The organism is Mitsuaria chitosanitabida ATCC BAA-476 = NBRC 102408 (genome assembly GCF_001598255.1).
GTDB classification, from domain to species: domain Bacteria; phylum Pseudomonadota; class Gammaproteobacteria; order Burkholderiales; family Burkholderiaceae_C; genus Roseateles; species Roseateles chitosanitabidus.
On the sequence record NZ_BCYP01000024.1, the window covers coordinates 1 to 113,175 of the forward strand.

A 113,175-nucleotide genomic window follows, 5' to 3' on the forward strand; every position below is an offset into this window, starting at 1 on the left:
GCGGGCGCGCGAGCCGCTGGCCTTCGACAGCGCGCTGCTGGAGCTGGTCCAGGGCCTGAGCCGCCATGCGCATCGCGCGCCCACGCTGCGCGACGGCGCGGCCCCGCGCTTCGCGCCGGTGCTGGACTACATGCGGGCCCATCTCGACGAGTCGCTGGACACCGAGCGCCTGGCCGCCGTCGCCGGCCTCAGCCCCTTCCACTTCCTGCGCAGCTTCAAGGCGCAGCACCACGCCACGCCGCAGCAGGCGCTGATGGCATTGCGGCTGCACGAGGCCAAACGCCAGCTGGCCGCGGGTCAGGCGCCCGCGCAGGTCGCCGCGGCCGTCGGACTGACCGACCAGTCGCACCTGACGCGCAGCTTCGCGCGCCGCTACGGCGTCACCCCGGCGCGCTACCAGCAGCAACTCGGTACAAGACCCCGGGGCTGACGCGGCGCGACACTGCCGCATGCTGTCCGGATTCCTGTTCGCGCTCGCCGCCGGCCTCATGTGGGGCCTGGTCTTCGTCACGCCCCTGCTGCTGCCCGAGTACCCGGCCGCCATGCTGGTGGCCGGCCGCTACCTGGCCTTCGGCCTGCTGGCCGTGCCGCTGGCCCTGATCGACCGGCGCGAGCTCAAGCGCCTCAGCCGCCAGGACTGGACGGACGCGGTCAAGCTCAGCGCGATCGGCAACTTCCTCTACTACCTGACGCTGGCCGCGGCCATCCAACGCGCCGGCGGTCCGCTGCCCACGATGATCATCGGCACGCTGCCCGTGGTGATCGCGATCTGCTCCAACCGCCGCAACGCGGCGCGCGACGGCCACTACCGCTGGCGCGACCTGGCGCCGGCCCTGCTGCTGATCGCCGCCGGCATCGCCTGCGTCAACCAGGTCGAGCAGGCCGGGGTCGCGCCCCAGGCGATGGGCCGCTATCTCCAGGGCGCCGGGCTCGCGATCGTGGCGCTGGCCTGCTGGACCTGGTATCCGATCCGCAATGCCGACTGGCTGCGCGCCCATGCCGACCGCAGTCCCCGCGCCTGGGCCACCGCGCAGGGCCTGGTGACGCTGCCGATGGCGCTGCTGGCCTTCGGCGTGGTGGCGCTGTCGCAGGCGGCGGGCCTGCCGCTGCTGCCGACTGGCTTCGACTTCCCGACCGGACCGCGCTTCTGGGCCTATGCCGGGCTGATGATGGCCGTCGGCCTGTTCGCCTCCTGGCTGGGCACGCTGTGCTGGAACGAGGCCAGCCAGCGCCTGCCCACCACGCTGGTCGGCCAGCTGATCGTGTTCGAGACCCTGGCCGCGCTGGTCTACGCCCAGCTGCACCGCGGCGGCTGGCCGTCGGGGCTCGCGGTGGCGGGCGTGCTGCTGCTGGTCGGCGGCGTATGCTGGGCCCTGCGTCTCAAACCCGTAGCGCCCGGGCAGGAACGGCATCTGCCCGCCTCGTCGACATGACCCTGCGATCCGACGACTCCACCCGCCGCGCGCTCCTGAAGCGCGCCTCCCTGTTCTCGCTGGCCTCCGCGACGGCCGCTGCCGGCGCCGGGCTCGGCCTCAGCCTGCCCGCCCGCGCGAAGGACACGCCACCGGGCGGCACGCCGGCCGGCGTCTCGCCCGGCGCTTCGAAAGGCCCTGCGCCAGCGGCCGGACCCACCCGATCGCAAGGCGGATCGCCGGAGGTGTCGCAAGGCGTCTGGCGCGACCAGACCCGGCTGCGCGACATCCCCTGGCGCCTGCGCTTGCCCGAGGGCGACCGACCGGTGGCGTTGGTGGTGTTCTCGCATGGTCTGGGCGGCAGCCTGGACGGCGGGACCGAATGGGGCCAGGCGTGGGCCGAGGCCGGCATCGCGACGCTGCATCTGCAGCACGCGGGCAGCGACCGCGCGATCTGGCGCGAAGGGCTGCAGGCGGTGAAGGCGGCGGCGAGCGTCGAGCAACTGGTCGATCGCGGCCACGACGTGCAGTTCGCCGTCGAGCAGCTGCTCAAGCGCCAGAAGGACGCGGCCACGCCCTGGGCGCGGGTGAAGGTCGATGCCCTGGGCATGTCGGGCCATTCCTTCGGCGCGCAGACCACGCTGGCGGTCGCCGGCCGCGACTACCAGCTGCGCAGCGCGCCGGACCTGTCGGAATCCCACTTCAAGGCCTTCGCGGCCTTCAGTCCGTCGGCGGGGCACTTTCCCGGCGGCATCAAGGGCATCACGCGGCCGATGCTGTGCCTGACCGGCAGCCTCGACGGCAACCCCATCGGCCAGGAGCGCGACGGCCAGTACCGCCGCGTGGTCTACGACACGCTGCCGGCGGGCGCCAAGGCCATGCTCTGGCTGGAGGGCGCCGATCACATGAGCTTCGGGGGCGGTGGCGAGGCGGGCGCGGGATTCGCGCAGCGACTGCTCGGCCGGCGCCGCGAGGGGCCGCCGGAGAAGCTGGCCCCGCATCACGAGGCGCTCATCAAGGCGGTGTCGACGGATTGGTGGCGCTGGCGATTGCTCGGCGACGAGGCCGCCATCGCGCGCTTGAAGACGCTCAAGGGACTGGCTTCCGGCGACGAATGGCTTCAGGGCTGAGGTCCGACCTGCCCGGCCGGTTGGCCGCGGCCGCCCCGCCCGTCAGGCGGCGAGCTCCCCATCCCGGGGAGTCGCCAGCAGGGCCTTCGCGAGCGAGCCGATCCGGCGCAACGCGCGCGGATGCTCCGGGCCCCACTTGCCGCCGACGCCCAGGCGCACGCAGTGCCTGAACCGCGGGCTCGCCGAGAACATCAGCCCCGGCGCGATGACGATGTTCTCCGCGAGGCAGGCCTCGTAGAGCTGCGCCGCGTCCAGCGACTCCGGCAGCTCGACCCACAGGATGAAGCCGCCCGCCGGATCCGACACGCGCGTGCCCTTGGGGAAGCTCTCGGCGATCAGCTGGCGCGCCTGGTCCACGCGGGTGGCGATGGTCGCGCGCAGGTTCCTCAGCGCCGCGCCACCGCCCGCCTGCGTCAGCAGGTCGGCCAGCGCCAGCTCCAGCACGCTGGTCTGCGCGCCCGACTGCACCGCCTTCATCTGGCGCAAGGTCGGTCCCCAACGGCCCGCCTCCACCCAGCCCATGCGCAACCCCGGCGCGATGGTCTTGGAGAACGAGCCGCAGATCATCACGTGCCCCGTCGTGTCGAAGGACTTCACCGCGCGGCGCTTGTCCTCCTGCTCGGCGAGGTCGTTGTAGAGCACGTCCTCGACCAGCGCCACGTCGTGCCGCGACAGCATCGCCGCCAGCCGGCGCCGCTCCGGCACCGGCATGCAGGCGCCCAAGGGATTGGACAGCGTCGGCACCGACAGCACCGCCTTGACCTGCTGCGTCTCGAAGGCCAGCTGCAGCGCGTCCAGCGACATGCCGTGGCGCGGATGCGTGGGGATCTCCAGCGCGCGCAGGTGCAGGCTCTGCAGGATCTCGAGGAAGCCGTAGTACGTGGGCGATTCCAGCGCCACCACGTCGCCCGGCTTGCACACGGTGCGCAGGCACAGGCTGATGGCCTCCAGCGCGCTGTTGGTCATGACGACCTGGTCCGGATTGAGCACGCAACCCAGCCCCAGCGCATGGCGCGCGACGGCGCGCCGCGTCTCCTCCATCCCGGGGCCGATGGGATAGGTGCACAGCAGGTCGCGGTGGCGCATCACGGCGCGCGCCATCGCGCGGCGCACGCGGTCCTGGTCGAAGAGCTCCGGTCCCGGACAGGCCGCGCCGAAGGAGACGAAATCCGGGTCGTGCGACAGCGCCATCACCTGCGCGCCCAACTGGTCCAGCTGCACCATGCGCGAGGCGGTGTCGGGCCGCGAGACCTGCGGCTCCGGCAGCCGTGGCGGACGTGCCGCGACGAAGTAGCCCGAGCGCGGCCGGGCCTCGATCAGCCGGGCGTCCTCCAGCCATCGGTAGGCCTGGACAGCGGTGGACAGCGACACGCCGTGCTGGCTGGCCAGTTCCCGGACCGAAGGCAGCCGATCGCCGCGCTTGAGGGTGCCGGCCCGCACCGACCGCGCCATCCGATCGGCGAGTTGCATATACAGCGGCAGCAGCGGCGAGTCCATGCGCTGATTCTGTGTGTTGTCACCCCGCGGTAACCGATACAGATCAGCGGGAAGCCGGCCAGCACAGGCCGCGCGCGGGCGAGGGCTGTGCGGGTGAGGCCGGTCGGCGCCTGTGGATGGCGCGCCACAGCCGCGATTTTTATCGTGAGCACATGAAACCGCAGTTCCACCCCCGCCGCGCCCAGCGCCACCTGCTCGCCCGCTCGCCCGCCGCGACGCCCGAGCTCGCCCTGCCCGCCGACGGCAGCCCCGTGACCTTGCGCCTGCGGGGCCCCGCCCGCCTGAGCGTCGAGGGCGGTCGCGCCTGGATCACCCGCGCCGGCTGGCCGGACGATCACTGGCTCATCCCCGGCCAGACCCTGGACCTGCCGCGCCCGTCGGGTTGGCTGGCCGGTTGGTTCGGATGGCGGGTGTCCGTCAGCGGCGAAGGTGTGGCGCCGGTCACTCTGAAGGCGGAAGCGCTGCGCTGACCCGCGCCTTGTCCCCGGTTTCCCGCTATAACTCCGCCTCGAAAGATTGCCGGCTGGTGTCGAGCCATGTCGCCGGCGCTACAAGACCAGGGGTCGGATGACCCGGAAGAGGGAGTTGCGATGAATCGATCCGCCATCCAGCGGAAGGCGCGTCTGGCGGTGGCCGGCGCGGTCGGGGCGATGTTGCTGCAGGCCTGCGGCGGTGGCGGCAGCCAGGGCGGGACGCCCGTCCTCGGCGGCACCGCCCCCAGCACCGGCGGCGGGACGATCATCATCGGCGGCGGCAACGCGGCCCTGCAGCCCAGTTCCACCTTCGCGCAGCAGTGCGCCGCGGGCAACACCGAGGCCGCGCCCAACCTGCGCACCGCCAGCCTCACGACGGAGAAGAGCTGGGTCCGCTCCTACATGGACGAGGCTTATCTGTGGCGCGAGGAGGTGCCCACGGTCGACGCGACCGCCGCCGCCTACAGCGGCAGCGACGTGGGCGTGGCGCTCGAGAACTACTTCAAGGCGCTCAAGTCCACGGCCCTGACGTCCAGCGGCAAGCCGCGCGACCAGTTCAGCTTCGTGATGAGCACCCGCGAATGGAATGCGTTGTCGTCCGGCGGCGTGGCGCTGGGCTACGGCATCGAATGGACCATGGCCTCGCCGACGCCGCCGCGCAACATCCGCGTGGCCTATGTCGAGCCGGGCAGCGTCGCCGCCAATGCCGGCGTGCAGCGCGGCGACACGCTGGTGACGGCCGACGGGACGGCCGCCGACGCGGGTGACTCGGCCGGCGTCGCGGCGCTGAACGCGGCGCTGTATCCCGGCGCCCTGGGCCAGAACCACAACTTCGTGTTCACGCCCAACGGCGGCGGGTCGCGCTCGGTCTCGCTGGCCAGCGCCAACGTCACCAAGACGCCGGTGCCGACCAGCCAGGTGCTGACCGGCGCCGACGGCGCGCGCGTGGGCTACATGGTCTTCAACGACCACATCGCCCCGGCCGAGGCGCAGCTGATCAGCGCGGTGCGCAACTTCAGCACCGCCGGCGTCACCGACCTGGTCGTGGACCTGCGCTACAACGGCGGCGGCTACCTGTTCATCGCCAGCGAGCTGGCCTACATGATCGCGGGCAGCGCGCCCACCTCGGGCAAGACCTTCGAGCAGCTGCGCTACAACAGCCTGCGCAGCGCCGAGACCAACAGCAGCGACGCGCGCACGCCGTTCTACAACCAGTCCTGCGTGCTGGTGGGGAACAACTGCACCTCGCAGCAGCCGCTGCCGGCGCTGAACCTCAAGCGGGTGTTCATCCTCGCGCAGAGCGGCACCTGCTCCGCGAGCGAGGCGCTGATCAACGGCCTGCGCGGCGTGGACATCGACGTGGTGCTGATCGGCGGCACGACCTGTGGCAAGCCCTACGGCTTCACGGCCAAGGACAACTGCGGCTACAGCTACTTCCCGATCGAGTTCGTCGGCGCCAACAACAAGGGCTTCGGCGACTATGCCGACGGCTTCGTCCCGGCCGGCACCGGCGCGACCGGCGTCAAGGGCTGCCGCGTGACGGACGACCTGGACCACGCGCTGGGCGACACGGGCGAGCGCATGCTCGCCGCGGCCATGCAGTACCGCCTCACCGGCAGCTGCCCGGTGACCGCGTCCGAGGCGCCCCGCGCCACCGCGCTGGGCGTGCGCGAGGCGGGCGCCGACGCGGTCGCGCTCTCGCTCCAGAAGCTCGCCGCCCGCAGCAACCGGATCGCCGGCGGCCGCCACTGACCGGCGCCTCCAGCAACGACAAGGCCACCCGAGGGTGGCCTTTTTCATGGGGGCTTGCGAGCCTTACAGCTTCGGGATTCGGATGCGGCTGATCATGAGCGATCCGGAGATCGCGAACATCAGCACCAGCGGATGCAGCGTGAAGCCCAGCAGCTTGAGCTCGCCCCCCCACAGCGCGGCGCCGGTCGCGCCTTGCCACGCCGCCACCCACAGGATGATCACCAGCAGCAGCGAGGTCGGGATGGGCGTGCCCTCGAAGTAGCTCACCTTGCCGGTGCCGGCGCTCAGTTCCTCGGCGGTGATGTTGTAGCGGGCCAGTCGCGACACGCCGGCCGCGACGAAGAAGCCCAGCACCACCCGGTCCCACAGGCCCTGCATGCCGCAGCCGTAGGCGATCACCGCCGGCGCGACGCCGAAGGAGATCACGTCCGCCAGCGAGTCCAGTTCCCGGCCCATGGCCGAGCTCTTCTGGCGCCAGCGCGCGATGCGGCCGTCCAGCACGTCGAAGACCAGCGCGGCGGGGATCAGCGCGCAGGCGTAGTACAGGTGCAGCACCAGCCCGGTCTGCAGGTAGGTCATCACGGAGAACAGCGCGCCCACCCCGCAGAAGGCGTTGCCCAGGGTGAACCAGTCCGCCAGATGGAACTCGCGGATCATGGAGAAAGGCTTGGGTCGGTTCATGGGGAGGGAGCATAAGCGATGGCCCCGCGCCATCGCGGCAAGGAGCGCACCCGCCGTACACCCGCGGCATGGCGCATGGCCCCCAGCAGGCCGGCGTCCCGTTCAGCCCTGCGCGGGTGGCTTGGCGTCCGGGGCGCCGGTGCGGGTGTCCGGCGACGGCGGGGGCGCGGTCAGGCGGCCCCAGGCCTTGCGGCCCAGGTGCAGCGCCAGCAGCCCGAAGGGCATGCGCAGCCAGTGCGAGCGCACGTACAGGCCGAGCTCCGCCAGCGCGTGGCCCGGCAGGCGGCAGCTCTCGTGCGCGGGACGCAGCGCGCGGCGGTAGCAGGCGTCGAGCAGCCGGCGCGCCAGCGGCCCCGGCGGCGGGCCCAGCTCGTCCGGCAGTGTGTCGGGGTAGGGCGTGTCCAGCATCGCGCGGGTGTAGCGCAGCGCCAGCCACAGCGGCCGTGTCAGACCGATCGCGCGGGCGCGGGCGGTCAGCCGGGGCCAGAAGCCGTCGAGCGTGCCGAACTCGCGCAGCAGCGCATCCAGGTCGAACAGGTCACGCAGGCCGTTGGGCAACTCGCCCTCGTGGAAGAGGTGCGCGGCGCTGTGCAGCAGCATGTCCTCGGGCGGCAGCACGAACACGCCCGGCCGGCCCGGCAGCGGGCGCGGGGCGTCGAACAGGCGCTGGCTGTCCAGCGGCGTGCGCGCGGTCGGCGGCAGCAGCGTGTGGTGGACGTCCAGCGAGGTGCCGCGGCGGATGTGGTGCAACGGCGGCAGCTCGTGCATCCACTCGCGGTAGTAGCGCTGGTCGTAGGCGTCCAGTTCGTCGTCGAAAGCCCAGCCGTGCACCAGCAGCGCGGTCTCGCAGCGCGGCAGCTGCGCGGGCGGGATCAGCAGGTCGATGTCGCTGAACATGCGGCCCGGCGCTGGCGCGTGGCCGCCCAGCGCGTAGGCTGCGCCCTTGAGCAGGATCATCGGGCCGGGCAGCTCCGACAGCGTGGCCGCCAGCAGCTCGACCTCGCGGCCCAGCATCTGGCTCTGTCGCCGCGACAGCAGCAGCGCGGAGCGCAGGTGCGGCTGCACCGGCGCCGGCAGCTCGTCGAGCCAGCCGCCGGCCGCCATCTCGTGGGCCAGCCGACCGGCGAGGTTGGCGCGCCGCGCCTGGCGCAGCAGCAGGTCCCAGTCGGTCAGGCTCAGCCCGACGGCGATCGCCGGCCTCAGCAGCACGCGCACCAGCAGCGGCCGGCGCCGGTCCTCGCCGAAGGGATGGCCGGGGGCGTGGCGGGGCGCGCTCATGCCGGGGCTCCCGAGGTCGCGGGGCGGCCGGACAGGCCGGGGGCGGCGGCCTCGCCGGCCGGCGACGCGGCCAGGGCCTCGAACAGCGCGAGCGCCTCGTCCAGTCGGCTGTACTCGAAGCGGTAGCAGCCGCAGGCGTCCACCAGCCGGCCCAGCGCCTGGAAGCCGGCGCGGCCGTGCAGGTCGTAATTGAAGGACTGTTCCGCCAGGTCCATGAAGGCGCGGGCGCGCTCGATCGGCGCGAGCTGGGCCGGCGCGTCCGCCCGCCAGCTGGGCAGCACGACCCAGGCCGGCCGCGCGGGTCGCAGCCGCGCGGCGATCGCGTCGTCGGGCGCGCGTACCAGCGCCACCGTGCCCTTGGTCGTGTTGGGCATGGACGCGCTGAAGCGCGCCTCGGGCAGGAAGCCCTGGATCAGCGGGATCGAGGCGTTCTTGAGATTGATCGGCCGCGCCATCCCGTGGATCAGGCCGGTCGTCATGTCCAGCAGACCGAGCTCGTCGGACAGCAGGCGCCAGCCGCGGTGCGCCAGCGCGGCGCACAGGGTGCTCTTGCCCGAGCCCGGCGGCGCCGGCATCACCAGCGCGCGCCCGTCGCGCTCCAGCACCGCGGCGTGGATCAGCAGGAACTGGTGGGCATGCGCGGCGATGCACCAGTTGATGCCCCATTCGAGCATCGCCAGCGCCTGGGCCGCGGGCAGCGGCGTGAACGAGCGCTGGCCGTCGAACCAGAACTCCGCGCGGCCGCGCAGGCGGCTCAACCAGTGGGGGCTGCGCAGCACGGCGACGTGGAAGTCGACGAACTCGTCCTCGGCGGCGAGCTCGAAGTCCTCGTACATCGCGGCGATGTCGTCGGCCAGGTGCGGGATGTCGGAGCGCACGCGCACGACGAAGGGCGCCAGCTTCAGCGTGACGCCGTCGCCACGAAGCCGCTCGCGCAAGCCGCCGGAACTGAGCGCCTGGAGCTTCAAGCCACGGGCTCCCGGGTCAGCAGGTGGATGTCGGCCAGGCGCTGCAGGTGCAGGTCCAGCAGCTCGGCCAGCGCGTCGGGCGCGGGGGGCTCGTCCCACTCGACCTCGGTGGCCAGGCGCGCCAGCAGCTGCGCGCGGGTCAGCGGCTCGGCGGCCAGCCATTCGGCCAGCTGCGCGCCGAGCGCGGCGATCAGGTGGGTGTCCCCGGCGACGGGGTCGAAAAAGACAGCGTGCTGCTCACCCTCCCAGGCGAGCAGCACGTCGGACAGCGGGTGCGGACAGCGCCACGCCGGACTGGTCATCAGGAAATGAGCCAGTTGTCTTTGAGGTAGTTGTAGAAGTCGGTCGAGGTCCAGGCGGCGCCGCTCGAGTTGTTCGGCTTGAACACGTTCGGGCCTTGCGAGGCCATCTTGATCAGCATGTCCTCGCCGGTGGACGAAACCACGCACTGCGCGACGTTGTGGCCGGCGAACAGCGTGTTCAGGCGGGCCACCAGCATCATCGTGGCGTAGCTCGACGAGCTCTGGGCGAACAGGTCGGCGACCTTGGCGGTCGGGGACACGTTCTTCAGGCCGCCCGGGTACACCTTGGCGACGGTCAGGTTGTTCTTGCAGTAGCTGTAGGACTTGCCGCTGAACCAGTAGGCCGCGACGAAGGACCAGGGCGCCGAGCTCGACACCTGGCTGCGCACCGTGTTGCCGACCCAGTTCGAGATGGTCCAGCACTCGGTGTTGCTCAGCACGGCGTTGTCGGCGCGCGCCTGCACGCTGGCGCCGCCGTTGCGCAGCACCGCGGAACCCCAGGCCGAGGTCGTGTTGCAGTGCCAGGCCATGACCGGGCGGCTGGCCAGCGTCAGGCCGACGGGCACCACGCCCGCCTGGATGAAGCGGCGACGGCGCTGCGAGACAACGGCTCCGGCGACGGGCGTCGGGGTGGCCGAGGGCTGCTGGGAGGTGTCGCTGCTGTGATCCATAAACTCAGCTTTCGTGGTGCATGGGCCCGGAAATAGGGCGGACGCTCATGCCGATCGGAACTTGTCCGACCTGCGAGCGCAGTGTTCCATACAAGCCTGCCCCCGCAAAGCCCGCCCAACCCCTTGAACGGGTGGCGTGCGGCGTCCATCAAACGGTGGATAAGTCAGCGCCGGCTTACGTTGAAACCGTTGCCGCGCAATGAGATCAAGGCATCGTGAAACCGGCATGTCGCCGGATGCCGGTTCATCGATGGCTCATTCGGCCTCGTCGTGAACGAAGTCGCGATCCGCCGACCCCTCCGTGTTGCGCCGGCGCCTCGCCGCGGCCTCGCCGGGGTCTGGCGCATCGGCATCGGTCTCGTCCTGGTCGTCCTCGACCAGGAAGCCCCCGCTCTGGTGCGCCCACAGCTTGGCGTACAGGCCGCCCTGCGCCAGCAGCGAGGCGTGGTCGCCCTGCTCGACGATGCGGCCCTGGTCCATCACGATCAGCCGGTCCATGGCCGCGATCGTGGACAGGCGGTGCGCGATCGCCACCACGGTCTTGCCCTCCATCAGCCGGTACAGGCTGCGCTGGATGGCGGCCTCGACCTCGGAGTCCAGCGCGCTGGTCGCCTCGTCCAGCAGCAGGATGGGCGCGTCCTTGAGCATGACCCGCGCGATGGCGATGCGCTGGCGCTGGCCGCCGGACAGCTTCACGCCGCGTTCGCCGACGTGGGCGTCGTAGCCCTGGCGGCCCTTGGGATCGGTCAGGCCGTCGATGAAGTCCTGGGCCTCGGCGCGCTCGGCGGCGGCGCGCATCTGGTCCTCGCTGGCCTCGGGCCGGCCGTACATCAGGTTGTCCCGCACCGAGCGGTGCAGCAGGCTGGTGTCCTGCGTGACCATGCCGACCTGCGAGCGCAGGCTGTCCTGGGTGACCCGGGCGATGTCCTGGCCGTCGATCAGCACCCGGCCCTTGTCGATGTCGTGGAAGCGCAGCAGCAGGTTGACCAGCGTGGACTTGCCCGCGCCGGAGCGGCCCACCACGCCGATCTTCTCGCCGGGGCGGATGGTCAGGGTCAGGTCGTGCAGCACGGTCTTGCGGCCGCCGTAGCTGAAGTCCACCTGCTCGAAGCGGACCTCGCCACGGCTGACCTCCAGCCGCGCGGCCTCGGGCGCGTCCTGGATGGCGATGGTGCGCGACAGCGTGGTGATACCGTCCTGCACCGTGCCGATGTTCTCGAACAGGCTGGCCATCTCCCACATGATCCAGTGCGAGATGCCGTTCAGGCGCAGCGCCATCGCCGTGGCCGCGGCGACCGCGCCGGCGCCGACCTCGCCCTGGGTCCAGAGCCACAGCGTCATGCCGGCGGTGCTGGCGATCAGGCCCATGGAGAGCGCGTGGTTGACGATCTCGAAGCCGCTGATCAGGCGCATCTGCCGGTAGGCGGTGCCCAGGAAGTCCTGCATCGCGCCGCGCGCGAAGCCGGCCTCGCGGTTGGAGTGCGAGAACAGCTTGACCGTGCTGATGTTGGTGTAGGCGTCGGTGATGCGGCCCGTCATCAGGCTGCGCGCGTCCGCCTGCTGCGCGGCGGCCTTGCCCAGTCGCGGGACGAAGAAGGTCAGCGCCACGACGTAGCAGGCCAGCCAGCCCAGGAAGGGGAGCAGCAGCTTGGCGTCGAAGCTGCCGACCACGCCCAGCATGGTCAGGAAATAGATCGTGATGAAGACCAGGATGTCGACGACGATCATCCAGCACTCGCGCACCGCCAACGCCGTCTGCATCAGCTTGGCCGAGACGCGGCCGGCGAACTCGTCCTGGTAGAAGCTCATGCTCTGCGCCAGCAGATGGCGGTGGAAGTTCCACCGCAGGCGCATCGGGAAGTTGCTCGACAGGCCCTGGTACTTGCACATCGCCTGGATGGCGATGAGCAGCGGACTCGCCAGCAGCACGCCCGCCAGCATCAGCAGCTTGTCCTCCTGCGTGGACCACCACTGCGCGGGCGGCACCTTGGCCAGCCAGTCGACGATCGAGCCCAGCATCGAGAACAGCAGGGCCTCGAAGGCGCCGATCGCGGCGGTCAGGAAGGTCAGGATCAGGATCAGCCCGCGCATCCCCTGGGAGCCGGCCCAGATGAAGGCGAAGAAGCCGGCGGGCGGTTGCGGCGCCGGGCTTTGCGGGAACGGATCGACGAGCTTTTCAAACCACCTGAACACGGCGGACTCCCTGTCACTTCTGCGAGACCGCAGAGCCTAACGGAGTCGTGTGGCCGGAGGCTATCCACCCTGGGCGGGTGGGCTCTGGGTGGGGCGAACGGCGGGATCCGCCGTTCGGGTGGCGTGGCCCGGCTTACTTCGCCGGCAGCGGCAGCAGCTTGCCCTGGGCCTGGCGGGGCGCGGGGACGTGCAGGATCGCCGACAGCGTGGGCGCCAGGTCGATGATCTCGACGCGCTGCTCGATGCGGCCCTGGCCGACCCACTTCGGGCCCCAGGTCAGCAGCGGGACGTGGGTGTCGTTCTCGTAGGGGCTGCCATGCGTCGTGCCCATCACGCGCGAACCGAACATCCAGCCCGGCTTCGGGATCACCTGCAGCGGCGCGGCGATGCCCGGGTACCAGGAGTGGCGCATCTGCGCGAGGTTAGGCGTCGTGGTGTCGGTGCCGGCCAGCTGCGCGCGCGTGAACGCGGTCTGCACGCCGTCGACCTGCACGACCAGCGCCTTCGCGGCCTCGTAGACCTCGTCCTGCTTCAGGCCGCGCTGCTGGATCAGCGGCTCGTCGAAGATGAAGCCGGTGCCGGACATGCCGATCACCCAGCGGCCCTCGCCGAACTGCCTGGCCAGGCCCGCGTTGACGAAGCCCACCGCCTGCGCCGGCACGATGCGGCCCGCGTCGCGGCCTTGCGACTTCGCCCATTCGGGCGTGTCGGTGAAGCCGTGGTCGGCGGTCAGCACGGCGACGTAGTTGTCACGGCCGACCTTGGCGTCCAGATACTTGAACCAGTCCTGCAGGTAGGCGTCCAGGTGGAGGAAGTGGTCGTGCGAGAGGCGCGACTCCGGCCCGAAGGCGTGGTTGATGTAATCGTGGCTGGACAGGCTCACCGACAGGATGTCGGTCTGGTCGTCCGCGCCCAGCTGCTCGCCCTCGACCGCGGCGCGCGCGAAGGCCAGGGTCAGTTCGTCGCCGAAGGGCGAGGGCAGGATGTTCCCGTAGAAGCGCGGGCCCGGGCCGTCCATGCCGGCGCCCAGCACGGCGGGCAGCTTGTTGCCGTTGCCGCTGTTGGCCTGCCAGGGCTGGCCGTCCGGCACGCTGCGCGCGTAGGCGGACTCGGGCAGCATCGGCGCCCAGGTCTTGCCGAAGAACTGGTCGGCGGGCTTGCCGGCGTTGAAGGCGTCCACCCAGGCCGGGTGCTTGTCCATGTAATAGGTGCTCGACGCGAACTGGCCCGAGCTGCCCATGAACATGTAGGCCGTGCCCTTGTGGCCGGAGGGCAGGATCGCGCCGCGGTCCTTGCCCGAGATGCCGATCATCTTGGACCCGGGCTGCAGGGTGCGCAGCACGTCGCCGACGGTCTCGACCTTGTAGTTCTCGGGGCTGGTGCCGGCCAGCGGCTCGGTCTTGTTGCCGATGTAGTGATAGCGCGGATCGGCGGTGTTGTACTGCGGCGCGCCGGTCATCGGATCGCGCCACTCGTTGCCGATGATGCCGCTGCGTTCCGGATAGGCGCCGCTCAGCATGATGGAGTGACCCGCCGCGGTGACCGTGTAGCCGTGACCGTAATAGGCGTTGGCGAACCACGCGCCGCGATCGAGGAAGCGCTTGAAGCCGTCGGGCTGCAACTGGTCGCGGTAGCCCAGCACCTGGCGGATCGGCAGGCCGTCCACCACCATGAAGACGATCAGCTTGGGCGGCTTGGCGGCGGCGAAGGGCGTGACGGCCGGCGTCGAGCCGGGCGTCGCGGATGCGGCGCCGGCGGTGCTCGAGGACGGAGCCGAGGTGTTGGCGCAGGCGGCCAGCGCGGCCAGCACGGGCACCAGCAGCCAGGTGCGACGGGTCATGGTCATGGCGGGGAGGCTTCGCGCGGAAGCGTCGTGAAGGGGATGTGACAGCGGAGTATCTCTGTCGCCCCGCTCGGACGGGGCCTCTTTCGGGCGCATGACGCGCCGCCAGGCCGCGCGCGCGACGCTCAGCGCACTGGTGTTCCGAATGGCCCGTCCGGGCCTCAGGGTTCACCCCAGGAGGGCGCCGGCGCGGCCCCAATGAAGAAAGGCCGGTCATCACGCGATGACCGGCCTGCCTTGCTTTCTGGTTGGATCGCTTGCGCGCTCCCCTCCTGTTATGGGAGGCGATTGTGGAGGCCGCAGGTAATGGGCATGCCCGGGTTTGCCCGAGGCGGGCGATTGGTGTGAGAACTCCTCCTCAAGTGGGAAGGGTTTGAGCGCGGTCTGACGCGAGAAAGCGACGACTTGCCGTCGGTTCGGGGCCGGATTGACGCGGATCAAGACCTGGCCCGGCGTCGCCGCGGCCGGGCCGGCTCACTGTCCGAGCGCCTCGTCCAGCACCTCGATCCAGTGACGCACCGGGGTGGCGGTGCCGGCCTGCAGATGCTGGATGCAGCCGATGTTGGCCGAGACGATGGCGTCGGCCCGCAGCGGCGCCAGCGCCTCGAGCTTGCGCTCGCGCAGCTGCTTGGACAGCACCGGCTGCAGCACCGAGTAGGTGCCCGCCGAGCCGCAGCACAGGTGGCTCTCGCTGGGCGCGACGGCGATCGGGAAGCCCAGCTCGCGCATGAGGCTCTCGACGCCGCCGCGCAGCTGCTGCCCGTGCTGGAGCGTGCAGGGCGGGTGGTAGGCCAGCGTCGGCCGGGCGCCGCCCTGGCCGAGCCGGGCGCGCAGCGCCGGGGCGAGCGCGGGCAGGAATTCGCTCAGGTCTCGGGTGAGCGCGGAGACGCGGCGGGCCTTGTCCGCATAGTCGGGGTCGTGCGCCAGCAGCCGGCCGTAGTCCTTGACCTGCACGCCGCAGCCGGAGGCGTTCATCACGATGGCCTCGACCTGCGTGCCATGCCCGTCGACCATGGGCCACCAGGCGTCGATGTTGCGGCGCGCATCGTCCAGGCCGCCGTGGTGGTCGTTCAGGTGCGCGCGGATCGCGCCGCAGCAGCCGGCCTCGTCGCCGACCAGGGTCTGCACGCCGGCGGCGTCCAGCACGCGGGCGGTCGCCGCGTTGATGTTGGGCATCATCGCGGGCTGCACGCAGCCCAGCAGCATCAGCACCTTGCGCGGATGCGCGCGCTGCGGCCACTGGTGGGCGCGCGCATCGGGGCGCGGCGGCACCTTGTCCTTGAGCGCGCCCGGCACCAGCGGCCGCAGCGCCTGGCCCAGCCGCAGCGCGGGCTTGAACAGGGGCGAGGTGAGGCCCTCCTTCAGCAACCAGCGCTTGAGGCGCTCCTCGCGCGGGCGCTCGACCTTGGTCTCGACCACCTGCCGGCCGATCTCCACCAGCTGCCCGTACTGGACGCCCGACGGGCAGGTGCTCTCGCAGTTGCGGCAGGTCAGGCAGCGGTCCAGGTGCTGCTGGGTCGCGGCGGTCGGGGGCTCGCCCTCCAGCACCTGCTTGATCAGGTAGATGCGGCCACGCGGGCCGTCGAGCTCGTCGCCCAGGAGTTGGTAGGTGGGGCAGGTGGCGGTGCAGAAACCGCAGTGCACGCAGCGGCGCAGGATCGCCTCGGCGGCACTCCCTTCCGGGGTGCCTTGGAACTCGGGGGCGAGGTGGGTTTGCATCGTGGGGCTGGCGGTCGGCGGAGGTCGATCGGCGGGCGGCAGGGGCCGGGCTCAGAGGTCCGGATACAGCCGGCCCGGGTTGAACATTCCCGTCGGATCGAACTGCTGCTTGAGCGAATGGTGGATGCGCGTGAGCTGCGGCCCCAGCGGGGAGAAGGCGCCGGCCGACTTGTCGTTCGCGTAGAACTGGGTCGCGTGGCCGCCGGCCGCGGCGACCAGCTCGCGCAGCTGCGCCGGCGCCATCGGCGTGACGACCCAGCGCTGCGCGCCGCCCCACTCGATCAGCTGCTCGCCGTGCAGGGCCATGGCGGGCGTCGTCGCCGGCACGGCGATGCGCCACATCGACGCGCCGCCGTGCACCGCCCGACGGGCGCCGAGGAAGAACTCGTCGCTCTGATCCCGCAGGCCACGCCAGAAGGGCGCCGCCATGTCCTCCGGGATCACGTCGCCGCCCAGCCGCCGCATCGCCGACACGACCGCGGCCTCGGCGCCGGACAGCCGCAGCACCAGCGCGCCGTCCCACCAGGCCGTCGCCGACACCGGCAGCGGCTGCCCGCCCCAGCCGTTCATGCGGACCAGCGCCTCGTCCTGCGCGGACTCGAAGCGCAAGGTCGCGGAGGCCACCGGGATCGGCAGCACCTTGAGCGTCACCTGCGTGATCAGGCCCAGCACGCCCAGCGCGCCGGCCATCAGCCGCGAGACGTCGTAGCCCGCCACGTTCTTCATGACCGTGCCGCCGAAGTGCAGCAGCTCGGCGCGGCCGTTGAGCAGGGACAGGCCGAGCACGTGATCGCGCACCGCGCCCGCGGTCGCGCGCGCCGGGCCGGAGAGCCCGGTCGCCACCATGCCGCCCACGGTCCCCGCGCCGCCGGACGCGGCGCCCACGAAGCGCGGCGGCTCGAAGGCCAGCTGTTGTCCGTGCGCGGCGAGCAGCGCCTCGACCTCCGCCAGCGGGGTGCCCGCCAGCGCGGTGAGGTAGAGCTCGCTGGGCTCGTAGGCCAGCACGCCGCTGAGCGCCGTCGTCGACAGCTCCGGCAGCGGTCCGGCCGCGCCGGGCGGCGTCAGCGGACCGCCGTAGAAGTCCTTGCTGCCGTGGCCGACGATGCGCAGCGGCCCGCCCTCGCGGATGCGGGCCTGGAGCTCGCGCAGGGCCGCGGACTGCGCCGCGTCCAGCCGCGGCAGGTCCGCGCCCAGGGTCTCCTCTGCTTGCACCGTCATCAGAATCGCTCCAGTTCAGGGAAGGCCAGCGCGCCTCGCCTCACGTGCATGCGGCCGTACTCGGCGCAGCGCTGCAGCGTGGGGATGACCTTGCCGGGGTTCAGCAGCCCTTGCGGGTCGAAGGCGCGCTTCAGGGCCAGCATCTGCTCGCGCTCCTCGGGCGAGAACTGCACGCACATGCTGTTGAGCTTCTCGACGCCGACGCCGTGCTCCCCCGTCACCGTGCCGCCCATGGCGACGCTGGTCTCCAGGATGTCGGCGCCGAAGCGCTCGCAGCGGTGCAGCTGGTCGGGGTCGTTCGCGTCGAACAGGATCAGCGGATGCAGGTTGCCGTCGCCCGCGTGGAAGACGTTGGCGCAGCGCAGCTGGTACTTCTTCTCCATCTCCTGGATGGCCAGCAGGATGTCGGCCAGGCGCTTGCGCGGGATGGTCGAGTCCATGCACATGTAGTCCGGGCTGATGCGGCCCGAGGCCGGGAACGCGTTCTTGCGGCCGCTCCAGAAGCGCAGGCGCTGCGCCTCGTCCTCGCTGACCTCGATGCCGGTCGCGCCGCTGGCGCGCAGCACCGCGCTCATGCGCGCGATCTCCTCCTCGACCTCCTCCGGCGTGCCATCGCTCTCGCACAGCAGGATGGCCTCGGCCTCCAGGTCGTAGCCGGCGTGGACGAAGTCCTCGACCGCCGCGGTCATGGGCTTGTCCATCATCTCCAGACCGGCCGGGATGATGCCGGCGGCGATGATCGCCGCCACCGCGTCGCCGGCGCGGCGCAGGTCGTCGAAGCTGGCCATGATGCAGCGCGCCAGCTGCGGCTTGGGCGTGAGCTTGACGACGACCTCGGTGATCACCGCCAGCATGCCCTCGCTGCCGATCACGACGCTCAACAGGTCCAGCCCCGCCGCGTCCAGGGCCTCGGAACCGAAGGTCACCGGTTCGCCCTCGACGGTGAAGCCGCGCACCTGGAGCACGTTGTGCAGCGTCAGGCCGTACTTCAGGCAGTGCACGCCGCCGGAGTTCTCCGCCACGTTGCCGCCGATGGTGCAGGCGATCTGGCTGCTGGGGTCGGGCGCGTAGTAGAGCCCGTGCGCCGCGGCCGCCTCCGAGATCGCCAGGTTGCGCACGCCGCACTGCACGCGCGCGGTCCGCGCCTGCGGATCGATCGCGACGATGCGGTTGAACTTGGCCAGCGCCAGGGTCAGGCCCTCGGCATGCGGCATCGCGCCGCCGGACAGGCCGGTGCCCGCGCCGCGCGCCACCACGGGGACGCCCAGCGCATGGCAGGCCTTGAGCACACCGGCGACCTGGGCCTCGGTCTCCGGCAGCGCGACGGCCAGCGGCCGCTCGCGGTACGCGGTCAGGCCGTCGCATTCGTAGGGGCGGGTCTGCTCGTCCTGCCACAGCATCGCGTGGGCGGGCAGCACGGTGCGCAGCGCGTCGACCAGCGCCGCCCGGCGCCGCGCGCGGTAGGCGATCAGCTCCTCCGCGCCGCCCGCGCGGGGGCCGGACGGCGGACCGCCGGGATCGCCGGAAGCGCGGGGATCGGAGGTGGGGAGCGCGGCTGTCATGGCGTCGAACTGTAGCCCCGGGGGCTGACCTCGTCCTGAACGCCCGGGCAGGACTGCCCTGCGCGGCAGGTCGGAATCACTGGAGCGGCCACCCCGGCGCCTCGCGACTCGGCGGCTGCGACGGATCGCGCAGGCGCGGCACGCGGCGGCGCACCGTCAGGACGCCAGGAAGACCGTCAGCACGCCGGTGTAGCCGTGCACCCGCGCATGGGCGATCTCGCCGTTGGCGAAGAAGCCGGCCAGCGGCACGTCGCCCAGCGCGTGCTGCACCCATTGCAGCTCCGCCGACGGCGCGCCGAAGTGCGGACCGCCGCGGCCGGTGCAGCTGATGTAGAGCGCGCCCGCCATGCGGGTGCCCAGCTCCTCGGCCTCGGCGCGGATCTCGGTGCAGATGCGCACCAGGTCGCGCCGCGCGGCGTCGGGATGCCGCTCGCAGAAGCTCAGCAGTTCGCCCTCGCGGACCTGCTCGGCCACCGCCACGCCGCGGCGCGTCGGATCCAGGCCGACCAGGTGGCGCACGCGCACCTCGGGACCGTACTCGCGGCGCGCGCCGGGCTCGTCGTTCAGGCCGACCAGGGTCTTGCGGAACAGCGGCATCGCCTGCCGCAGCGAGGACGACTCGCCGGTGTAGGCCGGCAGCTTCAGATCCTCGAGCAGCGCGTCGAGCGCGGGCTGCCCGTCCAGCCCGGTGACCAGCGGCCCGTCGCAGGCGGTGACGCGGCGCTCGCGGCCCAGCGGCTGGCAGCCCTGGCTGACGCGCGAGATCCACCGGACGTCGGAGCCCAGCGACAGCCCGGAGAGTCCGCCCTCGAAGACCCCGTCGGCGAACTGCACCGCGCCGGGACCGCCGCTGACCAGGCCGCCGAACAGGTAGCCGCTGCTGCAGCGCTGGGCCAGCTCGCCCACCAGCTCCTGCAGGTCGGGCGTGGCGCCGTCGGCATGCAGCATCAGGCTGCGCGCGTCGCAGTCGTGGGGCAGCGGCTGGCGGCCGGAGAAGATCCGCCACTGGTCCGCGGGCAGGTCGCAGAGCATCACGACCAGCGCCGGCTCGTCGAAGTACTCGACGCCCGCCGCGCTGACCGCGAGCGCCGACGCGCCCACCCAGCCGCAGCCGGGCCAGCGCTGGCGGACCTCGTCCAGCAGAGCCTGGGCCTGCGCGACATAGGCGGCGGTGACGTACAGGAAGCCCAGCGTCGGCGTCATGCCGGCGCGCTGGCCTTCCAGCTGGGCGCCGGCCAGGGCCAGCGCCATGTGGGGATCGGGATGGGTGGCGTGAGCCTGGATGAAGCGAGGCATGTACGGCCCTCGGGGGGACTGCGGGAGGCTCAGGAGGATTTGCGCGGGGCGGCTGGCTTGCGCGTCGATGTCGTCTTGGCGCCGGTGGCCTTCGCGGCCGGCTTGGCCCGGGCGCCGCCGGTCGATCCCGTGGACCCGGGCGATCCGCCGGAGCGGGTGGCCCCGGTGGACTTCCCGGCTGCTTTGGGTGCCGCGCCGGAGGAGGTCTTGGCGGCGGTGCGGGCTGCCGGCTTGGGCGGGGCGGCATGGGCCGTGGCGGCGGCCGTGGCCGCGCTGGTCGCCGCGGCCGCGGTCTGTGCGGTCTTCATCGCGTTGGCCGCGACCTGGGTGAATTGCTGGGTGAGGGCGTTCCACCACTGCATCGGATCGGCTCCGGCAGGCTTGGCGCCGTCCGACGTCCCGCCCGCCTCGGCTGCAGATGCCTGGCCCGGCGTCTTGCCCGAAGCATCGCTCGCTGCCTTGTCCGACGTACCGCCCGCGGCCTTGCCCCATGCCGAGCCCGACTCGCTGCCGGGGCCCGGGGTGGCCCCCTCGCCCGCTTGCGGGAGAGGGTGGGGGTGAGGGTCTTCCGCGGCCTTCGCCCTCTCCGCCGTCCTCTCCGCGTGCCACGGCGCCGGTGGCGGCGACGCCTCCGGCGGCTGCGGCATCGCCGTCTTCAGCACCTCCTTGAGGTCGGCCATCGGCACGTTCATCGCATGCAGCGTCGACAGCGTCATCCGCTGCACCTCCAGGGCCTGGATGGTGGCGGCGAGCATGCGGGCGTTCTGCTCCAGCCAGAACTGCACGGTGCGCAGCTCGTCGATGCGCTTGTCCAGCTCCTGCGGGTTGAGCGTCGGCGCGACCCACTGGTTGAAGCCCGGGATCGCGGCCCCGGCGTTCTTCACCAGCCCTTGCAGGAAGTCGAAGCCGGGGACGAATCGGGTGAAGTCGGTGTCCGCCATGGTGTCTCCTCGCATTCGTCGAAAGCGCCGTCGCGGGCCCGGACGCGCCAGGCGGTCCGCGGGGAGCGGGGTGTCAGGCCGGGATGTGGTTCAGGTCCGCCCAGCCGGTCCACAGGATCTGGATGCCGATGCACAGCAGCACGAAGGCCATCAGCCGCATCATGACCAGCGTGCCGACGTCGCCCATGCGCATCAGCAGCCGGCCGCCGTTGCGGTAGACCAGGTAGACGACGCCCGCGGTGAAGGCCGCGCCGATCGCGGCGATGCCGGCGCCCATCACGTAGGGGATCGGGGAGCGCGGGATCTGCGCGCCCAGTGCGATCGCCGCCGCGATGCAGCCCGGGCCCGTGGTCAGCGGGAAGGTGACCGGGAAGAAGCTGCGCCGCACGATCTCGGCCTCGGTCAGGTCGCTGGACGAGGTCTGCGCGACGGCGGTCTGCACGTCGTCGGTCTCGTTGCGGGTCAGCATGACCCAGGCGCTGTAGGCCACCAGCAGGCCGCCGCCCACCCGCACCACCGGGAGCGAGATGCCGAACATGTCCAGCACGTAGGTGCCCACCAGCAAGGACACCATGATCACGACCCAGCCGTTGATGGCCACCTGGCGCGACAGCCGTTTGAGGACCTTGTCGTCCCCCCCGGCCGCGCCGATGACGATGGGCGCGACGCCGACGGGATTGATGATGGGCAGCAAGGTCAGCGGGACCAGGAACAGCTGTTGGAAAAACGACGGCAGGGCGTCCAAGATCAGGGCTCCGGAGAGAGAGGCTTCAGAGCGGGTCAGTGTGCCGCAAGTCCGTCACCGCGACGGCGACCGCGGCATCAGGGTTACCTCGAAGCCGCGTTGGCGCAACAGCACCGGCAAGGCATGGGGACCGGTCATGTGCATGGCGCCCACCGCCACCAGCAGGGTCTGCCCGGCCTGGTGCAATTCCGAGACCCGGTCCGCCAGATGGGGGTTGCGGCTGTCGTTGATCCGCTGCAGCGTCGCGCGGTCGTTGGCGTCGGACACGCAGTCGCACCAGTCGGCATAGCGGTCCAGCCGCTGGAGGTCGCCCCGGTCCCAGACGGTGACCATCTGGTCCAGCGTGCGCAGCAGCGACTTGGGGCGCTCCAGCTGGCGCAGGTTGGCTTGCAGCTCCTTGCCGGCCGCCGCCGGATCGGCGGGCAGCAGCGCGTCGAGCTGGCCCTGCAGCGTCTCCAGCGCCAGCACCGGCAGCTTGCGGTCGCGCGCCCACTGGCTCAGCAGCATCTCCTGGCCGTAGCGCACGTCCAGCCCCAGGCCGCGGGCGCGCAGCAGCATGTAGGTGCTGGTCTGCAGCAGCGGATGCAGGCTGGCCAGCGCCCGTGGCGGCAGGCAGACGGCGGCGGCCTGCGTGTCCAGCCGGCGCTGGGTGGCGGCGTCCAGCGGCAGCTCGGGCATGGGCGGCATCCGCCAGGCGTCGCGGTCCAGCGGGTCGAGCTCCAGCGCGACGGCGTCCACCCGGTCCAGCGCCGCCAGCAGGCGCGGTCCCGGCGCGGCCCAGGCCGGCTTGCCGACGTGCAGGCTGGCGTAGAGGTAGGAGGTGCGGCCGTCGCGCGTCAGCGACCACATCAGGCCGCGGTCGCGGGCCTGCGCGCGGAGCTTCTCGGCGGAGAGCGGGGCCGGTTCCGGCGGGCAGGACGCGGCCGGCGCGGCGAGCGCGGGACCCAGCAGGCCCCAGGAGATCAGCAGGGCGCCGAACGCGCGCAGCGCGCGTCGGGCCAGGGGAGCGGGGAGGGCGGCGATCAGCATGGGCGGGACGATGCCACAGAACGGGTGGCCGCCCGGGTCAGGTCTCGCCCGCGCGGAAGCCCATCGGGCGGCGCTGGCGGACGTCCGGCTTCACGCGGTGCTCGGCCTCGAGCAGGATCAGGAACTCGTCCGGCGACAGCGCCTCGCCCAGGACCTCGGCCTGTTGCCGCACCGCGGCGAAGTCGCCCGGGGTGAGGGCGTCCAGCGCGGCCAGCCGGTCCGCGGCCGCGGCGTCGGGCGGCGCGCCGACCTCGCGCTCGAACATCAGGCGGCGCTGGTCCGGACGCAAGGGCTTGAAGCGGATCTTGAAGCCGAAGCGTCGCAGCGCCGCCTCGTCCAGGTCGTCGAAGGCATTGGTGGTGCAGATGAACAGGCCCGCGAAGCGCTCCATGCCGGCCAGCATCTCGTTGACCTCGCTCACCTCGTAATGGCGCTCGGCCATGCGGCGGCTGCGCAGGAAGCTGTCGGCCTCGTCCAGCAGCAGCACGGCGTTCTCCGCGGCGGCGGCCTCGAACATGCGGGCCATGTTCTGCTCGGTCTCGCCGACGTACTTGGACATCAGGTCGCTGGCGAGCTTCACCATCAGCGGCCGCTGCAGCTCCGCGGCGATGTGCTCGGCCAGCGCGGTCTTGCCGCTCCCCGGCGGACCATGGAAGCACAGCGTGCCCATGCCGCGGCGGCGCAGCGCCTCGATCAGGCGCGGCAGCGGGAAGCGCGACTCGCAATGGATCAGCTCCAGCGCGTAGCGGGTGACGGCGGGCCGCGCGGCGGTCGGCTCGTCGCCCTGGCCCAGCGCCTTGTCCGCGTGGGCGAGCTGGCGGCAGACCAGGCGCTCATGGGCGTCGGCGTCGCTGTCGGCCCCGGCGGCCAGGCGGGCGAAGCGGACGGCGGTGCGGACCTGCGCGGGCGTCAGGCCGCGGCGCTCGGACAGGCGCTCGGCGAAGCCCTCGGGCACGTCGAGCTCCGCCAGCGCCTTGCGCACCAACCCCAGCCGCGCGCCGGGCGGCGGCGACTTGAGCTCCAGGTGGTACTGGAAGCGGCGCCGGAAGGCGGGGTCGATGTGCTCGATGCGGTTGGTGATCCAGAGCACCGGGACGGGGTTGCTCTCCAGGATCTGGTTGACCCAGGCCTTCCCGTTGACGGCCATGGGCGCGGGCATCTCCAGCGCGGCGTCCAGGCGCGCCATCAGGTGGGCGGCGTCGCCGCTCAGGTGCGGGAAGACGTCCTCGACCTCGTCGAACAGCAGGGCCACGTCGCGGCTGGCCTTCAGGAAGACCTGGCTGATCTGCAGCGAGCGGTAGCGGTCGCGCCCGGTCAGCGCGTTGCCCTCGCGGTCGGCGTACTCGACCTCGTAGAGCGACAGGCCGGCCTCGCGGGCCACGACCTTGGCCAGCTCGGTCTTGCCGGTGCCCGGCGGGCCGTAGACCAGCACGTTCACGCCGGGCAGGCCTTGCGACACGGCATTGCGCAGCAGGGTCGCGAGCAGCTCGAAGTCCTCGGCGACGAAGTCGAAATCGGCGCGTTGCAGCGGGCTGGGCGACACGGGCCGGGTGAAGACGGCCATCAGGTCCTGCGGGCCGTCGTAGGCGCGCATGAGCACCGGGGGCAGCTGCTCGCTGACCTTCATCAGGTCGGACAGGTCGGTGATGTTGTGCTCGGCGATCAGGTTCTCCACCATGCCGACGCGCTCCAGCCGCGAGCCGGCGCGCAGCGCCTCGGCCACCTCGTGGGCGTCGACGCCCGCGACCTCGGCGATCGCGGCGAAGGCCTCCTGGGCGGTGTTGACCTTGAACTCGACCAGCGCGCCGCGCAGCTCGCGCTGGTAGCGGGCCAGGGTGCCGTAGAGCAGCAGGGCGCGCTCGGCGGCGTTGAGCTGCAGCAGGCGGCCGAGGATGTCGATGTTCTGCTCGACCAGCGTGGACTGGCGCCGGAGCTGGCGATCCAGCGCCTCGCAGGTGCAGGACAGCAGCGCGAGCAGGTCCTTGGGCGCGTCCTTGATGTACTCGTCGAGGTAGAAGAAGACGGTGGCTTCGGCGAAGGGGCCGCGCCAGAGTCCGTGGCGGGCGAGGAAGGCGGCGTCGCTCAGCTTCTCATGGCCGGCCCAGAGCGCATGGCCCTGGCAGCGCCGCGCCAGATAGACACGCACCCGGGTCAGGACCGCGGGCGGCCACACCAGGTGGCGCGCGGTCAGCGCGAGCAGGCCGCTGAGGTCTCGGCGGGGATTGAAGCGGTTGGCGTGGCGGACCGTCAGTGTCAGCACGAAGTGCGAGCACATGCGGTCCAGCACCGGGCTGTCGGCGAGTCCGGGGGACGACAGCGGGGGCTGTGCGCGCTTGCCCATGGTGCGGGCGATCTTGGCGCACGTGGCGATCCAGGACAAGCCCCGGCCCCGGGTGACGCGATGTCGGAGGGCGGGGGTGACGGCGCCGTCGATGCGGCGCGGCAGATCAGTGCATCACGACCGGTTGGTGGCCGAGGTTGGCGTACTGGGCGATGAAGGCGTCCAGGTCATCGACGTCCGGGCCCTGCTCGATCAGGGCCTCCACCCCTTCCTGGAAGGTCTGCGCGAGGGCGCCTTCGATGAAGATCTCCTTGCGTGAGACCTTGTCGACGATCTCGAAGCCGTCCCGCTGCAGCGCGGGCGGATCGACGTCGCTGCGCGCCGCGTGGGCGGTGTCGCCGGCGGAAGGAGCGACCGGCACATCGAACTGGACGACGATGTAGCTCGGCGAGTCGTAGAGCATGTACATAGAGACTCCTTTGCGTCAGGAGTTATGGCCTGCCGCGCCGGAATCAAGTCCCGTCGCTCCCAACCAGACCATGACCCCATGGTGGCAGAACTTGTGGCGCCCGACCTGCTTCCCCCCACGCCCGAGTGGTGCCAACCGCACGGACGCCGCGCACTCGATCACGCGACGCCCCGTGTTCGAGGGGCATCGGCCGCGGTCCGACCGCTCACTCCAGCAAACGGAGGGCCCACTGCTCGTCGTCGTCCAGGCTGAAGCGCAGATCCACCGGCAGGAAACCGCGCGAGCCGTCCAGCCAGACCGCCCATTGCAGCGCGGGACGGCCGGCGCCGCGCTGCAACGCGCGACGCAGCAGCCAGCGGTCGCCCTCGCGGGCGGCGACTTCGAAATCCCAGACATGGATCCCCTGCGCACCGGCGACGGGCACGCGCAGCACCAGGCCGAGGCGCCGGTCCGGCTCGGCGGCCATCATGGCCGAGAGCTGGAGCCACCAGGAGAGCCGGTCCTGCGTGCCCGGCGGCAAGGGCCAGGCGCGCGGGCCGGCCAGCAGCGCCGGTCCGGCGGGACCCCGGTCGCGGTCGAAGAGCAGCAATTCCCGGTCCCGGCCGTTGCGGCGAACGGTGTGCCGGTCCGGCATCAGACCCTGCGGACCGGTGCGGCCCTCGCTGCGCCACACGGGCAACTCGCGGTCGCCGGCGCGGCGCTCCAGCGTCAGCTCGTAATGGCCGTCGGCGATGCGGAAGCTCAGGGCGGCCTCGCCGGGTTGGCCGTTGATCGTGAAGGCGTAGACCTTCGCGCCGTCACCCTGCAAGGGGAGGGCGAGGAGGGCGGGGGTGGGGCGGGCTTCGATCCTGTGGGCGACCGAGCAGTCGCCCGCCTGAGCCGGCGCCCCCGCTCGCTCATGCGCCCCCACCGCGCCGCAGGGCGACGCGGTCTCCGCAAATCGCTCGGAGGGCGCCGGCTCAGGCGGGCTCCGCCACGATCCGCTGTCGGCCGCGGGAATGGAAGCCGCGTCCGCGACGCCCTCGGTCGCCACCGGCATCTCCGTGTCCACTCCCTTCGCCGGCGCGGTGGCGCGGGGGACGCCAGGTGAGGGGCCCTGGGGAGGCGGGCTCGGGCTTGGCGCCGGCGTCGACGTTGGGGGCGAATCCGGTCGGTTACGGGGTGTGGGCGGCGGGGCGGACGGCGGTGACGCGACGTCGATCCGGGTGGTGAGCGGGACGGGCGCGACCGCACGGGGCGGGGTCTCCCGGGCGAGACCGGCCAGCACCCCGGCGTGCAGGGCGACGGCCGCCGCGACGGCCAGCGCGAGGGCGGGCGACTGCGGGGCGCCCGAGGCGTTCCGGTCCATCCGATCCTGAGGTGACAATGCCGGAGACGACTGCACGACGATGACTGCCCGACGACAACAATGAAACTCGCTACCTACCGCGACGGCTCCCGCGACGGCCAGTTGGTGGTCGTGTCGCGCGACCTGAGCCAGGCATGCTATGCCAACGGCATCGCGACGCGCCTGCAACAGGTGCTCGACGACTGGAACTTCATGGCCCCTCAGCTCGAGGTGCTGTCCCAGTCGCTGAACCAGGGCCGGGCCCGCCACGCCTTCGCCTTCGACCCGAGGCAATGCCTGGCCCCGCTGCCGCGGCTCTCCGCCTGGATCGCGGGCGAGGGCTATCCCGACCACGGCCGCGCGCTGCGCGAGCGCGGCATCCCCTGGCCCGAACGGCTCAGCGCGCCGCTGCTGCGCGCCGGGGGCGCGGAGGCGTTGCTCGGTCCGTCGGAGACGCCCGCGCTGCGCGGCATGCCGGGTCTGGAGCCCGAGGCCCAGCTGGCGGTGCTGACCGCCGACATCCCGCAGGGCGCCGTGCCCTCGCAGGCGCTGGAAGCGGTGCGGCTGCTGATGCTGGTGAACGACTGGGTACTGCGCCCGGTGCAGCAGGAGGAACTCGCCGGCGGTCTGCCCGCGATGCACAGCCGGCCGGCGCTGCAGTTCGCGCCGGTGGCCGTGACCCCAGACGAGCTGACCGGCGCCTGGTACCTCGGTCGCGCGGCGCTGCAGCTTCAGCTGATGCGCAACGGACGCAAGCAGGCGGTGCTCGACGCCAAGGCCGGGATGCAGTGGTCCTTCGGCGACCTGCTGGCCGAGGCGGCCCGCAACCGGCCGCTGCGCGCCGGGACGCTGGTCGGCGCGGGCATGCCCGGCGGCGGCAAGCCGGTGACGCTGGAGGCGGGCGACAGCCTGCGCATCGAATTCAAGCTCGGCGACGGCCCGGGTCCGTTCGGGGCCATCGACATGGACCTGGCCGAGCCCGATCATGACGCCGGCGCGGACGACGACGAACCGCCGCTGGACGACGCGGACGACGCGGACGACGCGGGCGAGGGCGCGGCGATCGCCGAGGCTCCGGCCGGGACCGAGACCATCGACACCGTCGACGCGGCGGACCTGGCCGCCACCACCGACGACTCGAAGGGCGCCTGAACCGCGCCTCATGCACATCACGAAGGAGACTCCGATGCGGACCCTCAAGCTGTCGTCGCTGGCGCGACGTGACCTCATCGCGCTGCTGGGCGCGGGCCTGGCCTCGCCCTGGGCGCTGGCCCTGAACCTCACCGAGACCGACGCCGCCTCCGGCGTGCGGGCGGCGCTGGAGCGGGGCGCCTCGGCGGCGCTGGCCAACCTGGGCCGCACCGACGGCTTCCTCGGCAATCCGCAGGTGCGCATCGAGCTGCCGGGGGCGCTCAAGGATGCCGCGCGCCTGCTGCGCTCGACCGGCCAGGGCAAGCGGATCGACGACTTGGTCACCTCGATGAACCGCGCCGCCGAGCAGGCCATGCCCGAGGCGCGTCAGCTGCTGGTCAACACGGTGCGCAACATCAGCGTCGAGGACGCGGTGAAGATCGTGCGCGGCGGCGACGACGCGGTGACGCGCTTCTTCGAGGACAAGACCCGCAGCCCGCTCACCACCAAGTTCCTGCCCATCGTCACCCAGGCCACCGAGCGCCAGTCGCTGAGCGAGAAGTACAACGCGGTCGCCGGCAAGGCGGCGGGCTTCGGCCTGGTGCGCAAGGAAGACGCCAACCTCCAGTCCTACGTCACCGACAAGGCGCTGGACGGCCTGTACTTCATGATCGGCCAGGAGGAGGAGAAGATCCGCCAGGACCCGGTCGGCACCGGCAGCGCCATCCTCAAGAAGGTCTTCGGAGGATGAGCGCCCGGGACGCCTCGCTCGAAGGGGACGACGCGTCCCCGACATCCGTACCGACTCCGGGCCTGGACGCCGCCGCCCTGGCGACGTCGCCCGGCGTCGACGCGCCCTGGCTCGATCGTGCCCACGATCTCTCGACGCTGGACGCGCTGCGCGGCGTGTATCCGGCGCCGACCGCGCCGGCCACGCTGGACAAGGAGTGCGACCACGTCCACCCGCTGTACCGGCCCTTCATCGAGGCCTCGCCCTTCGCGATCCTGGCCACGCGCGGGCCGCACGGGCTGGACACCTCGCCGCGCGGCGACGGCCCGGGCTTCGTCGAGATCGCCGATCCCAGGACGCTGCTGCTGCCCGATCGCCGCGGCAACCATCGCATCGACAGCCTGCGCAATGTCGTGAGCGACCCGGCGGTCGCGCTGCTGTTCCTGATCCCCGGCATCGGCGAGTGCCTGCGCGTGAACGGCCATGCCCGCATCAGCGCGGCGCCGGCGCTGCTGGAGCGCTTCGTCGTCGAGGGCCAGTCGCCGAAGTCGGTGCTGGTGATCGAGGTCCACAAGGTCTTCTTCCAGTGCGCGCGGGCGGTCAAGCGTTCGGAGCTCTGGAATCCGGCCCGCCATGTCGAGCGCACGTCGCTGCCCTCCACCGGCTCCATCCTGGCGGGACTCAGCCCGCGGGTGGACGGCGCCGCCTACGACGCGGAACTTGAGGAGCGGCAGCGCCGCACGATGTACTGATCGCGCCGCGGCCCCGGGCCGCGCGCCGATCGCCATCGAGATCGCCACGATCGCCACCGGCCCGGGGGGCGGTCCGGCGGTCAGCCTTTGCGTGCGGTGATGCCGCGGGCGACGCGTCGCGAAGGCCATGCGGTGCGGGGGGCCGGGCGGGGCTTCCTACAATCACGCCCCATGAACGCCCCGACTTCCGCTCGTCCCGCCATCCGCTACACCCGCGGTGCCGCGCTGCCCGACATCCTGGCCCGCCGCATCGCCGTCCTGGACGGGGCGATGGGCACGATGATCCAGCGCTACAAGCTGACCGAGGAAGACTTCCGCGGCGCGCGCTTCGCCGACCATCCCAAGGACCTCAAGGGCAACAACGACCTGCTCGTGCTGACCAAGCCGCAGGTCATCTCCGAGATCCATCGCCAGTACCTGGACGCCGGCGCGGACATCATCGAGACCAACACCTTCGGCACGACCTCGGTCGCCCAGGAGGACTACGGCCTCGAGGCCCATGCCTACGAGATGAACGTGGCCGCCGCCCGACTGGCGCGCGAGGCCTGCGACGCCTTCAGCACGCCCGACAAGCCGCGTTTCGCGGCCGGCGCGCTCGGCCCGACACCGCGCACCGCGTCCATCAGCCCGGACGTCAACGACCCCGGCGCCCGCAACATCGACTTCGACACGCTGCGCGCCGCGTACTACGAGCAGGCCAAGGGGCTGCTGGAGGGCGGGGTGGACCTGTTCCTGGTCGAGACCATCTTCGACACGCTCAACGCCAAGGCGGCGATCTTCGCGCTCGACGAGCTGATGGAGGACACCGGCGAGCGCCTGCCGGTGATCATCTCCGGCACGGTGACCGACGCCTCGGGCCGCATCCTGTCGGGCCAGACGGTGACCGCGTTCTGGCACTCGGTGCGCCACGCGCGCCCGCTGGCCATCGGCCTGAACTGCGCGCTGGGCGCGGCGCTGATGCGGCCCTACATCGAGGAGCTGTGCAAGGCCGCCGAGGACACGGCGATCTCCTGCTACCCGAATGCGGGTCTGCCCAATCCGATGAGCGAGACCGGCTTCGACGAGACGCCGGACGTGACCGGCCGCCTGGTCGGCGAGTTCGCCTCGGCGGGCTTCCTGAACATCGCCGGCGGCTGCTGCGGCACCACGCCCGACCACATCCGCGCGATCGCGCAGAAGGTCTCGACCTACCAGCCGCGCCGCTGGGGCAGCAAACTCTTCAGCGACCTGGTCGAGGACGCGGCGGCCTGATCGGTCACGCGGTCACCTGATCACCTGATCGCCCGACTGCCCGGTGACCCAGTGAACCGGCCCCTGACGGCCGGTAGGCCCGCCCGGCGGGCCGCGGAGGCCGAAGCGCTGTCAGGCCGAGGCGCCGCGGAGCGCCGCTCAGTACAGCTTCAGCATCGCGTCCATGTGGATCCGCAGGCGGATCTCGTGCGGCGCGAGGCTGGCCGAGATGGCCTGCGCCGGGAGGCGTGTGTCGCGCAGCACGGGCGCCGTCAGCGGCGTGCCGCTGCGGCCGACCAGCGCGGCCACCATCGGCTCGTTGGCGCTGTGGCCGCGCTTGAGCACCATGCCTTCCTCGCCGCTGCCCAGCCGCACCAGCGATCCCGGTGGATACAGCCCGATCGCCTTGATCAGCGCGGCGCCGGCCTCGTCGGGTTGCTGCGACTCGTCCAGATAGACCGCGCGGGCCGCCTGCGCCGCCGACAGCGCGCGCCGGTTGCGGCGCGGGCTGATGCGCGCGCCATAGATGTCGACGCGGCGCAGCAGGCGCGCCATCAGCTCGCCGTCCGAGCGCCCGGCCAGCGGCCCGGGACCGGCATCGTGGTGCAGGCGCACCGCGGACAGCCAGGCCTCGTCCTCGACGCCGATCGCCAGCAGTTGCGTCGCGGCGCGGTCGCCGTGACCGGCGAGCTGCTCGCGCTGCTCGGCCGAGAGCGGCTCCGCGCGCAAGGCGTGCTCGTCCTGCTGTCGCGTGATGCCGAGGTTCATCGTCAGCGCGGCCAGGCCCAGCGCGCGGCGCCGGCCGTCGGACCAGCCGAGCTGGCGCGTGGTCAGCTCGCACAGGGCCAGCGAGAGCAGGGCGTGCCGGGCGCTGTAGTCCAGCGGTTCCTGGCCGGCGTCGTGGATCAGCAGCGCCAGCGAGGCGTCGGGTTGCTGGTCCAGCCGCGACAGCGTGGTGTCCAGCAACTGCGTCAGCCGGACCAGGAAGTCCGGCCGCGTCGGATCGCGCAGCACCTGCTGCGCGTGCCATTGCAGATCGGCCCAGATCGCGCTGTGCGCGGGGCCGGCGCGCAGCGGCAGCTTGGCCGGTTCGGCCAGGCGAAAATCGGGCTTGGCCTTGGCCAGCTCCGACATCGACGCGCCCTGCAGCACCATCGTGTCGAGCTTGTGCGCCAGGGCGCGCTGGTACTCGCGCGTCTCGTGGGCGAAGACGAAGGGGCCGCGGGCGATCAGGTCGCGGACCTGCGGCGTGTCGGGCAGCGGATGACCGGAGGCGAACAGCAGATGCCCCGCCGCGTCGCGCAGCGAGAAGCTCAGCACCTGTCCCACGCGCAGGCTGTGAGGGGGAAGTTGGACGAGTTCCACGTCGTTCTGTCGTTATCGGAGTGTCGAACGGCGCGGGCGAGCATACGCGCGGGCCCGCGTGCGGACGGCATTCCGGCACGAACAAAGCAGGGCCGGACCGGTAGAATGCACGCCGTTCCCGCCCCCCGCAATGCCCCTCAGGCCTCGCGTGGCCGGCGGTGGTTTCCGAGGAGCGTTGCGACAGGTCCCGTCACCCGGGTGCCCGCCAGGCTCGGAACGGCGGCGCGGCATTCCGGCGCTCGCCCACAACGACGCTCACCCGCCCCGTGTTCTGCACCGGGGTCGCGGTGAGTTGCGCGGCCCCGTCTCTCGATCCGTTGAAGTCCGAGGCCCCGATGTCCGCCCAATCGCCGTCCGCATCCGCCGCTCCCGCCGTCCCCCCGATGAAGCTCTCGGGCCTGGAGCCCGTCGCCATCGGCGCCGGCACGCTCTTCGTCAACGTCGGCGAGCGCACCAACGTCACGGGCTCCAAGGCCTTCGCCCGGATGATCCTGAACGGCGACTTCGAGCAGGCGCTCAGCGTCGCCCGCCAGCAGGTCGAGAACGGCGCCCAGGTCATCGACATCAACATGGACGAGGCCATGCTCGACAGCAAGGCCGCGATGGTGCGCTTCCTCAACCTGATCGCCTCGGAGCCCGAGATCGCGCGCGTGCCGATCATGATCGACTCGTCCAAGTGGGACGTGATCGAGGCCGGCCTGAAGTGCATCCAGGGCAAGGGCATCGTCAACTCGATCTCGATGAAGGAAGGGGTGGACGAGTTCCGCCGCCAGGCCCGGCTGATCCGCCGCTACGGCGCGGCCACCGTGGTGATGGCCTTCGACGAGACCGGCCAGGCGGACACCTACCAGCGCAAGATCGAGATCTGCGAGCGCGCCTACCGGATCCTGGTCGATGAGGTCGGCTTCCCGCCCGAGGACATCATCTTCGACCCCAACATCTTCGCGATCGCCACCGGCATCGAGGAGCACGACAACTACGCGGTCGACTTCATCGAGGCCACGCGCTGGATCAAGCAGCATCTGCCCGGCGCCAAGGTCAGCGGCGGCGTGTCCAACGTGTCCTTCAGCTTCCGCGGCAACGAGCCGGTGCGCGAGGCCATCCACACCGTCTTCCTGTATCACGCGATCCAGGCCGGCATGGACATGGGCATCGTCAACGCCGGCATGGTCGGCGTCTACGACGAGATCCCGGCCGACCTGCGCGAACGCGTCGAGGACGTGGTCCTGAACCGCCGACCGGATTCGACCGAGCGGCTGCTCGAGATCGCCGAGTCGGTCAAGGGTGCGGCCAAGGACGACAGCGCGAAGCTGGCCTGGCGCGTCAACGACGTCGAGACCCGGCTGTCCCATGCGCTGATCCACGGCATCACCGACTTCATCGTCGAGGACACGGAAGAGGCCTGGCAGGGCATCCGCGCCAAGGGCGGCCGTCCGCTGCACGTGATCGAGGGCCCGCTGATGGCCGGCATGAACGTGGTGGGCGACCTGTTCGGCGCGGGCAAGATGTTCCTCCCCCAGGTGGTCAAGAGCGCGCGGGTCATGAAGTCCGCCGTCGCGCACCTGGTGCCCTACATCGAGGAAGAGAAGCGCCAGATGGCGGCCGCGGGCGCGGACGTGCGTTCCAAGGGCAAGATCGTCATCGCCACCGTGAAGGGCGACGTGCACGACATCGGCAAGAACATCGTCACGGTGGTCCTGCAGTGCAACAACTTCGAGGTCGTCAACATGGGGGTGATGGTCCCCTGCCAGGACATCCTCGCCAAGGCCAAGGTCGAGGGCGCCGACATCATCGGCCTGTCCGGCCTGATCACGCCCAGCCTGGAAGAGATGCAGCACGTCGCCGCCGAGATGCAGCGCGACGACTACTTCCGCATCAAGAAGATCCCGCTGCTGATCGGCGGCGCGACCACCAGCCGCGTGCACACCGCCGTGAAGATCTCTCCGCACTACGAGGGCCCGGTGGTCTACGTGCCGGACGCGTCGCGCTCGGTGGGCGTGTGCTCGGACCTGCTGTCGGACGAGCGCGCCACGCGCTTCATCGACGACCTGAAGTCGGACTACGAGCAGGTCCGGCAGCTCCACGCCAACAAGAAGCAGACGCCGCTGGTCACGCTGGCCCAGGCCCGCGAGAACAAGCACCGCGTCGACTTCACGCGCTACGTGCCTCCCGTGCCGCGCTTCCTCGGCAAGCGCCAGTTCCGCAACTACGACCTGGCCGAGCTGGCGCAGTGCATCGACTGGGGCCCGTTCTTCCAGACCTGGGACCTGGCGGGCCCGTTCCCGGCCATCCTGAAGGACGAGGTGGTCGGCACCGAGGCGCAACGCGTCTTCAGCGACGGCAAGCGCATGCTGCAGCGACTGATCGAAGGTCGGTGGCTGACGGCCAGCGGCGTGATGGGGATGTTCCCCGCCGCCCAGGTCAACGATGACGACATCGAGATCTACAGCGACGAGTCGCGCAGCCAGGTGCTCATGACCTGGCGCGGCCTGCGCATGCAGTCCGAGCGTCCGGTGGTCGACGGCGTGCGTCGTCCCAATCGCGCGCTGGCCGACTACATCGCCGCCAAGGGCACGGTGCCGGACTACATCGGCCTGTTCGCGGTCACCGCGGGCCTGGGCGTCGACAAGAAGGAGCAGCAGTTCATCGACGACCTGGACGACTACTCCGCGATCATGCTCAAGGCGCTGGCCGACCGCCTGGCGGAGGCCTTCGCCGAGCGCCTGCATCAACGCGTCCGCCAGGAGTTCTGGCACTACGCGCCGGACGAGGCGCTCAGCAACGAGCAGTTGATCGCCGAGGCCTATCGCGGCATCCGTCCGGCACCGGGCTACCCGGCCTGCCCGGATCACCTGGTCAAGCGCGACTTGTTCCGCGTGCTCCAGGCCGAGGACATCGGCATGGCGCTGACCGAGGGCATGGCGATGACGCCGGCGGCCAGCGTGAGCGGCTTCTACTTCTCTCACCCGGAGTCGAGCTACTTCAATGTCGGCCGGATCGGCGACGACCAGCTCGTCGACTGGGCCGCCCGCATGGCGATGGACGAGGCGGAAGCCCGCCGGGCACTGGCACCGCAACTGGGCTGAGTCGCCGGTCCTGACGACCCCGCGGGAGGGCCGCCAGCGCGCGGCCGAATGCCGTCCCGAGTCCGTCCGAAACGCCCCGGCCCCGAGGCGTTTCTCCTGGGGGAACGACGCGCCCGAGCAACGAAAACCGCGTGTCGCGGCCTTGTCCTACAGCTCCCGTTTCAGCTGTTTACAAAGCGAACACTTTCGGCGTGCCCGGACTTGTAACAGCGTGGCATTCTTCGCCCCATCTCCCCGCCCTAGGGGAAAACCATAAGAGGTGAATCATGGCGTTGACTACCAATCACAAGATCGCGGCCGGTGCCGTTGGGGCGGCCGTTCTGGTCGTGGCGGCGTTCTTCGCGGGCCGCCATCAGTCGGCCCCGTCGGTGCCCGACGCGCCCTTGTCGGCGATGACGCAGCCCGAGGACGGCAAGGCCAACGTGGTGGACCGCAACGGCGCGAACTCGGCCGACGAAGCCCGCGCTGCCAAGCGCGCCGCCAACGAGGCGGTGGAGCGCCGCCAGGTGGCGCAGCGCTCGCGGGACGACTCCGGCGCGGCCGGCAACGGCGCCGGCTATGGCGACGGCTCGTCGGGCGTGGCGCGCGAGGAATCGCGTCTGTGCTCGAGCTGCGCGACGGTGCTGTCGGTCCGCACCGAGGCCCGTGAAGGCCAGGGTTCCGGCATCGGCGTCGTGGGTGGCGCGGTGGTGGGTGGCCTGCTGGGCAGCGCCATCGGCGGCGGCACGGGTCGCAAGATCGCCACGGTGGGTGGCGCGGTGGCGGGCGGCTACGCCGGCAACGAGATCGAGAAGCGCCAGCGCAGCACCACGGTCTGGGTGGTGAAGATGCGCAACGCCGACCAGAGCAACCGCACGATGACCTTCAGCCACGACCCGGGCGTGCAGAACGGCGACATCGTCCGCGTGAGCGACGGTCAGCTGATCCGCCAGTGATGGCCTGAGAGGTCCGCGGTCTCCGCGGACGAGCGGCCGCGGAGGGGATCGCCATCCGATCCCGGTTCGAGAGAAAAGCGCCAGCATCGACTGGCGCTTTTCTTTGGGCGTCGGTCTTGGCCGCTGCCAGCGCAAGGATGCGGGGACGGCGGCGGAGGGGCGATGCCGTCGCGGCGCTGTCAGCCGCCCTGGCCGGGAAGCGCGCGGCGCCACTGGATCGCCTCGCCGACATGGGTGGCCAGGATGGTGTCGCTGCCCGCCAGATCGGCGATGGTGCGCGCGATGCGCAGCACGCGATGGAAGCTGCGCCCGGACCACGCCAGCCGCGCGGAGGCCAGATGCAGCAGGGTCTGCGCCTCCGGCGCCATCAGGACATGCTCGTCCAGCTGCGCGGCCATGAGCCGTCCGTTCTCGCAGCCTTGGCGGTCCACGGCGCGCTGCCGGGCCACCGCGACACGCGCCGCGACGGCCGCGCTGGTCTCGCCATCCGCCGCGGCCGACAGGATGGCCGTCGGAAGCACGGGCACGTCCACCGTCAGGTCGATGCGGTCGAGCAGCGGCCCCGACAGCCGTCCCTGATAGCGCGAGATCTCCGCCGGCGAGCAGCGACAGGCCTTGTGCGGGTTGCCCAGATGGCCGCAGGGACAGGGATTCATCGCGGCGACGAGCTGGAAGCGGGCCGGGAAGTCCGCCTGATGCGCGGAGCGCGAGATGTGCACCCGGCCCGTCTCCAGCGGCTCGCGCAGGGCTTCCAGCGAGGGGCGCTGAAACTCTGGCAGTTCGTCCAGGAAGAGCACCCCATGCTGGGCGAGCGTGATCTCGCCCGGGCGGGGCGGTGACCCCCCGCCGATCAAGGCCGCCGCCGAGGCGGAATGGTGCGGGGCGCGGAAGCTGCGCCGGGCCCATTGCTCCGGCCGGAACTGCCCGTTGGCGCTGAGCAGCGCGGCGGATTCGAGCGCTTCGGCCTCCGTCAACGGCGGCAGCAGCGCGGGCAGCCGCTGCGCCAGCATCGACTTGCCGGTGCCTGGCGGACCGACCAGCAGCAAGCTCAAGCCGCCCGCCGCGGCGATCTCCAGCGCCCGCTTGGGTCCGGTCTGACCCTTGATGTCGCGCAGGTCCAGCGCGGTGTCGCTCGGCGGTGGAGGATCCCGGCGCACGCGTGTGAGCGGGGCCTCGGACTTGTCCTGCAGGGCGTTGACGAGGTCCAGCAGATGACCGGCCTCCTTGACCACCAGGCCCTGCACGAGCGCCGCCTCGTCGGCGCAACCGCGCGGCAGGATCAGCTCGCGATCGAGCTTCGCGGCGCGCAGCGCGAGCGCCATCGCCAGCGCGCCCTTCACCGGCCGCAGCTCGCCGGAAAGCCCCAGCTCGCCCGCGCACTCGACGTGGGTCAGCAGCGCCTGGTCGATCTGGCCGCTGGCGGCCAGCAGCCCCAGCGCGATGGGCAGGTCGAAGCGGGCGCCCTCCTTGGGCAGATCGGCCGGAGACAGGTTCACCGTGATCCGCTTGTTGGCGGGGAACTCGAGTCCGCTGCTCTGCAGCGCGGCGCGCACCCGCTCGCGGGACTCCTTCACCTCCAGATCGGCGAGCCCCACCAGCGTGAAGCTCGGCAGCCCATTGGCCAGGTGGACCTCGACGTCGACCGCCGCGGCCGACAAGCCGTCGAGCGCGCGGCTGTGGATGATGGAGAGGAGGGACATTGGGGCGAGTGAGCCAGCGCCTGGGGTGGGGCGTCAGCGCTTGTTCACGCCGTTCAGAACGGTCGTGAAAGCCTCGGTCACTGCCTTCAGCAGCTCAACCCCGGGAAGCCCGGGACCGCCCGAGGAAGCGGTGCCCTCGGCGCTCGGAGATCTGTCGAAGTTCACTCGCATGCCGAACGTTGCCCTGATCAAGCCGATGTCGAGCACCACGTCGGCGACCAGGAGCACCGTGATGATCGCCACCAAGGCGCTGGGCCATTTGCTGACCTGAGTCACAGGCTTCGCTGATTCCGCTGACTCCGCGGTAGCACGGGTCAGCGCTGCCGATATGACATCAACCGATTCCGCCGGTGTGGCACGCAAGCGGTCGACCAAGGCCATCGTGACGGTGTTCAGACAGGCCGAGACCAGTAGCAGAACGAATGCCGCGAGGCAGAGCGACAACGTGGGGAAGCACAGCCGGGCGCGTGCTTCGGTGGCATCCCGTGCGAGGTCTTCCTTCGTGGGTTGGGAAAGCGTTCCCACGGAACGGGTTACGGCTGGGGATGGCGTGCGAGACATGGGGGCTCCTCGACTGCAGGACCAGCGGCATCAGCGGCTCTCGGCCAGCAACTGTGCATAGCGGTAATTGAGCACCGACATCGACACGCCAAGCGTTCTCTCGATCTGGGTGGCATTCCTCATCCATCCGCTCGTCACGCACCACCGCAGGTCCTCCCTCGGCACCAGCAGGCTGGCGGCGAAACGGGCCGGAGGTTGGTCGGGTGTTTCCACCGGCTCGATCGAGGTGCGTTCAAACAGTTCCCACGGGCGGGAGGGCGGGCGTAGCTGACGCAGGACGATCTGTCCGAGGGCGTGGGCAACCGCGAACCGCTGCTCGTACACGTGGATCGACAGGTCCACCAGGATCCATGGCGTCCCGTCCGGGTCGATCGTCACGGAGCCCAGGGGCTGGACCGTCAGTTCACCGAGCTTCACACCCAGTCGCTGCGCGATGTGCTCCGGCTTGATCGGCATGACTCGGTCCCCGTACTGCGCCACCAGCCACTCGGCCGCATCCTCGGGTTGCATATGAGACAGGTCCACCGGCCACTTCACGACCGGGCCGCTCAGCGCCTCATTTCCTTCCATTCCCGCTCCTTCGCGTCCATCCCGGACGCCCGGCCGCCAGTGTCCCGATCGCCCCATCCCACGCCTAGCACCCGGTTGGGGCATTTGTCGGGGGTGTCTCTCCCCCACCCGTGCATGGTTTTGGTGCGCATGGGGGCTTGACGGGGCATCGGGCGCAACGATTGGTCGCCCGGTGGGCCGCTTTGGGGCCCCGGGGGCTCTGTGCGCCCTGGCACAAAAGCTGCAAAGCCTGCCGTGATCGCAGTACGCCCCCAACCTCCAGGAGCCCTCGCGCATGAAAGCCCACGACGTCCGAGTCACTGTCCGCGCCGCCGCCATGGCCGCCGCGCTCGCCGCCATCGCCCTCCCGGCGATGGCCGAAGAGACCAACCCGCTGTCCTTCAACCTCAGCGTCACCTCGGACTACCGCTACCGCGGCATTTCCCAGACGCGCCTGAAGCCGGCGCTGCAGGGCGGCGTCGACTACGCCCACTCGTCGGGCTTCTACATCGGCGCCTGGGCGTCGACCATCAAGTGGATCAAGGACAGCGGCGGCGACGCCGACGTCGAGATCGACACCTATGCCGGCTACAAGACCGAAGTCGGCGGCGGTGTCACCGTCGACGTGGGCTTCCTGCGCTACAACTACCCCAGCAACAAGCTGCCCACCAGCGCCAACACCAACGAGCTCTACGGCGCGGTCAGCTATGGCCCGGCCACGCTGAAGTACTCGCACAGCGTCAGCAACCTGTTCGGCTTCGCCGATTCCAAGAACTCCGGCTACCTGGACCTGAGCGCGACCTTCGACGTGGGCAACGGCTTCACCGTCACCCCGCACGTGGGCCACCAGTGGGTCAAGAACAACGACGCCTCGAGCTACACCGATTACTCGCTGACGGTGAACAAGGACTGGTACGGCCTGACCTTCGGCGCGGGCTTCGTGGCCACCAGCACCGACGCCTACATCGGCGGCAAGGGCAAGGACCTCGGCAAGAACGGCGTGGTCGTCTCGGTCAAGAAGGTCTTCTGAATCTGAAACCCGCCGGTCGCGCCCAGGCGCGGCCGAGCCGTCCGCCCGTCGAGGAGAAATCGCCATGAAACTGATCACCGCCGTCATCAAGCCCTTCAAGCTGGATGAAGTGCGCGAAGCCCTGAGCGCCATCGGCGTGCAGGGCCTCACCGTCACCGAGGTCAAGGGCTTCGGCCGCCAGAAGGGCCACACCGAGCTCTATCGCGGCGCCGAGTACGTCGTCGACTTCCTGCCCAAGGTCAAGATCGAGGCCGCCGTCGCCGACGGCGTCGTCGAGCAGGTGATCGAGGCCATCGAGAACGCCGCCCGCACCGGCAAGATCGGCGACGGCAAGATCTTCGTCTCGCCGCTGGACCAGGTCATCCGCATCCGCACCGGCGAGACCGGCCAGGACGCGCTCTGATCGCCGCGCCCTGAGCGCGACGCCCTGATCCACGCCCACCGTTTTCGAGTCTCCGCGGTCCTCGAGGGAACCGCGCCCGCCGATCCCCAAGATCCAACGAAGAGAGTCCCGACCATGAAGAAACTACTCGCCTGCCTGGCCCTGGCCGCGGCAGCCTTCACCGGAGCGGCCCCCGCGGCCATGGCCCAGGACGCGGCCTCCGCGCCCGCGGCCGCCACCAGCGAAGCCGCCGCGCCCGCCAGCGCCGCGCCGGTCGCCGCCCCCGTGGCCGCCGCCGCCTCCGCCCCCGCGGAAGCCGCCTCGGCCGCCGCCGCGCCGGCCCCGGTCCCCAACAAGGGCGACACCACCTGGATGATGGTCTCCACCCTGCTGGTGATCATGATGACCATCCCCGGCCTGGCCCTGTTCTACGGCGGCCTGGTCCGCAGCAAGAACATGCTGTCGGTGCTGATGCAGGTGATGGTGACCTTCTCGCTGATCGTCGTGCTGTGGGCCATCTACGGCTACAGCCTGGCCTTCACCGAGGGCAACAAGTTCATCGGCGGTTTCGACCGGCTGTTCATGAAGGGCATCTGGGACAACGTCGCCGGCACCTTCGTCAACGGCGCGACCTTCAGCAAGGGCGTCGTGATCCCCGAGATCGTCTTCGCCGCCTTCCAGGCCACCTTCGCCGGCATCACCTGCGCGCTGATCGTGGGCGCCTTCGCCGAGCGCATCAAGTTCGCCGCGGTGCTGATGTTCATGGTGATCTGGTTCACCTTCAGCTACGCGCCGATGGCCCACATGGTCTGGTTCTGGATGGGTCCGGACGCCTACACCTCGGCCGCCGTCGTCGATGAGATGAACAGCAAGGCCGGTCTGCTGTGGCAGTGGGGCGCGCTGGACTTCGCCGGCGGCACCGTGGTGCACATCAACGCCGCCGTCGCTGGTCTGGTCGGCGCCTTCATGGTCGGCAAGCGCATCGGCTACGGCAAGGAAGCCTTCACGCCGCACAGCCTGACGCTGACGATGGTCGGTTCCGCGCTGCTGTGGGTGGGCTGGTTCGGCTTCAACGCCGGCTCCGCGCTGGAAGCCAACGGCTTCGCCGCCCTGGCCTTCATCAACACGCTGTTCGCCACCGCCGCCGCGGTGCTGGCCTGGTGCGTGGGCGAGGCGCTGCTCAAGGGCAAGGCCTCGATGCTGGGCGCCGCCTCGGGCGCGGTGGCCGGTCTGGTCGCCATCACCCCGGCCGCCGGCAACGTCGGCATCGGCGGTGGCCTGGTGATCGGCCTGATCGCCGGCTTCGCCTGCCTGTGGGGCGTGTCCGGCCTGAAGAAGCTGCTGGGCGCGGACGACTCGCTGGACGTCTTCGGCGTGCACGGCGTGGGCGGCATCATCGGCGCGCTGCTGACCGGTGTCTTCAACTCGCCCAACCTGGGCGGCCCGTCGGCCGTCGGCGACTGGGTCACGGCCGCCGCGATCGCGCCGGACGCCTACTCGATCGCCTCGCAGGTGCTGACGCAGGCCAAGGCCGTGCTGCTGACCGTCGTGTGGTCGGGCGTGGTCTCGGTGGTCGCCTTCAAGATCGTCGACCTGGTCATCGGTCTGCGCGTCTCCGAAGAGGAAGAGCGCGAGGGCCTGGACATCACGTCGCACGGCGAGACCGCGTATCACAAGTAAGACGAGCGCTCCTGCAATCGCTCAAGCCGCCCCTCGGGGCGGCTTTTTTCATTCGCCGGCCCGCTGCCCATAATCCGCCGCCATGAACCTCCGCTTTGTCGAAGCCTTCCACTGGGCCGCGTCGCTGCGCAGCGTGACGCGCGCGGCGCAGAAGCTGCACATCACGCAGTCCGCGCTCTCCAGCCGCATCGCCTCGCTGGAGGAGGAACTGGGCGTGGTGCTGCTGGATCGGCGCGACAAGCAGTTCCGGCTCACCGTCGCGGGCCAGCGCTTCCACACGCTGGCGCAGCGGCTGCTGGACGTGCAGCGCCAGGTGAAGGAGGAGATGGGCGGCGCCGGCGGGGCCGGGCGGCCGGTGACGCTGCGCATCGGCGCGATCGAGTCGGTGGTGCACAGCTGGCTGACCGGCTGGCTGCAGGAGATGCGCGCCGGAAACCCCGATTTCGAGCTGGAGCTCACCGTCGAGACCTCGCCCGTGCTCGTCGACCAGGTGCGGCGCGGCGCGCAGGACCTGGTCTTCGCCGCCATCCCGGCGGCCGACGCCGGTGGCGTGCGCACCCGCGCGATGGCCTCGATGCCCATGGGCTTCGTCGGCCGATCGGATCTGCACACCAAGCGCCGCTACGGCCTGTCCGATCTGGCGGGGCACGACCTGCTGACCTTCCAGCGCGGCTCGCAGCCGCATCAGGCGCTGCTGCAGATGTTCCAGGAGTCCGGGCTGCCGTTGCCGCGCGTGCATGCGATCTCGTCGATCTCCGCGATGGTGCAGCTGGTGGAGGGCGGCTTCGGCATCGCGACGCTGCCGGTGGCGGTGGCCGAGCAGCTCGCCAGGCGGACGTCGCTGCGCGTGCTGCGCAGCGACACCGACCTGGTGCCGCTGCCCATCCACGCGAGCTACCGCGAGGATCCGAGCTCGCAGCTCACCGAGTCGGTGCTGCAGTCGGCGCTGGACCACGTCGCGCGTCAGAAGCCGTCCGGGAAAGTCCGCATGGCTTCGGGGAAGTCCGCCCGCTAAGCGGAAGCGCTGCTGGACTCATCGAAAAAATCGATGAGAGCACGGGGAAAATTTGCGTTGGATCGGGAGCCGGGTGGGCTCCCACAATGCGTCGCATCGAGCAGCACACCCCCGCGACCCGACATGAACGCCTCTCTCGCCAGCCGGGCTTCGGCCCGCCCGCCCGCCGCTTCCCGCGAGTCCTCCAGCGGGACCTCCGGCGACCTCGCCATCGATGCCGTCGCTGACGTCGCCGACGCCGTTCTCGACGCCGCGTCGAGCGCGCTGGCGGTCCGCCGTGCCGCCCGCAGCGGACGCTTCACCGGCCACACCAGCGGCCTGGCCGCCGAGTACGTGCAGGCCAATCTCGCGATCCTGCCGGCCGCGCAGGCCGAGGACTTCCGCCGCTTCTGCGCGCTGAATCCACAAGCCTGTCCGCTGCTGGGCGTGAGCGAACCCGGCGACCCCACGCTGGCCGCGCTGGGCGCCGATCTGGACCTCCGCCGCGACGTGCCGCGCTATCGCGTGTGGCGGGACGGCGAGCTGGTCGACGAGCCCACCGACGTGAGCGCCTGGTGGCGCGACGACCTGGTCACCTTCGCGATCGGCTGCTCGTTCTCCTTCGAGCACGCGCTGCTGGCCGAGGGCATCCCGCTGCGCCACGTCGAGCAGGGCCGCAACGTCGCGATGTACCGCACCAGCATCGAGACGCAGGCCGCGGGCCTGTTCCGCGGACCGACGGTGGTGTCGATGCGGCCGCTCAACGCGGCCGACGCGATCCGCGCGGTGCAGATCACCTCGCGACTGCCGCGCGTGCATGGCGCGCCGCTGCATCTGGGCGACCCCTCGCGCATCGGCATCCGCGACATCGCGACGCCCGATTACGGCGACGCCGTCGAGATCCGCGACGGCGAGCTGCCCGTGTTCTGGGCCTGCGGCGTGACGCCGCAATCGGCGATCGCCACGGCCCGTCCGCCCTTCTGCATCACCCATGCGCCGGGCTACATGCTGGTGACCGACCTGCTGAACCGGGACCTCGTCGAGGTCTGATCGCGGCGCGTCCGGCCCGCCGCGCTCCCGTCCCGTCCCCGCATCCGGGTCCGAAACCTTCCGCAGTCCTCGCAGTACCGTCCCGGCCGCCGCCCGCCCGCGCCATCGAGCGCCACGAGACCAGGGCAAGCAATGACGGCGGCCGTCTCCGTCCCCACGCCGGACCTCCCCCCGGCACGACAAGAAAGACGCTGACACCATGTGGCTCCGAGACACCACGCCCGCCGAGCGGCGCACGCTGACCGCGACCTTCGCCGGCTATGCCGTCGACGGCTTCGACTACATGATCTACACCTTCCTCATCCCGACGCTGATCGCGGCCTGGGGCATGAGCAAGGGCCAAGCGGGCGCCATCGCCACCGGCGCGCTGCTGACCTCCGCGATCGGCGGCTGGGCGGCGGGCGTGCTGTCCGACCGCTTCGGCCGCGTGCGGGTGCTTCAGTGGACGGTGCTCTGGTTCGCGATCTTCACCTTCCTGAGCGGCTTCACCAGCTCCTTCGAGCAGCTGTTCTTCACCCGCGCGATGCAGGGCTTCGGCATGGGCGGCGAATGGGCGGTGGGCTCGGTCCTGATCGCCGAGACCATCAGCGCCAGGCACCGCGGCAAGGCGGCCGGCCTGGTGCAGAGCAGCTGGGCGATCGGCTGGGCGGCGTCGGCGCTCGCGTTCTGGGGGCTGTACTCGGTGCTGCCTCCGGAGACGGCGTGGAAGGTGCTGTTCTGGATCGGCATCCTGCCCGCGCTGCTGATCCTCTACATCCGCCGCAACCTGGGCGAGCCGGCCGTGTTCCTCGCCGAGCAGGCGCGTGCCCAGGCCCGGGGCGAGCGCGGCAACTTCCTGCGCATCTTCTCCCCAGAGCTGCTGCGCAACACGGTGCTCGCCAGCCTGCTGGCCACCGGCATGCAGGGCGCGTACTACTCGGTCACGACCTGGCTGCCCACCTTCCTCAAGACCGAGCGCCAGCTCTCGGTGCTGGGCACCAGCGGCTACCTGCTGGTGCTGATCGCGGGCTCCTTTGCCGGCTACCTGACCAGCGCCTGGCTGTGCGACGCGATCGGCCGGCGCCGCTGCTTCATCCTCTTCGCCGTCATGGGCGGCGTGCTGGTGCTGGCCTACACGCAGATGCCCATCACCGACGGCCTGATGCTGGTGCTGGGCTTCCCGCTGGGCTTCTTCCTGTCGGGCATCTTCTCCGGCATGGGCGCCTTCCTCTCCGAGCTCTTCCCCAGCGACGTGCGCGGCTCCGGCCAGGGCTTTTGCTACAACATCGGCCGGGCGCTGGGCGCCGCGTGCCCCGCGCTGATCGGCCACTTCAGCACCACGCATCCGCTGGGACAGACCCTGGGCTGGATGGCGGCGCTGTGCTACGGGCTGGTGGTCATCGCGGCACTCGCCTTGCCCGAAACTCGGGGCCGTGAACTGGCCCCCGCCGCGGCCTGATCGTCCCCGGCCTTCCTCACGTCCTCTCCCACGACCTCATCGCGCTTCACCCCGTCATCGCGCCCCGACGCGTCCCCCGCGCTCGACGCCATTGATGCTTCAACGACTTCTGGACCTCACGATGCAAGCCACTCCTGTCCCCGATCGCTGGCAGTTCTGGATCGACCGCGGCGGCACCTTCACCGACCTGGTGGGCCGCGCGCCGGACGGCACGCTGCGCACGCTCAAGCTGCTCTCCGAGAACCCCGAGCACTACCGCGACGCCGCGGTCGAGGGCATCCGGCGCCTGCTCGACCTGAAGCCCGGCGAGCCCATCACCGCCGACCGCGTCGACTGCGTGAAGATGGGCACGACGGTCGCGACCAACGCGCTGCTGGAGCGCCGCGGCGACCGCACGCTGCTGGTGACCACACGCGGCTTCCGCGACGCGCTGCGCATCGCGACGCAGGCCCGGCCCAAGCTCTTCGAGCGCCACATCCAGCTGCCCGAGCTGCTCTACGAGCGCGTGATCGAGGCGAACGAGCGCGTCGACGCGCAAGGCGTCGAACTGGAGCCGCTGGACGAGTCCGCGCTCCGCGCCGAGTTGCAGTCGGCCTTCGACGCCGGCCTGCGCGCCTGCGCCATCGTCTTCCTGCACGGCTGGCGCGCGCCCGCGCACGAGCTGGCCGCCAAGCGGCTGGCCGAGGCGGTGGGCTTCACGCAGATCTCGGTGTCGCACGAGGTCAGCCCGCTGATGAAGCTGATCCCGCGCGGCGACACCACCGTGGTCGATGCCTACCTCAGCCCCATCCTGCGTCGCTACGTCGACCAGGTCGCGGGTGAGATGCCCGGCGTGCGGCTGTTCTTCATGCAGAGCTCCGGCGGCCTGACCGAGGCGCGCCGCTTCCAGGGCAAGGACGCGATCCTGAGCGGACCGGCCGGCGGCATCGTCGGCATGGTGCGCACGGCGCAGGCGGCCGGCCACGACAAGGTCATCGGCTTCGACATGGGCGGCACCTCGACCGACGTCAGCCACTTCGCCGGCGAGTTCGAACGCGCCTTCGACACCGAGGTCGCCGGCGTGCGCATGCGCGCGCCGATGATGAGCATCCACACGGTGGCGGCGGGCGGCGGCTCGGTGATCGCCTTCGACGGCGCGCGGCTGCGCGTGGGGCCGGCCTCGGCCGGCGCGAATCCGGGCCCGGCGAGCTACCGCCGCGGCGGTCCGCTCGCCACCACCGATGCCAACGTGATGCTGGGCCGCATCCAGCCGGACCACTTCCCGCGTGTCTTCGGTCCGGGCGCCGATCAGCCGCTGGACGGCGAGGTGGTGAAGCAGCGCTTCGCCGCGCTGGCCGATCAGATGTCGGCGGCGGGCAAGGCCACCAGCGCCGAGGAGGTCGCGGCCGGCGCGCTGCAGATCGCCGTCGGCGCGATGGCCAACGCGATCAAGCGGATCTCGGTCGCGCGCGGCTACGACGTCACCGGCTACACGCTGCAGTGCTTTGGCGGCGCGGGCGGCCAGGCGGCCTGCCTGGTCGCGGACGCGCTGGGCATGACGCGCATCCTGGCCCACCCCTTCGCCGGCGTGCTCAGCGCCTACGGCATGGGGCTGGCCGACCAGACCGCGATGCGTGAGGCCTCGATCGAGCGACCGCTGGACGCCGCCGGCCTGCAAGCGGCGCGCGAGGCGGCCGAGGCGCTGGGCGCGCAGGCCTCGGGCGAACTGGTCGAGCAGGGCGTGGAGGCGCAGGCGCTGCGCACTGTCGCCCGCGCGCAGCTGCGCTATCAAGGGACCGACACCGCGCTGACCTGCCTGCTGCCGCTGCACGAGCCGGCCACGTCCGCCATCGCCGCGATGCGCGAGGCCTTCGAGGCCGCCTACCGCCAGCGCTTCGCCTTCCTGATGCCGGACCGGGCGCTGATCGTGGAGGCGGTCTCGGTGGAATGCCTGGCCGCGGGCGCGGCGCTGGATGCCTCGGCCGACGCCGGCATCGCCAGCGCCCATGCGCCCGAGCCGCTGGCCCGCGTGCGCATGTACTGCCTGGCCGACGAGCAGCCCGCCGGCTGGCGCGAGGCCTCGTTGCACCAGCGCGAGCAGCTGCGCCCCGGCGCCCGCATCGACGGCCCGGCCATCGTGGCCGAGCGCAACGCCACCACGGTCGTGGACGCCGGCTGGCGCGCCGAGCTCCAGGGCAACGGGGACCTGCTGCTGACACGCGTCCGCGAGCGCGTGCGCGGCCACGCGCTGGGCACCGAAGCCGATCCGGTGGTGCTGGAGGTCTTCAACAACCTCTTCATGAACATTGCCGAGCAGATGGGGCTGCGGCTCCAGAACACGGCCTACTCGGTCAACATCAAGGAGCGGCTGGACTTCAGCTGCGCGCTCTTCGACCGCGAGGGTCAGCTGATCGCCAACGCGCCGCACATGCCGGTGCACCTGGGCTCGATGAGCGAGTCCATCCGCTCGGTGATCGATCGCAACCCGGGCATGCGGCCGGGCGACGTCTACGTGCTCAACGACCCGTACCACGGCGGCACCCATCTGCCCGACATCACCGTGGTCACGCCGGTGTTCCTGGAGGCGGACGCGGGGCCGGACGCCGCGCCGGGCTTCTTCGTCGCCAGCCGCGGCCACCACGCCGACATCGGAGGCATCACGCCGGGCTCGATGCCGCCGTTCTCCAAGGACATCACCGAGGAGGGCGTGCTGATCGACAACTTCAAGCTGGTCGAGCAGGGCCGGCTGCGCGAGGCCGAGCTCCACGCGCTGCTGACCGGCGGCCCATACCCCAGCCGCAATCCGGCGCAGAACCTGGCCGACCTGCGCGCCCAGGTCGCCGCCAACGAGAAGGGCGTGCAGGAGCTGCGCGCGATGGTGGCGCAGTTCGGCCGCGCGACGGTCGAGGCCTACATGCGCCACGTGCAGGACAACGCCGAGGAGTCGGTGCGGCGCGTGATCTCGGTGCTGAAGGACGGCGCGTTCACGCTGCCGCTGGACAACGGCGCGCGCATCCAGGTGGCGGTGCGGGTGGACGCGGCGAATCGCCGCGCCACGGTGGACTTCTGCGGCACCAGCGCGCAGCAGCCCAACAACTTCAACGCGCCCAAGTCGATCACGATGGCGGCGGTGCTCTACGTGTTCCGCACGCTGGTGGACGACGCGATCCCGCTGAACGCGGGCTGCCTCAAGCCCATCGACGTGATCGTGCCCGAGGGCTGCATGCTCAATCCGCGCCATCCGGCGGCGGTGGTGGCGGGCAACGTCGAGACCTCGCAGTGCGTGACCAACGCGCTCTACGGGGCGCTCGGGGTGATGGCGGCCGGGCCCTGCACGATGAACAACTTCACCTTCGGCGACGCGACCCACCAGTACTACGAGACCATTTCCGGCGGCTCCGGCGCGGGGCCGGGCTTCGACGGGACCTCGGTCGTGCAGACCCACATGACCAACTCGCGGCTGACCGATCCGGAGGTGCTGGAGTTCCGCTTCCCGGTGCGGCTGGACGGGTATGCCATTCGTCAGGGCTCGGCCGGCGCGGGGCGCTGGCAGGGCGGGGAGGGCGGCGAGCGCCGCATCCGGTTCCTGACGCCGATGACGGCCTCCATCCTCAGCAACGGCCGCACGGCCGGCGCCTTCGGCATGGCCGGCGGGCAGGCGGGGGCGGTGGGGGAGAACCTCGTCGAGCGGGCCGACGGCCGGATCGAGACGCTGGGCCACATCGGCCAGGTGGAGATGGCGCCCGGGGACGTCTTCGTCATTCGCACGCCCGGCGGGGGAGGGTACGGCACCCCGTGCGGGACCCCTTGAGATGTGGGAGAAGACCCCAATGTGCGCGTGCCTAGAATCAGAAGACCCGCCCCTCCCAGGCTGTCCAGGCGTCGCTCATCATGGTCCCTCACCTCATCACCGCCCTGACCGGGCCCATCAATGAACTGGAGCAGCGCGTGCTCGAGTCCATGCCGGCGATCGAGCGCTGGTTCCGGCTCGAGTGGATGGAGCACACGCCCCCGTTCTACAGCTCGGTGGACCTGCGCAACGCCGGCTTCAAGCTGGCGCCCGTCGACACCAACCTGTTCCCGGGCGGCTTCAACAACCTGACGCCCGAGATGCTGCCGCTGGCGGTGCAGGCGGCCATGGCGGCGATCGAGAAGATCTGCCCCGAGGCCAAGAACCTGCTGCTGGTCCCGGAAGCGAAGAACCGCGGTAGCTTCTATCTCTCGAATCTGTCGACGCTGGTGCGCATCTTCTCGATGGCCGGCCTGAACGTGCGGCTGGGTACCTGGGACGAGTCGGTCAAGGAGCCCACCACGCTGAACCTGCCCGACGCCACGTCGCTGACGCTGGAGCCGCTGGTGCGCAACCGCTCGCGGCTGGGCCTGAAGGATTTCGACCCCTGCACCATCCTGCTGAACGACGACCTGTCGGCCGGCATCCCGGATCAGCTCAAGCACCTGCACGAGCAGTACCTGCTCCCCCCGCTGCACGCCGGCTGGGCGCAGCGCCGCAAGAGCCAGCACTTCCGCGCCTATGAGGAGGTGGCCAAGAAGTTCGCCAAGCTGCTGGGCATGGACCCGTGGCTGATCTATCCGCACTCGGTGGCGGTGGACGGGCTGGACTTCAGCACCGGCCAGGGGCTGGACGCGCTGCAGGCGCAGGTCGACGCCACGCTGACCCGCACGCGCCGCAAGTACAAGGAATACGGCATCCAGGAGAAGCCCTTCGTCGTCGTCAAGCCGGACGCCGGCACGCACGGCCTGGGCGTCATGACCATCCGCGACGCCAAGGATCTGGACGCGCTGGCCATCAAGGCGCGCGACAAGCTGGCCAAGCTGGAAGGCGTGCCGGCGCTGTCGCGGGTGCTGGTGCAGGAAGGCGTCGCCACGCACGAGCGCATCCACGAGGCGGTGGCCGAGCCGGTCGTCTACATGATGGACCGCTACGTGGTGGGCGGCTTCTACCGCGTGCACGCGGACCGGGCCGAGGACGAGAACCTCAACGCGCCGGGCTCCAGCTTCGTGCCGCTGGCCTTCGCGCACTCCTCGCACCTGCCCGCCCCGGGCGAGAAGCCGGGCGCCAGCGCGCCCAACCGCTTCTACATGTACGGCGTGATCGGCCGGCTGGCCATGCTCGCGGCCAGCTACGAGCTGGAGACCACGGACCCGGACGCCGAGGACTACGCCTGAGCGACGGCGGCTGGATCCGCCGCCGTTCCCGGTGCGGCAGGTCCGGCCGGGAGGCCGGTGGCGCCGGCCTCAGCCGATCTGGATGTCCTCGGACCGGGCGACCTCGCCCAGCACCTGGACGAAGCGCTCCAGCGCCTCGCCCTGGGCGTCGGGCAGATGCCAGGCCGAGGTCGGGCCCAGCCCCAGGTCCACGACGTGCGGCAGGATCACCACCGTGCCGCGCTTGGCCGCGGCCATGGCCAGGTCGTGCGGCATCACCGCCACCAGCGGCATCTCGCGCATCAGGCTGACGGACAGCATCGCGTCGCCGCTCTCGATCAGGTCGGTCGGGGCCGGCAGGCCCATCTGTTCCCAGAAGCGGTCCATCAGCATCCGCGTGCGGGTGCCCGGCAGGTGCCAGATCCAGCGCTGAACGCCCAGCACCTCCCAACCCAGCCGCGGCGTGCGCGCCAGCGGGTGGTGGGCGCTCATGGTCAGCACCTCGGGCTGGGCGGCCAGCGGATGGCGCACCACGCCCAGCGGCTCGTCCTGCGGCATCGCGCGGGCCACGATCAGGTCCAGCGTGCCCGCCTGCAGCTCGCCGAACAGCGAGCGCAGCGCGTGCGTGCGCACGCTCAGCGTCACATGCGGATGCTCGAGCTTCATCACCGTGATGGCCTGCGGGAGCAGCTTGGTCAGCGCCGCGTTGGTGGCGCCGATCCGCAGTTCGCCCGACGCGCCGCGCACCAGCGCGGCCACGTCGCCGGCCGCGCGTTGCAGGTCGGCATCCAGCTTCCGGGCCAGTTCCAGCAGGCGCCGACCCACCGGCGTGGCCTGCATGTTGCGTCCACGCCGCAGGAACAGGGTTTGTCCTAGGCCTTGCTCCAACTCGGCCAGCGTCTTGCTCACCGCGGGCTGGCTCACATGGAGCAGATCCGCGGCCTGACTGACGTTGCCCGTGTCGTGAAGGGCCAAAAGCACCCGTGCATGGCGAAGACTCATCCGCCGCATCACGAAATGTTCGGCGCCCTCTGGGGAGGTCGATAACGCATTCATAACCAAAGGTTCATACAAGGATCACAAAGCTTCATAACGGGTCGGAAACACATCTTTACCGTGACTGGTATCGGCTGGTGTCTATGCATCAGCCTCGATACCCAAGCCTCCCCAGAGATTTGTCACAGGAGTGATTTCCAACATGGTTCGTCGTCCCTCTTTCAGCCCGCACCGTCTGTGCTGGGCCGCTGTTGCCGCCATCGCCGCCATCGGTCACGCCCAGGCGCAGCAAGCCGCTCCCGCCGAAGATTCGAAGAAGCTCGAGCGCGTGGAGATCACCGGTTCGCTGATCAAGCGCACGGACAAGGAGACGCCGTCCGTCGTCCAAAGTATCTCGCGTGAAGAGATCCGTAACTCCGGTTATGCGAACGTCGAAGAGCTGCTGCGTGCGAATTCCGCCGTCGACCTGGGTTCGATCGGTGACGGCGCGGCCTCCGGCTTCGTCGGCGGCATCTCGACCATCTCGCTGCGCGGCTTCGGCTCGCAGGGCACCCTGATCCTGATCAACGGCCGCCGCACGGCGCCGGTCGCCGCCGTGGACGTGAACTTCGGTCGCGGCACGATGGTCAACGTCAACACCATCCCCAAGGAAGCGATCGAGCGCATCGACATCCTGAAGGACGGCGCCTCGGCCCAGTACGGCTCCGACGCCATGGCCGGCGTCATCAACTACATCCTGCGCAAGGACTACAAGGGTGTCGAGGCCAGCGCCTCGTACAGCGCCAACGACAAGGGCGTGGGCGCGACCAAGAGCGGCTCCGTCACCTTCGGCTTCGGCAACCTGGACACGCAGCGCTTCAACGTCTTCGGCGGCCTGGAAGTGTCCAAGCGCGACAACGTGATGGCCAACGAGCTGAAGGACCGCGGCAACCTGGCCCTGCAGAACCAGTACCTGACGTCCAACGGCTCGCTGGCGCGCTTCACGCCGGACTCGTCCGCGTCGTTCTACGGCAACTACTACAAGCTGCCGGCCAGCCTGTCGGGGTCGACCACCATCGGCGGCTACACCGTCGGCAACAACAGCCTGTCGGGCGCGAACTACCTGGGCACCCTGTCGGGCTGCCCGGACGAGCGCACCGTCGGCAAGGGCGTGCCCAACCGTCCGGCCGGCCTGGCCTCGACGACCGGCTCGCTGCCCACCGGCATGTGCCGCTTCAACCTGGACGATGCCGACGAGATCATCGCGGCCCAGGACCGCCAGAGCGGCATGGTGCGCGGCACGTATGCGATCAACGACAACCTGACCGCCTACGCGGACGTCATGTTCTCGAAGACCAAGACGAACGAGAAGCGCGTGCCTTACGCGATGACCACGTCGCTGGTCACGAGCGGCAACCGCACCGCGGTCAGCTGGGGCAAGCTGGACGGCACGCTGCTGCGCCAGGACGCCATCATCCTGCCGGCCGGCCACCCGGACAACCCGACCACGGGCACCGCCAACTCGCAGCCGATCCAGCTGATCTACCGCTTCGAGGACCTGCCCACCGGCGACATCAACATCCTGCGTTCCACGCGCCTGACCGCCGGCCTGGAAGGCACGGCCTACGGCTGGGACTTCGACAGCGCGATCCTGTTCAGCAAGAACGAGAACGAGCGCTTCCAGGAAGGCCGCGTGCGCAGCTCGCTGCTGAAGGCCGCGATCGCCAACAACACCTACCACTTCGGCAAGCCCAACACGGCCGAAGGCATCGCCAGCGTCTCGTCGACCGCCTACAACCGCGGCGAATCGAAGCTGCTGTCCTGGGACCTGCGCGGCAGCCGTGAGCTGTTCAAGCTGCCCGGCGGCAACGCGGCCATCGCCATCGGCACGGAACTGCGCAAGGAAGACCTGAGCGCGGTGCCGGACGACGTCTACGGCACCGGCGACTACATCGGTCTGGTGGCCAACCCGGCCTCGGGCACCCGCAAGTCCTACGCCGCGTTCTCGGAACTGAGCCTGCCGGTGGTCAAGCAGCTGGAGCTGCAAGCCGCCCTGCGCTACGAGCACTCCAACGACTTCGGCGCCAGCACGACCGGCAAGACCGGCTTCAAGTGGACCGCGCTGCCGTCGCTGATGGTGTTCCGCGGCACGGCCGCCACCGGCTTCCGCGCCCCGGCGATCTCGCAGATCGGCAACTCGTTCAACCTGTCGTTCCACAACTTCCAGGAACGCCGCGTGTTCGACTCGCTGCGTTGCGACTCGAGCAACCCGAACGCCCCGGTCAGCAAGGCGCCGGTCGCCAACAACCGCGACTGCAACGTGCTGGGCTTCTCCGCCGTGCCGTCGGGCACCACCAACCCGGGCAGCCTGGCCACGGTCATCAGCGCCAACCCGGACCTGAAGCCCGAGAAGTCGAACTCGTTCACCTTCGGCATGATCTTCACGCCGACGAAGTACGCGGACCTGGCCCTGGACGCCTGGTACTTCCACCGCAAGAACGAGATCCGCTCGCAGCGCGGCGTGGACATCATGGACACCTACAACGCCAACCCGGCGGCCAACGGTGCCCAGATCGTGCGTGACCCCAACCCCGAGACCTGGCTCCCGGGCGTGGCCAACAGCGGCCCGATCATCATGCTGGTCCGCCAGTACGGGAACAACGAGTGGACCAAGACCTCCGGTCTGGACTACGACTTCAACCTGCGCTTCCCGGCCACCAGCATCGGCAAGTTCAGCCTGAACGTGAACGGCACCTACACCGCCCGCTACGACCAGGTCGTGGTCAAGGGCCAGGACGTGCAGCGCCAGGTGGGCACCACGACGTCGGACATCTCGAAGACCCGCGCCAGCGCGACCTTCAAGTGGACGACCGACCTGGCCCGCGCCTGGGTCCGCTTCAACCATGCCGACCCGCTGGCCAGCACGATCTGCAACTCGCTGACCGCGGCGCAGCGCGCCTTCCTGAGCGGCATGGACCGTTGCCGCGTGGGCAAGGACAAGACGATCGACCTGGGTGTCGCCTACAGCGGCTTCAAGGGCCTGACCCTGTCGGCCAGCGTGATGAACGTCTTCAACGACTACGACCGTTCCAACGGCATCCCGATGGTCTTCAACTACTACGACTCGGGCGCGCAAGGCGTGCTGGGCCGTCGCTTCTCGCTGAACGCGAACTACCAGTTCCAGTGATCGGCTGAACCGACGTCCGGTGCCGCCTCGCGCGGCGCCGGGCCCACCGGGACCCTCGAAGGGCCGGTCTCCGCAAGGGGGCCGGCCCTTTCTTCATTGGGGGCGGCAGCCGCCCAAGCGCAACGGCGGGCCGGCGTCAAGCCCGTCCCCGCATTGGCGGGAGCGCCGGGAAAGCCGGTTGACGCACTGCACAACGAAGGGCAGACAATACGCGCTTTCGACTTCCGGCGGCCGCCTCGCGACCGCCCGCGCTTTTCGTGAGTTCACACAACGCGGCCCGTTCCCCCGCGGCCCTGGCCGGCCTGACCATCGGCGCGCTCGGCGTCGTCTACGGCGACATCGGCACCAGCCCGCTCTACGCGCTGAAGGAAGTCTTCCACGGCGGCCACGTGCCGATGAACCACGACAACGTGCTGGGCGTGCTGTCGCTGCTGTTCTGGACGATGACGATCATCGTCTCGCTGAAATACGTGCTGCTGATCCTGCGCGCGGACAACAACGGCGAGGGCGGCCTGATCGCGATGCTGGCGCTGGCCACGACGGCCGTGCGCGGCAAGCCGCCGCTGCGGCGCGGTCTCATGATGGTGGGCCTGTTCGGCACGGCCATCTTCTTCGGGGACGCCGTGATCACGCCGGCGATGACGGTGCTGGGCGCCGTCGAGGGCATCGACGTCTACTTCCCGCAGTACGACGACGCCATCGTCCCGGTGACCCTGCTGGTGCTGGCGGGGCTGTTCGCGGTCCAGCGCTTCGGGACGAGCGGCGTGGGCAAGGCCTTCGGGCCGGTGATGCTGGTGTGGTTCACCTCGCTGGCGCTGCTGGGCATCCCGCAGATCCTGCGCAACCCGCATGTGTTGCAGGCCATCAACCCGATCTACGCGATCCAGTTCTGCGTCCAGTACGGCTGGGTCGCCTTCGTCGCGCTGGGCGCGGTGGTGCTGGTGGTGACGGGCGGCGAGGCGCTGTACGCGGACCTGGGCCACTTCGGCAAGAAGCCGATCCGCATCGCCTGGTACGGCTTCGTGATGCCGGCGCTGGTGCTGAACTACTTCGGCCAGGGCGCGCTGCTGCTGGACCGCCCGGAGGCCATCAAGAACCCCTTCTTCCTGATCGCCCCGCCATGGGCGCAGATCCCGCTGTTCTGCCTGGCGACGCTGGCGGCCATCGTGGCCTCGCAGGCGCTGATCACGGCGGCCTTCTCGGTGACCAAGCAGGCGGTGCAGCTGGGGCTGCTGCCGCGCATGCGGATCATCCACACCTCGGTGCGCGACATCGGCCAGATCTACGTGCCCTTCGTGAACTGGGGACTGTTCGTCTTCGTCGTGGTGGCGGTGGCCTTCTTCGGCTCGTCGAGCAAGCTGGCCGGCGCCTACGGCGTGGCGGTGACCATCGACATGACCATCACCACGGTGATGACCTTCTTCGTGATCCGCTACGGCTGGCGCTATCCGCTGTGGCTGTGCGTGGTGGCGACGGGGCTGTTCTTCGTCATCGACGCGACGTTCCTGGCGTCCAACCTGCTGAAGGTGGCGCACGGCGGCTGGTTCCCGCTGCTGATCGGCATCGGCATGTTCACGCTGATGCTGACCTGGAAGCAGGGCCGCCGGCAGCTGTCGGACAAGCTGCGCGAGGACGCCATCGACCTGAAGAGCTTCCTGGAGGCGGTGTTCCTCAACCCGCCGACGCGGGTGCAGGGCTCGGCCGTGTTCCTGGCGGCGGAGCAGGGCGTGACGCCCAACGCGCTGCTGCACAACCTCAAGCACAACAAGGTGCTGCACCAGCAGAACCTGTTCGTGAGCGTCAAGCATCACGAGGTGCCGTGGATCGGCTTCGACAAGCGGGTCGACGTGGAGAGCCTGGACAACGACTGCTGGCAGGTGACGCTGCACTTCGGCTTCAAGAACGAGCCGGACGTGCCCGACGCGCTGAAGCTGCTGGAGACGCACGGCGTGCATCTGGACGAGATGGAGACCAGCTACTTCCTGTCGCGGGACATCGTGATCCCGACCATCGGATCGGGCATGGCGCTGTGGCGGGAGAAGCTCTTCGCGAGCATGCACCGCAATGCCGCGGCCGCGGCGGACTTCCTGCACCTGCCGACCAACCGGATCGTGGAGCTGGGGTCGAAGGTCGAGATCTGATCCCGCGCGCCGCGTGGCGGCGCCGATCGCCGCCGTCGCGCGGCATCGGTCCCGCGGCGACTCGGCGCTGCGCTGCTCAGGTCCTGGGGACCTTCAGCTGGAAGTTCGGGTCGCCCTCGCACATCGGCGTGGCCGGTGGCTCGCGCAGGGCCGGTCCGACGTAGATCAGCTTCTCCGACACGCCCAGCACCCGCGCGGCCCGAGCTGCCGTGGCGGGCGCATAGCCGGGCGCCGCCAGCCCGAGCTGCCGCAGGCCCTCCGCGTCGGGCACCCACCAGACGCAGCGCTGCGGCGTGGACTTGAGCTCGAAGTGGAAGCGCTCCTCGTCGTGGGTCAGCTGGGTGATCCAGAAGCTGGTCGACCCTTCGACGAACTCCTGGATCCAGGCGGGCGCGCGGGCCTGGCTCCGGCGCGCCTGGCGCAGTTCGCCCGAGGCGGCCCAGACGGTGGCCGGGATCTTGGCCTTGAACGCGGTGACGGAGGCGCTGGATCGCGCGTCGTCGATGCTCACCGCGCCGGCGTCGAGCTGCTCGCCGATGTTGGCCCAGATCTCCGGCAGCATGCCGAAGGCGATCACGACGTCCTTGGCGACCTCCAGGCTGCGGCCGCTGTCGAGCATGAACCAGGCACAGGCGCCGACGCAGTCGGCGCGCAGCTTGATCGCGGGCTGCTGTTCTCGCAGCCACAGACCGATGCGCATGACCTCGAGCGGGCTGCTCGCCGGGTCGACCCGCAGGGTCAGCGGCTTGTCGAAGTGGCCCGACAGATCGCTCTTGACCTCCGCGAGTTCCCCGGGCTTCACGACGCCGATGATGTGCGGAATACCGAAGGTGGTGCCGATGCCGGCGGCCTGGGCGCCCGGTCCGGCCATGCCGGCCCAGGCGAAGCCGATCACCCCCGCGGCGCGGGCGATGTGACGCATGTTCATGGTTGTTGCTCCCTCGGCGCGGACTCTAGCCGCGCGGGCGCGACGCGCCATCCGGATCGATGCGCATCGACGTTCCCCCGCGGGCACCGCTTGAGCGCTCGCGAAGTCCGGCGCCGACGCCCCTCGTTATGCTTGCCGCCATGAAACGCTGGCTGCAAGACCTGTCCCTCTCGTCCGCCGTCGCGGGCTTCGTCGCGGTGCTCGTGGGCTTCACGAGCTCGGTGGCCATCGTGTTCCAGGCGGCGCAGTCGCTCGGCGCGACGCCCGCGCAGACCAGCTCCTGGATCTGGGCGTTGGGTCTGGGCATGGGGCTGACCAGCCTGGGCCTGTCGCTCTGGACCCGCCAACCCATCCTCACCGCCTGGTCCACGCCCGGCGCCGCGCTGCTGGCCGGCATCTCCGGCGTGTCCATGGGCGAGGCCGTCGGCGCCTTCCTGATCTGCGGCGCGCTGATCTTCATCGCCGGCGCCACTCGCTGGTTCGAACGCATCATGGACCGCATCCCGCTCGCCATCGCCTCGGCGCTGCTGGCCGGCGTGCTCGCCCGCTTCGGCCTGGACGCGGTGCTCGCGACCAGGACGGCGCCGGCCATCGTGCTCACCATGGCGCTGATCTATGTGCTCGCGCGCCGATTCATCCCGCGCTACGCGACGCCGCTGGTGCTGGTCGCCGGCATCGTGGTCGCCGCGGCGCAGGGCCGTCTGCACCTGGAGGCGGTCGAGTGGGGCTGGGCGCATCCGGTGTGGGTGACGCCGTCGTTCTCCGTCACCGCCCTGATGAGCGTCGCGCTGCCGCTGTTCCTGGTGACGATGGCCTCGCAGAACCTGCCTGGCGTGGCGGCGCAGCGCGCCTCGGGCTACCAGACGCCGGTGTCCGCGAGCATCGCGGTGACCGGCCTGGCCTCGGTCGTGTTCGCGCCCTTCGGCGGCTACGCCTTCAACCTGGCCGCGATCACCGCCGCCATCTGCATGGGCCGCGAGGCGCATGAGGATCCCGCGCGCCGCTACACCGCCTCGGCGATGGCCGGCGTGTTCTACCTGGCGGTGGGCCTGGCGGGCGGCGCGGTGGTGGGGCTGCTGACGGCCTTCCCGCGCGAGCTGGTCGCCGCGGTGGCCGGGCTGGCGCTGCTGGGCACCATCGGCGGTGGCCTGTCCGCGGCGCTCAAGGACGAGCGCCACCGCGACGCGGCCATGCTGACCTTCCTGGTGACGCTGTCCGGGCTGACGATGGTCGGCATCGGCTCGGCGTTCTGGGGGGTGGTCGCCGGTGCGGTTTCTCTTTTGGTGCAACACTTCCGGGCTTCCTCCAGCACCCCGAAGTAACCGTCGACGCCGCGCGTCGGCGACCCGGCCTAAGAAAGTCCCCCATGAAGCTCCTGTTCGTCGCCGATCCGCTGACCGCGTTCAACACCTACAAGGACTCCACCTTCGCGATGATGCGCGAGGCCGCCCGGCGCGGCCACGAGATCTGGGTCTGCGAGGTGCCCGACCTGCTGTGGGTCAGCGGCGGCCGCGTGACCGCGCATGCGGCGCGGCGCCTGGACCTCACCGACGAGGCCAAGGCCAGCCAGGCCGGCACCCAGCTCGAGGTCTGGCACCACGTCAGCGCCACGCAAGACCTGGCCCTGGCCGACGTGGACGCGGTGCTGATGCGCAAGGATCCGCCCTTCGACTCCGAGTTCTTCTACGCGACCCACCTGCTGGAGCAGGCCGAGCGCGAGGGCGCCAAGGTCTTCAACAAGCCGGCGGCGCTGCGCGATCACCCGGAGAAGCTGGCGATCCTGGAGTTCCCGCAGTTCATCACGCCGACGCTGGTGACGCGCTCCGCCGCGGCGATCCGCGCCTTCCACGCCGAGCATCGCGACATCATCCTCAAGCCCCTGGACGGGATGGGCGGCATGGGCATCTTCCGCGTCAAGGACGATGCCCTGAACCTGGGCAGCATCATCGAGACGCTGAACAAGGACGGCGCGCAGTCGGTGATGGTGCAGCGCTTCGTGCCGGAGATCGCGCAGGGCGACAAGCGCATCCTGCTGATCGGCGGCAAGCCGGTGCCGTTCGCGCTGGCGCGCATCCCGCAGGGCACGGAAGTGCGCGGCAACCTGGCCGCCGGTGGCAAGGGCGTGGCGCAGGCGCTGACCGACGCGGACCGCCGCATCGCCGAGGCGCTGGCCCCGGTGCTGGCGGCGCGCGGTCTGCTGCTGGTGGGGCTGGACGTGATCGGCGACAAGATGACCGAGATCAATGTCACCAGCCCGACCTGCTTCCAGGAAATCATGCAGCAGACGGGATTCGACGTCGGCGCCGTGTTCATCGACGCGCTGGAAGCGGCGGTGGCCGCGGCGGCCTGAGATCAAGAGCAGTTGGAGAAGTTCTGATGGATATGCGACAGCAAGTGCAGGCCGCGACGGCGCTGGGCACGGTGACCGGCGAGCATGGCAGTTACGGCGGCCGGCAGCTGTTCCTGACGCACGAGTCGGCCGAGATCGGCCTGCCGATGCGCTTCGCCCTGTACGTGCCGCCGGGCGGCGCGAAGGGGCTGCTGGTCTTCCTGGTCGGCCTGACCGCGACCGAGGAGACCTTCACGATGAAGGCCGGCGCGCAGCGTCTGGCCTCGGAGCTGGGCTTGGCGCTGCTGATGCCCGACACCAGCGCGCGCGGCGACGCGGTGACGTCGATTCCGGGCGCGACGGCCTCGTGGGACTTCGGCGTGGCGGCGGGCTTCTACCTGGACGCGACGCAGACGCCATGGGCGACGCACTGGCGCATGGAGAGCTACCTGATGCGCGAGCTGATCCCCCGGGTGCAAGGCGCGCTGGGGCTGGACGCGGCGCGGACCGGCATCTCGGGGCACTCGATGGGGGGGCATGGCGCGCTGACGCTGGCGCTGCGGCATCCGGGCGCGTTCGCGTCGCTGTCGGCACTGGCGCCGATCACCGCGCCCAGCCGCTGTCCCTGGGGCGAGAAGGCCTTCACCGGCTACCTCGGCGAGGACCGCGATGCCTGGCCCGCGCATGACGCGAGCGCGCTGATGCAGGCGAGCAAGGCCGCGCCGTATCCGCAGGGGATCCTGGTCGACCAGGGCCTGGCGGACAAGTTCCTCGACCAATTGCATCCCGAGGCCTTCGAGTCCGCATGCGCATCGGTGAGCCAGCCGCTGACGCTGCGCCGGCACGAGGACTACGACCACGGCTACTACTTCATCGCGACGGTGATCGACGACCATCTGGCCTTCCACGCGAGGCGGTTGATCGGATGATCGGTCGAAGCGGATCCGCCGGGCTGGACGGATCCGACGATCATCCCGCCGTTAGCCGTTAGCCGTTAGCCGTTAGCCGTTAGCCGTTAGCCGTTAGCCGTTAGCCGTTAGCCGTTAGCCGTTAGCCGGTGGCAGTTCGGCCTCGGGGCATCGCGACTGACTTTCTCGGAGGCGCTCATGCGCATCGCCCTGCTGTCCGACATCCACGGCAATCTGCCGGCCCTGGAGGCCGTCGTGGCCGACATCCGTCGCCGCGGTGTCGACCGCATCGTCAACCTGGGCGACATCCTGTCCGGGCCGCTGATGCCGCTGGAGACGGCGCGTTACCTGATGGCGCAAGGCTGGCCGACGATCGCCGGCAACCACGAGCGCCAGCTGCTGGCGATCACGCCGCTGAAGCCGGGCGCGGGATCGGACCGTTTCGCGCGGGCGACGCTGGGGGACGAGGAGCTCGCGTGGCTGCGGTCGTTGCCCAGGACGCTGCGACTGACCGACGAGGTTCTCCTGTGCCACGGCACGCCGCGCCGGGACATCGAGTACTTCCTCGACACCCAGGACGGACCGCGTCTGCGGCTCGCGAGCGCCGCCGAGGTGGCCTCCCGACTGGGGCAGGAGCGGACGCGGATGATCTGCTGCGGCCACACGCACATCCCGCGGGTGCTGCGCTCGGCGCGCGGGCAATGGCTGGTGAATCCCGGCAGCGTCGGCCTGCAGGCCTGGGATGACGAGCACCCCGTTCACCACGTCGCGGAGACCGGCTCGCCGGACGCGCGCTACGCGGTGATCGAGCGGCGCGCGGATGGCTGGCATGTGGAGCACCTCGCCGTACCCTATGACCATGAATCGATGGCCAGGCTCGCCAGCGCGCACGGTCGGGAGGATTGGGCGCGGTGGTTGAGGACGGGGAGGGCGGCGATCGTCGCAGGCGACGCTCACGTCGCGGGTGCGACGTCACGGTAGATCTCGGTCGAGGGAATCGACAGATCGATGCTGCGCAGTTCGAGAGCCTCATCGCCCTCGTGCCGACGGAGGGACCAGACGTCCGCCTTCCCGCGGCGATAGACGTCCATGCGCCTGCGCGCATGGTCCACCAGCACGTATTCCTGCAGCGAGGCCATCTGGCAATAGGCATGAAGCTTGGTGCTGCGGTCGCGCCGCTCGGTCGAACGCGACTGGACCTCGATCAACGCGAGGGGCGGCGACATCGCCGGTTGCGCGCCATCAGGCTCGGACGAACAGGCGATCGCGACGTCGGGAAAGAAGGCGTCCCCGGTTTCCTCCGCCACCAGCCGGGCGTCGGCCATGTAGCACCGACACCTCGTGCCGCGCAGGTGTCGGTCGATGGCGAACGCCAGGTTGATCGTGACCCGAACGTGCCCCAAGACGGCGCCGGTCATCGCGAGGATGCGACCGCCGATGAACTCGTACCGCAGTTCCTCGTCCGCATCCCAGGCGATGAACTCGTCCAGCGTCAGCCGTGGTTCCTGTCGGTCGAGTCCGTCGAAGACGCTTGACAGCGGCACGCGCAGTCCGAGCGACAGGGAGTCCAGGGACGACGATGTCGGATCCGACACTTCCATCCAGTCACCCGCGGCATCGCGGTGGTGGACGGTCACGGACCTGCGCTCGATGTCCACGCTGATGAACTCGACCAGGCTGCGAATGCGCTTCGCCGCGGCCGCGCGCCGTTGGAGCTCCGCCTCGTCGGCGTCGGCCGACAGGATCTCGATGACGAGGCGAGGCGTGCATCCTTCCGGCGACGGCCCGAGGACGACGGCATCCGGGTAGATCACGCCGTGGCTTCCCACCCGGACGTGCTGACCTTGGATACGAACCGCATAGGTCGAGTCCGGGAGCTGCCGCTTCAACGCCGTGGAGAGATTGACCAGCACCCGGAAGAAGCGCGGGTCTCTCTCCCGCATGCCGTGCGGCACGCCATCGATCAGCTCCAGCAGCCCATCGTGCTCCGCCTCCAGGTCGAGATGTTCATCCGCCGTCATCCGCAGCGCTTCATGCAGGTAGGCCATCCGTCGCTCCAGCCCGTTCAACCAACAAGCCGGTGATTCTTCGCAGGATGGCAGGCCGTGTCGCTGACTCGAATCAGCGTGAGTTGGCCGAAGCCACACGGATCGGAGCGGATGGGTGACTGATGTCGGGAGCGAGGTTCCGAGCGCTAGGTCGAGCCCGGCGACGACCCCGGCGGCGCGGCCACCGGCGAGGTCGCGACCGTCGTCTGCCGATGGCCGGCCGCCGCCTTGTAGCGCTTGACGAAGGCGTCGACCTCCGCCGGATCGATCACGTCCTCCAGGCGTGCGAAGCCCTCGGGGGCGCGTTCCTCGACCATGTCGAGGATGTAGTCCAGCCCTTCCTGCCGGTTGAGCTCCACGATGCGCGCGCACATCGGGCGGCGCTCGGCCTCGTAGTTCGCCAGCGCCGTCTCCACGCGGCGATCTTCCCGGAAGGCTTTGGCGATCGCGGTCGCGTCGAGGATGGCCTGCGTCGCGCCGTTCGAGCCGATCGGATACATCGGATGCGCCGCGTCGCCCAGCAGCGTGATGCGACCGTGGCGCCAGCGCGGCAGCGGGTCGCGGTCCACCATGGGCCATTCCAGCAGCTGCGTCGCCTCGCGGATCACGCCCGGGACGTCCAGCCAGGGGAAGCGCCAGCTGCCGAAGGTCGGCAGCAGATCCTCGATCGAGCCCGGCTTGTTCCAGTCCTCGCGGCCCGGCGCGGCGAGGCCGCCGCCCAGGCCGTCCTCCCGCAGGCGCCGGTCGCAGATCCAGTTGATCAGCTGCAGACCGTCGGGGCGCGGGGGGGCGATCGGGTAGACCACGAACTTCGCGCGGCGATGGCCCGCCTGCACCATGGTCCGCCCGTCGAGGAAGGGCTTGGCCAGCGAGGTGCCGCGCCACATCATCATCCCGTTCCAGCGCGGCGGGCCCTCGTCCGGATAGAACTGCCGCCGGATCGCCGAGTGGATGCCGTCCGCCGCGATCAGCACGCTCGCGCGGCGTTCGACCATTCGGCCGTCCGGCGTCGCGAGCTGGGCAATCACCTCGTCGCCATCGAGCCGCGCGCCGGTGATGCGCTCGCCCAGGAGGAGGCGCTCGGTGCCCAGTCGCGCGACGGCCTCGCGCCACAGCATCAGCTGCAGCTCGCCGCGATGCACGCTGAACTGGGGATGGCTGTAGCCGCCGGCCAGCCCGCGCACGTCCTCGTAGAGGGTCTGGCCATGCCGGTTCGCGAAGACCAGCGCCGAGGTCGGCACCGCCATCGCCTGCAGGGCGGGCAGCAGGCCCAGCTCGTCCAGCACCGCCACCGCGTGGGGCAGCAGGTTGATGCCGACGCCCAGCGGCTTGAGCTCGGCGGTGGCTTCGCAGACGGTGACGCGATGACCGTCGCGGTGCAGCGCCAGCGCGGCGGCCAGGCCGCCGATGCCGCCGCCGGCGATCAGGATGTCCAGGGGCATGGGAGTCTCCAGGGGAAGGTCCGGCTGCCGAGGATCTTGCGCCCGCGGTCGGCCGAATCGGGGCAGGGTAAGCGAGATAGTTGCGCTGTGCAACAGAATCTAAGCTGAGCCCGATGAGCCGTCCCGCCGCCACCAGGATCGTCCCCGAGCCGCCCGAAGCGCCCTTGCTGCCTGTGCCCGGGCTCGACTACGGCGTGCTCGACGAGCTGCTGGGCTACGCGCTGCGGCGCGCGCAGAACGCGCTCTACCTGGACTTCCATCGGGCCACGGCGGAGCTCGACGTCAGCCCGCAGCGATTCGCCGCGCTGGTGCTGGTGGGTCGCAATCCCGGCATGCGGCAGGGCGTGCTCGGGCAGGCGATGGGGCTGCATCGCAGCGGCGCGCTTCGCCTCACCGACTGGCTCACGGGCCGCGGGTGGGTGGAGCGTCGCGACGATGCCGAGGACGCGCGCAGCTGGGGCCTGCATCTGACCGCGCAGGGCAAGCGCAAGTTGACCGTGCTGGAGCGCCGCGTGCGCGCGCATGACGAGGGATTGATGAGCGGCCTGGGCGAGAACGCCGCGCGGCTCAAGGCGGATCTGGAGCGATTGGCCATCGTGGCCGCTGCCGCGGCTGCGGCGATCGAACCGAGCCCTTCGAAGTAGCGAAGGCCGACCCAGGAGACGGAAGGATCGGTGGTGACCGGTCGGTCGACCCATGTGGAAGTCAGCAAGACAGACAACGACAGGAGACAAGCGATGACCCGAACTGGAGTGGGCCGGAGAGCGGCCTGTGCGTGGATGGTGGCCGGCCTGTCCGGTGCGAGCGGCTTGGCGCGGGCGCAGGCCGTCGCGACGCCGCGGATCCTGGTCGGCTTCCCCGCGGGCGGCTCGGTCGACGTGAGCGCGCGTCGCGTCGCGGAAGCCTGGCGGGGCCGGCTGGCCGAGATGGTGATCGTCGAGCAGCGCGTCGGTGCCGGCGGCCGGCTCGCGATCACGGCGCTCAAGGACGCGCCACCTGACGGCGGCACGCTGCTGATGAGTCCGTCCTCGATGTTCACCATCTATCCGCATGTCTATCGGAAGCTGGCCTACAAGCCGGACTCCGACGCGATCGCCGTGTCTCCGATCGCGAACGCGACCTGTGGATTCGGTGTCGGCCCGATGGTGCCGGCCTCGGTGAGGACCTTGGCCGACTTCGTGGCCTGGGCGAAGGCGCATCCCGAGCAGTCCGCCTACGCGACGCCCGCCGCCGGCGCGATGCCGCACTTCCTCGGCGACCAGTTCAAGCGCGCCGCCGGCATCACGCTGACGCATGTGCCGTATCGCGGCGCGGCGCCGGGCCTGCAGGACCTGATGGGCGGTCAGATCGCCTCGGGCTGCTTCATCCTGGGCGACTTCCTGCCGCACCTGCCGGGCGGCCGGCTGCGCATCCTCGGCGTGACCGACCACGAACGCTCACGCTTCGCGCCCGAGGTGCCGACCTTCGCCGAGCAGGGCTTCAAGGGGATCATCGGCGTCGAGACCTATGGCCTGTTCCTGCCGCCGAAGACGCCCGCGGCCATCGTGGACAAGATGTCGGACCTGGTCCGCGTCGCGCTGCGCGAGAAGCAGGTCGTCGAGGGCCTGGCGAAGCTGGGCTTCGAGCCGCTCGCCATGGCGCCCGCCGACTATGCCCGTCGCCTGGCCGCCGAGCGCGTGCAATGGGGCCCGATCGTGCAGGCCTCCGGCTTCTCCTCGGACGACTGACCGCTCGTTCGTTCATTCGTTGCGGCGCTTGCCGAGGCAGGCTCCCTCTCCCGCTTGCGGGAGAGGGCTGGGGTGAGGGTCTTCTACTGCCCCCGATGCAACCGCCGCCACGCCAGCAGCGCCATCGGGACGGCCGCGACGGAGAGCAGCAGGCTGAGCCCGCCGGCCGCGCTCCATCCGCCCTGCTCGACCACCGCGCCCATCAACGGCGGACCGAGCAGCGCGCCCGACGCGCCGAACTGCGTCAAGCGCCCGCTGGCCAACGAGAGCCGTTCCTTCGACCCCGCCGCCAGCGGCAGCAGCGCGAAGACCAGGCTCGGGAACACCCCGGAGCACAGGTTGATCATCACGGCCAGCGGTGCCTGCATCGACGCGGCGCCGCCATCGCGCATCACCCCGAGGAAGCACAGCCCCGACAGCAGCAGCGAGCACCCCATCGCCACCGCGATGGTCGTCGACCGTGCGCCGTGCCGCCGCAGCAGCCAAGCGCCGAACGCGCTGGCCGGCACGTTCGCGAGCGCCGCCATCGCGGTCCAGCTGCCGGCCGCGCCCAACGACATCCCGCCCTGCGTGAGCAGGCTCGGCAGCAGCGCCAGCAACCCCACCTCCGCGATCGCATAGGCGCCGAAGGACGCGACCAGCGCCCACAGCAGCAGCCCCGTGCGGCCGGGGTGCCGATGCTCGTCGTCCTCCGACGACTCCGGCTCGGCCGGAAGCGTCCGCAGCCCCAGCCACAGCAGCACGCCGCCCGCGACGCTCAGCGCCTGCGCGGTCCGCCAGCCGACGCCGCCGGCCGCGTTCGCGTAGGCCCAGGCGCCGACCGCCATCCCCACCGGCACGAAGGTGCTCCACAAGGCCATCGCCGCGGCCTGCCGCTGGCCATGCGCCGCATGGGCGATCAGCACCGGTGCCGCGACCACGACGATCAGATAGCCCAGGCTTTCCAGCAGCCGCGCCAGCGCGATCGTCGTCACGTCCTGCGCGAAGGCCGCGGCGGCGGACCCGGCGGCCAGGCTCAGCACCGCCAGCGACAGCCCGCGTCGCAGCCCCAGCCGCGGCAGCCAGTGGCCCGCCACGCCGCCCAGCAGCGCACCGCAGACCTCCAGCAGCGAGGTCAATGCGGCCATGGCCGCCAGCCCCAGATGCAGCTCCCGCGCGATCAGCGGTGACAGCGCGGCGAACTTGCCCAGCTGGGCTGCCGCGAACACCCCGCAGGCGTAGTACAGGACAATCCGCCTCATGCCGCGATCTCCGCCACGGCCCGAGCCGTCCGCGCTCCGATCCCCGATGTCATCGATCCTTCCGCTCCCTCATGAATGACGCTCCCTTGCTCTCCTGCGATGCCCGCCAGCTCGGCCGCAGTCTGCGGCTGTGGCGCAGCGTGCGCCGACTGAAGCAGGGGGCGGTGGCCGCCGAGCTCGGCGTGTCGCAGACGACGGTATCGCGCTGGGAGTCCGGTGGCAGCGCGCCGTCCTTCGACGAACAGCAGGCGCTGCGCCGCCTGATGGCCGCGCGACTGGACAGCGCCGCCGACTTCGAGCTCGGCCGGCTGGTCGAGCGCGCGCCCGTGCCCGTGCATCTGATCTGCGACCTGAGCCATCGGCTCCTCGCGATGTCGCAGGGCCGCGAGCGGCATTGCCGCCTGCCGCGTTCGCAGCTGATCGGCCGCGCGCTGTGGTGCTACGCCACGCCGGAGATCGTCGCGCAGGAGGCGCAGCTCGATGAGCTCGGCTGGTACGAGCCCGCCCCCGACGCGATCGAATTCGATACCGGCACCGCCGTCGAGCAGGACATGCCGATCTGGTCCAGTCGCATGCGCTGGGTGCGGATCCAGCTCTCCGACGGGAGCTTCGTGCGATTGTCGGAAACGCTGGGGTTCGACTGAGGCGGATGCGGCAATTGCGGCAATTGCGGCGGTTGCCGCTGCCGCGGTGGCGGGGGGACACATGCCCGCCACCGTAAGCGGCGGGCGAGCCCCCGTCCACGAATAAAAGATTCCGCGCGGACATCGCGGCCCGCGCGGAGAAGGATCACGTCGACCCCTGGCGTGCGACGTGATGGAGAAGCGGGGCGGTCGACTCAGCGCGGGAGCAGCCGCAAGCGCAGCGGCGTCCTCGGCCGCAGGGTGATGTTGAGCACCGGCTCGGGCGGCGCGTCGCCGGGCACGAGGGCGAGGCGATGGCGCTGCAGCACCATCGCGGCCACGAGCGTGATCTCGCTGAGCGCGAAGTGGCTGCCCAGGCAGACCCGCGGGCCCGCGCCGAAGGGCATCCAGGCGCCGCGAGGGATCTCCGCGTGACCGCAGCCCGGATCGAAGCGCTCGGGACGGAAGGCCTCGGGCTCCTCGTACCAGCGGGCGTCGCGTTGCAGCACCCAGGGGGTGATGCGCAGCATCGTGCCGGGCTTGAGCTTGAGGCCGGCGATGTCGAGCTCGGCCGTGGCCTGACGGGAGAACAGCGCCGGTGCCGGCGGGTACAGCCGCAGCACTTCCTTGATGCACAGGCTGAGCCAGGGCATCCGCGTCAGGTCGGCCGCGGCAGGCGGGCGATCGCCCAGGACCTCGTCGACCTCCTCGACCGCCCGGCGCTGCGCATCCGGATGGGCGGCCATGCACCAGCCCCACCAGGTCAGCGCCGCGGCGCTGGTCTCGTGCCCGGCCAGGAAGGCGGTCATGCACTCGTCGCGCAAGGCGGTGTCGCCCAGGCGCCGGCCGTCCTCGCCGCGCAGCGACATCAGCAGCCCCAGCAGGTCGCTCGACGACGATGACCCCGACCCCGCCGACCCCGCCGCGTCCTCCGGCGCGTGTCCATCGGTGTCGTCGGCGGCATCGCGCGCCGCCTCCGCCGCGCGTCGTTGCGCCACATGGCCGCGGATCAGCTGATCCAGTGCCTTCAGCGCGCGGCGCTTGCCGGACTTCCACGGCGCCCACAGCGGCGCGCTGACCGGCACGTACATCTCGCCCATCGCCACCCGGCCGAGCTCGTGCACCGCCCAGGCCGCCTCGGACGAGACCTCGTCGCTGCTCACGCCCGTGGTCGAGAACAGCGTCTGCAGGATCACGTCCATGGTGAGCAGCGTCATCAGCTGCTCGAAGTCGACATCGACCGGTTGCCGGCCCATGACCGCGACGCGGCCGAGCGCCCGTTCGGAGGCCTCCACCATCAGCGGCACGAAGCCCTGTACCCGGTGCGGAGAGAACCCCGGCTGCAGCAGCTTGCGCTGGCGCTGCCAGGCCGGCCCCTCGGCCACCAGCACGCTCTGGCCATGCGCGTCGGCGAAGACCCGCGTCGCGCGCTCCCAGCGGATCATCCCGTCGTGCGCGGCGATCAGCAGCTCGCGCACCTGTTCGGGATGGAAGAAGTTGATGTCGTCCAGCCCCAGCAGTCGCTGGTGGACGACGTCGCCGTAGCGCTGCTGCAGGCGCTGCATGTGGCCGAGGTAGTCGCGCCGCATGGAGAGGACTTCGGGCAGGCCCGCCCAGCGGGGACGCGGGCCGGGGATCGATCCGGGGAAGGCAAGGACATGGCTCATGGCGACGCATCCTCCCCATCGCCGACGCCGCTGTCTTGAATCGAAGCGACATCGCGGGGCTTCCTCGCGGGCGTTTCCGGGGCGAGGCCGCCTGCGCCTAGACTGCGGCGCCATGGACGCCCCGCTGCATCCCGACACCGTCGCCCGTCTGCGCGTGCCTTCGCTCGCGCTGGATGGCTGCGTCTACGCCTACCTGTGGCGCGACCTGAGCGCGGCGGTCGACATCACCGAGGCGCAGCGCACCACGTGGTTTCCCGCCACGCCGCTGTGCGGCATGAGCTGGTCGCTCAGCGGGCAGGTCCAGGAGCTCGCGCCCGACGGCGAGCCCGGCGGCTGGTTGCCGGCCGGCCTGATCGGCGGGCCGCGCAGCGGTCCCAAGCGCTTCCGCTCGACGCCGGGCGGGCGGGCCTTCATGGTCGCGGTCCGGCCGGAGGCCTTCCAGGCCATGACCGGCGTGGACCTCGGCGCGCTGAAGGACAGGATGCTGTCGCTGTCCGAGGTCGTCACCGATCCGGACTGGCAAGCCTTCGATCGCGCGATGCAGGCCGCGCGCGACGAGCACGATGCCCAGCGGACCTTCGAGTCCTTCCTGCTGCCGCGTTGGCGCGCCGCGCGAGCGCGCATGGCCGCCGAGGCGGGAGGCGGCGTCGACGGGTCGGCGACCGCCGCGCCGCGCGGCTACAGCGGCTGGATGCAGCACCTCGCGATGCGCGCGGTGGCCGCGGGCCACGGTCGCAGCGTGCGTCAGGCCGAGCGCCGCATCAAGCAGTGGAGCGGCCAGAGCCTGCGCGCGCTGCGTCTGGTGAGCCGCGCCGAGGCCGCCTTCAAGTCGGTCCGCCGCCACGAGGAGAGTGCCGAGGCGGTCATCTGGAGCGCGCTGGCGCATGACAACGGCTATGCGGACCAGGCGCATCTGTGCCGCGAGACGCGGCGCCTGAGCGGCTTCAGCCCCGAGGAGCTGCGCCGCCTGGTGTCCGAAAGCGAATCTTTCTGGGCCTACCGCGTCTGGGTCTGAGGGGCGCTTCACGCCCATCGAGGACAATCCGCGGATGGCTGTCCTCTCCCTCACCAACGCCCACCTCGCCTTCGGCCACGTGCCACTGCTCGACGGGGCCAATTTCTCCCTGGAAACCGGCGACCGCGTCGGCCTGATCGGTCGCAACGGCACGGGCAAGTCCTCGATGCTGAAGATCCTGGCCGGCATCGAGAAGCTCGACGACGGGCTGCTGCAGCTGGAGAAGGGCCTGACCTCGGTCTACGTCCCCCAGGAACCCGAGCTCCGCCCCGAGGCGACGATCTTCGACGTCGTCAGCGAGGGCGTCGCCGAGGCCAAGGCGCTGCGCGCCCGCTACGAGGCCCATGACGAGAACGACGACCTGGGCTGGGTCCAGGAGCGCATCGAGCAGATCGGCGCCTGGAACTGGGAGCAGCGCGTCGACGAGACCCTGCACCGCCTCGACCTCGACGGCACGCGCCTGATCGGCCAGCTGTCGGGCGGGCTGAAGAAGCGCGTCGCGCTGGCCCGCGCGCTGGTCGCGCAGCCCGACGTGCTGCTGCTGGACGAGCCCACCAACCACCTGGACCTGGACGCGATCCGCTGGCTGGAGGAGCTGCTGAACGCGTTCAAGGGCTCGCTGCTGCTGATCACCCACGATCGCGCCTTCCTGGACAACGTCGCCAACCGCATCGTCGAACTGGACCGCGGCCAGCTGCGCGGCTACCCCGGCAACTTCGCCGCCTTCCAGGCCGCCAAGGCCTATGAGCTGGAGAACGAGGCGCTGGCCAACGCCCGCTTCGACAAGCTGCTGGCACAGGAGGAGGTCTGGATCCGCAAGGGGGTCGAGGCCCGCCGTACCCGCAGCGTCGCCCGCGTGCAGCGCCTGCACGAGATGCGCGCCGAGCGCGTCGCCCGCCGCGACGTGCAGGGCAAGGTCCGGCTGGACGTGGCCACCGGCGAGTCCAGCGGCAAGATCGTCGCGGAGCTGGAGAACGTCTCCAAGCGCTTCGGCGACCGCGTCATCGTCGACGGCTTCAGCGGCACCATCCTGCGCGGCGACAAGGTCGGCCTGATCGGCCCGAACGGCGCGGGCAAGACCACGCTGCTCAAGATGATCCTGGGCGAGCTGCCGCCCGACAGCGGCAGCGTGCGCCTGGGCACCAAGATGTCGGTCGCCTATTTCGACCAGATGCGCGACGCGCTCAACCTCAGCGCGACCCTGGCCGACACGATCAGCCCGGGCAGCGAGTGGATCGAGATCGGCAACCAGCGCAAGCACGTCAAGAGCTACCTGAGCGACTTCCTGTTCTCTCCGGCGCGCGCCGAATCGCCGGTGTCGAGCCTGTCCGGCGGCGAGCGCAACCGCTTGCTGCTGGCGCGCCTGTTCGCGCGCCCGGCCAACGTGCTGGTGCTGGACGAGCCGACCAACGACCTGGACATCGAGACCCTGGAGCTGCTCGAGGAACTGCTGGCCGACTACGACGGCACGGTCTTCCTGGTCAGCCACGACCGGCGCTTCCTGGACAACGTCGTGACCTCGACCATCGTCAGCGAGGGCGACGGCAAGTGGCGCGAGTACGAGGGCGACATCGAGGACTGGCTGCAGCAGTCCAAGCGCGCGGCGGAGATCAAGGCCCGCCAGGCCCCGCCCGCCGCCGCGCCGGCTCCCGCGCCCGCGCCGGCCCCCGCGCCGGTGGTCGCCACCAAGCGCAAGCTCAGCTACAAGGAACAGCGCGAGCTCGACGAGCTGCCGGCCAGGATCGCGGCGCTCGAGACCGAGCAGAAGCACCTGAACGCGCTGCTCAACGGCAGCGAGCTCTACACGCAGGGCTCGGCGAAGATCTCCGAGGTGACCCAGCGCGCCGGCGAGATCGACGAGGAGCTGCTCGCGCTGATGGAGCGCTGGGAAGCACTCGAGGCGAAGTGAGTTCGCCCCAGGGCGCTCAGCAGCGGACCGTGACTTCGCCGATGCCGGCGTAGCGGGCGACGACCGTGGTGCCTCGCGCGATCTTCGTCGCCACGCGCCACGAGCCCGTCGTCACGACGCTGCCCGCCGGCACGGTCGATCCGGTGCTCGTCGCCGTCTTCAACCAGCCGGCCATCACCCAGGCCGGATCGTTCAGGCCATGGCCGCCGACCCCGCCCATCGGCGGCTGGTCGCCGACGAGGAGCTCGCAGGGCTGATTCGCCCAGTCGTGGCCCGCCTTCCAGGCCTGCCACGGCCCCAGCGCCAGCGCGCCATGCGTCTGCGCGTCGGCCAGGCGCAGCAGGTGGTCCGTGGCCAGACCGTCCTTCCAGCGCGAGCCCAGCCACTCCACCGCCACGCACATCGCGGCGATCAGGTGTTCCGCCCGACCGGGCACCAGCGCGGCGGCCATCTCGGGCGTGACGTCCTCGGACAGGCGCAACGCGATCTCCGCCTCCGCGCCGATCAGCGTCAGGTCGCTGAAGTCGCCGCCGTTGCGAAGGCCGCGGACTTCACGCGTGCGCAGCGGCGGCAGCGGCGACGAGCCCAGCGCGCCGTCCCGCGAGGATCCACCGACCTTCCAGACCTGGGGGCGGCCGGGCGCCAGCCAGTCCATGCGGGTGGCGAGCACGGCTTGCGCCGCATAGGCGGCGGCCTCGTCGGGCAGCGACCAGTCGGCGGCGTCCAGCAGCTGGTCCGATTGCCAGGCCTGCGCGAGCGCGTCGCCCAGAGCGGTGGGGGAGGAGGAAGAGGTGGCGTTCATGGGCGCCGACTGTAGCCCCGCGCGAGCGGGTGCTCAGCGTCGCGCCGGTTCGCGCGCCTGGTCGCGGGCCTGCTCCAGCGCCTGCCAGAACCTGGGATCCTGCGAGGTCGCGAAGTTGATCCGCATCAGCGTGCCCGCGGTACGCGTCGGGCTGAACAGGATGCCCGGCGCGATCAGCCAGCCCTGGTCCATCATCACCGGCGCCAGCCGCTCGGTGTCCACGCCGACATCGACCCAGCCGAACACGCCCGCCGGCGTCGAGACGAAGCGGCAGCCCGCCGACTCGGCCAGCCGCACGCAGCGCTGGCGCGCCGCCTCCAGGCGAGAGCCGATGCGCTCGGCATGCTTGCGCAGCAGTCCCTGCTCCAGGCACAGCGCCACCGCGCGGTCCATCAACGGGCTCGTGGTCAGCGAGGCCACCAGCTTCAGCTCCGTCAGCCGCGCCATGCGGTCGGGGCTCGCCGCGACGAAGCCGACCCGCCACGCGGGCGACAGCATCTTGGAGAAGCCCGAGACGTAGATCGTGCGCCGCAGCTGATCCAGCGCCGCCAGCCGCGGCGCATGGTTGGGGGCGAACAGGGCGTAGGTGTCGTCCTCGACGATCAGCAGGTCGTGCTCGTGCGCCAGCTGCAGCACCTGGTGCGCATGCGCCAGGTCCAGCGTCGCGCCGGTCGGGTTGTGCAGCACCGACACCGTCACGTACATCCGCGGCCGGTGCTCCTCGATCAGGCGGCGCATCACCGCCATGTCGGGGCCGTGCGCGCCGCGCGGCACCGGCAGCAGCCGCATGCCGGCCTGCGACAGTCGGGCGTACTCGATCGCCCAGCCCGGGTCGTCGACCAGCACCGCGTCGCCCGGCGACAGGAAGGCGCGGGTGATCAGGTCCAGGCCGTGCGTCGCGCCGACGGTGCTCATGATCTGGTCGGGGCCGGCCTGCACGGCGATGTCCAGCAGCCGGCTCGACAGCGCGCGCCGCAGGCGCTCGTCGCCCAGCGGCTCGCCGTAGCCCGACAGCAGCGCGTCGTCGGCCTGAGCGGCCAGCCGGCGCAGCGTCGATTGCAGCAGGGCCAGGTCCAGCCATTCCGCGGGAAGCGTGCCCAGGCCGGGGGAGCGCCGCGAGTCCGCCTGGAACATGCCGCGGATCAGCGCGCTGGCGTCGACGGGGGGCGGCAGTGGCGCCGGCGCCGCGGCGGGGGCGAGGGGCGTACGGACCGGCAGGGCGCGGGTTTCGCGAACGAAAAACCCTCGCTTCTTGCGCGCCTCCAGCAGACCCTGCGCGAGCAACTGGTCATAGGCGGCCACCACCGTGTAGGGACTGACGCCGTGATGGCGCGCGCAGTCCCGCACCGAGGGCAGCCGCGCGCCCGGCAGCAGCAGCCGTTGCTGGATCCGCGCCGCGAAGCGCTGCGCCAGCTGCTGCGCGAGCGGCTGGCTGGCATTGCGCGAAAGAACGACCGGCGCGACGTTCGCGCTGGTGGGCGCGCTCAGGCCGGCGCTGGCTGTGCTGGTGTCCATGCCGATACAGATGATGCGGTGGTATGGCGCAGTGTATTGGTTCTGTGCTGGTCGAGGCACTAGACTGGGCCGCTCAACCGGAGACATCCCCCATGAACCGCAGTCCTTGGACCCAGGCCCGCCGCGCCGCGCGCATGAACCCGTCCATCATCCGAGAGATCCTGAAGGTCACCGAGAAGCCCGGCATCCTGTCGATGGCGGGCGGTCTGCCCAGCGCCGACACCTTCCCGGTCGACGCGATCAAGGCCGCCTGCGACCGGGTCCTCACGAACAACGCCAAGGAAGCGCTGCAGTACGCCTCCAGCGAGGGCTTCGCGCCGCTGCGCGAATGGGTGGTCGCCAAGGTCGCGTCGCTGGGCATCAAGGCCCATCCGGACCAGGTGCTGATCACCAGCGGTTCCCAGCAGGGCCTGGACCTGGTCGGCAAGCTGCTGTGCGACGCCGGCGCCCCGGTCGCCGTCGAGACCCCCACCTACCTGGGCGCGTTGCAGGCCTTCACCCCGTACGAGCCGATCTTCGCCAGCCTGGCCAGCGACGACGAGGGGCCGCTCCCGTCCGCCATCGCCGCGCTGCCGCACGACGCGCCGGGCACCCGCTTCGCCTACCTGCTGCCGAACTACCAGAACCCCACCGGCCGCGTGATGAGCCAGGCCCGCCGCGAGGCCGTCATGGCCGCGGCCCGCCAGGCCAACGTCCCCGTCGTGGAGGACAACCCCTACGGCGACCTCTGGTTCGACGAGGCGCCGCCGGCCGCGCTGAGCGCCTACTGGCCCGAGGGCAGCATCTACCTGGGCTCCTTCTCCAAGGTGCTGACGCCGGGCTTCCGCCTGGGCTACATCGTCGCCCCGACCGAGATCTATCCCAAGCTGCTGCAGGCCAAGCAGGCGGCCGACCTGCACACCCCGGGCTTCAACCAGCGCGTGGTGCACGAGGTCATCAAGGGCGGCTTCCTGGACGAGCACGTGCCCAAGATCCGCGCCCGCTACAAGGCCAATCGCGACGCGATGGCCGCCGCGCTGCGCGACTACCTGCCGGCCGGCTGCGAATGGCGGAGCCCCGCGGGCGGCATGTTCTTCTGGATCCGCCTGCCCGAGGGCCTGGACGCGATGGCCTTGCTGCCGCGCGCCGTCGACGCCGGCATCGCCTACGTGCCGGGCGCCGCGTTCTACGCGCACCAGCCCGATCCGCGCACGATGCGTCTGTCCTTCGTGACGCTCACCCCCGAGCTGATCACCGAAGGCGTCGAGAAGCTGGGCCGTGTGCTGCACGAGGCCCTCGCGCTGACCGCCGAGACGACGCCCTGAGCGTCCGCGGCCCTCGCGCCGCTCTGTTCGCCACCGTACTCCAGGCTGCCTGTCACCGTCGTGTCAGGCGGCCGGGGTGAACTCCGCCCAACGATTCGAGGTTGCCCATGTCCGAACCGTCTTCGCGCGTCGCCGAGCTGCGCCGCTTTGTCCAGGTCGATGTCTTCACCCAGCAAGCGCTGAAGGGGAATCCGCTGGCCGTCGTCGTCGACGGCGCGGGCCTGGACGAGGCCACGATGGCGGCCTTCGCCTGGTGGACCAACCTGTCGGAGACGACCTTCCTGCTCCCGCCGACCGACCCGGCGGCGGACTACCGCGTCCGCATCTTCACGCCGGGCGGCGAGTTGCCCTTCGCCGGCCATCCGACCCTGGGTTCGGCCCATGCGTGGCTGGGCAGCGGCGGGGATCCGAAGCGGCCGGGCGAGGTGGTCCAGGAATGCGCGATCGGGCTGGTCCGCATCCGCCGCGACGGCGCGCGCCTGGCCTTCGCCGCGCCTCCTCTGCGTCGCGAGGGGCCGGTCGACCCCGAACTGCGCGCGCAGGCCGTGAAGTCGCTGCGCATCGCCGATGCGGACCTGCTCGACCTGGTCTGGGTCGACAACGGCCCGCAGTGGATGGCGGCCCGTCTGGGCTCCGCGGACGCCGTGCTGAAGTTACAGCCGGATTTCGTGTCAATGGCGGGACTCAAATTGGGCGTCGTGGGCGCTTATCCTCCGGGCTCGCCGCAGCAATTCGAGGTGCGGGCCTTCGTGCCCGGCCTGGGCGTTCCGGAAGACCCGGTCACGGGCAGCCTGAACGCGGGTCTGGCACTATGGCTTCAAGGCGCCGGTCTGGCGCCCGACCGCTATGTGGCCTCCCAGGGCACGGCCATGGGGCGCGCCGGCAGGGTCCATGTGGCCCGCGAGGACGGACATTGCTGGATTGGCGGCGATGTCGCGCCATTGATTCACGGACAGGTGAGGTTGTGAGGCCATGAACATGGAAGTCGATCATCTCGTTGTCGCCGCGAACACGCTGGAGGAGGGCCGCGCCTGGTGCGAGCAGGTCCTCGGTGTCGCTCCTCAACCCGGCGGACGCCATGCGCTGATGAGCACGCACAACCTGCTGCTCAACATCAGCGCCCCACCGACCTATCCGCGCTGCTACCTCGAGATCATCGCGATCGACCCCGAGGCGCCGGATCCCGGCCGCCCGCGCTGGTTCGACCTGGACCAGCCCGCCGTGCGCGAGCGCCTGAAGGACGGCCCCGCGCTGCTGCACTGGGTCGCCCGGGTGCCCAGCCTGGATGCCACCTTGGCGATCTGGAACGGCGAGGGCATCGATGCCGGCGAGGCGGTCGACGCCGCGCGCGGCGACCTGAGCTGGCGCATCGCGCTGCGTGAGGACGGCCGCCGCCTGCGCAAGGAAGGCCTGCCGGTGCCGATCGAATGGAAGGGCAACGCCCATCCGACCGACAAGCTGCCCGAGAGCGGTGTGCAGCTGCTGGGCTTCGAGGCCCGTGACGGTCTGCGCGCGCAGCTCGCGACGCCCAAGGGCACGGTCGAGCTGGAGGCGATCGAAGGGACTTTGTCCGATGCGCCGACACAGTCGGGCGACCTCGACGACGTGCTGCCCCGATGAGCACCCAGGATCTGTTCCGCGAGGACGCGCAATTGCGCGACTGCGCGGCAACGCTGCTGCGCGTCGATGAGCGGGGCCTGTTGCTGGATCGCACGGTCTTCTATCCGCAGGGCGGAGGCCAGGCGGGCGACGCAGGCACGCTGACCTTGGCCGACGGCCGCGAGATCCGCATCGTCGACACCCGCAAGGGCGAGGACGGCGAGATCCTGCACCTCGCCGCGCCGGAGCTGTCGCTCGAGGGGCTCGTGGTCGGATCGCCCGTGACGGCGCGCATCGACTGGGAGCGCCGTCATGCCCACATGCGCTTCCACACCGCCACGCATCTGCTGTGCGCGCTCGTGCCGCATCCCGTCGATGGCTGCTCGATCACCGCGGGCTATGCGCGGCTCGATTTCCACATGACCGACGCGCTCGACAAGGACGCACTGACGGCCGGCATCGCGCGCCTGGTCGCGGGCGCGCATCCGGTCGGCCACAGCTGGATCAGCGACGAGGAGCTCGACGCGAATCCCGGCCTGGTCCGCAGCATGAGCGTGCAACCGCCGCGCGGCAGCGGCCGGGTGCGGCTGCTCAAGATCGAGGGCGTGGACCTGCAGCCTTGCGGCGGCACCCATGTGGCCAACACCGCCGAGATCGGCGCCGTGGTGGTGACCAAGATCGAGAAGAAGTCGGCCAGGACGCGCCGCGTCGTGCTGGGCTTCGCGCCATGAGCGGCTTGCGGGTGCTGGGCCGTGCCGGCTCCATCAACGTGCGCAAGGTGCTGTGGACCGGTGTCGAGCTGGGCCTGGACATCGAGCGCGAGGACGTCGACGTCAAGGCCGAGGCCTTCCGGCTGCTGAATCCCAACGCGATGATGCCGGTGCTGATCGACGCGACCGAAGGCCTCGCCGGCGCGGCCGGCGTGCCCTTCTCGATGTGGGAGAGCAACAGCATTTGCCGCTACCTCGCGCATCGCGAGGGCCGCATCGATCTGCTGCCCGACGAGCCTCATCGGCGGGCGCTGGTCGAGATGTGGATGGACTGGCAAGGCGGCGAGCTCAACAACAGCTGGCGCTACGCGTTCATGGGGCTGGTGCGCAAGAGCGCGCTGCACCAGGATGCCGCGCAGATCGAGGCCGGCGTGGCCCACTGGAACCGGCACATGGCGATGCTCGAGGGGCAACTCGCGGCCTCGGGCGGGCCCTTCGTGCTCGGCGAGCACTTCACGCTGGCCGATGTCGTGCTGGGGCTGTCGACGCACCGCTGGCGCGCCGCGCCCCTCGCGCATGCCGAGCTGCCGCGGGTCGAGGCCTACTACCAGCGCCTGCTCGAGCGGCCCGGCTTCGTCGCGCAGGGTCGCGACGCGGGGCCCTGACCGAGTTCGGACGCTTTCGCTACACTCGGCCGCGTGGATACCCCTGAGATACGACTGATCAGCCCCGATTCGCCCACGTTGTGGGAAGAAGCGCGGCTGATCATGCGCGAATACGCGCAGACCCTGGACATCGACCTCGACTTCCAGAACTTCGAGCAGGAGCTGAACTCGCTCCCCGGCGAGTACGCCGCGCCCCAGGGCGGCATGCTGCTCGCGCTCATCGACGGTCAGGTCGCCGGTTGCGGCGGTTTCCGGCCGATCGCCGACTCCGACTACGCCAACGCCTGCGAGATGAAGCGTCTCTTCATCCGTCCCGCGTTCCGTCGCTTCGGCCTGGGCCGCACGATGGCGCAGGCGCTCATCGACGGCGCCACCAGCGCGGGCTACTCCAGCATGCTGCTGGATACGCTCGACGACATGGAGGCCGCGCGCGATCTCTACGAGAGCCTGGGCTTCGTCGAGATCCCGCCGTACTACTTCAATCCCGTCCCCGGCGCCCACTATCTGAAGGTGGACCTGGCCTGAGGGTCAGGCTTTGCCTGGTTTCGCCGGGTTACGGACATAGCATCGCGGGCATGTCGCACACGCCCCCTCCGACCTCGTCGTCCCCCGCGTCGCCTGCCACCGAGGAACGCTTCTTCCAGCTCGAGCCCGCGTCGCTGACGCCGGCCCTGCTCGGCGAATCGCCGTTCTGGCATCCGGTCGAGCAGCGTCTCTATTACCTGGACATTCCGGGCAAGGCGCTGTTCCGGCTCGACACCGGGGCGAGCGAGCCGCGCCGCTGGGCGCTGACGGCGGAGCCCGGCTGCGTGGTCCCGCTGGAGGAGGGCGGTCTGCTGATCGCTCAGCGCGACGGGCTGTGGCGCTTCGATCCGGAGCGCGTCGACGCTGGCGACGCGGCGGGCTACGAGCGTCTGCTCGATCCGCCCTACGACCCGTCCAAGCGCCGCTTCAACGACGGCAAGGCCGACGCGAAGGGCCGGCTGTGGGTCGGCACGATCGACGACGCGCGCCAGCCGGAGTCCGGGCTGTACTGCCTGCGGGGCGGCCGCTTCGAGCAGGTCAAGGACGGCATCACCGTGTCCAACGGCTTGGCCTGGAGTCCCGACGGCCGCACGATGTACTGGGCCGACACCAAGGCCCATGAGATTTATCGGCTGAACTTCGATGTCGAAACCGCCGTGGTCGGCGAGCGACAGCTGTTCGCGCAATTCGAGCGCCGCGCGCCCGAGCAGCCGCTGGAGAGCTACGGCGGTCGGCCCGACGGCGCGGCGGTCGACGTCGAGGGCTGCTACTGGGTCGCGATGATGGAAGGGCAGCAACTGCTCCGACTCTCGCCGAGCGGCGAGGTGCTGCAGCGCGTCGAATTGCCGGTGCGCTGCTCGACGATGCCGACCTTCGGTGGTGCGGACCTGCGCACCCTTTTCGTGACCACCGCACGGGAAAAGCGCAGCGCCGAGGAACTCGCGGCCCAGCCGCTCGCCGGTTGCGTGCTCCAGATGCGCGTGCCGGTGGCGGGGTTGCCGACGCGATTCGCGCGGCTCGAGGCAACCCTTCAGCCCGAGTGATCACGCGGGGTTAAGGGAAAACCCCTGTGACTTGAAGCATGGGCCGGCGGCGCCGGTCCGGGCCGGTGGAAACGGGTGGGGAGCGCGCTTCGGCGCGATGCCGAAGAGGGTCAGGTGTTGCGCGCCGACTGCGCGCGCGGCGCACTTTACGCGCGCTTGTCCGAACGCCGGGAAGGCCGATGGACAGGGGCTCGCGGGCCCTTATGCGTGGATCGCACAGCCTGTCAAGTCGAGCCGGATGGGCCGACGGCGGGGTCTGTTAAGGGTCTGTAAGGGCAAAGCACCTATAATCTCGTGGTTTTGCCGATCGCACCTCTGCCGTGACTCCCGATCCCGCGCGCGCCTCCGCGCCGCATGCCGCTCCGACGCCGGACGTTCCCGTGAACGCACAGCGCCCCGCTGGCCAGGATCCCTGGGATGACCGGATCGATGGAGATGCGGACGGCGAACCGGCTTTCAAGCCCCTGACTCGAGAAGAGGCGCAGGACCTGAAAGCCCGGCTCCCGAAGTTGTCCGCCTGGTCGTTGCTGGCCTGGCAGGCGGTGGCGGGCGCCGTCATGGTCGCGCTGTGGGGTCTGCTGTCCCTGCAAGGCGACAAAACCTGGTCGGCGCTGTTCGGTGCCGTCTCGGTCGTCGTGCCGAACGCCTTGATGGCGTGGGGCCTGACGCGGCGCTCGACGATGGATGGCGGCACCCCGTTGCTGTCGTTCTTCGCGTGGGAGCTGGTGAAGATCATTCTGGCGGTCGCCATCCTGGTGGCGGTCGCCGCGGGTTTCCCGCCGTTGAGTTGGGCAGCGCTGCTGTCGACCCTCGTGGTGACCCTGAAGGCAAATTGGCTGGTCCTGCTTCGGCAGGGTCGAATCAGAAAATAAGCATCGGAAAGCAACCATGGCAGCAGAAGGACACGCGCCGACCTCGGGTGAATACATCACCCACCACTTGCAGCACTGGCAGAAGAACTTCGCGTTCCAGGACGTCAAGCAAACGGGCCTGGTCGATTTCAGCGTCTTCAACTTCGACTCCCTGATCTATTCGTCGGTCCTGGGTCTGCTCGCCGTGTTCATCCTGTGGCGTGTCGCACGCAAGGCTCATGCCGGCGTCCCGGGTCGCTTCCAGGCCGCCATCGAGATCCTGGTCGAGATGGTGGACAACCAGGCCAAGTCGGTCATCCACAACGAGAAGAGCCGCAAGGTCATCGGCCCGGTCGCCCTGACCGTGTTCGTGTGGATCTTCTTCATGAATGCCATGGACATGCTGCCGGTGGACTGGCTGCCGACGCTGTTCACCAACTACGTCGCCCATGACGCGCACCACGCCTACCAGCGCGTCGTGCCCACCGCCGACCTGTCGACCACGCTGAGCCTGTCGACCTTCGTCCTGGCGCTGGTCTTCTTCTACAGCATCAAGATCAAGGGCCTGGGCGGCTGGGGTCACGAGCTGATCGCCGCGCCGTTCGGCGACAAGTGGTTCCTCTACCCGGCCAACTTCGCCATGCAGGTCATTGAGTTCATCGCCAAGACGGTGTCCCATGGCATGCGACTGTTCGGCAACATGTTCGCCGGCGAACTCGTGTTCATGCTGATCGCCCTGATGGGCGGCGGCTGGGCCCTGAACGGCACCGGCATCGGTCTGGCCATCGGCCACGTCCTGGCCGGCACCGTCTGGACGCTGTTCCACATCCTCGTGATCACGCTGCAGGCCTTCATCTTCATGATGCTGACGCTGATCTACCTGGGCCAGGCGCACGACGCGCACTGATCCGGCAGGACAGCCTCGATCCGTCTCTTTCGCTTTTCTTTCCCTTTTCTTTTATCTAACTCTCTCAGGAGCAAAACATGGAAAACATCCTCGGTCTGGTCGCTCTGGCTTGCGGCATCATCGTTGGTCTGGGCGCGATCGGCGCTTCCATCGGCATCGCGCTGATGGGCGGCAAGTTCCTGGAGTCCTCGGCTCGTCAACCCGAGCTGATGAACGAACTGCAAACCAAGATGTTCATTCTGGCCGGCCTGATCGACGCCGCCTTCCTGATCGGCGTCGCCATCGCCCTGCTGTTCGCCTTCGCCAACCCGTTCGCCGCGACGCTGCTGGCTACCGTCGCCCGCTGATAGGGCCCGACCCCTTTCACGACTGAAAGGATCGTGCCGTGAATATCAACGCTAGTCTCTTCATCCAGTGGATTCCCTTCATCGTTCTCGTTTTCGTGACGATGAAGTTCATCTGGCCGCCGATCATCAAGGCGCTGGATGAACGCGCCGACAAGATCAAGGCCGGTCTGACCGCTGCTGATCAGGCGAAGAGCCAACTGGCCGACGCCAACAAGAAGATCGACGAGCAACTGGCGCAGACCCGCAACGACTCGACGAAGCTGCTGTCCGACGCTGAAAAGCGCGGCGCCGCCATCGTCGACGAGGCGAAGAAGCGTGCGGAAGAGGAAGGCGCCAAGATCATCGCCGCTGCCAAGGCTGAAGCCGAGCAGCAGTCGGTGCGTGCCCGCGAGGCCCTGCGTGAGCAGGTCGCCGCGCTGGCCGTCAAGGGCGCTGAACAAATCCTGCAGCGCGAGGTCAATGCCGGCGTGCATGCCGAATTGCTGAACCGTCTCAAGACGGAGCTGTAATCATGGCTGAACTCGCAACCATTGCCCGTCCCTACGCCGAAGCGCTGTTCCAGGTCGCGTCCTCGCAGGACGTCAAGGCCTGGGACGAGCAACTGGCCGCGCTGGCGCTCGTCGCCGGCGACAGCCAGCTGCGCCAGTTCGCCGAAGACCCCAAGGTGACCACCGAGCAGGTGTTCCAGGTGGTCTCGGCGGCCAGCAAGCAGACGCTGCTGCCCGGCGTGCAGAACTTCCTGCGTGAGGTGATCGCCAACGGCCGCCTCGCGGCGCTGCCGGCGATGGTCCAGCAGTTCCACGACCTGGCCAATGCCGCTTCCGGCGTGTCCGACGCGCACATCTTCAGCGCCTTCCCGATCGAGCCGGCCCAGCTGGCCGACGTGGTCGCGACGCTGGAGAAGCGCTTCGGTCGCAAGCTGCAAGCCAACGTTGAGCTGGAGCCTGGCCTGATCGGCGGTATCCGTGTGGTGGTCGGCGACGAGGTGCTGGACACCTCGGTGAAGGCCCGCCTGGAACGCATGAAAGTGGCGCTGACCGCCTGAGGCGAGAGCCTCAGGTCTCAGCCCGACTGCCAAAGATCCCCCCGATTCACCCTGGTGTCCCGCTTCGGCGGGATGCCGCTGGGAGCAAGCAATGCAACTGAATCCCGCTGAAATTTCCGAACTGATCAAGAGCCGCATCGAAGGCCTGGGCGCGTCCACCGACGTGCGCAACCAGGGCACCGTCGTGTCCGTCTCGGACGGCATCGTGCGCGTGCACGGCCTGTCCGACGTGATGCAAGGCGAGATGCTGGAATTCCCCGTCGCCCCGGACGGCTCGCAGACCTTCGGTCTGGCCCTGAACCTGGAGCGCGACTCCGTCGGCGCCGTGATCCTGGGTGGCTACGAGCACATCGTCGAAGGCGCCACCGTCAAGTGCACGGGCCGCATCCTGGAAGTGCCGGTCGGCCCCGAGCTGGTCGGCCGCGTCGTCAACGCGCTGGGTCAGCCGATCGACGGCAAGGGCCCGATCAACGCCAAGATGACCGACGTCATCGAGAAGGTCGCTCCGGGCGTGATCGCGCGTCAGTCCGTGGACCAGCCGGTCCAGACCGGTCTGAAGTCGATCGACTCGATGGTGCCCGTCGGCCGTGGCCAGCGCGAGCTGATCATCGGCGACCGCCAGACCGGCAAGACCGCCGTGGCGATCGACGCGATCATCAACCAGAAGGGTCAGAACATGACCTGCGTGTACGTCGCGATCGGCCAGAAGGCTTCGTCGATCAAGAACGTCGTGCGCGCCCTGGAAGCCGCCGGTGCGATGGAGTACACCATCGTCGTCGCCGCCTCCGCTTCTGAATCCGCCGCGATGCAATACGTGTCGGCCTACTCGGGCTGCACGATGGGCGAGTACTTCCGCGACCGCGGCCAAGACGCGCTGATCGTGTACGACGACCTGTCCAAGCAGGCCGTCGCCTACCGCCAGGTCTCGCTGCTGCTGCGCCGTCCCCCGGGCCGCGAAGCGTTCCCCGGCGACGTGTTCTATCTCCACAGCCGTCTGCTGGAACGCGCCGCGCGCGTGAACGCCGAGTACGTGGAAGCCTTCACCAAGGGTGAAGTCAAGGGCAAGACCGGCTCGCTGACCGCGCTCCCGATCATCGAAACGCAAGCCGGCGACGTGTCCGCCTTCGTTCCGACGAACGTGATCTCGATCACCGACGGCCAGATCTTCCTGGAAACCAACCTGTTCAACGCCGGCATCCGCCCCGCGATCAACGCCGGTATCTCGGTGTCGCGCGTCGGTGGCGCCGCTCAGACCAAGCTGATCAAGTCGCTGTCCGGCGGTATCCGTACCGACCTGGCCCAGTACCGTGAGCTGGCCGCGTTCGCGCAGTTCGCCTCGGACCTGGACGCCGCGACCCGCAAGCAGCTGGACCGCGGTGCCCGCGTGACCGAGCTGCTGAAGCAGGCGCAGTACAGCCCGCTGTCGATCAGCCTGATGGGCGCGTCGCTGTACGCGGCCAACAAGGGCTTCATGGACGACATCGAGGTCAAGAAGGTCCTGGCCTTCGAGCACGGCCTGCACCAGTTCCTGAAGACCTCGCACGCGGCCCTGCTGTCCAAGCTGGAAAGCGACAAGGCCATGGACAAGGACGCCGAAGCTGAACTGAACGCCGCGATCACGTCGTTCAAGAAGTCCTTCGCCTAAAGCAACCATGACCGGGTCTCGCTGACGTACTGGCAAGACCCGGCCCTCACAGGAGAAATCATGGCAGCAGGCAAGGAAATTCGCGGCAAGATCAAGTCGGTCGAGAACACCAAGAAGATCACCAAGGCCATGGAAATGGTCGCCGCTTCGAAAATGCGCAAGGCGCAGGATCGGATGCGCGCGGCCCGTCCGTACGCGGAGAAGGTCGGCAACATCGCCGCCAATCTCTCGAAGGCCAATCCCGAGTACCGCCATCCCTTCATGGTGACGAATCCGGACGCCAAGGTGGCCGGCTTCGTGGTGGTCACGACGGACAAGGGTCTGTGCGGCGGTCTGAACACCAACCTGCTTCGCGCCGCGACCAACAAGCTCAAGGAGCTCGAGGCCGCGGGACAGAAGTCGGAAGTGGTGGCGATCGGCAACAAGGGTCTGGGCTTCATGAACCGGATCGGCGCCAAGGTCGTCGCGCATGCGACGCAGCTCGGCGACAGCCCCCAGCTGGAGAAGCTGGTCGGCCCGGTCAAGACGCTGCTCGACGCGTACGCCGAAGGCAAGCTGTCGGCGGTCTATCTCTGCTACACCCGCTTCGTCAACACGATGAAGCAGGAGCCGGTGGTGCAGCAACTGCTGCCGCTGACGGCCGAGTCGCTGGAGACGGACGCCGAGGGCCACGCGTGGGACTATCTGTACGAGCCCGACGCCCCGACCGTGATCAACGAGCTGCTGGTTCGCTACACCGAGGCCCTGGTCTACCAGGCCGTCGCGGAGAACATGGCGTCCGAGCAATCGGCGCGCATGGTGGCGATGAAGGCCGCGACCGACAACGCCGGAACGCTGATCGGTGAGCTGAAGCTGGTCTACAACAAGACCCGCCAGGCCGCGATCACGAAGGAACTGTCGGAAATCGTCAGCGGCGCCGCCGCCATCAGCGGTTGATCCCGCGAGCGATCGCAGGCAACGCATAGATTTGGAATTGAAGGAACGAAAAAATGGCTAACACTCAATCGGTGGGCAAGATCGTTCAGTGCATCGGCGCCGTGGTGGACGTGGAGTTCCCGCGCGACCAGATGCCGAAGGTGTTCGACGCCCTGAAGATGGAAGGCTCGGCCCTGACGCTGGAAGTGCAGCAGCAGCTGGGCGACGGCGTGGTCCGTACCATCGCGCTGGGCTCGTCCGACGGCCTGCGCCGCGGCACCGAGGTCTACAACACCGGCGACATGATCAAGGTCCCCGTGGGTCAGGCGACCCTGGGCCGCATCATGGACGTGCTGGGCAACCCGATCGACGAGCGCGGTGACGTCTCGAGCGCTCAGACCGCCCCGATCCACCGCAAGGCCCCGGCCTACGACGAGCTGAGCCCGTCGCAGGAACTGCTGGAAACCGGCATCAAGGTGATCGACCTGATCTGCCCGTTCGCCAAGGGCGGCAAGGTGGGTCTGTTCGGCGGCGCCGGCGTGGGCAAGACCGTCAACATGATGGAGCTGATCAACAACATCGCCAAGGCTCACTCGGGTCTGTCGGTGTTCGCTGGTGTCGGCGAGCGTACCCGCGAGGGCAACGACTTCTATCACGAGATGTCGGACGCCGGCGTCGTGAACCAGGAGGACCTGAGCAAGTCGAAGGTCGCCATGGTCTACGGTCAGATGAACGAGCCCCCGGGCAACCGTCTGCGCGTCGCGCTGACCGGCCTGACGATGGCCGAGTCCTTCCGTGACGAAGGCCGTGACGTGCTGTTCTTCGTGGACAACATCTATCGCTACACGCTGGCCGGCACGGAAGTGTCCGCGCTGCTGGGTCGCATGCCGTCCGCGGTGGGCTACCAGCCGACGCTGGCCGAGGAAATGGGCCGTCTGCAAGAGCGGATCACGTCGACCAAGGTCGGCTCGATCACCTCGATCCAGGCCGTGTACGTCCCTGCGGACGACCTGACCGACCCGTCTCCCGCCACGACCTTCGCCCACTTGGACGCCACCGTCGTGCTGTCGCGTGACATCGCGTCGCTGGGTATCTACCCGGCCGTGGACCCGCTGGACTCGACCTCGCGTCAGATCGACCCGAACGTCATCGGCGAAGAGCACTACACGACGACCCGCGCGGTGCAGTCGGTGCTGCAGCGCTACAAGGAACTGCGCGACATCATCGCGATCCTGGGCATGGACGAGCTGTCGCCGGAAGACAAGCAGGCCGTGGCCCGCGCTCGCAAGATCCAGCGTTTCCTGTCGCAGCCGTTCCACGTCGCGGAAGTCTTCACCGGCGCGCCCGGCAAGTACGTCCCGCTGAAGGAAACCATCCGCGGCTTCAAGATGATCGTCAACGGCGAGTGTGATCACCTGCCGGAGCAGGCCTTCTACATGGTCGGCACGATTGACGAGGCTTTCGAGAAGGCCAAGAAGATCCAGTAAGACTTCGCATACGGCGCGCTGGCGTCGTTGCCGTGCTCGCCGGACATCAGGTCCGGCTCCGCGCGGCGCCTAGCCAGCTCACCGTCTGCTCGCTTACTGGACCTTCTTCCCGCCGTCTCCACCACCCTGGTGGCGGCGTGCGGCGGGCGAAAGCTAACGAATAAGGAAACGCAATGGCAACCATCCACGTGAACGTGGTCTCGGCGGAAGAGCAGATCTTCTCGGGCGAGGCGAGCTTCGTGGCGCTGCCGGGCGAAGGCGGTGAGCTGGGCATCATGCCCAAGCACACCCCGCTGATCACCCGCATCAAGCCGGGCGCCGTGCGCATCAAGCGCCCGGACGGCGAAGAGGAATTCGTCTTCGTCGCCGGCGGCCTGCTGGAAGTGCAGCCCGACGTCGTGACCGTCCTGGCCGACACCGCCATCCGCGGCAAGGACCTGGACGAGGCCCGCGCCGAAGCCGCCAAGAAGGCGGCCGAGGACGCGATGAAGAACGCCAAGAGCGACATCGACTTCGCCAAGGCGCAAAGCGAGTTCGCGGCCATGGCCGCGCAGATCGCCGCGCTGCGGAAGTTCCGCGCCAAGCGCTGAGCCCCATCGCCGCCGGCTCACCCTTCGGGGCGAGGCGAGCATGCGACACCCCAACGGCAGGACCGCGAATTTTGCGCAGTCCTGCCGTTGTTCTTTGTGAACTTCGCCGGACCGCTCGGTGAAGTACCGCACACTGCAACACCCGGTTTCAATCGGGGAACAAGCCGGCCACGATGCCGGCACTCAAGAGCCGGATCCGGCGCGCCTGGCGTGTTCCACCGGACCGGCAATTTTTCGAGGGAGTTTCATGTCCATCCACGTCCTGGCGCGTCGCGCCACGCTCGCACTCGCCCTGACCGCCCTGTTCGGTTGCGCCACCGAGCAGTCCCGCACCATCGAAGTCCCGCGCGCCGCACCGCCGGCCCCGAGCGCCTACCAAGGCCCGCGCGCCCCGATCGCCGTCGGCAAGTTCGAGAACCGCTCCAGCTTCATGCGCGGCATGTTCGCCGACGCCGTGGACCGCCTGGGTGGCCAGTCCAAGTCCATCCTGATCGCGCATCTGCAGCAGACCAACCGCTTCAGCGTGCTGGACCGCGACAACCTGGACGAGGCTCAACAGGAAGCCAAGTTCAAGAACAGCGCCCTGACCATCAAGGGCGCGGACTACCTCGTCACCGGCTCGGTGACCGAGTTCGGCCGCAAGGAAGTCGGCGACCAGCAGCTGTTCGGCGTGCTGGGCCGCGGCAAGAAGCAGATCGCCTACGCCAAGGTGACCCTGAACGTGGTGAACAGCCAGACCTCGGAAGTCGTGTACTCGGCCCAGGGCGCCGGTGAATACGAGCTGTCCACCCGCGAGGTGGTCGGCTTCGGCGGTACCGCCAGCTACGACGCGACGCTGAACGGCAAGGTGCTGGATCTGGCGATCAAGGAAGCCGTGACCACGCTGGTGGCCGGTGTCGACAGCGGCGCCTGGAAGCCGCAAGCCGCTCGCTGAACCGGAGACCCCTCATGACGACGATGAATCGCGCGCTCCGCGTGAGCGCCTGCGCAGCCGTGGCCGCCCTGCTGACCGCCTGCGGCACGCCGCAGAAGCCGCTCTACCAATGGAGCGGCTACCAGACCAGCGTGTACCAGTACTTCAAGACCAACGGCACCGCGCCCGGCGACCAGATCACGCAGCTCGAGGCGCAGCTGATCAAGAACAAGGCCGCCAACGAAGCCACCCCGCCCGGCCTGCACGGCCACCTGGCGCTGCTGTACGCGAAGGTCGGCAACGACGACGCCGCCCGCGCGCATCTGGAGGCGGAACGGGCGCTGTTCCCGGAATCCGCCGGCTATGTGGACTTCCTGCTGAAGAAGCCCGCCGAGAAGACCGCGGCCACCGCCGCGGCCGCCGCCCCCGCGCCGGCCGTCGCGGCCAGCGGCGTCTGAGCGCCGAGGAGAACCACATGACGAATCTGAAGACCCTGATCCAGCGCCTGGCGGCCGTGGCCGTGCTGGCCGCGCTGACGGCCTGCGCCACGCCCACCAAGCCCTACGACTACACCGCCTTCAAGGAAGCCAAGCCGGCGACGCTGCTGGTGCTGCCCCCGCTGAACGAGACGCCGGACGTCAACGCCACCTACGGCGTGCTGTCCAACCTGTCGATGCCGCTGGGCGAGGCCGGCTACTACGTGCTGCCGGTGACCCTGGTCGACGAGACCCTGCGCAGCAACGGCGTCACGACGCCGGCCGACGCGCACAACATCGAGGCCGGCAAGCTGCGCCAGATCTTCGGCGCGGACGCCGCGCTGTATGTCGACGTGAAGCAGTACGGCTCGGTCTACAAGGTGCTGACCAGCGAGACCATCGTCGAGATGCACGCCAAGCTGGTGGACCTGCGCAGCGGCACGCTGCTGTGGGAGGGCAAGGCCACCGCGTCCAGCGCGGAACAGCAGAACAACAACCAGGGCCTGATCGGCGCGCTGATCAACCAGATCGTCAGCAACCTGACGGACCGCAGCTATGACATCGCCGGAATGGCCGGCAATCGTCTGGTCTACGCCCCCAATGGTCTGCTGCCGGGTCCCCGGGCACGCCAGCCTGTGAAAAACTAAGGGCTTCGACAACGAACCCGGACCCCGCCGGCGCCCGAACGCGCCGGCCGGTCGTCACCCACCGGTTCACGCCGGTGGGTTTTCTTTTTTCAGCATGACCACTCCGATCTCCATCACCCGCCACCAGGGCCTCGAGGCCATCGAACTGCACGCCCCCGACGGCGCTCGCGCGACGCTGCTGCTGCACGGCGCGCACCTGGTGTCGTGGCGGCCCGCCGGCGCCGATGAGCAGCTCTACCTGTCCCCCAAGAGCGCCTTCACCACCGGTCAGGCGGTGCGCGGCGGCGTGCCGGTGATCTTTCCGCAGTTCGCGACCCGCGGTCCGCTGCAGCGCCACGGCTTCGCGCGCGGCAAGCCCTGGCAGTTGGTCAGCGCCGAGTCCGGCAAGGACGACTCGCTGGCGGTGCTGCGCCTGACCGACGACGCCGCCACCCGCATGGTGTGGCCGCATGCCTTCGAGGCCGAGATCAGCATCCGCATCGCCGGCCGCGCGCTGGAGATGGAGCTGGCCTGCGAGAACCGCGGCGAGGCGCCGCTGTCCTTCACGGCCGCGCTGCACACCTACCTGCGGCTGACCAGCTACATGTCGGCCTCGCTGCAGGGGCTCTCGGGCCTGGCCTACTGGGACTCGACGATCGAGCGCGCCGGCACCCAGCACGAGGACCTGTTGCGCCTGGACGGCGAGACCGACCGCATCTACCAGGACGTGAAGCACGACCTGACCCTGCGCGACGGCGACCGCCGCCTGGCCATCTGGCAGCAGGGCTTCTCCGACGCCGTGATCTGGAATCCGGGCGAGGAGAAGGGCGACGCCCTGGTCGACATGCCGGCAGGCGGCTGGAAGGAGATGCTCTGCGTCGAGGCCGCGCAGGCGCTGCGTCCGATCGAGCTCCAGCCCGGCGAGACCTGGGCCGGCCTGCAGACCATCGTGCTGCTCTGACCCGAGGTAAGCTGGCCCGTCCACCACCGACGGAGCCAGCATGGGCGACAAGAAGTCCGACAAGGCCGCGAAGCAGGGCAAGGCCGCGAAGGCGGCCCGGTCCGCCAAGGCCGACGACCACGGCAAGGCCTCTGGCGGCAACGCCAAGAGCAACGGCAACGGTCATGGGAATGGCCGCGGCAAGCTCTCCAAGGCCGACTACTACGAGCGCCTGCTCCCGTTGCAGGTCGAGCTCAACAACCTGGCGCGCTGGCTGCAGCACACCGGCAAGCGGCTGCTGATCCTGATGGAAGGCCGCGACACGGCGGGCAAGGGGGGCGTGATCAACGCGATCTCGGAAACGCTCAACCCGCGCCAGTGCCACACCGTCGCCTTGGGCAAGCCCAGCGAGCGCGAGCTCGGCCAGTGGTACTTCCAGCGTTACGTCGAGCACCTGCCGGCGGCCGGCGAGATCGTGCTCTTCGACCGCAGCTGGTACAACCGCGCCGGCGTCGAGGCGGTCATGGGCTTCTGCACGCCCGATCAGGTCGACGTCTTCCTCAAGCAGGTGCCGACCTTCGAGCGCCTGCTCGTCGACGACGGCATCCTGCTCTTCAAGTACTGGCTCACCGTCGACCAGGTGCATCAGGAGGAGCGCTTCGCGGAGCGCGCCATCGATCCGCTCAAGCGCTGGAAGCTCTCGCCGATCGATCTGGAGTCCCGCGAGCATTACGAGGACTACGGTCGCGCCCGTGACCGCATGCTCGAGGCCACGCACAACAAGCACGCGCCCTGGACGCTGGTCGACTTCAACGACCAGCGCCGCGGTCGGCTCACGCTGATCCGGCATCTGCTCGACCACCTGCCCGACGTGACCGTGCCGCCCCAGGAGATCGAGTTTCCGCCGCTCACGCGCGGCCCGAAGAAGGAGCGCTTCGGCGGGAAGCTCAAGCCGATCGATCCGGCCTCGTGACGGGGATCGCCGGCCCGCGCGCGGCCGGCGGCCGCTCAGATGACGACGACCGCGTCGGGCAGCTCGTTGCGGGGCGGGGCCGAGGGATCGCGCGGGAAGTGTTCCGCCATCAGGACCTCGACCGCGCGCACCGCGTCGATCAAGCCCTGCTCGAACTGGCCCGCCTTGAGCGAGCGTCCCAGACCGTCGACCACCGCATGCCACTGCGCCGGGTCCACGCGGCGGTTCAGGCCGCGGTCGGCGACGATCTCGATCGCGTGCTCGGCCAGCAGCAGGTAGATCAGCACGCCGTTGTTGCGCTCGGTGTCCCAGACGCGCAGCTTGCCGAACAGCGCCAACGCGCGCTCCCGCGCATGCGCATGGCGCCACAGATAGCTCATCGGCAGCGAGGCCTCGACGCACAGCCGGATCTCGCCGCCGTGCGTGAGTTCGCTCTCGGTGACGCGGGCCGACAGCCGCGCCAGGGCGGGGGCCGGCAGGACGCGCCGCACGTCGGCCTCGTCCCAGAACCGATGGCGGAAGAAGCGGCGGAGCCGCGCCATCAGGCCCGGCTTCATGCCCGACGCGCGGGGCTGCGTGGGACTCGTCATCACCAGTCTCCCGAGGCGCCACCGCCACCGAAGTCGCCACCGCCGCCCGAGGAGAAGCCTCCGCCGTCGCTGCCGCCTCCGCCCCCGCTCCAACCGCCGCCGCCGCCACCACCGCCCCAGATGATGGGCGGCACATAGCCGCCGGTGCCAGTGCCGGTGCCGTGGGCGCTGCGGCGGTAGTTCGAGTACGGTGAGTTCGGATTGCTCCGCCGTGCCGCGCCGATGCCCAGCAGGCCGACCAGGATCAGCGAACCGATCGCCGCGCCGATGCCCAGCAGCAGGCTGCCGCTCAGCGTCCAGCCGACGGCGCCGGCGCCCATGCCGGTCACGACGCTGCCGAACTTGCGGCCCAGCATCGCCGTGAGCAGCGCGCCCGCCAGCGGCACGCCGATGAAGGCGAGCATGGCGATCTCGCCGATGTCGATGCCATGGCCGCGCGACGGTCGGGCCGTCGGCGTCGGGGCGGGCAGGTGCTCGCCGCGGATGCGCGCCTGCAGCGAGTCCACCGCGCGGTTCAGGCCGCCGGCGAAGTCACCGGCCTTGAACGCGGGTCCGATGTCGCGCTGGATGATCTGGCGCGCGGCCAGGTCGGGCACGGCGCCCTCCAGCGCCTTGGCGGTCTGGATGTTGACGCGCCGGTCGTTCTTCGCGACCACGATCAGCAGGCCGTCGCCAACCTCGCGTCGGCCGATCTTCCAGGTGTCGCCGACGCGCTGCGCATAGGACGCGATGTCCTCGGGCGCCGTGGTCGGGACCATCAGGATCACGATCTGCGGACCGGCCTCGCGCTCGAAGGCGGCGAGCTTGGATTCCAGCCCCTGCTTCTGCGCCGCGTTGAGCGTGCCGGTCTGATCGACGACGCGACCGCTGAGCGGTGGCACCGCCTGCACGTCCTGCGCGCGCGCCCGGGGCACCAGGCCGCCGAGCATCAGCAGCCCGAGCAGCATCAGCGCCCAGATCCGCGGCATCGCGCTCGCCGGCCGGTGCCAGGTCATGCGCGGGTCCTCAGCGCGAGGCCGGGGAGGCGGCCGGCGTGGGCGTGGCAGGGGCGGGCTTGTCGAAGTTCACCGTCGGCGGGGCGGAGATCGTGGCCTCGTTCTGCACGGTGAAGTTGGGCTTGACGTCGTAGCCGAACATCTTGGCCGTCAGGTTGGTCGGGAAGCGGCGGGTCAGCACGTTGTAGTCCTGCACCGACTTGATGTAGCGGTTGCGGGCCACGGTGATGCGGTTCTCCGTGCCCTCGAGCTGCACGCGCAGGTCCTGGAAGCCCTGGTTGGCCTTCAGGTTGGGGTACTGCTCGCTGACGACCAGCAGCCGGCTCAGCGCGCCGGAGAGCTCGCCCTGCGCGGCCTGGAACTTCTGCAGCGCCGCCGGGTCGCGCGCCAGCTCGGGCGTGACCTGGATGCTGGTGGCCTTGGCGCGGGCCTCGACGACCTTGGTCAGCGTCTCCTGCTCGAAGCCGGCCTCGCCCTTGACCGTGTTGACGATGTTGGGGATCAGGTCGGCGCGGCGCTGGTACTGGCTCAGCACCTCGGACCAGCTGGCGTTGACCTGCTCGTCCAGGGTCTGGAACTCGTTGTAGCCGCAGCCGCTCAGCGCCAGCGGGGCGCCGACGATCAGCGCCGACGCGGCCAGCGCGCGGGTCGAAGACAGCAAACGGGATGCGACGGGCTTGGTTGTCTTCAGGGTCGTGGTCATCGACAGGTCCTCCATGTGTGCCGGCATATGGTTGGCGGCCGGGACATTTTCAAGGGAAGCGGCGCTTGACGGCATCGATCTGCCGCCGGCGGGTTCCCGACGGCCCCGAGGATAATCGCCGCCCATGAGCGCCCCTCTGAAAAACGACGTCTTCCTGCGCGCCTGTCTGCGCCAGCCCACCGAGTACACCCCTGTCTGGCTGATGCGCCAGGCCGGCCGCTATCTGCCGGAGTACCGCGACACCCGCGCGAAGGCCGGCAGCTTCATGGGCCTGGCCACGAACAAGGACTACGCGACCGAGGTCACGCTGCAGCCGCTGGAGCGCTATCCGCTGGACGCGGCCATCCTGTTCAGCGACATCCTGACCGTGCCCGACGCGATGGGCCTGGGCCTGTCCTTCGCGCAGGGCGAGGGCCCGAAGTTCGAGAAGGTCGTGCGCGACGAGGCCGCCGTGAAGGCGCTGGCCGTGCCCGACATGGACAAGCTGCGCTACGTCTTCGACGCGGTGGGCTCGATCCGCCGCGCGCTCGACGGACGCGTGCCGCTGATCGGTTTCTCGGGCAGCCCGTGGACGCTGGCCTGCTACATGGTCGAGGGCGGCGGCTCCGACGACTACCGCCAGGTCAAGAGCCTGATGTACGCGCGTCCCGACCTAATGCACCGCATCCTCGAGATCAACGCCGACGCCGTCGCCGCCTACCTCAATGCCCAGATCGAGGCCGGTGCCCAGGCGGTCATGATCTTCGACTCCTGGGGCGGCGTGCTGGCCGACGGCCAGTTCCAGCAGTTCAGCCTGGCCTATTCGCGCCGCGTGCTGGCGCAGGTCAAGTCCGAGCATGACGGCCAGCGCATCCCGCGCCTGCTGTTCACCAAGGGCGGCGGCCTGTGGCTGGACGAGATCGCCGACGCCGGCGCCGATGTCGTCGGCCTGGACTGGACCGTCAACCTGGGCCGCGCCCGCGCGCAGTTGAACGACCGCGTCGCGCTGCAAGGCAACCTCGATCCCAACGTGCTGTTCGCGCCGCCGGCCGCCGTGCGCGAGCAGGCCCGCGCGGTGCTGGACAGCTTCGGCTCGCCGCGCCGGGCGGACGGGCGGTGGGGGGGGCATGTGTTCAACCTGGGCCACGGCATCAGCCAGTTCACGCCGCCGGAGAGCGTCGCCGAACTGGTCGATGAAGTGCATCGGCACTCGCGCCGGCTGCGCGAGGCCGGGGTTCCGAAAGCCGGCTGAGCGGGCCGCGAGCAAGGCGCCGAACCGGCCCTCGACGAGGTGTGAATTTCGTTCGGCGCTTTTCAGTTATCCCCAAAACCGCGCTTGTCACCGAAATGCAGCACAAGCGGTCGGCCACCGCTAGGGCTTTCCCCGATGGGCGCGTAAGTGATTGATTTCAAAGGGGACTACAGGTTTCCCCGGAATTTGACGCCACCGGGCCTCCGTGGCGCCAATCGGCCCGGAGGCGGAAAACCCCGGGCGTTTCCCACAAAGTTATCCACAGACTGGCGACCCCTGTCGTGAACACCCTTGGAAATCAGGCACTTGGCGCGGCTTCCTCATGCCGCGTGCGCGTCGCGGTCGAGGCGCCGCAGCACAGCGGCCTGACCGGACCGCTCGATTACCTGGGCCCGCAAGACTTGACCCCCGGCACCCTGGTGCAGGTCACGCTGGGGACGCGCGACGTGATGGGGCTGGTCTGGGATCCGCTGCCGGCGGGGCAGGGCGACGAGGATCAGCTCCCGGAAGCCGACCTGCGGCCGGTGGGCGAGGCGCTGGACGCCTTGCCGCCGTTGTCGTCGGCCTGGCGCCGGCTGCTGGACTTCGCCGCCGGCTACTACCAGCGCAGCGTGGGCGAGCTGGCCTTGTCCGTGCTGCCCAAGACGCTGCGAGAGCTGGACGCGGCGCAGTTGCAGGTCCGGCTCAAGAAGATCGACAAGGCCGACGCGGCCGCCGCGAAGGCTGCGGCCGAGGCGCCCGTCGTCGAGCCGGCGCGGCCCGAGCTGACCGCGCAGCAGCAGCAGGCGCTCGACGCGCTGTCGCGGCAGGCGGCCCAGCCGGCGCCCATCCCCTCGCTGCTGTGGGGCCTGACCGGCAGCGGCAAGACCGAGATCTACCTGCGCGCCGCCGAGGCCGCCCTCGAGCGCGGCCAGCAGGTGCTGGTGCTGGTCCCCGAGATCAACCTCACGCCGCAGCTGGAGGCGCGCTTCGCCGAGCGCTTCGCCGGCCATTCGATCGTGTCGCTGCACAGCGGGCTGACGCCGGTGCGGCGGCTCCACAACTGGCTGTCCGCGCACCTGGGGCGCGCGCAACTGGTGCTGGGCACGCGGCTGGCGGTGTTCGCGTCGATGCCGCGGCTGGGGCTGATCGTCGTCGACGAGGAGCACGACCCCTCCTACAAGCAGCAGGACGGCGCGCGCTACTCGGCCCGCGACCTGGCCGTGTACCGCGGCCATCTGGAGAAGATCCCGGTGGTGCTGGGCTCGGCGACGCCCTCGCTGGAAAGCTGGCAGCACGCGCTGGGCGGCCGCTATCAGCGCGTGGACCTGACCGAGCGCATCGGCGGCGGCGCGCTGCCGCAGGTGCGGCTCTTCGACATGAACCGGCTCGAGCGCAAGAAGGGCGTGACCACGGCGCTGTCCGTCCCGCTGCTGGACGCACTGCGCAAGCGGCTGGAACGCGGCGAGCAGAGCCTGGTGTTCCTCAACCGCCGGGGCTACGCGCCGGTGCTGCATTGCGACCAGTGCAACTGGAAGAGCGACTGCCCGCATTGCAGCGCGCACCAGGTCTTCCACAAGGAGGACCGTACCCTGCGCTGCCACCACTGCGGCGTGTCGGCGCGGGTGCCGCGCGCCTGCCCGTCCTGCGGCAATCCCGACATCGCGCCGCTGGGCCGCGGCACCGAGCGGCTGGAGGAGCAGCTCGCCGCCGCGCTGCCGGGCGCGCGCGTGGCCCGCATCGACGCGGACACGACCAAGCTCAAGGGCAGCCTGGAAGAACAGCTCGCCGCGGTGCATGAGGGCGACGTCGACATCCTGGTCGGCACGCAGATGATCGCCAAGGGGCACGACTTCCGGCGCATCACGCTGGTGGCGGCGGTGAACCCGGACGACGCGCTGTTCAGCAGCGACTTCCGCGCGCCGGAGCGGCTGTTCTCGCTGCTGATGCAGGTCGGCGGTCGCGCCGGCCGCGACGCCGCGCAGGCCGCGGCCAGCGAGATGTGGATCCAGACCTGGTACCCCGAGCACGCGCTGTATCAGGCGCTGCAGAAGCACGATTACGAGGCCTTCGCCGGCGGTCAGCTGCATGAGCGGACCTCGGCCCACCTGCCGCCGTTCGCGCACCTGGCGCTGGTGCGGGCGGAGGGGCGCACGGTCGAGGCCGCGCGCGATTTCCTGGTCGCCGCGCAGGAGGCGGCGCGCGCGCTGCCGCTGTCGCTCGGCCTGATGCTCTATCCGCCGGTGCCCATGTCCGTGGCGCGGGTCGCCAACGTCGAGCGCTTCCAGATGCTGATCGAGGCCGGCAGCCGTGCGCAGCTTCAGCGCTTCCTGCGCGCATGGATGCCGGACCTGCGCGCGCTCAAGCGGCGTCAGAAGGGCCTGACCCGCTGGGCCGTGGACGTGGATCCGCTGGCGATCTGACGCGCTCGCGGCGAATCGGGTGCTCAGGCGCGGCGGACGGCCGCGCCGCGTGCTCAGCCGCTCAGAGCAGCTTGGCCAGCGCGCTCTCGAGCACCGGCCAGGCGCTGCGCACCGCGTCGTCGGCCGCCTCAGAGCCCTCGGCCGCCTGTTGCGCGTCGAGCTCGAGCTGCCGCGCGATCGCGGCCGCGTCGGCGTGGCCCAGCGTCAGCAGCACGCTCTTGAGGCTGTGGGCGAGGTGGCGCAGCTTGTGGTGCTCGCCGCGTTCCCAGGCCTTGCGGCCGTTGGCGATGTCATTGGGGAACTGCAGGCGCGCGCGCGCCAGGAAGGCCTGATAGAGGGCGGTATTGCCGCCGAAGTACTGCTCGATCGCGGCCTGATGGATGGACGGCGTGGCCACGTTGGCGGGCGCGTCGCGCAGACCGTCGAGGCAGGACTCCAGGTCGGCCAGCGAGCAAGGCTTGGACAGGAAGCGGGTGACGCCCAGCGCCTCCAGCTGCTCGCGCACGGCGGGGTTGATGCCGGCGCTGAAGACGGCGAGCCGGGCGCCCGCGCGCAGCTCGGGGCGTTTGTGCAGCGTTTGCAGCAAGTCCAGCCCGTGGCGGCCGGGGAGCATCAGGTCGCTGATGACCAGGTCGAAGCGCTGGGTGGCCAGCGCCAGCAGCGCCTCGTCGACGGAGATGCAGGCCTGCAGGCGCACGTCGTCGTCCTCCAGTGCCATCGCGACGAAGCGTTGGAGCGTCGGGTCGTCCTCCACCAGGAGAACGCGCACGCGGATGGCCATGTCAGGCGGCGGTCTGGGGCTGGCGGGCGCGGATGCGCTGGATCGCGGCGCCCAGCAGCGGCGGCAGGTCGGTGACCAGGCGCGGCTTGTGCACCAGCGGCAGGCCGGCCAGCGCGAAGGCGTAGGGCGCGCGCTGCTGCTCGTCGAGCGCGGTGACGAAGATCAGCTCGCTGCTCGCGAACTGCGGCTGGGAGCGCAGGCTGGTGACCAGCGCCGCGCCGTCGATGCCGGGCAGCAGGATGTCCACCAGCAGGATCTCGGGCTGCAGCTGGCCGTACATGACCAGGCCGCCGATGCCGTCATTGGCGGTGTGCAGGTCCAGGTCGGGGTACTCCTGCTGCGCCAGCAGCGAGACCAGGTTCTGGTAATGAACGGAGTCCTCGATCAGCAGCGCCTTCAGGCGGCGCGGCGCCCCCTCCAGCGGGGCGAGATCGGCGGGCTTGGTCGGGGCCAGACCGCGGCCGGTGAGCCAAGCGTCCAAGGAGCTGCGCAGGATGCGGCGATGGCCGCCCGGCGTGCGCCAGGCTTGCAGTTCGCCACGATCCACCATCAGCTGCACCGACCGGACCGCCATGCCGAGGCGCTGCGCGACTTCGCGGGTGCTGAAGTCCTCTTGCATATCGTCAGGGGTGCGGGCAATGGCAGTCATGGGTCGATTTTGCCGAATTTCCTAGTTGTATAGGTGGGTGGTCTCCCCATTTATAAGCGCTAAAACTGATATTCGGCGTGACAAAGGACGGGCATACGGAGTTCCCGCGCGGTCCGCGATGCGGAACTCTGGTGGAATCCAGGCCCGAGGAGATGCGATGACCCTGCGAATTCCCGTGGCCAGCGACCGCCGCGCCGGCGACCGGCCCGGCCCGCGCGCGACACTGCGCGCCGCGGCCGGCGCGCTGGCGCTGGTCGTGGCCGGTCTGGCGGCCGCCGAGCCGGGACCGCCGGCCGAGCCGCGCGCCGGCTCCGGCCCCGCGGGGGCGTCCACCCGGGCGGATGTCGGACCGACCCTGCAGCGCATCCTGTCCACCGGCGTGCTGCGGGTGTGCATCTGGCCGGAGTACTACGGCGTCACCTATCGCCATCCGCGCGACGAGACCCTCAGCGGCATCGACATCGATCTGTCCAACGAGCTGGCCAAGGAGCTGGGCGTGCGGTTGCGCTATGTCGAGTCCTCGTTCCAGCGCGTGGTGGCCGACCTGGACGGCGAGCGCTGCGACGTGGCGATGTTCGCCGTCGGCGTGCTGCCGCAGCGGCGCGAGGCGCTCGCCTTCACCCAGCCCTATCTGCAGAGCGACATCTACGCGATCACGATGCGCGCCAGCCGCGTGGTCAAGCGCTGGGAGGACATCGACCAGCCCGGCGTCGTGGTCGCCGTGCAGGCCGGCACCTTCATGGAGCCGGTGATGCGCGATGCGCTGCGGCGCGCCAAGCTGCTGGTGGTGCAGCCGCCGGCCACCCGCGAGCGCGAGCTCGAATCGGGTCGCGCCGATGTCTTTATGACCGACTATCCCTACAGCCGCCGGCTGCTCGACAACGCGGACTGGGCCACGCTGGTGGCGCCGCCCAAGCCCTTCCACGTGCTGCCCTATGCCTATGCGGTCAAGCGGGGCGACGCGTCCTGGCTGGCGCGGATGGACGACTTCGTCGCCCGCATCAAGCGCGACGGCCGTCTGCGCGACGCCGCCGCCCGCCATGGCCTGAGCGCCATCGTGGTGCCCTGAGACCGCGATGCTGGGTCCCGCCGTTCGATCGCTCCAGCGCCTGCGTCGCGCGACGCTGTGGGCCGGTGTCGCGCTGTCGCTGGGCACCTTGGCGGCGCTGATCGGGCCGGCCTGGGTCGGGCGCCAAGAGGCGATCGAGGAGGCGCGCACCCGCGGCGCGCTGCTGGCCCAGGTGCTGGAGGCGGACGCGAGCCGCACCATCGAGACCGCCTCGCTGTCGCTGCACGCGCTGGGCGACGGCCTGGCCCGCGGCGTCGACGCCTCCGGGCATCGCGACGAGGAAGAGCACCTGGGCGAGCACTTCAACCATGTGCTGGTCGGACTGCCCTTCATCCGCGGCGTGGCGCTGCTCGACGCGCGAGGCCGGGTGCTGACCAGCACCGACGCGGAGGACGTGGGGCTGGAGATTCCGCTCGACGACTTCGGCCGGCTCCCCGGGCCGGACCGCGACTTGCTGCTGCCGCTGCGGCCGGGGCGCGGACTGGCCGACCTCGCGCGCGGCCGCCAACCCCGCGGCGCGACGGCGGTCAGCATGCTGCCCATGCTGCTGCAGTTGCCCGCGCCACCCGACGCGCCGGCCCTCGCCGCGTCCTCGGCGACGGGTCCGGTGCCCGGGGATCGCGAGCGCGATCCGCGCTGGCTGCTCGCGCTGATCAACCCGGACGCCTTGGCGCAGGTCCAGCAGCGCGCCTTGCCGGCGGGCCGCAGCGCGGCCTGGCTGGCGTCGACCGATGGCCAGCTGCTGGCCGCGATGGAGACGCTGCATCAACTGCCCGGTCAGCGCCTGGACGGCCACCCCGCCTTCGACGCGCTGCGCCGCGGTCGCGAGCACGGCACCTATCTGGGCACCGGCGCGCTGCCCGGCGAACTGGTGGTGGCCTTCCGGGCCTCGAGCCGGCGGCCGCTGATCGTCGGTGTGGAGCAGTCGCTGGACGAGGTGCTCGCCGCCTGGAATTCCGGCCTGCGATGGCTGCTGCTGATCGGCACGGTGGCGCTCGCCCTGATCGCCGCCGCGACGGCCACGGTGCGGCGCAGCCTGCAGGCGCGTGCCGAGACCATGGAAGCGCTGGAAGGCGCGCACGAGCAGCTCGCCGATCGCGAGCGCGACATGCGGGTGCTGCTCAAGAGCGTGCAGGAGGTGATCTTCCGGACCAACCCCGCCGGCACGCTGACCTTCGTGAACGCGCGCTGGACCACGCTGCATCGCGGCCGCCCCGACGAGGCCGTGGGGCGTCGGCTCGCGGACCTGGCGGAGCCGGCCGACCGCGAGGCGGTGGCCGCGCTCTTCGACGCCGACGACGGCGTGCGCGGCGTCGAGGCGACCATCCGCAACGGGGAGGGCGCGCCGCGCCGCTACCAGATCGCGGTCGTGCCGCTGCGGCGCGACGGCGCGCTGCTGGGCTACGCCGGCAGCGCGGTCGACATCACCGAGCGCTCGGCCGCCGAGCGCCTGACCCGCCAGGCCCGCGACGCGGCGGAGGAGGCCTCCCGCATCAAGACGGAGTTCCTCGCCAACATCAGCCACGAGCTGCGCACGCCGCTGCAGTCCATCCTCGGCTTCTCGGAGCTGGGCATCGCGCGCAGCGGCGAGCAGGAACGGCTGCGCGCCATGTTCGCGGACATCCACGGCTCCGGGCAGCGGATGCTGACGCTGGTGAACGACCTGCTGGACGCCGCCAAGCTCGAGAGCAACGTGGGCGCGCTGGACTTGCGGCCGGTGGACCTGCGCGAGCCGGTGGGCGCGGTGCTGCGCGAGCTGGCGCCGCTGACGGCCAAGCGGCAGCTGGCGCTGATCGCCGACCTGCCCGACGCGTTGCCCGGGCGGGCCGATCCGCTGCGGCTGCAGCAGGCGGTGCGCAACGTGCTGGCCAACGCGATCAAGTTCGCGCCGCAGGGCGGGACCATCGAGCTGCGCGGCCGGCGCGACGCCGACGGCGGCCTGCACCTGAGCGTGGCCGACCGCGGCCCGGGCATTCCGGCGCAGGAGCTCGAGCGCATCTTCGACCCCTTCATCCAGTCCAGCGCGACCAAGGACGGCTCCGGCGGCACGGGGCTGGGGCTGCCCATCAGCCGGCGCATCGTCGAGCTGCACGGCGGCCGGCTCTACGCGACCAACCGCGAAGGTGGGGGGGCGGAGTTCCATTTGGTCTTGCCGCCGTGCGATGCTTCGGACTTGTCTCTGACGGACAGTCCAGGAGTCCAGGATGAAGTGGGAAGGCCAGCGCGAGAGTGACAACGTCGAGGACGCGCGCGACGGGGACGGCGGCGGGGGTGGCGGTGGCGGACTGCCGATCGGCGGACGCGGCATCGGCATCGGCGGCATCGTGGTGGCGCTGCTCGCCTCGTGGGCCTTCGGCATCAATCCGCTGACCGTGCTGAGCGTGCTCGACGGGAGCACCGTCCAGACCGCGCCCGGCCCGCGCGAGGTCGCGCCCAGCCACCCGCAGGATGAACCCGCCAAGTTCGTCAGCGTCGTGCTGGCGGACACCGAGGACGTCTGGAACGAGATCTTCCGGGCCAACGGCCGCCAGTACGTGGCGCCGAAGCTCCGCCTCTTCTCCGGTCAGCAGCCCACCGCCTGCGGCATGGGCGCCGCCGCGATGGGACCGTTCTACTGCCCCGGGGACTCCAAGGTCTACATCGACCTCAGCTTCTACCAGACGCTGCGCGACCGGCTCGGCGCGCCGGGCGACTTCGCCCAGGCCTACGTGATCGCGCATGAGGTCGGCCACCACGTGCAGCATCTGCTCGGCATCTCGGACAAGGTCGACTCGGCCCGCCGCTCCATGTCGGAGCGCGCCGCCAATGCGCTGAGCGTGCGCGTCGAGCTTCAGGCGGACTGCCTCGCCGGGGTCTGGGCGCAGCACTCGCAGCAGTCCAAGGGCTGGCTGGAGGCCGGCGACATCGACGAGGCCCTCAATGCCGCGTCGAAGATCGGCGACGACACGCTGCAGCGCGGCGCCGGCCGCGCGGTGGTGCCGGAGAGCTTCACCCACGGCACCAGCGAGCAGCGTCAGCGCTGGTTCAAGCGCGGGCTCGCCCAGGGCGACATGCGGGACTGCGACACCTTCACGGCCAAGCAGCTCTGACTCAAGGGGGCGAAGCCGCGGCGCCCCCCAGGCATCCCTTGAGCCACTGGCTCATCTCCCACTGCACCTGGCCCGCGGACTCGCGCGCGGCGTAGCCGTGCGCCTCGAAGGGCAGCAGCACGTAGCGGGCCGTGCCGCCCAGGCCGGCGAGGGCCTGGTACAGGCGCTCGCTCTGCATCGGGAAGGTGCCGGAGTTGTTGTCCGCTTCCCCATGGATCAGCAGCAGCGGCTCCTTGATCTGCTGCGCGAAGAGGAAGGGCGAGAGCTTCAGGTAGATGTCCTTGGCGTCCCAGAGGGAGCGGCGCTCGCTCTGGAAGCCGAAGGGCGTCAGCGTGCGGTTGTAGGCGCCGCTGCGCGCGATGCCGCAGCGGAACAGCTTGGTGTGCGCCATCAGGTTGACCGCCATGAACGCGCCGTAGCTGTGGCCGCCGATGGCCACCCGCTTCGGGTCGACCGTGCCCAGGTCGTCGGCCTTGTCCAGGATGGCCTTGGCGTTCATCGTCATCTGCTCGATGAAGCTGTCGTTCATGTTGCGCGCGTCGCCGACCACCGGCATCGTCGCGTCCATCAGCACGACGTAGCCGTCCATCAGCAGGTTCAGCGGGCTGATGCCGCTGAAGCTCATGTACCGGCCCGGCGAGCCGCTCAACTGTCCCGCGATGGCGGCGTCGTTGAACTCCAGCGGATAGGCCCACACCAGCGCGGGCCGGCGTTCGCCCTCGCGCTGGTCCGGCGGCAGGTACTGCCAGAAGGACATCTCGACGCCGTCGCTGCGCTTGAAGGTGACCAGCTCGCGCTTGATGCCCTTGAGCTGCGGGGTCGGGTCCTTGATGCGGGTGAGCGCGACCGCCGGCTTGCCGTTCTCGCGCGCGACGAGGTTGGGCGGCTCGTGCTCCGCCTCGCGCTGCGTGATCAGCTTGCGGTCCTCGAGCAGCGCCACCGGCTGCTCATAGACGCCTTCCGCCGACTGGAACAGCCGCTGCACGGTCAGTCCGCCCAGCGACAGCTTGTCCAGGAAGGGGCGGTCGCCCTTGGGGCTGGCGCCCTGGCCGACGAGCAGCAGCGCGCCGTCCAGGGTCTGCGCGACCAGGTGGCCGTTGGGCAGCGTGCGCATGAAGGGGTTGCCGGGATGGCGGTAGCGCTCGCGCACGGAGTGCTCGAACAGCAGCCGGCTCTGCGTGCCGCGCAGCGGGAGCAGGTAGGTGCGGGTCCAGCCGCGGCTGCGGTCCTCCTCGGTCAGCAGCCCGTGGATGCCGTCGTCCAGGAAGCGCAGCCGCGTGAAGCGGTAGGGCATGCGCTGGACTTCGAAGGGATCGCCGGTGTAGGGCGGATCCAGCCGCATCACGCGATCACGGAAGGAGGCGCGCACGGCGGGGTTGCCGCCATCGAGCGCCTCGACCCAGTAGATCGCCGCGTCCTTGGTCGGCGAGGGGTAGAAGACGCGCGGGCCGGGCAGGGCGCCGTCGATGGCCACGCCCTGCTTGAGCGGCATCTTGGCCAGTTCGCGGATGAGCTTGCCGTCGCGCTGGCGGACCTCGACGACGGTGGGGAAGTCGTCGAAGGTCAGGTTGTAGCTGAAGGGGCGGACCAGGCGCTCGGTCAGCAGGGCCTGGCCGTTGCCGACGCTGGAGACGCTGGTGAACAGACCCGGCGTGCCCAGGTCGCGGCTCTGGCCGCTGGCGATGTCGACCAGCGTCAGCTGCGAGCGGCCGTAGTACTCGAACAGGTCCTCGTCGCGCGGATTGCGCAGCAGGTCGGGATAGGTGCGCTCGGGCGAGGCCTTGCCGTGCGTCTCCTGGATGGCCGGGCCGGTCTGCGCGCGGCTGGGCAGGCCGCCGCGGTTGTCGGGCACGGTCAGCACCACGACCTCGCGGGGATTCAGCCACGCCATGTCGTCGGCATCGACCGCGTTGTTCAGGCGCACGTTGTAGATGCGCCAGAGCTGGCCGTTGGAGGTCGCGCCGGCCCAGAGCTCGTCGGCCGTGTCGGTGCGGCGGGAGAGCAGGAAGCGCTGCCCGTCCGGCGCCCAGACGAAGTTGTGCCAGGTGCCGCCGGCGGGCAGCTCGACGTCGCGCTCGGTGGCCTCGGGTTCCAGCAGGGTCCGGATGCGCACGCGCAGCACGGCGGTGAGGTTCTGCTGCGTGGCGTTGCGGGGATCGAAGCGCGCGCCCGCCAGACGCAGGCCGGGCCGGGCCAGCTCCTCCAGCGGCGTGTAGCGGCGTTGCTCGACCAGGGCGAGCGATTGCCGGTCCGGGGAGACGATCAGGCGGGGCAGGGCGGGCGCGTCCAGCAGCTCGCGGATCGCGGGCGAGGGCTGCTTGTAGGGGGACGGCGCGGCCATGGCGGCCGACGGGAGCAGCGCGGCGGACAGGGCCGTCAGGGCCGTGACGGTCGAGACCGCCAGCGACAGGATCGGAAGCAGGGGGGACGGACGGACCATTGGCTTGCGGGGTAGGAGCGGCTCTGACGGTGCGCGGGCGCGTTTCCGGAAGTATCGCTGCGCTAGGATCCGCGGCCATGACCGAGCCGTTCGCCCCGCACGCCGACGCGCGTGATCCGCACGATCCGACCGGCCCCCATGGGGCCTTCGGGCCGGGCGAGGGCCCCGTCCGCGCGCCTGCCGCGCTGCCCGCCGTGGGCGAGCGCCTCGGCGTCTGGCGCGTGAGCGCCGCGCTGTTCGACTGCGCCTCGGGCACCTGGTACCGCGTCGAGCACGGTCTGGCCGCGGCGCAGACCGGCCTGGCCCTGGTCTATCGGCACGAGGCGGACGCGCAAGCCGTGCTGATGCGCTTCGCCGAGGACTCGGAGGCGCTGGCGCGCTTCGACCATCCCGCCTACGGCGCGCCGCTGGACAGCGGCCTGAGCCCGGCGGGCCTGCCCTATCTGATCGTGCCGCCGATGGACGGCGCGCCGCTGCTGCGCGTGGCCATGGCGTTGCCGCTGAAGCGGCGCATGCAGTTGCTGCTGGACCTGATCGAGATGCTGGACCTGGCCCACGACCAGGGCCTGGTGCTGCACGAGCTCGACCCCGGCACGCTGTGGCTGAGTCCGGCCCAGCAACTGCACTGGCTGGGCCAGGGGCTGGCGCCGGCCGACAGCCAGGCGCCCGCCGCGCTGGTGCGCGCCGCCGAGCCGCTCGCCGCGACGCGCCAGCGCGCCGGCGCCCGGCCCGACGCGCATGGCGAGACCTACGCGCTGGGGCGCCTGCTGGGCCTGCTGGTCAACGGCCGCCTGCCGCGCCGCGAGGGCGCGGAGGACACGGGCCTGGACGAGGTCGAGCCCGGCGCCACGCCGGTGGCCTCGCTGCAGTCCTGGCTGTCGCTGACCGCCGCGCAGCGCGAGAGCCTGGACCAGCTGCTGGACCGCGCCATGATGGACGGCCGCTCCTTCACCGACCGGCAGCTGCTGGCGCAGGCGGTGCGCGACTGGATCGCCGTCGAGCCGGCGCCGGCCACCGCCCCGGCCTCCGGTGGCGCGCCCCTCGGCGCGGCCGGGCCCGCCGCGCTGCCACCGCCCCCACCGCTCGAGGACGACGAGCCCTCGACGACCACCCTGCCGGCGGCCTCGATCGCCGAGCGCGTCGCCGGCATCGCGCTGGTGCTGGCGCTGGCCGCGGTGGTGCTGTGGATGCTGTTGCGGCGCTGAGCCGCGCCGCGATTCCCCCCTCGGCTCCCCCGAAATGATCGCCAAGGCCCGGTGACAGCATTGATCAGCGTCCGTGCAGCTATGAGCGACCGCCACGGCGCGGGCACCGACTCGTGCACGCTAGTTCAATCCGGGGAGGCCGCGGCGTCGAACTGACGAATCGACAACTTTGGCGCTGCCACCGGCACGGACGGGTCATGCGCGCGCCTTTCCGAGCGGATTGCCCGCCGGCGGGCGGCCCTGCCAGGATGCGTCCCGACGTGACGACCGGCCGGGCCGGCGAGGAGATGGCGCATGAGTTTCGAGATGAAGCCGATGGGCGGCGAGGACTGGCAGACCTGCCGGCGCGACGCCTTGACCGACCCCGAGTGTTCCGCCTGGCTGCGCAACACGCTGGAGACCTGCAACGATCCCAAGGGCTCGCGCTGGGTGCGGGTCGCCGAGCGCTGGGCCGTGGACCCGGCCAGCGGCAACTACCTGGTGCGTCTGCCCTCGCTGCTGGGCAGCCAGTTCGAGGACCAGTTCTGCGCGCGGGTCGGCCCCCGGCTCTACGCGTTGCGCGGCCTGGGGGTGGGTGATCCGAAGGTGTTCTTCACCGGCGGCTCCTCGCCGCCGCCCAGCGAGATGGCCGAGGTGCAGGATGTGCTGACCGCGGCTTTCGCGGTGCACGGCTCGTATGGCGAGGACATCGGCCGCGACCCGATCCGCGTCCCGGTGTTCGTGCCGGGGCCGCTGCAGGAGGCGTGAGGGCCGGACCACCCGGGCCGGGGGGAACTCCGTGACTTCCCTCCCATGGACGAGCGCCGAGGCGCGCCTATCATCGGGCCCTCCATGGACGCCGACCGCCGTCACCTGCTGCTCCGCCAAGCCGCGCTCGCGGCCCTGGCCCTGGGCGTCTCGGGGCGCTCGGCGGCCAAGGCGGGCGGCGGGGCTCCGGCCTCTTCTCCCGCGGTCGCCGCATCGTCCGCGGAGCCGCCCCGACCCGGGCCGGTGAGCATCGTCGGCACGACCTTCTCCCGGCTCTTCGAGAGCGCGCCCTCGGCGCGCGGCGTCGGCGAGGGCAAGCCCCAGGGGCTGGCGGTCGACCTGCTCGACGCGATCCTGATCCCCGCCGGCTACCAGCCGCGCTATGCCTTCTACCCCTGGCTGCGGGCCCAATCCATGATCGAGCACGGCCCGGCGCAGATCCTCGTCGGCCCCTATCGCACGCCTGAGCGCGAGCGGGTGATGCGCTTCTCGCGTCAGGCCTTCTACGAGGACTCGCTGGTCTTCTACGCCCGCCGCCGCGAGGAGGGCCTCTGGTGGGGCGACTTCCACGCGCTGCGTTCGCTGCGCATCGGCTCGGTGCAGGGCTGGGTCTATGGGGAGCGCTTCGAGCAGGCGCGCGCCTCGCTCGACGTCACGCCGGTGCGGGACCTGAGCACCGCGCTGCGCATGCTGCAGCTGCGGCGACTGGACTTGATCGCCGCCAACCAGCGCAACTCGGAACCAGTGATCCAGGAGCTCGGCCTGGTCGATCAGGTGGCGTTGTGCGCGCCGCCCTTCGCGCAGCTGCGCGGCCACTTCGGTTTCAGCACCGAGGCCGCCGGCGCGGGTTGGCAGGTGCTGGTCGACGCCGGCATGCAGCGTCTGCGGCAGTCCGGCGAGCTCCAGCAGATGGCCGCCCGTCGCGGCGTCAACGTGCCGGAGTGACGCCGCGCGGCACGCGGCGCCTGGCGCGCCTCGGCGTCCGGCGCTCCAGGGCGTCCGAACTCAAGCCGCCAGTGTCAGCGCCAGGCCGATCGCGGCGGGCAGGGCCTGGATGACGAGGATCTTGCGGCTCGCGGTCGCGGCACCGTACAGCCCCGCCACCAGCACGCAGCCCAGGAAGAAGAGCTTCACCGGGCCACCGGTCGCGCCCAGCACCAGACCCCAGATCAGGCCCGCCGCCAGGAAGCCGTTGTAGAGGCCCTGGTTGGCCGCCAGCACCTTGCTCGCCTCGGCGAACTCGGGCGTCAGTCCGAACGCCTTGCGACCCTTGGGCGTGGTCCAGAGGAACATCTCCAGGACCAGGATGTAGACGTGGATCAAGGCCACGAGGGCGACGACGATGTTGGCGGCTGTGTTCATGGTTCGCACTGTACGTCCCGCTATCATCCCCGGCCGCCCTGAAGTTCCCTGTCCCGCACGTTCCATGTCCAAGACCACGCTCAACCCGGCCCAGTTGGCGGCCGTGCATCACCTCGCGGGGCCTTGCCTGGTGATCGCGGGCGCGGGTTCGGGCAAGACCAGCGTCATCACGCAGAAGATCGCCAAGCTGATGTCCGAGGGCTACCGGCCCCGCAACATCGCCGCCATCACCTTCACGAACAAGGCCTCGCAGGAAATGCGCGAGCGCGCCCGGCACCTGGTCGGGCCCAAGGCCGGCTCGGAGCTGGTGGTGTCCACCTTCCACTCGCTGGGCGTGCGCATCCTGCGCGAGGACGGCCGCCACCTCGGGCTCAAGGAGCAGTTCTCCATCCTGGACTCGGACGACGTGCTGTCCGTGCTGCGCGACGCCGGCGGCACGACCGACGCGGCGACCGCGAAGTCCTGGCAGTGGACGATCTCGCTGTGGAAGAACCAGAACCTGAGCCCGCAGCAGGCCCTGGCCTACGCGAAGGACGACATGGAGCGCGCCGCCGCCGTCGTCATGCAGCGCTATCAGGAGCGGCTGACCGCCTACCAGGCCGTGGACTTCGACGACCTGATCGGCATGCCGCTCAAGCTGCTGCAGACCAACGAGGAAGCGCGCGGCAAGTGGCAGGAGACGCTGAAGTACGTGCTGGTCGACGAGTACCAGGACACCAACGCCGTCCAGTACGAGCTGCTCAAATGCCTGGTCGGCGAGCGCGCGATGTTCACCGCCGTGGGGGATGACGACCAGTCCATCTACGGCTGGCGCGGCGCGACCATCGAGAACCTCAAGAAGCTGCCCGTCGATTACCCGCAGCTCAAGATCATTCCGCTGGAGCAGAACTACCGCTCCACCAGCGCGATCCTGCGCGCCGCCAACAACGTGATCGGCAGCAATCCCAAGCTGTTCCCGAAGACGCTGTGGAGCGAGTTCGGCGAGGGCGACCCCATCACGCTGATCGAGGCCGACGGCGAGGAGCACGAGGCCGAGCGCGCGGTGGCCCGCATCCAGTCCATCCGCGCCAACCACCCGACGACGAAGTTCTCCGACTTCGCCATCCTCTACCGCGCCAACCACCAGGCGCGGATCTTCGAGCAGGCCCTGCGCCGCGCCGAGATCCCGTACAAGGTGTCCGGCGGCCAGAGCTTCTTCGACCGCACCGAGATCAAGGACCTGTGCGCCTGGCTGCGCCTGCTGGTGAACCAGGACGACGATCCCGCGTTCCTGCGCGCCGTCACCACGCCCAAGCGCGGCATCGGCCACCAGACCCTGGGCCACCTGAGCGAGTTCTCGGCCAAGTGGAAGCTGTCGATGTTCGAGTCGCTGTTCGCGGAGTCGCTCAAGGCGACGCTGTCGAGCAAGGCGCTGCACGGGCTGCACGAGTTCGGCCGCTACGTGGTCGACCTGGAGTACCGCGCCCGTCACGCCGTCGGCGGCGAGGAGGGCAAGGCGCTGATCATGGAGTGGCTCAAGGACATCGGCTACGAGCAGTACCTTGTCGACCAGGAAGACAACGAGAAGGTGGCGCAGGCCCGCTGGGGCAACGTGCTGGACTTCGTCGACTGGGTCGCCAAGCGTTGCGGGGGCGAGATCACCACCGACGGCGGCATCACCACCGAAAGCCCGCGCCAGTCGCTGCTGGAAGTGGCGCAGACCATCAGCGTCATCCTGTCGCTGGCCGAGCGCCAGGAGGAGCAGGACCAGGTCGTGCTCACGACGCTGCACGCGTCCAAGGGCCTGGAGTGGCCGCACGTGCTGCTGGCCGGCGTGAACGAGGGCCTGCTCCCGTTCAAGGCGGAGAACGACGAGCTCACGCCCCAGCGCGTCGAGGAGGAGCGCCGCCTGATGTACGTGGGCATCACCCGCGCGCGGCGCACGCTGGCGGTGTCGACGCTGCGCCGGCGCAAGAAGAACCGCGAGACCGTGGTGGGTGTGCCCAGCCGCTTCATCGCGGAGATGAAGCTCGACGAGAGCGGCATCAAGGAGGACCCGCGCGAGAAGCTCAAGCGCATGCGCGAGCAGCTCGCCGCCAAGGCCGCCGCCACCGCCGAGAAGCAGGCCCAGGCCGCCAAGGACGAGCGCTGATCCGCGGAGCCGCTGGCAAGACCTGTCACTCCCTCCGAGGAAAACAGGGGTCGGCGGCCGATTCTTACTGGTTCGAGTCATTTCGCCCGTCCGGGCGGGTTCCTAGCATCCGTTCCCTCTGAAGCGCGCCCACCGCTCCCGCCATCGGGGGAAGCGGACGGCGCCTCCGCCAGGAGTGACGCGATGCCCGCCATCCCGAAGTCCCCGCCGCGTGCCGCGCCTGCGCGCGCGCCCCACGATCCCGGCGACCTGACCGAAGGTCGGCTGGTCGAGATCGAAGCCGCCGCCGCCGCCCTGCTGGGCGAGTTCTGGAAGGAGGCGGACGTCCCCTTGCGGGTGAGCGTGTTCACCGAGGGCGCCGGCGTGACCGTGCGCGAGCGCGGCGGCCCGCAGGAGCCGCTCTATCCGCACCAGGGGCGCCTGCTGCGGCTGGACGGGGCCCCCGTGATCGAGGTCTGCCGCGCGCTGGACCGGCGCACGCGCCGCCTGCTGCTGGCGCATGCGCTGGGCCACCACGTGCTGGGCCACGAGCGGGTGCCACCGGAGATGCCGGCGCACCTCGAGATGACCTGCCGCTCCCCGGTGGAGCGCGAGGCCACCCGCTTCGCGCTGGCCCTGCTGCTGCCGCGCGCGGCGCTGCTGCGGGGAATGGAGGAGGGCTGGGTCTCCGTGAAGCGTCTGTCCGAGGGCTTCGCCTTGCCCGAGGCCTGCGTGCGCGACCGGCTGATGCAGCTTGAACGCCACAACAGGCTTTAAGTCACGTCGACGCGCGCGACCCGGCACGCCACCCCCGGGCGGAGGTCCTGGCCGAGGGCGCGCGGGGCGTCAGGCGCCCGCCTCGACCTGTAAGGTCTACCACCTCCGGGGGGGCTCCCTACGGCGGGCGTCATCGGCAACCGGCAGAATGCGGCGCCATGACCGTTTCCGTCCCCAAGTCCAGCGTCCTGTTGCCGCTGCTGACCCTCGTCAGCGCCGCCGTCGCGATCCTCGCGCTGTCGCAGCCCGCGCAACTCCCCGCTGAACTGGGCTTTCTCTTCAAGCCGCTGACCACCGTCCTGATCCTGCTCCACGCCTGGGGGCGCGGCGCCGACCAGCCGCGGCTGGCCCGTTGGCTGCGCGCCGGCCTGGTGTGCTCGCTGCTCGGCGACATCGCCCTGCTGTGGCCCGAGCAGGGCTTCCTGCCCGGTCTGGTGAGCTTCCTCGTCGCGCACCTCTGCT

Annotated in this window: 99 protein-coding genes and 1 riboswitch (1 of these 100 only partly in view); of the genes, 62 read left to right on the forward strand and 37 right to left on the reverse strand. The window is 70.5% G+C overall.

Annotation, left to right across the window (positions count from 1 at the left end):
• From MCHT01_RS15775 to MCHT01_RS15785, 3 genes are all read left to right on the forward strand, one after another.
• Positions 1-430: helix-turn-helix domain-containing protein (locus tag MCHT01_RS15775; protein ID WP_148661559.1), on the forward strand; the 430-nt coding region annotated here is incomplete at its 5' end.
• Between the two features lie 19 nt (positions 431-449).
• Positions 450-1,433, forward strand: a complete 984-nt coding sequence (locus MCHT01_RS15780) for a DMT family transporter (protein WP_067066306.1) — start codon at positions 450-452, stop codon at positions 1,431-1,433.
• Positions 1,430-2,542 (forward strand): alpha/beta hydrolase family protein, encoded by a 1,113-nt coding sequence (locus MCHT01_RS15785; protein WP_067066307.1) that lies wholly within the window; start codon positions 1,430-1,432, stop codon positions 2,540-2,542. The genes MCHT01_RS15780 and MCHT01_RS15785 overlap by 4 nt, the downstream gene beginning before the upstream one ends.
• Positions 2,543-2,584: 42 nt before the next feature.
• On the opposite strand, the gene MCHT01_RS15790 is transcribed toward MCHT01_RS15785, so the two are convergent.
• Positions 2,585-4,039 carry an aminotransferase-like domain-containing protein gene (locus MCHT01_RS15790; protein ID WP_067066308.1) on the reverse strand — a complete coding sequence of 485 codons (1,455 nt, stop codon included), beginning with the start codon at positions 4,037-4,039 and terminating at the stop codon, positions 2,585-2,587.
• A gap of 152 nt (positions 4,040-4,191) precedes the next feature.
• Here MCHT01_RS15790 and MCHT01_RS15795 point away from each other — a divergent pair, with 152 nt between their 5' ends.
• Both MCHT01_RS15795 and MCHT01_RS15800 read left to right on the forward strand, forming a co-directional pair.
• Complete coding sequence (locus tag MCHT01_RS15795) at positions 4,192-4,509, forward strand: DUF2917 domain-containing protein (RefSeq protein ID WP_067066309.1); 318 nt, start codon at positions 4,192-4,194, stop codon at positions 4,507-4,509.
• Between the two features lie 120 nt (positions 4,510-4,629).
• On the forward strand, positions 4,630-6,264 hold the full coding sequence (locus tag MCHT01_RS15800; protein WP_067066310.1) for a S41 family peptidase: 1,635 nt from the start codon (positions 4,630-4,632) through the stop codon (positions 6,262-6,264).
• 63 nt (positions 6,265-6,327) lie between these two features.
• Here the strand turns inward: MCHT01_RS15800 and pssA are convergent, their stop codons facing one another.
• From pssA to MCHT01_RS15885, 17 genes are all read right to left on the reverse strand, one after another.
• The gene (gene pssA, locus MCHT01_RS15805) at positions 6,328-6,945 is read right to left on the reverse strand and encodes a CDP-diacylglycerol--serine O-phosphatidyltransferase (RefSeq protein WP_067066311.1); all 618 of its coding nucleotides are present in this window, start codon (positions 6,943-6,945) and stop codon (positions 6,328-6,330) included.
• A gap of 102 nt (positions 6,946-7,047) precedes the next feature.
• Entirely contained in the window at positions 7,048-8,223 is a 1,176-nt protein-coding gene (locus tag MCHT01_RS15810; protein ID WP_084452763.1) for a nucleotidyltransferase domain-containing protein, read from the reverse strand.
• Complete coding sequence (locus tag MCHT01_RS15815) at positions 8,220-9,191, reverse strand: HprK-related kinase A (RefSeq protein WP_067066312.1); 972 nt, start codon at positions 9,189-9,191, stop codon at positions 8,220-8,222. The genes MCHT01_RS15810 and MCHT01_RS15815 overlap by 4 nt, the downstream gene beginning before the upstream one ends.
• Positions 9,188-9,493 (reverse strand): HPr-rel-A system PqqD family peptide chaperone, encoded by a 306-nt coding sequence (locus MCHT01_RS15820; protein WP_067066313.1) that lies wholly within the window; start codon positions 9,491-9,493, stop codon positions 9,188-9,190. The genes MCHT01_RS15815 and MCHT01_RS15820 overlap by 4 nt, the downstream gene beginning before the upstream one ends.
• Positions 9,493-10,164, reverse strand: coding sequence for a hypothetical protein (locus tag MCHT01_RS15825; protein ID WP_067066314.1), 672 nt, complete (start codon positions 10,162-10,164; stop codon positions 9,493-9,495). Before MCHT01_RS15825 ends, MCHT01_RS15820 begins: the two co-directional genes overlap by 1 nt.
• A gap of 255 nt (positions 10,165-10,419) precedes the next feature.
• Positions 10,420-12,357, reverse strand: a complete 1,938-nt coding sequence (locus tag MCHT01_RS15830; protein WP_067066316.1) for an ABC transporter ATP-binding protein — start codon at positions 12,355-12,357, stop codon at positions 10,420-10,422.
• A gap of 133 nt (positions 12,358-12,490) precedes the next feature.
• On the reverse strand, positions 12,491-14,203 hold the full coding sequence (locus tag MCHT01_RS15835) for an alkaline phosphatase family protein (protein ID WP_067066317.1): 1,713 nt from the start codon (positions 14,201-14,203) through the stop codon (positions 12,491-12,493).
• A 471-nt stretch (positions 14,204-14,674) separates the two neighbouring features.
• On the reverse strand, positions 14,675-15,919 hold the full coding sequence (gene glcF, locus MCHT01_RS15840; RefSeq protein ID WP_067066319.1) for a glycolate oxidase subunit GlcF: 1,245 nt from the start codon (positions 15,917-15,919) through the stop codon (positions 14,675-14,677).
• A 51-nt stretch (positions 15,920-15,970) separates the two neighbouring features.
• Complete coding sequence (gene glcE, locus MCHT01_RS15845) at positions 15,971-17,137, reverse strand: glycolate oxidase subunit GlcE (protein WP_174549060.1); 1,167 nt, start codon at positions 17,135-17,137, stop codon at positions 15,971-15,973.
• A complete protein-coding gene (locus MCHT01_RS15850) occupies positions 17,137-18,699 on the reverse strand; it encodes an FAD-linked oxidase C-terminal domain-containing protein (protein WP_084452764.1) in 1,563 nt (520 codons plus the stop codon). The genes glcE and MCHT01_RS15850 overlap by 1 nt, the downstream gene beginning before the upstream one ends.
• A 156-nt stretch (positions 18,700-18,855) precedes the next feature.
• A complete protein-coding gene (locus MCHT01_RS15855) occupies positions 18,856-19,995 on the reverse strand; it encodes an FIST signal transduction protein (RefSeq protein WP_067066320.1) in 1,140 nt (379 codons plus the stop codon).
• 29 nt (positions 19,996-20,024) lie between these two features.
• Positions 20,025-20,936 carry a PhaM family polyhydroxyalkanoate granule multifunctional regulatory protein gene (locus MCHT01_RS27840; RefSeq protein WP_174549061.1) on the reverse strand — a complete coding sequence of 304 codons (912 nt, stop codon included), beginning with the start codon at positions 20,934-20,936 and terminating at the stop codon, positions 20,025-20,027.
• A gap of 73 nt (positions 20,937-21,009) precedes the next feature.
• Positions 21,010-21,681: a MarC family protein gene (locus MCHT01_RS15865; protein WP_245643340.1), complete on the reverse strand. Its 672-nt coding sequence runs from the start codon at positions 21,679-21,681 to the stop codon at positions 21,010-21,012.
• Positions 21,682-21,735: 54 nt separating this feature from the next.
• Positions 21,736-22,710, reverse strand: a complete 975-nt coding sequence (locus MCHT01_RS15870; protein WP_067066324.1) for a TraB/GumN family protein — start codon at positions 22,708-22,710, stop codon at positions 21,736-21,738.
• A gap of 37 nt (positions 22,711-22,747) precedes the next feature.
• Positions 22,748-25,051 carry an ATP-binding protein gene (locus MCHT01_RS15875; protein ID WP_067066550.1) on the reverse strand — a complete coding sequence of 768 codons (2,304 nt, stop codon included), beginning with the start codon at positions 25,049-25,051 and terminating at the stop codon, positions 22,748-22,750.
• Between the two features lie 106 nt (positions 25,052-25,157).
• Entirely contained in the window at positions 25,158-25,460 is a 303-nt protein-coding gene (locus tag MCHT01_RS15880) for a BTH_I0359 family protein (RefSeq protein ID WP_067066326.1), read from the reverse strand.
• A gap of 205 nt (positions 25,461-25,665) precedes the next feature.
• Positions 25,666-26,268, reverse strand: coding sequence for a DUF3108 domain-containing protein (locus MCHT01_RS15885; protein WP_067066327.1), 603 nt, complete (start codon positions 26,266-26,268; stop codon positions 25,666-25,668).
• A 600-nt stretch (positions 26,269-26,868) separates the two neighbouring features.
• Between MCHT01_RS15885 and MCHT01_RS15895 the strand changes: the two genes are divergently transcribed.
• From MCHT01_RS15895 to MCHT01_RS15910, 4 genes are all read left to right on the forward strand, one after another.
• A complete protein-coding gene (locus MCHT01_RS15895) occupies positions 26,869-27,939 on the forward strand; it encodes a fumarylacetoacetate hydrolase family protein (protein WP_084452766.1) in 1,071 nt (356 codons plus the stop codon).
• A gap of 34 nt (positions 27,940-27,973) precedes the next feature.
• Positions 27,974-28,669 (forward strand): DUF4197 domain-containing protein, encoded by a 696-nt coding sequence (locus MCHT01_RS15900; RefSeq protein ID WP_067066330.1) that lies wholly within the window; start codon positions 27,974-27,976, stop codon positions 28,667-28,669.
• The gene (locus tag MCHT01_RS15905; protein WP_084452768.1) at positions 28,666-29,400 is read left to right on the forward strand and encodes a pyridoxamine 5'-phosphate oxidase family protein; all 735 of its coding nucleotides are present in this window, start codon (positions 28,666-28,668) and stop codon (positions 29,398-29,400) included. The genes MCHT01_RS15900 and MCHT01_RS15905 overlap by 4 nt, the downstream gene beginning before the upstream one ends.
• A 171-nt stretch (positions 29,401-29,571) precedes the next feature.
• Positions 29,572-30,651, forward strand: a complete 1,080-nt coding sequence (locus MCHT01_RS15910) for a homocysteine S-methyltransferase family protein (RefSeq protein WP_067066332.1) — start codon at positions 29,572-29,574, stop codon at positions 30,649-30,651.
• Between the two features lie 138 nt (positions 30,652-30,789).
• Here the strand turns inward: MCHT01_RS15910 and MCHT01_RS15915 are convergent, their stop codons facing one another.
• On the reverse strand, positions 30,790-31,995 hold the full coding sequence (locus tag MCHT01_RS15915) for an HD-GYP domain-containing protein (RefSeq protein ID WP_148661560.1): 1,206 nt from the start codon (positions 31,993-31,995) through the stop codon (positions 30,790-30,792).
• A gap of 161 nt (positions 31,996-32,156) precedes the next feature.
• Positions 32,157-32,259: riboswitch (S-adenosyl-L-homocysteine riboswitch) on the forward strand.
• A 71-nt stretch (positions 32,260-32,330) separates the two neighbouring features.
• Between MCHT01_RS15915 and metH the strand changes: the two genes are divergently transcribed.
• On the forward strand, positions 32,331-35,081 hold the full coding sequence (gene metH, locus MCHT01_RS15920) for a methionine synthase (RefSeq protein ID WP_245643342.1): 2,751 nt from the start codon (positions 32,331-32,333) through the stop codon (positions 35,079-35,081).
• A gap of 266 nt (positions 35,082-35,347) precedes the next feature.
• Positions 35,348-36,016 carry a glycine zipper 2TM domain-containing protein gene (locus MCHT01_RS15925; RefSeq protein WP_084452771.1) on the forward strand — a complete coding sequence of 223 codons (669 nt, stop codon included), beginning with the start codon at positions 35,348-35,350 and terminating at the stop codon, positions 36,014-36,016.
• 179 nt (positions 36,017-36,195) lie between these two features.
• Here MCHT01_RS15925 and MCHT01_RS15930 read toward each other — a convergent pair whose 3' ends face one another.
• From MCHT01_RS15930 to MCHT01_RS26800, 3 genes are read right to left on the reverse strand one after another with little or no spacing between them, the layout of a single operon-like run.
• Positions 36,196-37,716: a YifB family Mg chelatase-like AAA ATPase gene (locus MCHT01_RS15930; protein WP_067066337.1), complete on the reverse strand. Its 1,521-nt coding sequence runs from the start codon at positions 37,714-37,716 to the stop codon at positions 36,196-36,198.
• 33 nt (positions 37,717-37,749) lie between these two features.
• Entirely contained in the window at positions 37,750-38,277 is a 528-nt protein-coding gene (locus MCHT01_RS15935) for a hypothetical protein (RefSeq protein ID WP_148661561.1), read from the reverse strand.
• Between the two features lie 30 nt (positions 38,278-38,307).
• Positions 38,308-38,847 carry an ImmA/IrrE family metallo-endopeptidase gene (locus MCHT01_RS26800; RefSeq protein ID WP_067066340.1) on the reverse strand — a complete coding sequence of 180 codons (540 nt, stop codon included), beginning with the start codon at positions 38,845-38,847 and terminating at the stop codon, positions 38,308-38,310.
• A gap of 274 nt (positions 38,848-39,121) precedes the next feature.
• Between MCHT01_RS26800 and MCHT01_RS15945 the strand changes: the two genes are divergently transcribed.
• From MCHT01_RS15945 to gshA, 8 genes are all read left to right on the forward strand, one after another.
• Positions 39,122-39,856 carry a TorF family putative porin gene (locus MCHT01_RS15945; RefSeq protein ID WP_067066342.1) on the forward strand — a complete coding sequence of 245 codons (735 nt, stop codon included), beginning with the start codon at positions 39,122-39,124 and terminating at the stop codon, positions 39,854-39,856.
• A 64-nt stretch (positions 39,857-39,920) separates the two neighbouring features.
• Positions 39,921-40,259 (forward strand): P-II family nitrogen regulator, encoded by a 339-nt coding sequence (gene glnK, locus MCHT01_RS15950; protein ID WP_067066343.1) that lies wholly within the window; start codon positions 39,921-39,923, stop codon positions 40,257-40,259.
• A 114-nt stretch (positions 40,260-40,373) separates the two neighbouring features.
• Positions 40,374-41,918: an ammonium transporter gene (amt, locus tag MCHT01_RS15955; RefSeq protein ID WP_067066345.1), complete on the forward strand. Its 1,545-nt coding sequence runs from the start codon at positions 40,374-40,376 to the stop codon at positions 41,916-41,918.
• An 82-nt stretch (positions 41,919-42,000) separates the two neighbouring features.
• Positions 42,001-42,933: a LysR family transcriptional regulator gene (locus MCHT01_RS15960; RefSeq protein ID WP_067066347.1), complete on the forward strand. Its 933-nt coding sequence runs from the start codon at positions 42,001-42,003 to the stop codon at positions 42,931-42,933.
• Positions 42,934-43,056: 123 nt separating this feature from the next.
• A complete protein-coding gene (locus MCHT01_RS15965; protein WP_084452773.1) occupies positions 43,057-43,962 on the forward strand; it encodes a putative hydro-lyase in 906 nt (301 codons plus the stop codon).
• Positions 43,963-44,161: 199 nt separating this feature from the next.
• The gene (locus tag MCHT01_RS15970) at positions 44,162-45,400 is read left to right on the forward strand and encodes an MFS transporter (protein WP_067066349.1); all 1,239 of its coding nucleotides are present in this window, start codon (positions 44,162-44,164) and stop codon (positions 45,398-45,400) included.
• 121 nt (positions 45,401-45,521) lie between these two features.
• Positions 45,522-49,190: a hydantoinase B/oxoprolinase family protein gene (locus MCHT01_RS15975; RefSeq protein WP_084452775.1), complete on the forward strand. Its 3,669-nt coding sequence runs from the start codon at positions 45,522-45,524 to the stop codon at positions 49,188-49,190.
• A gap of 80 nt (positions 49,191-49,270) precedes the next feature.
• On the forward strand, positions 49,271-50,566 hold the full coding sequence (gshA, locus tag MCHT01_RS15980) for a glutamate--cysteine ligase (protein ID WP_067066353.1): 1,296 nt from the start codon (positions 49,271-49,273) through the stop codon (positions 50,564-50,566).
• Between the two features lie 69 nt (positions 50,567-50,635).
• Here the strand turns inward: gshA and MCHT01_RS15985 are convergent, their stop codons facing one another.
• The gene (locus MCHT01_RS15985; RefSeq protein ID WP_084452776.1) at positions 50,636-51,601 is read right to left on the reverse strand and encodes a LysR substrate-binding domain-containing protein; all 966 of its coding nucleotides are present in this window, start codon (positions 51,599-51,601) and stop codon (positions 50,636-50,638) included.
• A 142-nt stretch (positions 51,602-51,743) separates the two neighbouring features.
• Between MCHT01_RS15985 and MCHT01_RS15990 the strand changes: the two genes are divergently transcribed.
• Both MCHT01_RS15990 and MCHT01_RS15995 read left to right on the forward strand, forming a co-directional pair.
• Positions 51,744-54,707 carry a TonB-dependent receptor domain-containing protein gene (locus MCHT01_RS15990; protein WP_067066357.1) on the forward strand — a complete coding sequence of 988 codons (2,964 nt, stop codon included), beginning with the start codon at positions 51,744-51,746 and terminating at the stop codon, positions 54,705-54,707.
• A gap of 257 nt (positions 54,708-54,964) precedes the next feature.
• Positions 54,965-56,848 carry a potassium transporter Kup gene (locus tag MCHT01_RS15995; RefSeq protein ID WP_067066358.1) on the forward strand — a complete coding sequence of 628 codons (1,884 nt, stop codon included), beginning with the start codon at positions 54,965-54,967 and terminating at the stop codon, positions 56,846-56,848.
• A gap of 76 nt (positions 56,849-56,924) precedes the next feature.
• On the opposite strand, the gene MCHT01_RS16000 is transcribed toward MCHT01_RS15995, so the two are convergent.
• Positions 56,925-57,776 carry a hypothetical protein gene (locus MCHT01_RS16000; protein WP_067066360.1) on the reverse strand — a complete coding sequence of 284 codons (852 nt, stop codon included), beginning with the start codon at positions 57,774-57,776 and terminating at the stop codon, positions 56,925-56,927.
• A 140-nt stretch (positions 57,777-57,916) separates the two neighbouring features.
• Here MCHT01_RS16000 and MCHT01_RS16005 point away from each other — a divergent pair, with 140 nt between their 5' ends.
• The 4 genes from MCHT01_RS16005 to MCHT01_RS16020 all read left to right on the forward strand — a co-directional run bounded on the left by MCHT01_RS16005 (position 57,917) and on the right by MCHT01_RS16020 (position 61,994).
• On the forward strand, positions 57,917-59,098 hold the full coding sequence (locus tag MCHT01_RS16005) for a benzoate/H(+) symporter BenE family transporter (protein ID WP_148661562.1): 1,182 nt from the start codon (positions 57,917-57,919) through the stop codon (positions 59,096-59,098).
• A gap of 44 nt (positions 59,099-59,142) precedes the next feature.
• Entirely contained in the window at positions 59,143-60,126 is a 984-nt protein-coding gene (gene gshB, locus MCHT01_RS16010) for a glutathione synthase (RefSeq protein WP_067066364.1), read from the forward strand.
• A 26-nt stretch (positions 60,127-60,152) separates the two neighbouring features.
• Positions 60,153-61,034: an S-formylglutathione hydrolase gene (gene fghA, locus MCHT01_RS16015; RefSeq protein ID WP_439956172.1), complete on the forward strand. Its 882-nt coding sequence runs from the start codon at positions 60,153-60,155 to the stop codon at positions 61,032-61,034.
• Between the two features lie 177 nt (positions 61,035-61,211).
• Positions 61,212-61,994 carry a metallophosphoesterase family protein gene (locus MCHT01_RS16020; RefSeq protein ID WP_067066367.1) on the forward strand — a complete coding sequence of 261 codons (783 nt, stop codon included), beginning with the start codon at positions 61,212-61,214 and terminating at the stop codon, positions 61,992-61,994.
• Here the strand turns inward: MCHT01_RS16020 and MCHT01_RS16025 are convergent.
• Together MCHT01_RS16025 and MCHT01_RS16030 are read right to left on the reverse strand one after the other, a co-directional pair.
• Entirely contained in the window at positions 61,967-63,061 is a 1,095-nt protein-coding gene (locus tag MCHT01_RS16025; RefSeq protein ID WP_067066369.1) for a Uma2 family endonuclease, read from the reverse strand. The two genes, MCHT01_RS16020 and MCHT01_RS16025, sit on opposite strands and share 28 nt — an antisense overlap.
• Positions 63,062-63,207: 146 nt before the next feature.
• Positions 63,208-64,503, reverse strand: coding sequence for a flavin-dependent oxidoreductase (locus MCHT01_RS16030; protein WP_067066370.1), 1,296 nt, complete (start codon positions 64,501-64,503; stop codon positions 63,208-63,210).
• A gap of 113 nt (positions 64,504-64,616) precedes the next feature.
• On the opposite strand from MCHT01_RS16030, the gene MCHT01_RS16035 reads away from it, so the two are divergent.
• On the forward strand, positions 64,617-65,147 hold the full coding sequence (locus MCHT01_RS16035; protein WP_067066372.1) for a MarR family winged helix-turn-helix transcriptional regulator: 531 nt from the start codon (positions 64,617-64,619) through the stop codon (positions 65,145-65,147).
• Positions 65,148-65,240: 93 nt separating this feature from the next.
• A complete protein-coding gene (locus MCHT01_RS16040) occupies positions 65,241-66,230 on the forward strand; it encodes a Bug family tripartite tricarboxylate transporter substrate binding protein (RefSeq protein WP_067066374.1) in 990 nt (329 codons plus the stop codon).
• An 83-nt stretch (positions 66,231-66,313) separates the two neighbouring features.
• Here MCHT01_RS16040 and MCHT01_RS16045 read toward each other — a convergent pair whose 3' ends face one another.
• Positions 66,314-67,471, reverse strand: a complete 1,158-nt coding sequence (locus tag MCHT01_RS16045) for an MFS transporter (protein ID WP_067066375.1) — start codon at positions 67,469-67,471, stop codon at positions 66,314-66,316.
• 71 nt (positions 67,472-67,542) lie between these two features.
• On the opposite strand from MCHT01_RS16045, the gene MCHT01_RS16050 reads away from it, so the two are divergent.
• Positions 67,543-68,115: a helix-turn-helix transcriptional regulator gene (locus tag MCHT01_RS16050; RefSeq protein ID WP_067066377.1), complete on the forward strand. Its 573-nt coding sequence runs from the start codon at positions 67,543-67,545 to the stop codon at positions 68,113-68,115.
• A gap of 194 nt (positions 68,116-68,309) precedes the next feature.
• Here the strand turns inward: MCHT01_RS16050 and MCHT01_RS16055 are convergent, their stop codons facing one another.
• Complete coding sequence (locus MCHT01_RS16055) at positions 68,310-69,761, reverse strand: cytochrome P450 (protein ID WP_067066378.1); 1,452 nt, start codon at positions 69,759-69,761, stop codon at positions 68,310-68,312.
• 112 nt (positions 69,762-69,873) lie between these two features.
• Between MCHT01_RS16055 and MCHT01_RS16060 the strand changes: the two genes are divergently transcribed.
• Both MCHT01_RS16060 and MCHT01_RS16065 read left to right on the forward strand, forming a co-directional pair.
• A complete protein-coding gene (locus tag MCHT01_RS16060; RefSeq protein ID WP_067066380.1) occupies positions 69,874-70,776 on the forward strand; it encodes a helix-turn-helix domain-containing protein in 903 nt (300 codons plus the stop codon).
• 34 nt (positions 70,777-70,810) lie between these two features.
• Positions 70,811-72,685: an ATP-binding cassette domain-containing protein gene (locus MCHT01_RS16065; protein ID WP_067066382.1), complete on the forward strand. Its 1,875-nt coding sequence runs from the start codon at positions 70,811-70,813 to the stop codon at positions 72,683-72,685.
• A gap of 16 nt (positions 72,686-72,701) precedes the next feature.
• On the opposite strand, the gene MCHT01_RS16070 is transcribed toward MCHT01_RS16065, so the two are convergent.
• Both MCHT01_RS16070 and MCHT01_RS16075 read right to left on the reverse strand, forming a co-directional pair.
• On the reverse strand, positions 72,702-73,487 hold the full coding sequence (locus tag MCHT01_RS16070; protein ID WP_067066384.1) for a fumarylacetoacetate hydrolase family protein: 786 nt from the start codon (positions 73,485-73,487) through the stop codon (positions 72,702-72,704).
• Between the two features lie 33 nt (positions 73,488-73,520).
• On the reverse strand, positions 73,521-75,002 hold the full coding sequence (locus tag MCHT01_RS16075) for an aminotransferase-like domain-containing protein (protein ID WP_067066385.1): 1,482 nt from the start codon (positions 75,000-75,002) through the stop codon (positions 73,521-73,523).
• Positions 75,003-75,094: 92 nt separating this feature from the next.
• Here MCHT01_RS16075 and MCHT01_RS16080 point away from each other — a divergent pair, with 92 nt between their 5' ends.
• The 21 genes from MCHT01_RS16080 to ppk2 all read left to right on the forward strand — a co-directional run bounded on the left by MCHT01_RS16080 (position 75,095) and on the right by ppk2 (position 92,563).
• A complete protein-coding gene (locus MCHT01_RS16080) occupies positions 75,095-76,306 on the forward strand; it encodes an aminotransferase-like domain-containing protein (protein ID WP_067066387.1) in 1,212 nt (403 codons plus the stop codon).
• A gap of 107 nt (positions 76,307-76,413) precedes the next feature.
• Entirely contained in the window at positions 76,414-77,274 is an 861-nt protein-coding gene (locus tag MCHT01_RS16085) for a PhzF family phenazine biosynthesis protein (protein WP_067066388.1), read from the forward strand.
• Positions 77,275-77,278: 4 nt separating this feature from the next.
• Positions 77,279-77,926: a VOC family protein gene (locus tag MCHT01_RS16090; RefSeq protein ID WP_067066390.1), complete on the forward strand. Its 648-nt coding sequence runs from the start codon at positions 77,279-77,281 to the stop codon at positions 77,924-77,926.
• Complete coding sequence (locus MCHT01_RS16095) at positions 77,923-78,636, forward strand: alanyl-tRNA editing protein (protein WP_067066392.1); 714 nt, start codon at positions 77,923-77,925, stop codon at positions 78,634-78,636. Before MCHT01_RS16090 ends, MCHT01_RS16095 begins: the two co-directional genes overlap by 4 nt.
• Positions 78,633-79,280 carry a glutathione S-transferase C-terminal domain-containing protein gene (locus MCHT01_RS16100; RefSeq protein ID WP_067066393.1) on the forward strand — a complete coding sequence of 216 codons (648 nt, stop codon included), beginning with the start codon at positions 78,633-78,635 and terminating at the stop codon, positions 79,278-79,280. Before MCHT01_RS16095 ends, MCHT01_RS16100 begins: the two co-directional genes overlap by 4 nt.
• Positions 79,281-79,313: 33 nt before the next feature.
• On the forward strand, positions 79,314-79,805 hold the full coding sequence (locus MCHT01_RS16105; RefSeq protein WP_067066395.1) for a GNAT family N-acetyltransferase: 492 nt from the start codon (positions 79,314-79,316) through the stop codon (positions 79,803-79,805).
• Between the two features lie 50 nt (positions 79,806-79,855).
• A complete protein-coding gene (locus MCHT01_RS16110) occupies positions 79,856-80,848 on the forward strand; it encodes an SMP-30/gluconolactonase/LRE family protein (RefSeq protein WP_084452779.1) in 993 nt (330 codons plus the stop codon).
• Between the two features lie 380 nt (positions 80,849-81,228).
• A complete protein-coding gene (locus tag MCHT01_RS16115) occupies positions 81,229-81,720 on the forward strand; it encodes an ATP synthase subunit I (protein WP_067066397.1) in 492 nt (163 codons plus the stop codon).
• Between the two features lie 16 nt (positions 81,721-81,736).
• Positions 81,737-82,606, forward strand: coding sequence for a F0F1 ATP synthase subunit A (atpB, locus tag MCHT01_RS16120; RefSeq protein ID WP_067066399.1), 870 nt, complete (start codon positions 81,737-81,739; stop codon positions 82,604-82,606).
• Between the two features lie 77 nt (positions 82,607-82,683).
• Positions 82,684-82,953 carry a F0F1 ATP synthase subunit C gene (atpE, locus tag MCHT01_RS16125; RefSeq protein WP_067066400.1) on the forward strand — a complete coding sequence of 90 codons (270 nt, stop codon included), beginning with the start codon at positions 82,684-82,686 and terminating at the stop codon, positions 82,951-82,953.
• Positions 82,954-82,991: 38 nt separating this feature from the next.
• Positions 82,992-83,462, forward strand: coding sequence for a F0F1 ATP synthase subunit B (locus MCHT01_RS16130; RefSeq protein ID WP_067066402.1), 471 nt, complete (start codon positions 82,992-82,994; stop codon positions 83,460-83,462).
• 2 nt (positions 83,463-83,464) lie between these two features.
• Positions 83,465-83,998 carry a F0F1 ATP synthase subunit delta gene (locus MCHT01_RS16135; RefSeq protein WP_067066404.1) on the forward strand — a complete coding sequence of 178 codons (534 nt, stop codon included), beginning with the start codon at positions 83,465-83,467 and terminating at the stop codon, positions 83,996-83,998.
• Between the two features lie 91 nt (positions 83,999-84,089).
• The gene (atpA, locus tag MCHT01_RS16140) at positions 84,090-85,643 is read left to right on the forward strand and encodes a F0F1 ATP synthase subunit alpha (protein WP_067066406.1); all 1,554 of its coding nucleotides are present in this window, start codon (positions 84,090-84,092) and stop codon (positions 85,641-85,643) included.
• A 60-nt stretch (positions 85,644-85,703) separates the two neighbouring features.
• Entirely contained in the window at positions 85,704-86,579 is an 876-nt protein-coding gene (atpG, locus tag MCHT01_RS16145) for a F0F1 ATP synthase subunit gamma (protein ID WP_067066408.1), read from the forward strand.
• Positions 86,580-86,632: 53 nt separating this feature from the next.
• Positions 86,633-88,045, forward strand: a complete 1,413-nt coding sequence (atpD, locus tag MCHT01_RS16150; protein ID WP_067066410.1) for a F0F1 ATP synthase subunit beta — start codon at positions 86,633-86,635, stop codon at positions 88,043-88,045.
• Between the two features lie 173 nt (positions 88,046-88,218).
• A complete protein-coding gene (locus MCHT01_RS16155) occupies positions 88,219-88,635 on the forward strand; it encodes a F0F1 ATP synthase subunit epsilon (RefSeq protein ID WP_067066411.1) in 417 nt (138 codons plus the stop codon).
• Positions 88,636-88,882: 247 nt separating this feature from the next.
• Positions 88,883-89,569, forward strand: coding sequence for a CsgG/HfaB family protein (locus tag MCHT01_RS16160; protein WP_067066413.1), 687 nt, complete (start codon positions 88,883-88,885; stop codon positions 89,567-89,569).
• A gap of 14 nt (positions 89,570-89,583) precedes the next feature.
• Positions 89,584-90,006, forward strand: a complete 423-nt coding sequence (locus MCHT01_RS16165; protein ID WP_148661563.1) for a DUF4810 domain-containing protein — start codon at positions 89,584-89,586, stop codon at positions 90,004-90,006.
• Between the two features lie 17 nt (positions 90,007-90,023).
• Entirely contained in the window at positions 90,024-90,671 is a 648-nt protein-coding gene (locus MCHT01_RS16170; protein ID WP_067066414.1) for a DUF799 domain-containing protein, read from the forward strand.
• Positions 90,672-90,765: 94 nt separating this feature from the next.
• The gene (locus MCHT01_RS16175; RefSeq protein WP_084452782.1) at positions 90,766-91,611 is read left to right on the forward strand and encodes a D-hexose-6-phosphate mutarotase; all 846 of its coding nucleotides are present in this window, start codon (positions 90,766-90,768) and stop codon (positions 91,609-91,611) included.
• A 40-nt stretch (positions 91,612-91,651) separates the two neighbouring features.
• Positions 91,652-92,563 (forward strand): polyphosphate kinase 2, encoded by a 912-nt coding sequence (gene ppk2 / locus MCHT01_RS16180; protein WP_084452784.1) that lies wholly within the window; start codon positions 91,652-91,654, stop codon positions 92,561-92,563.
• 35 nt (positions 92,564-92,598) lie between these two features.
• Here the strand turns inward: ppk2 and MCHT01_RS16185 are convergent, their stop codons facing one another.
• Genes MCHT01_RS16185 through MCHT01_RS16195 form a run of 3 tightly spaced genes read right to left on the reverse strand, consistent with a single transcriptional unit; the run spans position 92,599 to position 94,851 of the window.
• Complete coding sequence (locus MCHT01_RS16185) at positions 92,599-93,153, reverse strand: TPM domain-containing protein (protein WP_084452786.1); 555 nt, start codon at positions 93,151-93,153, stop codon at positions 92,599-92,601.
• Positions 93,153-94,148 (reverse strand): TPM domain-containing protein, encoded by a 996-nt coding sequence (locus tag MCHT01_RS16190; RefSeq protein ID WP_245643352.1) that lies wholly within the window; start codon positions 94,146-94,148, stop codon positions 93,153-93,155. The genes MCHT01_RS16185 and MCHT01_RS16190 overlap by 1 nt, the downstream gene beginning before the upstream one ends.
• A 10-nt stretch (positions 94,149-94,158) precedes the next feature.
• Entirely contained in the window at positions 94,159-94,851 is a 693-nt protein-coding gene (locus tag MCHT01_RS16195; protein ID WP_084452807.1) for a LemA family protein, read from the reverse strand.
• Positions 94,852-94,975: 124 nt separating this feature from the next.
• Here MCHT01_RS16195 and hemE point away from each other — a divergent pair, with 124 nt between their 5' ends.
• Together hemE and MCHT01_RS16205 are read left to right on the forward strand one after the other, a co-directional pair.
• Positions 94,976-96,082 carry a uroporphyrinogen decarboxylase gene (gene hemE, locus MCHT01_RS16200; RefSeq protein WP_067066416.1) on the forward strand — a complete coding sequence of 369 codons (1,107 nt, stop codon included), beginning with the start codon at positions 94,976-94,978 and terminating at the stop codon, positions 96,080-96,082.
• Positions 96,083-96,363: 281 nt separating this feature from the next.
• Positions 96,364-98,484: a primosomal protein N' gene (locus MCHT01_RS16205; RefSeq protein WP_169806146.1), complete on the forward strand. Its 2,121-nt coding sequence runs from the start codon at positions 96,364-96,366 to the stop codon at positions 98,482-98,484.
• 61 nt (positions 98,485-98,545) lie between these two features.
• On the opposite strand, the gene MCHT01_RS16210 is transcribed toward MCHT01_RS16205, so the two are convergent.
• Both MCHT01_RS16210 and MCHT01_RS16215 read right to left on the reverse strand, forming a co-directional pair.
• The gene (locus tag MCHT01_RS16210) at positions 98,546-99,253 is read right to left on the reverse strand and encodes a response regulator (protein ID WP_169806147.1); all 708 of its coding nucleotides are present in this window, start codon (positions 99,251-99,253) and stop codon (positions 98,546-98,548) included.
• A 13-nt stretch (positions 99,254-99,266) separates the two neighbouring features.
• Positions 99,267-99,914, reverse strand: coding sequence for a helix-turn-helix domain-containing protein (locus tag MCHT01_RS16215; RefSeq protein WP_067066421.1), 648 nt, complete (start codon positions 99,912-99,914; stop codon positions 99,267-99,269).
• Positions 99,915-100,071: 157 nt separating this feature from the next.
• On the opposite strand from MCHT01_RS16215, the gene MCHT01_RS16220 reads away from it, so the two are divergent.
• Genes MCHT01_RS16220 through ypfJ form a run of 3 tightly spaced genes read left to right on the forward strand, consistent with a single transcriptional unit; the run spans position 100,072 to position 104,072 of the window.
• Complete coding sequence (locus tag MCHT01_RS16220; protein ID WP_084452787.1) at positions 100,072-100,983, forward strand: substrate-binding periplasmic protein; 912 nt, start codon at positions 100,072-100,074, stop codon at positions 100,981-100,983.
• Between the two features lie 7 nt (positions 100,984-100,990).
• Positions 100,991-103,216, forward strand: a complete 2,226-nt coding sequence (locus MCHT01_RS16225; RefSeq protein ID WP_067066422.1) for an ATP-binding protein — start codon at positions 100,991-100,993, stop codon at positions 103,214-103,216.
• Positions 103,188-104,072, forward strand: coding sequence for a KPN_02809 family neutral zinc metallopeptidase (ypfJ, locus tag MCHT01_RS16230; protein ID WP_067066424.1), 885 nt, complete (start codon positions 103,188-103,190; stop codon positions 104,070-104,072). Before MCHT01_RS16225 ends, ypfJ begins: the two co-directional genes overlap by 29 nt.
• A 1-nt stretch (position 104,073) precedes the next feature.
• On the opposite strand, the gene MCHT01_RS16235 is transcribed toward ypfJ, so the two are convergent.
• On the reverse strand, positions 104,074-106,512 hold the full coding sequence (locus tag MCHT01_RS16235; protein ID WP_067066425.1) for an alpha/beta hydrolase family protein: 2,439 nt from the start codon (positions 106,510-106,512) through the stop codon (positions 104,074-104,076).
• Positions 106,513-106,589: 77 nt separating this feature from the next.
• Between MCHT01_RS16235 and MCHT01_RS16240 the strand changes: the two genes are divergently transcribed.
• From MCHT01_RS16240 to MCHT01_RS16250, 3 genes are all read left to right on the forward strand, one after another.
• On the forward strand, positions 106,590-107,717 hold the full coding sequence (locus MCHT01_RS16240; protein WP_067066426.1) for a serine/threonine-protein kinase: 1,128 nt from the start codon (positions 106,590-106,592) through the stop codon (positions 107,715-107,717).
• Positions 107,718-108,011: 294 nt separating this feature from the next.
• Entirely contained in the window at positions 108,012-108,464 is a 453-nt protein-coding gene (locus tag MCHT01_RS16245) for a hypothetical protein (RefSeq protein ID WP_067066428.1), read from the forward strand.
• 84 nt (positions 108,465-108,548) lie between these two features.
• Positions 108,549-109,409, forward strand: a complete 861-nt coding sequence (locus tag MCHT01_RS16250; RefSeq protein ID WP_067066429.1) for a substrate-binding periplasmic protein — start codon at positions 108,549-108,551, stop codon at positions 109,407-109,409.
• Between the two features lie 60 nt (positions 109,410-109,469).
• Here MCHT01_RS16250 and MCHT01_RS16255 read toward each other — a convergent pair whose 3' ends face one another.
• Complete coding sequence (locus tag MCHT01_RS16255; RefSeq protein ID WP_067066431.1) at positions 109,470-109,826, reverse strand: DUF1304 domain-containing protein; 357 nt, start codon at positions 109,824-109,826, stop codon at positions 109,470-109,472.
• 64 nt (positions 109,827-109,890) lie between these two features.
• Between MCHT01_RS16255 and MCHT01_RS16260 the strand changes: the two genes are divergently transcribed.
• From MCHT01_RS16260 to MCHT01_RS16270, 3 genes are all read left to right on the forward strand, one after another.
• Entirely contained in the window at positions 109,891-111,957 is a 2,067-nt protein-coding gene (locus MCHT01_RS16260; RefSeq protein ID WP_067066433.1) for an ATP-dependent helicase, read from the forward strand.
• A 183-nt stretch (positions 111,958-112,140) separates the two neighbouring features.
• Complete coding sequence (locus tag MCHT01_RS16265) at positions 112,141-112,713, forward strand: ImmA/IrrE family metallo-endopeptidase (protein ID WP_067066435.1); 573 nt, start codon at positions 112,141-112,143, stop codon at positions 112,711-112,713.
• Positions 112,714-112,871: 158 nt separating this feature from the next.
• Positions 112,872-113,175: the 5' end (the start) of a lysoplasmalogenase gene (locus MCHT01_RS16270; RefSeq protein WP_067066436.1), read on the forward strand. The gene runs 383 nt beyond the window's last position; 304 of the gene's 687 nt are visible here — the first part of the coding sequence; the start codon lies at positions 112,872-112,874; the stop codon falls past the right edge of the window.

Excerpts from the sequence above, each read along its gene's own strand:
- MCHT01_RS16045 (WP_067066375.1), bottom strand. The coding sequence starts at position 67,471 with ATGAGGCGGATTGTCCTGTACTACGCCTGCGGGGTGTTCGCGGCAGCC.
- MCHT01_RS16085 (WP_067066388.1), top strand. The coding sequence starts at position 76,414 with ATGTCCGAACCGTCTTCGCGCGTCGCCGAGCTGCGCCGCTTTGTCCAG.
- MCHT01_RS15925 (WP_084452771.1), top strand. The coding sequence starts at position 35,348 with ATGGCGTTGACTACCAATCACAAGATCGCGGCCGGTGCCGTTGGGGCG.
- MCHT01_RS15810 (WP_084452763.1), bottom strand. The coding sequence starts at position 8,223 with ATGAGCGCGCCCCGCCACGCCCCCGGCCATCCCTTCGGCGAGGACCGG.
- MCHT01_RS15985 (WP_084452776.1), bottom strand. The coding sequence starts at position 51,601 with ATGAATGCGTTATCGACCTCCCCAGAGGGCGCCGAACATTTCGTGATG.
- atpG (WP_067066408.1), top strand. The coding sequence starts at position 85,704 with ATGGCAGCAGGCAAGGAAATTCGCGGCAAGATCAAGTCGGTCGAGAAC.
- atpD (WP_067066410.1), top strand. The coding sequence starts at position 86,633 with ATGGCTAACACTCAATCGGTGGGCAAGATCGTTCAGTGCATCGGCGCC.
- gshB (WP_067066364.1), top strand. The coding sequence starts at position 59,143 with ATGAAGCTCCTGTTCGTCGCCGATCCGCTGACCGCGTTCAACACCTAC.
- atpB (WP_067066399.1), top strand. The coding sequence starts at position 81,737 with ATGGCAGCAGAAGGACACGCGCCGACCTCGGGTGAATACATCACCCAC.
- MCHT01_RS15975 (WP_084452775.1), top strand. The coding sequence starts at position 45,522 with ATGCAAGCCACTCCTGTCCCCGATCGCTGGCAGTTCTGGATCGACCGC.
- MCHT01_RS15780 (WP_067066306.1), top strand. The coding sequence starts at position 450 with ATGCTGTCCGGATTCCTGTTCGCGCTCGCCGCCGGCCTCATGTGGGGC.
- MCHT01_RS16100 (WP_067066393.1), top strand. The coding sequence starts at position 78,633 with ATGAGCGGCTTGCGGGTGCTGGGCCGTGCCGGCTCCATCAACGTGCGC.
- MCHT01_RS15795 (WP_067066309.1), top strand. The coding sequence starts at position 4,192 with ATGAAACCGCAGTTCCACCCCCGCCGCGCCCAGCGCCACCTGCTCGCC.
- ppk2 (WP_084452784.1), top strand. The coding sequence starts at position 91,652 with ATGGGCGACAAGAAGTCCGACAAGGCCGCGAAGCAGGGCAAGGCCGCG.
- MCHT01_RS16235 (WP_067066425.1), bottom strand. The coding sequence starts at position 106,512 with ATGGTCCGTCCGTCCCCCCTGCTTCCGATCCTGTCGCTGGCGGTCTCG.
- MCHT01_RS15935 (WP_148661561.1), bottom strand. The coding sequence starts at position 38,277 with ATGTCTCGCACGCCATCCCCAGCCGTAACCCGTTCCGTGGGAACGCTT.
- MCHT01_RS15875 (WP_067066550.1), bottom strand. The coding sequence starts at position 25,051 with ATGGGCAAGCGCGCACAGCCCCCGCTGTCGTCCCCCGGACTCGCCGAC.
- MCHT01_RS16255 (WP_067066431.1), bottom strand. The coding sequence starts at position 109,826 with ATGAACACAGCCGCCAACATCGTCGTCGCCCTCGTGGCCTTGATCCAC.
- MCHT01_RS16000 (WP_067066360.1), bottom strand. The coding sequence starts at position 57,776 with ATGAACATGCGTCACATCGCCCGCGCCGCGGGGGTGATCGGCTTCGCC.
- MCHT01_RS16035 (WP_067066372.1), top strand. The coding sequence starts at position 64,617 with ATGAGCCGTCCCGCCGCCACCAGGATCGTCCCCGAGCCGCCCGAAGCG.
- MCHT01_RS15910 (WP_067066332.1), top strand. The coding sequence starts at position 29,572 with ATGAACGCCCCGACTTCCGCTCGTCCCGCCATCCGCTACACCCGCGGT.
- MCHT01_RS15820 (WP_067066313.1), bottom strand. The coding sequence starts at position 9,493 with ATGACCAGTCCGGCGTGGCGCTGTCCGCACCCGCTGTCCGACGTGCTG.
- MCHT01_RS15930 (WP_067066337.1), bottom strand. The coding sequence starts at position 37,716 with ATGTCCCTCCTCTCCATCATCCACAGCCGCGCGCTCGACGGCTTGTCG.
- MCHT01_RS16005 (WP_148661562.1), top strand. The coding sequence starts at position 57,917 with ATGAAACGCTGGCTGCAAGACCTGTCCCTCTCGTCCGCCGTCGCGGGC.
- MCHT01_RS16225 (WP_067066422.1), top strand. The coding sequence starts at position 100,991 with ATGCTGGGTCCCGCCGTTCGATCGCTCCAGCGCCTGCGTCGCGCGACG.
- MCHT01_RS16050 (WP_067066377.1), top strand. The coding sequence starts at position 67,543 with ATGAATGACGCTCCCTTGCTCTCCTGCGATGCCCGCCAGCTCGGCCGC.
- MCHT01_RS16165 (WP_148661563.1), top strand. The coding sequence starts at position 89,584 with ATGACGACGATGAATCGCGCGCTCCGCGTGAGCGCCTGCGCAGCCGTG.
- MCHT01_RS15900 (WP_067066330.1), top strand. The coding sequence starts at position 27,974 with ATGCGGACCCTCAAGCTGTCGTCGCTGGCGCGACGTGACCTCATCGCG.
- MCHT01_RS15970 (WP_067066349.1), top strand. The coding sequence starts at position 44,162 with ATGTGGCTCCGAGACACCACGCCCGCCGAGCGGCGCACGCTGACCGCG.
- hemE (WP_067066416.1), top strand. The coding sequence starts at position 94,976 with ATGAGCGCCCCTCTGAAAAACGACGTCTTCCTGCGCGCCTGTCTGCGC.
- MCHT01_RS15895 (WP_084452766.1), top strand. The coding sequence starts at position 26,869 with ATGAAACTCGCTACCTACCGCGACGGCTCCCGCGACGGCCAGTTGGTG.
- MCHT01_RS16095 (WP_067066392.1), top strand. The coding sequence starts at position 77,923 with ATGAGCACCCAGGATCTGTTCCGCGAGGACGCGCAATTGCGCGACTGC.
- MCHT01_RS15800 (WP_067066310.1), top strand. The coding sequence starts at position 4,630 with ATGAATCGATCCGCCATCCAGCGGAAGGCGCGTCTGGCGGTGGCCGGC.
- MCHT01_RS16215 (WP_067066421.1), bottom strand. The coding sequence starts at position 99,914 with ATGACTGCCATTGCCCGCACCCCTGACGATATGCAAGAGGACTTCAGC.
- MCHT01_RS16065 (WP_067066382.1), top strand. The coding sequence starts at position 70,811 with ATGGCTGTCCTCTCCCTCACCAACGCCCACCTCGCCTTCGGCCACGTG.
- MCHT01_RS16080 (WP_067066387.1), top strand. The coding sequence starts at position 75,095 with ATGAACCGCAGTCCTTGGACCCAGGCCCGCCGCGCCGCGCGCATGAAC.
- MCHT01_RS16025 (WP_067066369.1), bottom strand. The coding sequence starts at position 63,061 with ATGGCCTACCTGCATGAAGCGCTGCGGATGACGGCGGATGAACATCTC.
- MCHT01_RS16260 (WP_067066433.1), top strand. The coding sequence starts at position 109,891 with ATGTCCAAGACCACGCTCAACCCGGCCCAGTTGGCGGCCGTGCATCAC.
- MCHT01_RS16030 (WP_067066370.1), bottom strand. The coding sequence starts at position 64,503 with ATGCCCCTGGACATCCTGATCGCCGGCGGCGGCATCGGCGGCCTGGCC.
- ypfJ (WP_067066424.1), top strand. The coding sequence starts at position 103,188 with ATGAAGTGGGAAGGCCAGCGCGAGAGTGACAACGTCGAGGACGCGCGC.
- MCHT01_RS15965 (WP_084452773.1), top strand. The coding sequence starts at position 43,057 with ATGAACGCCTCTCTCGCCAGCCGGGCTTCGGCCCGCCCGCCCGCCGCT.
- MCHT01_RS16170 (WP_067066414.1), top strand. The coding sequence starts at position 90,024 with ATGACGAATCTGAAGACCCTGATCCAGCGCCTGGCGGCCGTGGCCGTG.
- MCHT01_RS15785 (WP_067066307.1), top strand. The coding sequence starts at position 1,430 with ATGACCCTGCGATCCGACGACTCCACCCGCCGCGCGCTCCTGAAGCGC.
- MCHT01_RS15870 (WP_067066324.1), bottom strand. The coding sequence starts at position 22,710 with ATGCTGATCGCCGCCCTCCCCGCTCCCCTGGCCCGACGCGCGCTGCGC.
- MCHT01_RS16090 (WP_067066390.1), top strand. The coding sequence starts at position 77,279 with ATGAACATGGAAGTCGATCATCTCGTTGTCGCCGCGAACACGCTGGAG.
- glcE (WP_174549060.1), bottom strand. The coding sequence starts at position 17,137 with ATGACGGTGCAAGCAGAGGAGACCCTGGGCGCGGACCTGCCGCGGCTG.
- pssA (WP_067066311.1), bottom strand. The coding sequence starts at position 6,945 with ATGAACCGACCCAAGCCTTTCTCCATGATCCGCGAGTTCCATCTGGCG.
- MCHT01_RS16155 (WP_067066411.1), top strand. The coding sequence starts at position 88,219 with ATGGCAACCATCCACGTGAACGTGGTCTCGGCGGAAGAGCAGATCTTC.
- MCHT01_RS16110 (WP_084452779.1), top strand. The coding sequence starts at position 79,856 with ATGTCGCACACGCCCCCTCCGACCTCGTCGTCCCCCGCGTCGCCTGCC.
- MCHT01_RS16135 (WP_067066404.1), top strand. The coding sequence starts at position 83,465 with ATGGCTGAACTCGCAACCATTGCCCGTCCCTACGCCGAAGCGCTGTTC.
- MCHT01_RS15855 (WP_067066320.1), bottom strand. The coding sequence starts at position 19,995 with ATGCCTCGCTTCATCCAGGCTCACGCCACCCATCCCGATCCCCACATG.
- MCHT01_RS15850 (WP_084452764.1), bottom strand. The coding sequence starts at position 18,699 with ATGACAGCCGCGCTCCCCACCTCCGATCCCCGCGCTTCCGGCGATCCC.
- MCHT01_RS15880 (WP_067066326.1), bottom strand. The coding sequence starts at position 25,460 with ATGTACATGCTCTACGACTCGCCGAGCTACATCGTCGTCCAGTTCGAT.
- glnK (WP_067066343.1), top strand. The coding sequence starts at position 39,921 with ATGAAACTGATCACCGCCGTCATCAAGCCCTTCAAGCTGGATGAAGTG.
- glcF (WP_067066319.1), bottom strand. The coding sequence starts at position 15,919 with ATGCAAACCCACCTCGCCCCCGAGTTCCAAGGCACCCCGGAAGGGAGT.
- amt (WP_067066345.1), top strand. The coding sequence starts at position 40,374 with ATGAAGAAACTACTCGCCTGCCTGGCCCTGGCCGCGGCAGCCTTCACC.
- MCHT01_RS16160 (WP_067066413.1), top strand. The coding sequence starts at position 88,883 with ATGTCCATCCACGTCCTGGCGCGTCGCGCCACGCTCGCACTCGCCCTG.
- MCHT01_RS15945 (WP_067066342.1), top strand. The coding sequence starts at position 39,122 with ATGAAAGCCCACGACGTCCGAGTCACTGTCCGCGCCGCCGCCATGGCC.
- MCHT01_RS16040 (WP_067066374.1), top strand. The coding sequence starts at position 65,241 with ATGACCCGAACTGGAGTGGGCCGGAGAGCGGCCTGTGCGTGGATGGTG.
- MCHT01_RS16185 (WP_084452786.1), bottom strand. The coding sequence starts at position 93,153 with ATGACGAGTCCCACGCAGCCCCGCGCGTCGGGCATGAAGCCGGGCCTG.
- MCHT01_RS16240 (WP_067066426.1), top strand. The coding sequence starts at position 106,590 with ATGACCGAGCCGTTCGCCCCGCACGCCGACGCGCGTGATCCGCACGAT.
- MCHT01_RS15960 (WP_067066347.1), top strand. The coding sequence starts at position 42,001 with ATGAACCTCCGCTTTGTCGAAGCCTTCCACTGGGCCGCGTCGCTGCGC.
- MCHT01_RS15835 (WP_067066317.1), bottom strand. The coding sequence starts at position 14,203 with ATGACCATGACCCGTCGCACCTGGCTGCTGGTGCCCGTGCTGGCCGCG.
- MCHT01_RS16190 (WP_245643352.1), bottom strand. The coding sequence starts at position 94,148 with ATGACCTGGCACCGGCCGGCGAGCGCGATGCCGCGGATCTGGGCGCTG.
- MCHT01_RS16060 (WP_067066380.1), top strand. The coding sequence starts at position 69,874 with ATGGACGCCCCGCTGCATCCCGACACCGTCGCCCGTCTGCGCGTGCCT.
- metH (WP_245643342.1), top strand. The coding sequence starts at position 32,331 with ATGTCCGCCCAATCGCCGTCCGCATCCGCCGCTCCCGCCGTCCCCCCG.
- MCHT01_RS15825 (WP_067066314.1), bottom strand. The coding sequence starts at position 10,164 with ATGGATCACAGCAGCGACACCTCCCAGCAGCCCTCGGCCACCCCGACG.
- MCHT01_RS16175 (WP_084452782.1), top strand. The coding sequence starts at position 90,766 with ATGACCACTCCGATCTCCATCACCCGCCACCAGGGCCTCGAGGCCATC.
- MCHT01_RS15990 (WP_067066357.1), top strand. The coding sequence starts at position 51,744 with ATGGTTCGTCGTCCCTCTTTCAGCCCGCACCGTCTGTGCTGGGCCGCT.
- gshA (WP_067066353.1), top strand. The coding sequence starts at position 49,271 with ATGGTCCCTCACCTCATCACCGCCCTGACCGGGCCCATCAATGAACTG.
- atpA (WP_067066406.1), top strand. The coding sequence starts at position 84,090 with ATGCAACTGAATCCCGCTGAAATTTCCGAACTGATCAAGAGCCGCATC.
- MCHT01_RS26800 (WP_067066340.1), bottom strand. The coding sequence starts at position 38,847 with ATGGAAGGAAATGAGGCGCTGAGCGGCCCGGTCGTGAAGTGGCCGGTG.
- MCHT01_RS16220 (WP_084452787.1), top strand. The coding sequence starts at position 100,072 with ATGACCCTGCGAATTCCCGTGGCCAGCGACCGCCGCGCCGGCGACCGG.
- MCHT01_RS15790 (WP_067066308.1), bottom strand. The coding sequence starts at position 4,039 with ATGGACTCGCCGCTGCTGCCGCTGTATATGCAACTCGCCGATCGGATG.
- MCHT01_RS27840 (WP_174549061.1), bottom strand. The coding sequence starts at position 20,936 with ATGGCGGACACCGACTTCACCCGATTCGTCCCCGGCTTCGACTTCCTG.
- MCHT01_RS16075 (WP_067066385.1), bottom strand. The coding sequence starts at position 75,002 with ATGGACACCAGCACAGCCAGCGCCGGCCTGAGCGCGCCCACCAGCGCG.
- MCHT01_RS16195 (WP_084452807.1), bottom strand. The coding sequence starts at position 94,851 with ATGACCACGACCCTGAAGACAACCAAGCCCGTCGCATCCCGTTTGCTG.
- MCHT01_RS16020 (WP_067066367.1), top strand. The coding sequence starts at position 61,212 with ATGCGCATCGCCCTGCTGTCCGACATCCACGGCAATCTGCCGGCCCTG.
- atpE (WP_067066400.1), top strand. The coding sequence starts at position 82,684 with ATGGAAAACATCCTCGGTCTGGTCGCTCTGGCTTGCGGCATCATCGTT.
- fghA (WP_439956172.1), top strand. The coding sequence starts at position 60,153 with ATGGATATGCGACAGCAAGTGCAGGCCGCGACGGCGCTGGGCACGGTG.
- MCHT01_RS16245 (WP_067066428.1), top strand. The coding sequence starts at position 108,012 with ATGAGTTTCGAGATGAAGCCGATGGGCGGCGAGGACTGGCAGACCTGC.
- MCHT01_RS16055 (WP_067066378.1), bottom strand. The coding sequence starts at position 69,761 with ATGAGCCATGTCCTTGCCTTCCCCGGATCGATCCCCGGCCCGCGTCCC.
- MCHT01_RS16250 (WP_067066429.1), top strand. The coding sequence starts at position 108,549 with ATGGACGCCGACCGCCGTCACCTGCTGCTCCGCCAAGCCGCGCTCGCG.
- MCHT01_RS15905 (WP_084452768.1), top strand. The coding sequence starts at position 28,666 with ATGAGCGCCCGGGACGCCTCGCTCGAAGGGGACGACGCGTCCCCGACA.
- MCHT01_RS16265 (WP_067066435.1), top strand. The coding sequence starts at position 112,141 with ATGCCCGCCATCCCGAAGTCCCCGCCGCGTGCCGCGCCTGCGCGCGCG.
- MCHT01_RS16070 (WP_067066384.1), bottom strand. The coding sequence starts at position 73,487 with ATGAACGCCACCTCTTCCTCCTCCCCCACCGCTCTGGGCGACGCGCTC.